Here is a 108206-nt window from a genome sequence, read left to right as displayed (position 1 = left end):
GCTAGCGCCTCGGCGCTAGCTTGAGGGAATGGCGAAGACCCAGTTGAACGTGCGGGTGGACGAGGACACCGCCCGGGCCGCCCGTGAGCGCGCGTTCGCCCGCGGCATGAGCGTGAACCGCTACATCGAGGAACTGGTCAAACAAGACGCAGGCGAGATCGGCCACACGTTCGTCGAGGCCGCCGCCGACTTCATGAAGCAGTACGAATCCGTCTTCGCCGAAGAGTTCGGTGCTGAGCGCGAGGGTCGTCGCTGAGCCCTTGAACCTCAGAATCGATCTTGCCTGGCTGTTGATGATCGCCGAACACAAGACGCCCGGAGACCCGCAGGTCACCGACTGGGGCGCCCTCGTGGCCGCCGTCAGCCGGCACGAGGCGGAGATCTTCGGCGTGCCCGTCTACGAGAGCCCGCACGACCGCGCCGCGGCCCTGCTCCAGGTCCTCCTGCACATCCCGGCGCTGGAACGCTCGAACGCCCTCTTCGCCTCGTCCGTCGCCTACGCCTATCTGGTCGCCAGCGGAATGAAGGTCGTCACCTCGCCCGAGCAGGTGCGTGAGCTGGCGCGCCTGGTGAAGGAGGACGGGGCGAGCGTGCGGGCCATCGCGGACGAGCTGCGGAAGTGGAGCCTGTAGCCGCGGGCCCGCCCCGGGGCGCTCTTACAGATCGGTGGCCCGCGGGTGGCGTGGCTCGTACAGACCGACCTCGCCGCCGCCCGGCAGCTTGAAGCGGGTGAGCAGGCCCCAGCCGGCGTCGGTGACCGGCGCGGTGAACTCCACGCCCCTGGACGCCAGTTGCCCGACCGTGCCCTCCACGTCGTCGCACATCAGATAGAGCTCGTGCGACTCCGGACCAGGCGTGGGATGGACGGCGGCCTCCGCGGGCGGCAGCTTGAAGATCAGCCAGCCGCCGCCCGCGTCCACGTGGGGGTACTCCAGTACGTCGCGGAAGAAGGCCCGGTCGGCCTCGGCGTCGTTGCTGTAGATGATGAGGTGTGCGCCATTGATCATGCGGCGAGGATAGGTTCGGCGGGAGAGAGCCGCACTTCAGGAGGACGCCCATGCCTGCCGCCATCCAGCCGATGATCATCACCCCGGATCTCGACCGTCTGCTGCGCTTCTACCAGGAACTGCTCGGGGCCGTGGAGGTGTCGAGGACTCCGGAGGAGGGGCCCGCGTTCTTCGTGGACCTGCGCATCGGCGACTCGGAGCTCGGCGTCGTCTCGGACACCAGCGTGCCCCTCGACTCGCCCCAGCGCATTCTCCTGAGCGTGGCGGTGCAGGCCGTGGACGACCTCCTCGAGCGGGTGGATTCCCTCGGCGGTGAGGCACTCGGCCCCGCCAACGACATGCCGTGGGGGCAGCGCGTCGCGCACATCAAGGACCCGGACGGCAACGCGGTCAACCTCACGCAGGTGATCTGACGCCAGGCTCGTCGGCGCGGTTCGGTTCGGCTCGGTTCGCCCCGCGTCGGCTCGCGTCGGGCCGGGTCAGTCGGCCTCCGGCCGTCTGGCGGTGCCCAGTACGCAGGAGGAGGAGGGCAGCCGCGGGCCCTTCGGGGGCACCAGCAGCTTCCGGTACGGGCCGATCTCGAAGCCCGCGGCGCGCAGAGCACCCAGCGGGTCCCGCGCGACGTGGCAGCCGCCGAAGAGCAGGGGCCAGACCGTGCGGTCCAGGGCGCGTTGCGTGGCCGCCATCGCCGCGCCCTCGGCCACGCCGTGCTCGAAGAACCGCAGCTCGCCGCCCGGCCGCAGGACGCGCCGCAGCTCGCCGAGGGCGCGGGGCACGTCGCGCACGCTGCACAGCACCAGCGAGGCCACGGCGCCGTCGAAGGCCTCGCTCTTGACGGGCAGGGCCTCGGCGGCGCCGGGCACGACGTCGACCGGTACGTCGGCCCGCACCGCCGCGTCCGCGGCCAACTGGCGCAGGATGCGCTCCGGTTCGATGGCCACGACCTCGGAGACGGCCGCCGGATAGTGCGCGAAGTTCAGACCGTTCCCCGCACCGACCTCGATCACCCGACCGGAGAGCCCGGCGAGCAGCTCCTTGCGGTACGTGGCGATGACGCGCTCGGCGGCCACGCTCTGCCGTGCGTAGAACCGGGCGAAAACGGGATGGTGCACCGCGTCCCGGGACACGGCCTTGGCGAAACGAGGTGACATGGGCCCTCCTCGGCGCGACGGATACCGCAATGGTGCCCCGGCACACCCGGTTTCCCCCACGCGGAGAGGACCGAGTCGCCCACGCCGGGGCGCCCCGGCTGGTGCTTCCCGCGGCGCATGGGTGCGGGGCCTGGAGGGCCGCAGGGTGTCGGGGCGTGGCGGTGTCGTTGGTGTTTCTCGTGTTCTCGTGTCGTACAGGCGTGTACGGCAGCGGGGGTGTCGGGTGGGGACCGTGGCGGCGCCGGAACGCGGGGCGCGGCGGCGCCGCCGGCGGTTCAGGGAGCGGGTGGTGTCTCCTGAGCAGTGAACGCCGTGGCGTCCCACGTGCCGCCCAGCTCCGGTCCCAGCCACGTAACCGCGCCGGTGCGGAAGTCGGCGCGGGGGAGGGACCCCGCGCCCTCCGGTACCGCGCCGAGGAGCGGGGTGCCCGCGGAGTGGGGCAGGTCCGCAAGGTTGCAGCGGGATGCCAGGTCGGGTGAGGCGGGCCAGCTGCCCACCGTCACGCCCAGCGGGGCCAGGCCGCGGGCCCGCAGCGCTTCCGTGGTGAGGGTCGTCGTGTTCAGCGTGCCGAGCCCCGCGGACGCCACCACCAGGACCGGGGCCGAAAGGAGCCGCGCCGCGTCGGCGAGGGTGGCGCCCTCGTCGTCGTACTGGACGAGCAGCCCGCCCGCGCCCTCGACCAGGACCAGATCGTGGTCGACGGCCAACTTCGCCGCCGCCTCGGCCACTTCGTGGGGCCGGACCTGCGCCATGCCCGCCCGCCGAGCGGCGGTGTTCGGCGCCAACGGCTCCGGAAAGCGGGCGAGTTCGAGAGTCGTGATCTCGTCGCCCGCGAGCCGCGTCACCTCCTCCGCGTCGCCCGGCTCCCCGGGGGCCACCCCGGTCTGCGCGGGCTTGAGCATGGCGACACTGCGCCCGGCGGCCAGCGCCAGCGCGGCCACGGCGGCCGTCGTCACCGTCTTGCCGATCTCGGTGCCCGTCCCGGACACCACGATGACCGTCATCTCAGCCCTCCTTCGCCGCAGCGCACACCGCGCGCCCGATCCGTGCCACGTCGTCGTCGCTCGTGATGAACGGCGGCATCGTGTAGATGAGATCGCGGAACGGCCGCACCCACACCCCCTCGCGCGTCGCGGCACGGGTGGCCGCCTCCATGTCCACGTCGTGGTCCAGCTGTACGACACCGATCGCGCCGAGCACCCGTACGTCCCGGACGCCCGGCAGACCGGCCGCCTCGGCCAGCGTGTCGCGCAGACCCGTCTCGATCCGCTTCACCTCCGTCTGCCAGTCCTGTCCGAGCAACAGCTCGATCGAGGCGGAGGCCACCGCGGTGGCCAGCGGATTGCCCATGAACGTCGGGCCGTGGGCAAGCACCGGCACCTCGCCCTGAGAGATGCCGTCCGCGACCCGCGACGTGCACAGCGTCGCCGCCAGCGTCAGATAGCCGCCGGTCAGCGCCTTGCCCAGGCACATCACATCGGGCGTGACACCCGCGTGGTCCGCGCCGAACAGTGCCCCCGTGCGACCGAACCCGGTGGCGATCTCGTCGAACACGAGCAGTACGTCGTGCTCGTCGCAGGCCTCCCGCAGCACCCGCAGATAGGCGGGGGAGTGGAACCGCATGCCGCCGGCCCCCTGCACCACCGGCTCCACGATCACACCGGCCAGCTCGTGGGCGTGGCGTCCGATCACCTCGCGCAGATGGTCGGCGTAGGCGTCGTCGTACGCCTCGAAGCCCGCGGGCGGCGCGTCCGCGAACACCTGCTGGGGCAGCGCCCCCTGCCACAGCTCGTGCATGCCGCCCTTGGGGTCGCACACCGACATGGGCTGCCAGGTGTCCCCGTGGTAGCCACCGCGCCAGGTCAGCATCCGGCGCTTGTCCGGGCGGCCGAGCGAGCGCCAGTGCTGCAGGCACATCTTGACCGCGACCTCGACCGACACCGAACCGGAGTCCGCGAGGAAGACATGCTCGAGGCCGTCCGGCGATATGTCGACAAGGCGCTTCGCCAGGCGCACGGCGGGCTCATGGGTGAGCCCGCCGAACATGACATGGCTCATCCGGTCGAGCTGGCCGCGCACCGCGTCGTTGAGCACGGGGTGGTTGTAGCCGTGGATCGCCGACCACCAGGACGACATGCCGTCGACCAACTCGCCGCCACCGCCCGCGAGCCGGAGCCGCACACCGCTCGCCGCCTCGACGACCAAGGGCTCCTGGCGGCCGGGCATGGGGCCGTACGGATGCCATACGTGGCGTCGGTCCAGGTCGAGCAGTTCGGGCACGGAGAGGTCAGGCATTGGGCGCCAGGTCCGTTCCCGCGCCCCGGCGGCGTACCGCCACCAGGTCCGTGCGCGCATCGGACGGCTCGGGCGTCTCCTCTGAGACGGCCGCTCCGACCGGCTCGGGCTCCGCGGAACCGCACGGACCGCAGCCGCCCCCGCCCTCGCCGTGCGACCCGCACCCGGCAGCCGCGATGGCGTCCGCGCGGTGCTCCGGCAGCGTCACCGTGTCCGTGCCCTCGACCTCGAAACCGGCGTCCGCGATCATCTCCAGGTCGGTCTTGCCGGCCTGGCCCTCACTGGTCAGATAGTCGCCCAGGAAGATCGAGTTGGCGAGGTGCAGCGCCAGGGGCTGCATCGTGCGCAGGTGCACCTCGCGGCCGCCCGCGATGCGGACCTCCACGTCGGGGCAGACGAAGCGGACCATCGCGAGGATGCGCAGGCAGCGCTGCGGGGTGAGGTTCCACTCCTTGGCCAGCGGCGTGCCCTCGAAGGGGATCAGGAAGTTGACCGGCACCGAGTCGGGGTCGAGGTCGCGCAGCGCGAAGACGACGTCCACCAGGTCGTCATCCTTCTCGCCCATGCCCGCGATCAGGCCCGAACAGGCGGAGAGACCCGCGGCCTGCGCCTGCTGCACGGTGTCCACGCGGTCGGCGTAGGTGTGGGTCGTGGTGATCTCGCCGTACGTCCCCTCGGACGTATTGAGGTTGTGGTTGTACGCGTCCGCGCCCGCCGTGCGCAGTTTGTCCGCCTGGCCCGCGGAGAGCAGCCCGAGGCACGCGCAGATCTCGACGTCCTCGTTCTGCTCCTTGATCGCCTCGATGGTCTGCGAGACCCGGTCGACGTCGCGGTCGGTCGGACCGCGCCCGCTGGCGACCAGGCAGACGCGCTTGGCGCCGCCCGCCACCCCGGCGGCCGCGGCCTGTGAGGCCTCGTCGGGCTTCAGCCAGGTGTACTTGAGGATGCCGGCCGTCGAGCCCAGACGCTGCGAACAGTACGAGCAGTCCTCCGGGCAGAGGCCCGACTTCAGATTGACCAGATAGTTGAGTTTCACCCGGCGCCCGAACCACTGCCGCCGTACCTTCCCGGCGGCGGCCACCACGTCGAGAAGCTCGTCGTCGGAGGTGGCCAGCACGGCCAGCGCCTCTTCACGGGTCGGCAGCTCGCGCCGAAGCCCCTTGTCCACCAGCGTGTTCAGCAGATCCATGGCGCTGATCCTTACGTACGAGAGCATCGCTTTCCAAGGAGAGTTCGCACAACAGAAACGCTGAGAGGTGTGGGTATTGCCACATCCTGGCCCGGTGGCCGGACGGCTAGGGTCTGTGCACTGTCTACAAACAGGCCAGTCCTTACGACCCGGAGGAACCCTCATGGCGAGCTCGCCGTTCGACTGGATCGACGAGCAGGCGAACCTGCGCGCGCGGGCCGGACTCGTCCGCACCCTGCGCCCCCGCCCCGCCGACGCCGGCGGCCTCCTCGACCTGGCGAGCAACGACTACCTGGGCCTGGCCAGGCACCCCGAGATCACCGAGGGAGCCGCGGCCGCCGCCCGGCGCTGGGGAGGCGGAGCGACCGGTTCCCGTCTGGTGACGGGCTCCACCGAACTGCACGCGGAACTGGAGCGCGAGCTCGCCGAGTTCTGCGGCTTCGAGTCCGCCCTGGTCCTTTCCTCCGGATACGCCGCGAACCTCGCCGCCGTCACCGCCCTCGCCCCGCACGGTTCGCTGATCATCTCGGACGCGGGCAACCACGCCTCGCTGATCGACGGCTGCCGCCTGGCGCGCGGCACGACGCAGGTGGTGCCGCACGCCGACACCGAAGCGGTGCGCAAGACGCTGGACGCGCACGCGGGTCCAGCGATCGTCGTGTCCGACACCGTCTTCTCGGTCGACGGAGACGCCGCCTCACTGACCGAACTCAGTTCCGTTTGTGCGGAGTTCGGCGCCGGTCTGGTCGTCGACGACGCCCATGGGCTCGGCGTGCTCGGCGACGGCGGCCGGGGCGCCCCGCAGGCGGCCGGACTCGCGGGCACCGCGCACACGGTGGCCACGGTCACCCTGTCGAAGTCCTTCGGCAGCCAGGGCGGTGCGGTCCTCGGGCCCGCCAAGGTCATCGACCATCTGGTCAACGCGGCCCGGACCTTCATCTTCGACACCGGGCTCGCTCCCGCCGCCGTTGGCGCGGCGCTGGCGGCCCTGCGGCTCCTTCGCGGGGAGCCGGAGCGCGCCGCACGGGCCCGCGAGGTCGCGGCCGAGCTGCATGAACGCCTCACGGCGGAAGGACTGTCGGCGGTACGTCCCGACGCCGCCGTCGTCTCCGTGCGCGCGCCCTCACCGGAAGCGGCCGTGCGATGGGCCGCCGACTGCAGGGGCGCGGGCCTGGCTGTCGGCTGCTTCCGTCCGCCGTCGGTGCCCGACGGCATCTCGCGGCTGCGGCTGACCGCCCGTGCGGATCTCACCGGCACACAGATCGCCGATGCCGTACGAGTGATCAGCCGCACCGCACCCCGGTAGTCACCGGAGGCCGTGGACGAAGGCCTCCCATGTCGTGGGGGAGAAGAGCAGGGCGGGCCCTGCCGTGTTCTTCGAGTCGCGCACGGCGAGCAGCCCCTGCTTCGGCCCTGAAGCGAGCGAGGCTGTCTCCACACAGTTGTTCATGCCGTTGCTGCGACTGCTGCGGTACCACCGTGCGCCGTGCAGGGAAGTGCTGGAAGGTACGTGCCGAGGCAGTGCCGTCATGGTGCCCCCTTACGCGCCGTCACGTATCCCGGCGATGTGATCCGTTGATTCCTCGGGTGAAAGCGCCTTTCCTTGAAGGGAGTTGAAGGCCTCCGTGTATGCCTGGAGGTCTTCTTTCCGTTCGAGGTAGAGGCTACTCGTCAAGTGGTCGAGAACAACCACATCCAGATCAGCAATGTTCGGAAATGAGAAAATAACGAAAGAACCGATGAGCCCTACGTGCTCTCCGGCGGCGAACGGCAACACCTGAAGTCGTACATGAGGCAACTGTCCGGCTTCCAATAACCGTTTCAACTGACCGTCGAGCACCTGACGGCCGCCCACCGGCCTGTGCAGCACCGCCTCATCCAGGATCACGCTCAGTAGCAGCGGTGGAGCCGCGCGCAGCACATCCTGGCGGGCCAGACGCACCTCCACCAGCGCGTCCACCTGCTCGTCCGGCAGTCCGTCGAGCGCGGCCCGCGTCACCGCACGCGCGTAGTCCGGCGTCTGCAGCAGGCCGGGTACGACAGTGGTCTCCAGGCTGCGCATCCGGCAGGCCTGCGACTCCAGGCTGATGAAGTCGCGGTAGGCGGGCGGCAGCAGCTCGCGATAGGCGTGCCACCACTGGCGGCGACCGCCGTCGTCGTCCGAGCCCGCCAGCGCCACCAGCAACTGGCGGAGCCGGGAATCGCACACCTCGTACGCATCGAGCAGCAGACGTACGTCGGCCGCCTTGACGCTGCTACGTCCCGTCTCGATCCGGCTGACCTTCGACTGGTGCCAGCCGACCCGGCCCGCCGCCTGGCCACTGGTGAGCCCGGCGTGCGCGCGCAGCGCGCGCAGTTCGGCGCCGAGTTTCCGGCGGCGCACCGCGGGACCGTACCGCATGTCCGTCTCCTCCCGACGGAGCGTTTCTTTTCGGCCTCCCCCGGGCCGCTCAGGGGCGACAGTAGAGGAAGTGCCGACGTCGCGCCCAAATACGGTCTTCCGTAGCAGAGTTCACCGCTTCGAGCGACAGATATATGCACATCTTGGTGGATGGCCACCTGTGAGGGGTCCAAGAGTGGCAGGCTGGCGCGAAGCACCATTCCGGGACTGTCCTCGGGCCTTCCGCTACGAGTCGGAGCCGAGCCCCGGTGGGAAAGGGACAACGTCGCCATGGCAGACCTTCAGGAAGCAACCGTCACCCTGCCGAGCGATCCTGCCTCGGTCTCCGCGGCCCGGAAATACGTCTCGAGCGTCCTGGCCGAATGGGGATTGCCGGGGGAAACCGAAGCGGCCGACACGGTCCGGCTCATCGTCTCCGAACTCGCCACGAACGCCGTCCAGCACACCCGCGGCCAATCGCCCACCTTCCGGGTGGACATCGAGCTCGACCGGGACGAACAACTGCGCATCGGCGTCACCGACAGCCATCCCCGCTACCCCAAGCGGCTGCCCGCCGCCGTCCAGCAGGACAACGGACGCGGCCTGGTGATCATCCGCTGGCTGACCATGGAGTGCGGCGGCAGACTGTCGGTCACACCCACCCCCGAGGGCGGCAAGACCGTCTGGATCGCACTGCCGTGGACGGCCCCGGTCCGCGACGAGGCGGCCGCCCCCTCGGTCTCCCCCTCACCCCGCTGAACGTCCGAACGCCCCCCGGAGCAGCGCCCGGAAGGTGTCCGCCGCCGGATGCGACTCGTCGGTGCGGTGGACCACCGAGATCGTGCGGCGCAGACTCCCCGGCTCAAGCGGCCTCATCCCCACCGGGGTGGCCGCCGTCCGCGCCACCATCTCCGGTACGACGGCGACGCCGAGCCCGGCGCTGACCAGTGCGCACACCAGGGCGTAGCCAGGAGTCTCGACCAGCACCGAGGGCGTCGCGCCGGCCCGGACGAGCGTGGACTCCACACCCTGCCGGGACGGATGCTCAGGCGCCATGCTGATCAGCGGCTGCCCGGCGAGTTCGGTCAGGGGCAGCCGCGACGACGAGCTCGCGAGGGCGTGACCGGGCGAGGTCACCAGGACCAGCTCCTCGACCAGGATCGGCTCGGCGGTCACGGACGCGGGCAGCGGCACCGGATCCGCCGGTTCGTACGTGTGCGTCAGGGCGAGGTCGACCTCACCGGCGGCCACGGCCGCGATGCCGAGCGGCGGTTCATAGGCCCGTACGGTCAGATCGACGTCCGGATGGGCGCGGCGGAACGCGGTCAGCGCGGGCGGCACCAGCTGGATCCCGGCGGTGGTGAAGGTCCCCACGCGCAGCCTGCCGCCGGAGAGGCCCGCGAGCAGGGCCAGTTCGTGCCGGGCCTGCTCCATCTCGTCCAGGACCCGGCGCGCCCGCGCGAGCAGCAGCTCACCCGCGCCGGTCAGCCGTGCCCCGCGGTGATGCCGGACCAGGAGCGCGGTGCCCGCCTCCCGTTCGAGCTTGGCCAGCTGCTGGGAGAGGGCGGGCACGGTGTAGCCGAGGCGCTCGGCGGCGCGGGTGATCGACCCGGCCTCGGAGACCGCCACCAGTGCGGCGAGCCGCGTCGGGTCGTACATGGCCTCTCCCGGTGCAGGAGCCGACGGGCGGTGCGGCTGTCCGTCGGCCGTGGGGCTAAACGACTGCTTAAGGCAGACCCAGGATATTCCACATACCTGCTGAAGGCAGAAGAACGGCAGGCTGGGCGCCATGGACGCACAACTGGTCGCCTTCACCGGAGTCGCCGCGGGCATGGTCGCCATGCCGGGCGCCGACTTCGCCGTCGTCGTGCGCAACGCCCTCGCATCCCGCCGCGCCGGAGTGACGTGCGCGATCGGTGTGGCGGGCGGGCTCCTGGTGCACACGGCGCTCGCGGTGGCCGGGGTCGCGGCGGTCCTCGCGGCGGTCCCCACGCTCTTCCGTGCGCTGCAGGCCGCGGGCGGGGCCTATGTGCTCTACCTCGGGTATCGCGCGCTGCGGTCGGCGGCGCGGCCCCTGCGGAGCTTCGAAACGACGGACGGCACGGAGCCGGCAGCGGCCGGGGGCAGCCTGCGGCAGGGCTTCTTCACCAACGCCCTCAACCCCAAGGCGCCCATCACGTTCCTCAGCGTGCTGCCGCAGTTCGTGCCCGCGGGCAGCCCCGCGATGCCCAGGACACTGCTGCTCGCGTCCATCATCGTGGCCCTCGCCCTGGTGTGGTTCCCGGTCGTCGCGCTCCTGGTCGACCGGCTCGGCCGCTGGCTGCGCAAGCCGCGTACGGCCCGTGCGATCGAGGGCGGCACGGGGGTCGCGCTCAGTGTGCTGGGCGCGGTCCTCCTCACCGAGGCCCTGCTGGCCTGACGTCGTCCGACGTGTCCGGTCCTGTGCCCTCGGTGCCTCCTGTGCCCTCGTCCTTGCCCGCGCGGCGCAGCAGCAGGGGGAGCACGCCCCACAGGCCCGCGCACACCAGGAGCGTGCCCGCGCTCGCGATGATCCCGCCGGTCCTGCCCACCGCCACGTCCACCACCAGGAGCACGGAACCGGCGAGCGCGAACACCAGGACCCCCATGCCGATGACGGCCAGGCGGGACGAGACCCGCACGATCCGCGGCTTGGAGTGCTGCCCGAAGAGCGACCGGTGCACGGCGGCCGGAGCCGTGAACAGCGCCGCGGCGAGGACGGCGAGCAGCAGCGTGGTCACGTAGGTGGCGCGCTGCACGGTGTCGAGCGAGGCGAAGCGCTCGGTGAAGGCGAGCGTCAGCAGGAACGCGAAGAGGATCTGCACCCCGGCCTGCGTGACCCGCAGTTCCTGGAGGATCTCCGCGAAATTGCGGTCGGCGCGTTCGAAGCGCGTCTCGTTGCGGGGCGCATCGCCTGCCGTGGAGGAGCTGTTGTTTTCGGCCATGGCGCACGAGTATCCGCGCCGACGCCCTGTACGCCCGGCGGGCGCGCCGGTCAGCGGGCCGGGCGGGAGCCACGCGGGGGCAGTCCGCGCGGTGGCGGTGGCGGGGGTTGGTGAGCCCCCGCCACCGCCGTCCCACAGCCGACGGCCGATGACGGACGATCAGCGCACCCTGCCGTACCAGACGCTCTTGGTCCAGATCTTCTCGAGCCGCACCACGGTGTTCGACTTGGGGGCGTGCCAGATCCGGCCCTTACCGGCGTAGATGCCGACGTGGTAGACGTTCCGGCCGGAGTGGAAGAAGACCAGGTCGCCGCGGACGCGGTGGGACGCGGAGATGTGGCGGGTCTTGTTGTACTGCTGTGCCGCGGTGCGGGGGAGCTTCTTGCCCGCGCGCTTGAACGAGTAGAGGGTCAGACCCGAGCAGTCGAACCGCCGTGGCCCCGTCGCTCCGTAGCGGTACGGAGCGCCCTTCTTGGAGGCGGCGATCTTGAGCGCCTTCGTTCCGTGCGTCGCGGCCTGTGCTTCCGACGTGAGCCCTGGGCCCACGAGGGTGCCGCCCACGACGGCGAGCGTGAGAGCCGATACGGAACCGGCCCTGGTCAGCAGCGACGGAACATGATTCAGCGCAGTCATGCGCAACCCTTCGTCAACCGCCTGTGAAGGATGACCTGTCGGATTCGGGCTGACAAAGTTGCCCGGCCGCGCTGTGCGGCTTCACCCCAAGGGCCGTGGTCCGGACTCTCCGGACCGACCCGTCATGCCTGGGTCCTCCACTCCTGCCGATGCACCGATGTCGACCGGTCATCCGGGTGGCGGCAGGACTCGGCGTCCGCCCGGACCGCCCCGCCGCTGTGGCGGGGGCTTGTCGTCGGAAGGGATCTTGACCCGTCAAGGGCAAGAATTCCGAGCCGAAACGGCGTTTTGTGAGGCTCCTCACGGCTGAACCGTTCGGGTGGACAAGGTCGGATACGGGATCGGGTCAAGGCACCGGACGATCGTTCGACCAGCACCGGAACGAGGAATTCCGCCCCTCGCGTACACATCTGACGCAACCTAAGAGGGCTTCAAGAACGACGATCGTCTACGCCGAACGAGGTAGCCCGTTTGGTTCGTTTGAGATCGGCCCGGGACAGCTCGGACTTCGGACGACGGGGTGACGGGGGCTCAGGAGGGTGGAGTGACGGGTCTTCAGGATGTCGTCGGCGGCGGCACGGTGACCCGCCCGGCCCGCCGCTCCCCGTCAAGCACCCGCAGCGCCCTGGCCAGCGTCGGCGCGTGCACGGCGCTCTCGCCCCGCTGGTGCATGAGTGTCAGCGCGTCCAGGAGGGCGGTCGCCCTGCCGACCAGGGCCTGGGCGGCGCGCAGTCCGCCGTACGTGTCCGAGGCGCGGGCGGGGTTGATCCGGCCCACCAGGTCGACCACTTCGAGGTACCGGTCGATCAACTCGCCCTCGGCGCGGGTGAGTGCGGGCAGCGGGGGAAGTTCGGGCGGCAGCACCGGTGGTTCACCCCGCGTCCGGGGTGCGCGGGGACGACTTGCGGCTCGCGATGATCCGGTCCACCAGGCCGTAGTCAACTGCCTCGGCCGCGCTGAGGATCTTGTCCCGCTCGATGTCGGCCGCGATCCGTTCCGCGCTCTGGCCCGTGTGCTGGACGAGCAGCCTCTCCAGTTGCGCGCGCGTGCGCAGGAGTTCGTCGGCCTGGATCGCCAGGTCGGAGGTCTGGCCGTGGATGGGCTCGGCGAGCGACGGCTGGTGGATCAGCACCCGGGCGCCGGGCAGCGCGAACCGCTTGCCGGGGGTGCCCGCGGCCAGCAGGACGGCGGCCGATGAGGCGGCCTGCCCCAGGCAGGTCGTCTCCACGTCGCAGCTGACGAACCGGATCGTGTCGTAGATCGCGGTCATCGCGCTGAACGAGCCGCCGGGGGAGTTGATGTAGAGCGAGATGTCGCGGTCGGGCGCCAGGTATTCGAGGTGCATGAACTGCGCCATCACGTCGTTGGCCGACGTGTTGTCGATCGGCGTCCCCAGGAAGACGATGCGCTCCTCCAGCAGCTTCGAGTACGGATCGAGGGTCCGCTGCCCTGAGCTGGTGCGCTCGCTGAACTCGGGCAGGACATAGCGGGCGAACGGTCGGTTCATGGCACGTCTCTCCTCTGCCGGGGTCGGCTGCTCCCCAAAGCTTCCTGTAAAAAAAGTACAGGACGTACGTAACGGTGTGATGGGGAGCATGTTCGGGTGATCGGCCGGAGTCAACACGTGCGCCGCGTTTCAGCCCCTCGCTGAAAGCGAAGGCCCCGGCGTGCGGGGCGGGATGGCCGGCGCGGCGACGCGGGCATACTCCGCCTCGTCGCGATCTCAGCCGCCCCGAGCCGAAGGCGTCGTATGAGCCCCGAAGCACATCAAGTCCGCGAAGCCTCCGGGCTCGTCCACCTCACCGCCCGCGAACTCGCCGCCAAGATCCGCACCCGTAAGCTGTCCGCGCGCGAGGTCGTCCAGGCGCACCTGGACCGGATCGAGCAGGTCAACGGCCCGGTGAACGCGGTGGTGACCTGCGTGGCGGAGCGCGCGCTCGACGAGGCGCGCACCGCCGACGAGGCCACGGCGCACGGCGCGCCGCTCGGCCCGCTGCACGGGCTGCCCGTCGCCCACAAGGACACCCACGACACCCGCGGCATCCGGACCACCTACGGGACGCCGCTCCTCGCCGACAACGTCCCGGACCGGGACGAGCTGATCGTCGAGCGCATCCGCGCCGCAGGAGCGATCACCATCGGCAAGACCAACGTGCCCGAGTTCGCGGCCGGTTCGCACACCGTCAACCCGGTCTTCGGGGCGACCCGCAACCCGTACGACCTGAGCAGATCTGCGGGCGGCAGCAGCGGGGGAGCGGCGGCCGCGCTCGCGTGCGGCATGCACCCCGTGGCCGACGGCAGTGACATGGGCGGCTCGCTGCGCAACCCCGCCTCGTTCTGCAACGTGGTGGGCCTGCGCCCCTCGCCGGGCCGGGTGCCGAGCTGGCCGGACACCGCGCCCTGGTCGACGATGGCCGTACAGGGGCCGATGGCGCGCAACGTCGCCGACGCGGCCCTGCTGCTGTCCGTCGTCGCAGGCCCCGACCCCCGTTCACCGATCGCCCTGGAAACGCCGGGCAGCGCGTTCGGCGGCCCGCTGGAACGGGATCTGCGGGGGCTGCGGATCGCCTGGTCACCCGATCTGGGAGGAGCGGCGCCGGTCGACCGCGAGGTCCGCGACGTGCTCGCGCCGGCCGTCACGGTCTTCTCCGCGCTGGGGTGCGCGGTCGAGGAGGCGTGCCCCGATCTGTCCGGCGCCGACGAGGTGTTCAGGACCTTCCGCGCCTGGCAGTTCCACCTTGCGCTCGGCGCGCTCCTGGAGAGCTCGGCGGACCGGATGAAACCCAGCCTGGTCCGGAACGTACGACAAGGGAGCACGCTCACCGGCATCGACCTGGAGCGGGCCACCGTGCTCCACGGTGAACTCTTCCACCGGATGAGGGAGTTCTTCGAGCGGTACGACGCGCTGGTCCTGCCGACAAGCCAAGTGCCGCCCTTCCCTGTGGAGTTGGAGTACCCGGGCGACGTCGACGGGGTGCCGATGGCGGACTATCTGGACTGGATGCGCTCGGCGTACCTGGTGTCCGCGACCGGCAGCCCCGCGCTGTCCGTGCCCGCCGGATTCACCCCGGGCGGACTGCCGGTCGGGCTGCAGATCGTCGGGCCGCACCGCGGCGACCTGAGGGTCCTGCAGATCGGTCACGCCTTCGAACAAGCCACCCGGCACGGCGAGCGTGGGCCCGGCGTGCCGCGTTAAGCGTCCGGACGCCCGGGTACCCGGGCGCCATGAATCGTTTGGAGCATCTGGACAAGAGCCTCGTCGATGAACTGACACACGCGGCCCGCGAGGCCGTACGGGACGAACTGAGGGAGCAGACGCGCAAGCAGCGCCGCACGGCCGCGCTGTACGCCGGTGCGGGGGCCGTCGGCCTCTACGCGGGCGCCGCGCTGGCGCTCGCCCTCGGCCTCGCGCTCGCCCTGGCGCTGCCCGACTGGGCGGCCGCGCTGATCACCGCGGTGGTACTCGGCGTGGTGGCATTCCTGCTGCGCGGCGCGGCACGTCCCTCGTTGGACGGGCCGTCCCGGACCCCGCAGTCCGTGACGCCTCCCGTGACGCCGCCCGTGGCCCCGCCGGTACCCGAGCGGCCGGCGGCGCCGCCGACCGTGGACGCCATGCGTCCGGGCGGCGTCGACCCCGAGGCGTCGCCCCGACGGAGCCGGTGACATGCGACACCCGGACCAAGATGTTTGGCCAACGGATTACGGGCCACTCGAAAGACCGAGGTGGCCATATTGAATACATCGCCAGATCCAGAAAAGAAGAAAACGAGTTCACAGAACTCGACGAATACAACCGAACGTGCGGAAAGCAGCAGGCCGAAGCGTCGGCCGGGCCCCATGGAGGTGCTGCGCACGGCGCGCACCCAGCTCGCCGAGCTCACCGGAATGGCCGCCGAGTCCGTGTCGTCCTTCGAACAGACCGAGGATGGCTGGACGTTGGAGATCGAGGTCCTGGAGCTCACCCGGGTTCCGGACACCATGAGTCTCCTGGCGAGCTACCAGGTGGAGTGCGACCCGCAGGGCGAGCTCCTGGGCTATAAGCGCATCCGCCGCTATGAACGCGGGCGCGCCGACGGCAAGAAGTAAGGAAGAAAGCCGAGCGCCTGTCAGAGCACTTCCGCGGGAATCCCGTGGTATTCCGCAGCTTTCCACAGACTTCCCAGACTAAGGAGGGTCGATCGGCATGACCGTAGTCCCTGCACAGCAGTCCGGCGGATCGGGCGGCACCAGTGGCCTGTACGACGTCCTGGAGCTCGTTCTCGACCGTGGCCTCGTCATCGACGCCTTCGTGCGTGTCTCGCTCGTCGGCATCGAGATCCTGAAGATCGATGTGCGTGTGGTCGTCGCCAGTGTCGACACCTATCTGCGCTTCGCCGAGGCGTGCAACCGCCTCGACCTGGAGGCGGGCCCGCACAAGAACCCCGGGCTCCCCGACCTCATGGGCGAGATCACCGAATCCGGTGCGCGCGGCAAGTCCAAGGGCGCCCTGTCCGGCGCCGCCGAGACGATTTCCGACGCGTTCAAGCAGTCCCGTGAAGAGGGCCAGTCCGAGTCCCGTCCGCGCGCCCGCAAGAGCACGTCGGCGCGCAGGAAGGAGGAGCAGGAATGAGCACGTACGTATACGGCATCACCGCCGCTTCGCACCCTTCGCTCCCCGAAGGCATGGACGGCGTGGGCAAGCCCGCACGCTCCGTGCGCATCCTCAAGGAAGGCGACCTGGCGGCGATCGTCAGTGACGCGCCCGAGGGGCTGCGCCCCAAGCGCAACGACCTGCTGGCCCACCAGAACATCCTCAACGAGGCGGGCGCCGCGGGTCCGGTCCTTCCCATGCGGTTCGGCAACGTCGCCCCGGATGACGCAGCCGTCGCGAGCGTCCTCGCGGAGCGTGCCGAGCACTACCACGAGCGGCTCGCGACGCTGGCCGGCAAGGTCGAGTACAACGTCAAGGCCAGCCACGAGGAGCAGGCCGCACTGCACCGCGTGATGGCCGACAACCCCGAGGTGCAGGCGCTCGCCGAGGCCAACCGGCAGGCCGGCGGCGGCAGTTACGAGCAGAAGCTGCAGCTCGGCGAGATGGTGGTGGCCGCGCTCCAGGCCCGTGAGGCCGAGGACGCCGTGGAGCTCCACCGCATCCTGGAGCCTGCGGCACACTCCGTCAGTGTGGGCCCCGAGTCCACCGGATGGCTGGCCAACCTGTCGTTCCTGGTGGAGCGCAAGACGGCCGAGGTCTTCCTCGCTGCCGTCGAGGAGGCCCGCAAGGCCCACCCGCACATCGAACTGCGCGTCAACGGCCCGCTTCCGCCCTACAGCTTCGTCGAGCCCGGGCCCTCCGACCCCGCCGGAGCCACGCCGGAGTCCGCGAGTTCGCAGGCGGGCCGGGAGTAAGCCATGGGGCTCATCGGCGAAGTACTGATGCTGCCGCTCGCCCCGGTGCGCGGCGGCCTCTGGGCGGTGAACCAGGTACTGGCCGAGGCCGAGCGCCTCTACTACGACCCGGCCACCGTCCGGTCCGAACTCGCCCTTCTCGAGCAGCAGCTCGAGGCGGGTGAGATCGGGGAGGAGGAATTCGACCGCCGGGAGGACGAGTTGCTCGACCGCCTGGAAATAGGCCTGCGCCCCGGCGCGGGAACCGACAACGGGACCACACAATGAATCGACTGGGACTTGGCCTCGCCGTAGGGGCCGGATACGTCCTCGGACGTACGAAGAAGATGAAGCTGGCGTTCGCCGTCGGCACGATGGTGGCCGGTAAACGGATGAACCTGAGCCCGCGTGCCCTGGGCGACCTGCTCTCTCAACAGCTGCAGAACAACCCGCAGTTCAAGGAGATCGGCGACCAGCTGCGCCAGGACCTGCGCGGAGTCGGCAAGGCCGCTTCCGGAGCGCTGGTCGAACGGCAGATATCGGGCCTCGCGGACCGGCTGCACGGCCGGACGGCGGATGTCCGCGACCAGCTCGCGGGCGTGACGCCGGACGTCCCGGGCCGCGGCGGCAAGGAAGAGACAGAAGAGCCGGACGACGCGTACGACGAGTACGAGGACGAGGAAGAGGACGAGCGCGAGGACCGGGAAGCGCGGGACGATCGCGACGACCGGGACGACCGGGACCGCGAGGAGTCCCCGGAGGCGGAATCCGATGAGGAGCCGCGGCCGAGGAAGCGTGCACCCCAGCGGAAGTCCGCACCCAAGAAGGCGGCGGCGAAGAAGAGCACCGCCAAGAAGACGGCGGCACGGCAGAGCCCCGCGAAGAAGACGGCGAAGAAGGCTCCGGCACGGGCCGCGGCGAAGACCTCCGCGCGCCGTGCCACCGGGGCCCGGTTGCCGAAGGAGGGCGGTCGTGATGAGTGACACCCTGAAATCCGCCACGGGCAAGGCGAAGGAGAATCCGCTCGCCGGCATCGCACAGAGCGAGGCCGCCGACCGGCTCAAGGCAGAGGTCCAGGAGTATCTCGGCGCGCAGGCCCAGCGACTGCTGGTCGGAGTGGGCCACAAGCTCGGCGAGACGACGGGCAAGCTCAACGACATCGCCGAGGGCAACAGCCCGGGCTTCGCCAAGCTCGCCCTCGACGGCGGCCGCAAGATGGCCGAGGGCAAGGGGCCGCTGCGGTCCGCCGTGGAGATCGGCGCGGGCCGGGCCAAGGACAGTGTGGTCGGCGCCTTCAAGAACATGACCGGTGGCAAGGGCCGCCGCAAGAGCGGGGCCGGCAAGAAGCCGACGGTCATCATGGAGTTCATCGACGTCGGCGTGCCGCTGCGCACGGCGTACGACCAGTGGACCCAGTACCAGGACTTCAGCACCTTCGCCAAGGGCGTCAAGAGCGCGAACCGCGCGGATGACACCACCTCCGACTGGCAGGCCAAGATCTTCTGGTCCAACCGGAGCTGGAAGGCCCACACCACGGAACAGGTCGCCGACGACCGGATCGCGTGGACCTCGGAGGGTGCGAAGGGCACGACGAAGGGCGTCGTCTCCTTCCACTCGCTGGCCGAGAACCTCACGCGCGTCCTGCTGGTCCTGGAGTACTACCCGAAGGGTCTCTTCGAGAAGACCGGCAACATCTGGCGCGCCCAGGGCCGCCGGGCCCGGCTCGACCTGAAGAACTACGCGCGCTTCATCACCATCAAGGGTGAGGCGGAGGACGGCTGGCGCGGCGAGATCCGCGACGGTGAGGTCGTCCACAGCCATGAGGACGCGGTCGCGGAAGAAGAGCAGGAGCAAGAGCAGGATCAGGAGCACACCGAGGGCGAGTCGGACGACGTAGCCGAGGACGAGTACGAGCACGACGAGGACCAGCCCGAGGAGTCCTACGAGGACGAAGAGCAGCCCGAGGAGTCCTACGAGGACGAGGAAGACGAGGGCGACGAGGGCGAGGACGAGGCGAAGTACGAAGACGAGGAAGAGGGAGAAGCAGAGGACGAAGATGACCCGCGGTACGAAGAAGAGGCCGCAGTGAGTGGGAGTCGTCGATGACGATGCCCAGCCGGATGCCCGAACCGTATGGGCAGGGCGGTGGTGCGAACCTCGCCGACATCCTGGAGCGCGTGCTCGACAAGGGCATCGTGATCGCCGGGGACATCCGGATCAACCTGCTCGACATCGAACTGCTGACCATCAAGCTGCGGCTCATCGTCGCCTCCGTCGACAAGGCGAAGGAGATGGGGATCGACTGGTGGGAGGACGACCCCGCGTTGTCCACCCGTGCGCGTCGCGACGAACTCACCCGTGAGAACGCCGAGTTGCGTGCCCATGTCGCCGAACTGGAGCAGCTGGACCAGGGCAGGACGGAGCGCGACACGGTGGAGCGGGGCAAGACCGAGCGGAGCAAGACCGAGCGGAGCAAGCCCCGGCAGAGCAAGACGGAGGAAAGCACATGAGCGGACTGCGGTACGTCTACGCGATCTGCCGTCCCTTCGACGCGCCGCTCCAGGCGCAGGTGACCGGGGTGGACGGCGCGCCCCCCGGTCAGCTGTCGCACCACGGTCTGATCGCGGTGGTCGGCACCGTGCCGGAGCGGGACTTCGCCGAGGAGCCGCTCCGGCGCCATCTGGAGGACCTGGACTGGCTGAGCGCGACCGCTCGCGCTCACCAGTCCGTGATCGACGCGCTGACGGTGGTCACCACGCCGTTGCCGCTGCGGCTCGCCACCGTGTTCCGGGACGACGCGGGAGTACGCGCGATGATGGAGGCGCGGGAGGACTCCTTCAGGCGCACGCTCGACCGGCTCGACGGCCGCGTGGAATGGGGCGTGAAGATCCATGCCGACGCGGAGGCCGCCCGTCCGGCGGCCGAGCCGGAGAAGGCCGCGTCGGGCCGGGACTACCTGCGCCAGCGCCGGCAGCGCAATCGGGCGCACGAAGAGATGTGGGAGAGCGCCGAGAAGTTCGCGCGCCGGCTGCACGACACGCTCTGCGAGCACGCGGAGGACGCCCGGCTGCACGCACCTCAGAACTCCGCGCTCTCCAAGGAAACGGGCCGCAATGTGCTCAACGCGGCCTACCTGGTGCCGCGTTCGGACTCGGAGGCCTTCGTCGAGCTGGTGGAAGGCGTGAAGAGCGAGGAGTCCGGCATGCGTGTGGAGATCACGGGTCCGTGGGCCGCGTACTCCTTCGCGGGCCTTGATGCCAAAGGGGACGCCACGGCGGGGGAGGGGGGACCGTGACCGTCTTCGAACGCCGGGAGGTCGCCCTCGTCGACCTGCTCGACCGGTTGCTCGCGGGCGGGGTCGTCATCACCGGCGACCTCACCCTGCGGATCGCGGACGTCGATCTCGTGCGCATCGACCTGAACGCACTCATCAGCTCGGTGAACGAGCAAGTCCCCTCACCCTTCGAGGAGTTGCTGTGAGCGAAGAGGAGCGGGACCGGGAGCAGCTGCGGAAGCACTCCCGGACGACGGGGAAGAACCGGCTGGAACTCGAACCGGACACGGTGGAACGCGACCTGATCAAGCTCGTCCTGACCGTCGTGGAGCTGCTGCGCCAGCTGATGGAGCGGCAGGCGGTGCGCCGGTTCGACACCGGGGAGCTGGACGAGGACCAGGAGGAGCGCATCGGCCTCACGCTGATGCTGCTCGACGACCGCATGGCCGAGTTGCGTGAACGCTACGGCCTGCGGCCCGAGGACCTGAATCTGGACCTCGGGCCGCTGGGGCCGCTGCTTCCGAGGGACTAGCTCCACCGGCTGCCCCGAGCCGGTGGAGCCAGTAGCCGGTCCCTTCTCTTGTCGGGTCGGGAAGTTTCGGGTCAGGAAGCGGTCGGCTTCGCGAACTCCGTCAGGAACGCCTCGCAGAACGCCTTCAGGTCGTCCGGCTTGCGGCTGGTGATCAGCGCGTTGGGGCCGTCGTGGCAGACCTTCACCTGCTCGTCGACCCAGGTGCCGCCCGCGTTGCGGATGTCCGTACGGAGGCTGGGGAACGAGGTGAGGCCACGGCCCGAGACGACGTCCGCCTCGACGAGGACCCACGGGGCATGGCAGATGGCGGCCACCGGCCGGCCGCTGTCGAAGAAGCCGCGTACGAAGGAGACGGCCCCCTCGTCCAGGCGCAGCGCGTCCGGGTTGGCCACGCCGCCCGGCAGGACGAGGCCGTCGAAGGAATCGGCCGACACGTCGCCGACGACCTCGTCCACGGGGAACGTGTCGGCCTTGTCGAGGTGGTCGAAGGCCTGTACGTGGCCTGCTTCCGTCGACACCAGGACGGGCTCGCCGCCCGCGTCGGTCACCGCCTTCCAGGGGTCGGTGAGTTCGATCTGCTCCACGCCCTCGGGCGCCATCAGGAATGCGACACGCATGACTGCTCTCTCTCCTTGTGGGGCCCGGACGCAAAGCCCGGACTCCTTCTTGTGTATGGGTCTGCGGGTGTGTGCGGGTCTACCGGTGGCCCCTCAGCGGGCCTGGTCCCGGACGACCCGCACGGTGTCGAGACCGGGATCCGCGGCGTCAGGCAGATTCATCCCGGCCGCTTTGCCGGTACGCAGATAGCGCAGCACCGGCTCGGTGAGACGTTCACCGGGCAGCGCCGCGGGAATTCCGGGCGGGTACGGCGTCAGCATCTCGGCCGCCACGCGTCCCGCCGCCTCGGCCACCGGAACGTCGACGGTGGGCCCGAAGTAGGCGTCACGGGGCAGATCGTCCTGGGAAAGGCGCAGGGCGGTGGGGGAGGGGACGTCCACGGCCGGCGCCGGACGCAGTCCGGGAGCGGCCTGGGCCAGGTCCCGCAACGCGGCCAGGAGCTCCTCCGTCGTCTCCCGGTCATCCGCGTGGGTGAGCTGGGTGCTGATGCGGCGGTGATCGGCCAGGTGCGCCTCGACCGAGCGGTGCTCGCGCAGCCAGTCCGCCGCCCGGAAGCCCGAGGTTCCCAGGCCGCTCACGTCGATGACGACCGGCAGCGGATCGAAGTCGGTCGCGGGCCCGCAGAAGTCGTCCCTGTCGTTCACGTGCAGTCCGGGGATCTCCTCGATCGCCGCCCGGACGTCTGCCGCCAGATCGAGGGCGGCTCCCATGAGTTCCTTGCCGTGCCGAGCCATCTGGCGGCGCCAGCCGTCGAGCCCGGCGTAGATGAGCACGGAGGGGCTGGTGGTGCCGAACAGATCCGCCCTGGACTTCAGCACCGTCGGATCCATCAGGTCGCCCTGGAGGTGGAAGACGGACCCCTGCTCCAGGCCGCTGCCCATCTTGTGGATGCTGGTCACACAGACGTCGGCGCCCGCGTCCATCGCCCAGGACGGCAGGTCGGGGTGGAAGGGGAGGTGTGCGCCCCAGGCCTCGTCCACGATCAGCGGACGGGAGTGCTGGTGGCAGACCTCCGCGATGCCGCGCAGGTCTGCGCAGCTCCCATACGGGGTGGGGCTGGTGACCAGGGCACCCTTCGCGTCCGGGTGGGCGGCGAACGCCTCGGCGAAGGCCTCGGCCGTGGGCGGGTGTGCCAGGTGCCGTTCGGAATCCCAGGAGGGGTCGACCCAGACCGGGCGGATGCCGGAGAGGATCAGGGCCGATACGACGGACTTGTGGGCGTCGCGTCCGATGAGCAGCTTCTCGTGCGGCCCCGCGGCCGAGAGCATCGCTGCCTTGACCGACAGGGAACTGCCGCACGTCGAGAAGAAAGTGCGCGACGCGTGCACCGCGTCGGCCATCAGCTGCTCCGCCCGTTCCAGGACCCGGCCGCGGCCGAGACGGTCGTCGAGGCTCCCGGAGGCGAGGAGATCGCCGTGGAAGACGGCGTCGCCCAGCACTTCTCGCACCAGCGGATCGGCTCCCCGGGCCTGCTTATGGCCCGGTGGGGTGAAAGCGATGCGGCCTTTGCTGCGGTGGTCCGCCAGGGCTTCCAATACGGGGGCCCGGGCGTGGTCGACGGTCATGGATCACGAGTTCCCTGGCCGCGCGAAGGTCAATCAGAGTGACTGATCCCTGGCCTGATGGGTACTCAGAGTGACATGCGGATGAGTGTGATGGACGTGGGTTCGAATGCGGTCCGGCTGGTCGTTGTGGACGCCGAGGACGGTGTGCCGTTGCCGGTCCACACCGCCAAGTGGAAGGTGAGACTCTCCGAGGAGGTGGGGCCGTGCGGGGTGATCCCCGAGGAATCGGTGGGGCAGCTCGCCACGGCGGTCGCCGCGGCCGCCGGGACCGCCCGAAGATGGGGCGCGGCGGAGCCGCTCGCCTTCGCCACGACGGTGGTGCGCAGCGCGCCCAACCGGTTGGACGTGCTGCGGACCATCGGCGAGGAGACCGGCGTACGGCTGTGCACGCTGCCCGGAGAGGTGGAGGCCGAACTCACCTTTCTGGGCGCCCGTCAGTGGATGGGCTGGCGGGCCGGGCCGCTGGCCATGTTCGACATCGGCGGCGGCTCCATGGAGGTGGCCTTCGGACGCGGGCGGCTCCCGGACTACGTGGCGTCGCTGCCCCTCGGCGCCCGCCGCCTCACCCGGGAGTTCTTCGACGGCGAGGACCCGCCGACCGAGCAGAGCGTGAAGGCGCTGCGGCGCAAGGTGCGTCACCAGCTGCGTGACGTCGCCGCGCGGATCCGCTGGGAGGGGCCCCGCACCGCCGTGGCGACCTCCCGGACGTTCCAGCAACTGGCGCGGCTCGGGGGCGCCGCCCCGGGGCGCCACGGACCCTTCATGGAAAGGCAGTTGAGCCGGGCGGACCTGCGCCGCTGCCGTGACCGGCTCGCCGCGTTGCCGGCGGCCGAGCGGGCCACGCTGCCGGGGGTCTCGGCGCCGCGGGCCGCACAGAGCCTGGCCGGGGCGATCGTGGGGCATACGGCGATGAAGCTGACGGACGTCAAGACGGTCACCCTCTGCCCCTGGGCCATCCGCGAGGGCGTACTCCTGCGCCACATGGAGGACGGCGGGGAGTGGTGGGCGGAGGTCAGCCGGACGGAGGCCGCGCCGCCCGCGGCCCAGCCGGTCCCGCTGAGGATCGCGGCGCTGCAGCACTGACGCGGTCGGCGCTGCCGTGGGTGAGGGAGCCCTGGCGGTGCAGTACCGCACGCTCCTCGGTGCTGGCGCCGCCCCGGACGCCGTGCGCCTGGCCGCTGTCGAGGGCCCGGGCGAGGCAGGGACGGAGCACCGGGCAGCACAATGGTGGGCGGAATTCGCTGCTGTCGGGTCCGGCGCGGGGGCCCGGGTGCCCGCGCCGCGCGGACGGAAACCGAGAGGGCCGGGTGAAGGGGCGGGCCGGAGAGTCCTCGGGCTCACTCCTCGCCGGTGTGAGCCGTTGCCGGTGCCGTCCGGAGTCCGGCGATCGTCGTGGCCAGTTGCTTTCGGAACGACTTCGGGATCTTGCCTCCTGTGACGGAGCCGACCACCTCCTCCGCCACGAGGTGCAGCTTGGTATTCGTGTTCTGGGAGAGCGAGACCAGCACGCTCCACGCGTCGTCGGCACTCAGGCCGAAGGATGCCATCAGGACGCCGCGTGCCATGTCGATGACGGGGCGCGTCTCCATGGCCCGGCGCAGCTGGACCAGTTCGACGCGCGGGTCCTGCTCGGAGTTGGCGTCCGAAACGGTCACCAGGTCACCGGTGACGGCTGGTGTGATCGGCGGTGGCGGCCGGTCCGGCCCGTCCGGCGGGCGGGAGTGCATGGCGCGGGTGGCTTCGCAGCTCCCCGCGAGCCGCGTGGAAAGCACACGTTCTGTCATGGCGGCCACTCCGTAGGCGTCCGGGCGTCATCACCTCACACAGCGTCGACCCGGCACGGCACACCCGTCAAGAGATACCGGAAATGTAGTTCGCCCTTTTGAATGCGTGAATCAATGGCCCTATCTTGGGGGGATGGCTGCAGTACCTGAATCACACAGCGGTTGGACATTCCTCACCAACCACGCCCGCGTGCTGGCCGCGATCGCCCACGACCCCGCCACCCGTATCCGGGACATCGCCGCTCGCTGCCGGCTCACCGAGCGTGCCGTACAGAAGATCGTTTCCGACCTCGAGGAAGGCGGATACCTCTCCCACACACGTCAAGGCCGCTCCAACACGTATCGCATCGAATCGGGGACCATCCTGCGTCACCCCGCCGAATCGGGGCTCGCCGTGGCGGAACTCCTCACGCTCCTCGCCCAGCACGACGACGGCCGGGGCAAGGATGCCCGGCAGGTGGAGTCGGCGCGGGAATCCGCTGAATGACCCCTCTGACCTGCGGCGCATCTGTTCCGCACGGACCGGATGGCCGTGCCGGACGACGGTTAAGCTGGGGAGCATGGCCTACGAGATTCCGGTGACGCAAGCCCGAGCAGAGCTCGCCGACCTGATCAACCGCGTCGTGTACGGCGGTGAGCGGGTGGTCGTCACCCGTCATGGCAAGCCGCTCGTGGCCCTCGTCTCCGCCGCCGACCTGGAACGCCTTGAGGCGTTGGCGGCGGCGGACGACGAGCAGGTCGTCAGCTCCGTCTCGTCGCTCGGCTCCACGCCGTCCTCGTCGTCCGGCGCGGGCGAGCGGCAGCGGTTCGGCATCGCCGCCGAGCACCGCGGACCCAACGCGAAGTAGCCGTACGGCTTTTGAGCGCGGGAAGGGCCGTACGCCCCGGTCCGCTACGGCGGGGGCGTACGGCTGTCTTCGTGTGCTGCAGGGTCAGGCGACCGGCACCGCTTCCCTCGCCGCCGGCGCCTCGTCGCGCGCCGTGGCGGCGGGCCGGCGGAGCACCCCGAGCAGTACGGCCGTCAGGCCGAGCAGGGCCCAGACGGCGAGGGTGACGAGCGGGCCCGTGATGCGCGCGCCGTCGAAGAAGGACACCGAGCGCAGCAGGGTGCCTCCGGCGCCAGGCGGCAGCAACTGGCCGATGAATCCCACTGGTTCGGGCAGCAGCCGCGGCGCGGACGTCACGCCGGAGAACGGATTGCCGAGCAGCACCATCGTCAGTGCGCCGACCCCTATGCCCGCCGGACCGAGGAGTGCGGCGCATCCGGCCACGGTGGCGCCCACCGCGAGCGTCGAGAGGCTCAACACCCCGGCCTCCGCCCACCAGTTGCCCGTCAGAACGCCCAGCCAGCTGTGGGTCACGGCGGCGGCGACCATGCCGACCAGGGCGGCGGCGAGGGTGAGGGAGGCCACCGCGCGGACACCGCGCAGGCCGAGCATCGTCACGATCGCACCGGCCGCGACCCCCGCGATCGCCAGCGGCAGGACGCTCGCGCCGAGTGCGGAGCCCCGTGGGTCGGCCGCGGGCGCGGCCACCACATCGGTGGTCGGCACGTCGGTCCCCGCCGGGGCCTGACCGGCCACCGCCTGCTCCAGGAGCTGGGCGACCACCGGGCTCGCCGCCGTCGCGGTCAGCAGCTTCATTCCCTTCGGTGTGACCACGACCGCTCCGTACACGGCCCGGTCCTCGATGGCGTCGCGGGCCGCGGCCTCATCGGCGTACCGGTGAATCTCGAACGCGCCCTCGCGGTGCTCCAGCCGGGCCTTGAGAGGGGCCGTCGCCGCGGCGGGTCCCGCGACGCCGAGGGGCAGGTCGCGCGGGGCGGTCCTGGCAGCGGGCCAGGCGAACGCCCACAGGGCGAGGGCCACGAGGGTCGGGACCAGGACGGCCACCGCCACCATGCGGCGGCCCTGCGGGGGAGAGGTGGCGACGGGCGTGGACATGAGCTGAGCTCCTTCGTGCGCTCCTGCTTGAAACGTGCGCTCTTGGTTTAAAGAGAAGGATCGTTCGTTTTACGTGATGCCCACACTGTCCTTGCCGGGTGTGGCGGTTGTCAAGAAGGAATGTTCGTTTTAGTTTGGCGGCATGGCCCGCGTATCCCAGGAGCACCTAGACGCACGCCGCCGCCAGATCCTCGACGGCGCCGCCCTCTGTTTCGCCCGAAACGGCTTCCATGCCACGTCGATGCAGGACGTGCTCAAGGAGGTCGGCCTCTCGGCCGGGGCGGTCTACCGCTACTTCAGTGGCAAGGAGGAGCTGATCGGGGCGATCGTCGGTGAGGTCCTCGAATGGATCCGGGCGACCTTCGAGGCGGCGGCCGAGGAGACTCCGCCGCCACCGCCGGACGTGCTGGTCGGCCGGGCGCTGACCCAGGTGCTCGGCCGCAGGACGGGTGTCCAGGAGGGGGAGTCCTCGTACCTCCCGCGTCTGATCGTCCAGGTGTGGGCGGAGACCCTGCGCAACGAAGAGCTCGCGGCCGTGATGCGCCAGGGGTACGCCAAGGTGCGGGCGGCGTGGGTGAAGATCGTCGAGGGATATCAGGCGGCGGGCATGATGCGGGACGACATCCCGGCCGACCACGTCGCGCGGGTGATGATCGGCGCGGCCCAGGGATTCGTGGCGCAGCTCGCACTGTTCGACGAGGTCCCGGTCGAGGCGCTGCAGGACGGTCTGCGCGGCTTGATGAGTATGGGTCAGCCCAGCTGATGGTCATGGAGTGGTCAAGCGCTGGTTAACCTCGTTGAAACTCCTCCCAACTACCCTGCGAGCCCACGCCACCAGGGGTTTTCGTAACCGGGGTGCGCAAGATCAAGCGCGCTCCCTGTGTGTTACATCTATATCCGTCGCGGTGGCCGCGGCAGCCGGACCCCGCACGGTCCGGAGCGAAGGACTGTGAGGTGGGACGCGTGCAACTGACCCCGCACGAGCAGGAGAGACTGCTCATCCATGTGGCCGCGGACGTGGCCGAGAAGCGAAGGGCGCGGGGGCTGCTGCTCAACCACCCCGAGGCGATCGCGCTCATCACGTCCCACATTCTCGAAGGCGCCAGGGACGGCCGTACCGTCTCCGAACTCATGTCGTCGGGGCGCAAGGTGCTCACCCGTGACGACGTGATGAGCGGCATCCCCGAGATGATTCACGACGTCCAGGTCGAGGCCACCTTCCCGGACGGCACCAAGCTCGTCACCGTCCACGACCCGATCGTCTGACGGGGGCTGCCAGATGAGTTCCGCGCATCAAGTCGTCCCGGGCGAGATCCTCTTCGCCGACGAGCCCGTCGCCTACAACGTGGGCCGCGAGGTCACCGCCCTCACCGTCCTCAACGCCGCCGACCGTCCCGTCCAGGTCGGCTCCCACTACCACTTCGCCGAGGCCAACCCCGGTCTCGACTTCGACCGTGCCGCCGCGCACGGCAAGCGGCTCAACATCGCCGCCGGCACCGCCGTGCGCTTCGAGCCCGGAATCCCCGTCGACGTCGAACTCGTCCCCCTGGCCGGTCTGCGCATCGTGCCCGGACTGCGCGGCGAGACCGGAGGTCCCCTCGATGCCTGAGCTCTCCCGCGCCGCGTACGCCGACCTGTTCGGCCCCACCACGGGCGACCGGATACGGCTTGCCGACACCGACCTCCTCGTCGAGATCGAGGAGGACCGCTCCGGAGGCCCCGGACGCTCCGGCGACGAGTCCGTGTTCGGCGGCGGCAAGGTCATCCGTGAGTCGATGGGGCAGTCGCGTACGACGCGTGCCGAAGGCGCCCCCGACACCGTCATCACCGGCGCCGTGGTCATCGATCACTGGGGCATCGTCAAGGCCGACATCGGCATCCGCGACGGCCGCATCACCGGCATCGGCAAGTCCGGCAACCCGGACACGATGGACGGCGTGCACCCCGATCTCGTGATCGGCCCGGAGACCGAGGTCATAGCGGGCAACGGCAAGATCCTCACCGCCGGCGGCATCGACACCCACATCCACTTCATCTCGCCGACCATCGTCGACGAGGCGCTCGCGTCCGGGGTCACCACCCTCATCGGCGGCGGCACCGGACCGGCCGAAGGCAGCAAGGCGACCACGATCACGCCCGGCTCCTGGCACCTGGCCCGGATGTTCGCGGCGATGGAGTCGAGCCCCGTCAACATCGGCTTCCTCGGCAAGGGCAACACGGTCTCCAGCGAGTCCATGCACGCCCAACTGCGGGCCGGGGCCGTCAGCTTCAAGATCCACGAGGACTGGGGCGCGACACCCGCCACCATCGACGCATGCCTGAACGTCTGTGAGGAGACCGGCGCCCAGCTCGCCGTGCACACCGACACCCTCAACGAGGCGGGCTTCATCGACGCCACGTTCGCCGCAGTCGCGGGCCGCACCCTGCACGCCTTCCACGTCGAGGGCGCGGGCGGCGGGCACGCCCCGGACATGATCACGGCGGTGTCGCTGCCGAACATGCTGCCCAGCTCCACCAACCCGACCCGGCCGCACACCGTCAACACTGTCGAGGAACACCTCGACATGCTGATGGTCTGCCACCACCTCAACCCGGCGGTCCCCGAGGACCTCGCCTTCGCCGAGTCGCGGATCCGGCCCACCACCATCGGGGCCGAGGACATCCTGCACGACCTCGGCGCCATCTCGATCATGTCGTCGGACTCGCAGGCCATGGGGCGCATCGGCGAGGTCATCATGCGCACCTGGCAGACCGCGCACGTGATGAAGCGGCGACGCGGCTTCCTGCCGGGGGACACCCGCGCCGACAACCGGCGTGCGCGTCGCTATGTCGCCAAGTACACGATCAACGCGGCGGTCGCGCAGGGCGTCGACCACGTGATCGGCTCGGTCGAGAGCGGCAAGCTCGCCGATCTGGTGCTGTGGGACCCGAAGTTCTTCGGCGTCAAGCCCCAGCTGGTCATCAAGGGCGGGCAGATCGCGTACGCGCAGATGGGCGACGCCAACGCCTCCATCCCCACGCCGCAGCCCGTCCTGCCGCGGCCCATGTTCGGTGCGCACGGCACGGCGCCCGGGCTCAACTCGCTCAACTTCGTGACGCAGTCGGCGCTGGACGACGGGCTGCCGGAGCGGCTCGGTCTGGCCAAGGAGTTCACCGCGATCCGCTCCACGCGCGGGCGCACGAAGGCGGACATGCGCGAGAACGACGCCCTGCCGAGGGTGGAGGTCGCTCCCGACAGCTTCGCCGTCACCATCGACGGTGAGCTCGTCGAGCCGTCGCCCGCCGCCGAACTGCCGCTCGCGCAGCGGTATTTCCTCTTCTGATGGCGGTCGTACGTCATGTCTAGAGGAGCGCTGCTCGTCCTCGCCGACGGCCGCTTCCCCGCCGGAGGGCACGCGCACTCCGGCGGGGCCGAGGAGGCCGTCAAGGCGGGCCGGATCACCGGCGCCGCGAGCCTGGGGGAGTTCTGCCGCGGGCGGCTGCACACCACGGGGCTCGTGTCCGCCTCGCTGGCGGCCGCCGCCGCGCTCGGTCTCGATCCGCTGGAGCTGGACGAGGCCGCCGACGCGCGCACTCCATCGGCCGCGCTGCGGGTCGCTGGACGGCGGCTCGGGCGGCAGATGATGCGGGCCGCCAGGGCCACCTGGCCCGACCCTGCCCTCGACCGGCTCTCGGCGGCGCTGCCCAAGGGCGCGCATCAGCCGGTGGTGCTCGGACTCGCCGCCCGGGCGGCGGGGCTCGGGCCGGAGGACGCCGCGTACTGCTCGGCGTACGAATGTGTCAGCGGGCCCGCGACGGCGACCGTGCGGCTGCTGAGCCTGGACCCGTTCGACGCGACGGGTGTGCTGGCCCGGCTGGCCCCGGAGCTCGACCTGGTCGCCGCGGAGGCGGCGCAGGCGGCACGCCGCGCGGTCTCCGACGGCGTCGACGCGCTGCCCGCGGCTTCCGCGCCGCTCATGGAGATCGGGGCGGAGGCGCATGCCGCATGGCCTGTGCGGCTGTTCGCGTCGTAGGAGAGCTCTTGCTCCCCGCACCCGCCCCCTCCGAGACCGGGTGCTCGCTCCCCGCGTCCGCCGGCCCGTGGACCGGCCGGCCCCGCCGGGCGTGTCCCCAACTGAACCACTGAATCTTCTGGAGTAACCACCATGCACCTCGACCACTCCCACGACGGCCCCGCAGCCATCAGCGCCGACGCGCACCGCCCCGACGGGCGTCGGCGCGCCCTGCGGATCGGGCTCGGCGGGCCCGTCGGGTCCGGCAAGACCGCCACCGTCGCCGCGCTGTGCAAGACCCTGCGGGACGAGCTGTCGCTCGCCGTCGTCACCAATGACATCTACACCCGCGAGGACGCCGAGTTCCTGCTCCGCGAAGCCGTCCTGCCGCCCGAGCGGATCACCGCCGTGGAGACCGGCGCCTGCCCGCACACCGCGATCCGCGACGACATCTCCGCCAACCTGGAGGCCGTGGAGGACCTGGAGGACGAGATCGGGCCGCTGGACCTGATCCTCGTCGAGTCCGGCGGTGACAACCTCACCGCCACCTTCTCCAAGGGACTCGTCGACGCACAGATCTTCGTCATCGACGTCGCGGGCGGCGACGACATCCCCCGCAAGGGCGGCCCCGGCGTGACCACCGCCGACCTGCTCGTCGTGAACAAGACGGACCTCGCCCCGCACGTCGGCTCCGACCTCGCCGGGATGGCCGCGGACGCCAAGGCCCAGCGCGGCGAACTCCCTGTCGCCTTCCAGTCGTTGCGCTCGGACGAGGGCGTCGGCCCCGTCGCCGCCTGGGTGCGTGCGCAGTACGCGGCCTGGACCGCGTCCGCATGAGCGTGGACACCGCCGTGCCGTCCGGGGTGCGCGGCATCGCCCGGATCTCCGCGCGGGGCGACGGGCGGGGCGGCACCGCCCTGCCCGTGCTCGACGGGGAGGGACAGCTGGCCCCGCGCCGCACCAGGTCGGCAGGGAGGGGCGCCACGGTCACCCTCGTCGGGGCGATGAGCGGGCCCCTCGGGGGTGATCACCTCACGGTCGAGGCCGCCGCTCACGACGGGGCCCGGCTGCACATCGGCTCGGCCGCCGCCACGCTGGCCCTGCCGGGACAGTCGAAGGAGGCGGCGCGCTACGACGTGCGGCTCACGGTCGGCGAGGACGCGGAACTGTTGTGGCTGCCGGAGCAGTTGATCTCCGTACGCGACAGCGACCTGCGGGTGACCACGCGGGCCGACCTCGCCGCGAGCGCGAGCCTGGTGCTGCGGGAGGAGCAGGTGCTCGGCAGGACCGGCGAGGATCCGGGACGCCTCAGCAGCCGCCTCACCGTGCGCCGGGTGGGCCGTCTCCTCCTCGATCAGGAGCTCTCCTGCGGGCCCGGTGCGCCCGGCGGATGGGACGGCCCCGCCGTCCTGGCAGGTCATCGCGCGATCGGCCAACTCATCGTCGTACGGCCGGAGTTCGAGCACGGCATGCCCGGGCCCGCACTCCTCGGCGAGGCGGCGTCGCTGACTCCGCTCGCCGGCCCCGCCGTGCTCGTCACCGCCGTCGCCCCCGACGCCCTGCGGGTCCGCCGCGTCCTCGACGAGGCCGTGCGCACACTCACGTGAACAGGGGCATAACCGCTCAGCGGGGTTCCCTGCACCGTCTATCGGATTGGTAAAGAAACACCTGTCCGGTCTGTCGGACTGAACCCGTTGACCGACAGGATCCTCCTACTGTTCGAAATTCGACAGGGAAATCGACAGGGGGAGGAACCAGTTGAGACGCACCACAGCATTCGGCGCCGCCGGCACGCTGATCACGGGCTCGCTCATAGCGGGCGCGATCATGGCGCCCGTCGCCCAAGCGGACGCCCGCCGGAGCAGCGGCAGCGCTGACGCCCGCCAGCGCACCAGCTCCGAGGCGCGCGGTGTCGCGCTCGCGGCGCAGCGTGCCGCCAAGGCCGGCATCGACTGGCAGGCGTGCCCCGACGACTGGGGTCTGGACAAGGCGATCACGTGCGGATGGGTCACCGTCCCGCTCGACTACGCCAAGCCCAACGGCAAGAAGATCAAGCTGGCGGTCGACCACATCGCCAGCACCGGGACGAAGAAGGAGCGCCAGGGCGCTCTCCTCTACAACCCGGGCGGCCCCGGCGCCTCCGGCCTCCGCTTCCCCGCCCGCGTGGTCACCAAGGCCAAGCTCTGGGAGAAGACGGCCAAGGCGTACGACTTCGTGGGCTTCGAGCCGCGCGGCGTCGGTCACTCGGCGCCCATCTCCTGCGTGGACCCGCAGGAGTTCGTCAAGGCCCCCAAGGCCGACCCGGTGCCGGGCTCCGCGGCGGACAAGCGCGCCCAGCGCAAGCTCGCGGCCGAGTACGCGGACGGCTGTGCCGAGCGCAGCGGCGACATGCTGGACCACATGACGACGCCGAACACCGCACGCGACCTGGACGTCATCCGGGCCGCGCTGGGCGAGAAGAAGCTGAACTTCCTCGGCGTCTCCTACGGCACCTACCTGGGCGCGGTCTACGGGACGCTGTTCCCGTCGCACGTGCGCCGCATGGTCGTCGACTCGGTGGTCAACCCGTCGAAGAAGAAGATCTGGTACGAGGCCAACCTCGACCAGGACGTCGCCTTCGAGATCCGTCTCAAGGACTGGATGACGTGGGTCGCCAAGTACGACGCCACCTTCCACCTCGGTGACACCGCGGCGAAGGTCGCCAAGAACTGGGACAAGCTGCGTGCCGCGGCGAAGAAGGAGCCGCTGGGCGGAGTCGTCGGCCCCGCCGAGCTCATCGCCTACTTCCAGAGTGCGCCGTACTACGACTCCGCCTGGGTCGGGATCGCGACGAACTTCAGCAAGTACGTCGCCGGTGACGCCAAGCCGCTGATCGAGGCAGCCAGCCCCGACCTGTCGGACACCGCGGGCAACATCGCGTCGGAGAACGGCAACGCCGTCTACACGGCCGTCGAGTGCGCGGACGCCAAGTGGCCCACCAGCTGGAAGAAGTGGGACCGCGACAACACCCGCATCCACCGCGACAACCCGTTCATGACGTGGGCCAACGCCTGGATGAACCTGCCCTGCGCGACCTGGTCGGGCAAGCAGCACGAGCCCGTCGAGGTGAAGACCGGCAAGGGCCTGCCGCCCGTGCTGATCGCGCAGTCGACCCGCGACGCGGCCACGCCGTACGAGGGTGCCGTCGAGCTCCACAAGCGCTTCAAGGGCTCGCGCCTGATCACGGAGAAGGACGCCGGTTCGCACGGCATCACGAACCTGGTCAACCCGTGCCTCAACGAGCGTGTCGACACCTACCTGCTGACCGGCAAGGTGGACAGCAAGGACGTGACGTGCACCCCGCACGCCACGCCCAAGCCGTAATGTCCTGCCGCTAGGCAACTGGCGAGGGGCGACCGGGATCACCCGGTCGCCCCTTCGCTATGCCGCCTCCTGCGCGATCACGGCCGTACGCGGCTCCGCGATCGCCTCGTAGTCCGCGGTCCGCAGCGCCAGCGAACGGTCCAGGCGCGCCGCGTTGAAGAACAGCTCCTCATGGGCGAGCAGCGCGGGATCCACGACCAGTTCGAGCTCGGGGTCGAAGGAGAACGGCAGGATCGTGCCGCTCACGCTCCCCGCGAGCCGCTCGGCGACCTCCTGCGTGGCGAAGCCCGCGTACGTCCCGCCGAGGAGCTGCTTGACGGCGTTCAGGTCGACACGTCGGTCACCGGGCACCACGGCGAGCACGTAACGCTTCGTCTTCTTGCCGGTCTTCACCATCACCACGATGCACTTGGCGGCCTGCTGGAGGGTGTTGCCCCGCAGCGTGCTCACCGCCTCCGTGGCGCCCTGTTCCTCGTGCTCGATGACGCGGTAGGCCGCGCCCCGCTCGTCGAGCAGCCCGATCAGCTTGGTGTACAGGCTGTGTTCGTTCATCCGCTTCTTCTCCCCTGATGCCGGCAAGGCGTCTTGTCCGCGCGGTGCCGCCCGTTGGCAGGACCGTATGTCACGGCATCAACTCAGCGGCATCCGGGGGAATTTCCGCCTGCTCGCCGCGGCGGCGCGCTCGGCCTCCTCCGCCTTCACGACCGCGGCGTACTTGTCGACGTACTCCTGGCCGGAGAGCCCGAGGATGGCGTACATGATCTCGTCCGTGACCGCGCGCAGGACCGCCTTCTCGTTCTCCATGCCGGCATAGCGCGAGAAGTCCAGCGGGGCGCCGAACCGGATCTCCACGCGCCGGAAGTTCGGCACCTTCTGGCCCGGCGGCTGGGCCTCGAACGTGCCGATCATCGCGCACGGGATCACCGGTGCCTGCGCCTTGAGCGCCATCGCGGCGACGCCGACCTTCCCCTTGTAGAGGCGCCCGTCGTGCGAGCGGGTGCCCTCCGGATAGATGCCGAGCAGCTCGCCCTTGCGCAGCACCCCGAGGCCCTCGCGGATCGCGGCCTGGCCCGCCTCCTTGCCGGAGCGGTCCACCGGGATCTGGCCTGCGCTGCGGAAGAACGTGGCCGTCAGGCGGCCCCTGATGCCGGGGCCCGTGAAGTACTCGGCCTTCGCGAGGAAGGTGATCCGCCGCTTGATGATGGCGGGCATCAGGAAGTGGTCCGAGAACGAGAGATGGTTGCCCGCCACGATCGCCGCACCGGATTCCGGGATGTGCTCGAGGCCCTCGATGCGCGGCCGGAACATGAGCCGCAGCAGCGGCCCCAGGACGACGTACTTGAGCAGGTAGTAGAACACCCGTTGCTCCTCACTCAGGTGGACCGGCCTGGGTTCTGCGTCGTCGCAGGTCACGGGTCCTCGCGCAGCGGTCAGTTTAGGTGCGCCGCCCCGACGGGAGAAGGGAGCGTAGCCCGGTGGCCTCGGTCCTTTCGCGCACGTGTGCGGTCCGGGTGGCGGGGCGCCCATCCGGAGGGCGCGCCGGACTCGTCCGGGTGACCGAGTGGCGTGTCGGACGCGCGGGCCGCGGATGGGGTGGCCTGGCTTCTCTCCGTCGCAGCACGCCACCGTCCCAGGAGGTCTCCATGAGGTCCCGTCCCACGTCCCGCCTGCGCCCGGCCGCGGCCGTCGCCGCCGCGCTCGTCTCCCTCGCCGTGGCCGCGCCCGCCCACGCGGCGCACGAAACGGCCCCCGAGCGGGGCAGCGGCGTCTTCCTCACCGTCACGGGGCAGAACAACGCCTGGGTCCGCGGGGTGCTCCTTGACTGCGTGACCCCGCGGCCCGCGCACCATCCGCACGCGGCAGAGGCGTGCGCGGCGATCGACGCGGCGCACGGTGACTTCGACGCACTGCCCGCGAAGCAGGGAATCTGCACCAAGCAGTACGCCCCGGTCACCGTGAGCGCGACGGGCCTTCACCGCGGCAAGCGGATCAGCTGGAACAAGACGTACGGCAACGCTTGCGAGATGGGGTACTCGACGGGCGCCGTCTTCCGCTTCTGACGCGCCTCTGACGCGCTTCTGACAGACCCTGCCGACGGCCCGCCCCGGGCGCGCCGCCCCGCACCTTTCCTCACGGCCTGAGGCGCCGCGCGGCGCCTCAGGGGGTGCTGCGCGAGAGCACCATCGCCAGCGTGAGCATCCCGATGACGACCCAGCCGAACCACAGCCAGCCGTTGCTCCCGAGCGCGACCGTGTACGCGGTCACCGCGACCAAGCCTCCGATGGTGAATACACCCATCGTCTTCGTAGAATCAGGCATCGCCCTGCCTCCTCCCGGCAGCCCCGGCGCCTCGACGCCAAGACCGCGGCCTGAGACCATCCTCGCCTGCGAAGACCCTTTGCCGCTAGCGCCCGCGCGCGGCCAGTGAGGCCAGATAGGCGTTGTACGCCTCCAGCTCCTTGTCGCCGTCACGGTCCGCGGCCCGGTCCGTACGCCGTGCCTGGCGCTGATCGGAGCGGTACCACTGGAAGAGCAGCGCGAGCAGCACGAGCACCGAAGGCACCTCGCTGAACGCCCAGGCGATGCCGCCCGCGGCGGTCTGATCAGCGAGTGCGTCGATGCCGAGCGAGGCGGGCGGGTTCTTGTAGGTGCCGACCATCGGCTCGGACGCCATCATCAGCGCGATGCCGAAGAACGCGTGGAAGGGCATGCCCGCGAACAGCTCCAGCATCCGCATGATGTATCCGGGCCGGTGCGGACCGGGGTCGACGCCCATGATCGGCCAGAAGAAGACCAGGCCGACGGCCAGGAAGTGGACCATCATCCCGATGTGGCCCACCTTGGACTCCATCAGGGTGTCGAAGATCGGCGTGAAGTACAGCGCGTACAGGCTCGCGATGAACAGGGGGATCGTGAACGCGGGGTGCGTGATGATCTTGATGTAGCGGCTCTGCAGGATCCACAGGAGCCACTCGCGGGGGCCCTTGTGGCCGCGGCGGGCCGCGACCGGCAGGGCGCGCAGGGCGAGGGTGATCGGGGCGCCCATCAGGATCAGGATCGGCGACAGCATGCTGATGATCATGTGCTGCACCATGTGCACGCTGAACATGACCATGCCGTAGTCGTTCAGCTTGGTGCACATCACGAGCAGGATGGTCAGCACGCCCACCACGAAGGAGATGGTGCGGCCGACCGGCCACTTGTCACCGCGTCGTACGAGCCGGACCACACCCCAGGCGTAGAGCGCGAGCGCCACCAGGCAGCTGATGAGGAAGAAGGGGTCGGCGGAGAGCTCGAGCCCGCGCCCCAGCGTGAACGGCGGCAGATCCATGTTCATGCCGTGCCCGCTGTGATCCATCCACTGGCTCCTGATTCGTGCGGTTGTGCGCTGTGTGTCCGCACCAGACTAGAACGGCCCCCGGACGTCGACGCGTCCGGGGGCCGTTCGAAAAGAGCCTCGCTCTACAGCACGCACTCCGCCTCGGCGTACCGCTCGTCCGGCACCGTCTTCAGCGTCTCGACGGCCTCGGCGAGCGAGACCATCGTGATGTCCGTGCCGCGCAGCGCCGTCATCTTGCCGAACTCGCCGCGGTGCACGGCCTCCACGGCGTGCCAGCCGAAGCGGGTGGCGAGGACACGGTCGTACGCGGTGGGGGTGCCGCCGCGCTGGACGTGCCCGAGGATCACCGGACGCGCCTCCTTGCCCAGGCGCTGCTCCAGCTCGCCGGAGAGCCGCGTGGCGATGCCCGCGAACCGCTCGTGGCCGTACATGTCCTTGGTGCCCTCGTCGAAGTCCATCGTGCCCTCGCGGGGCTTGGCGCCCTCGGCGGCCACGACGATCGCGAACTTCTTGCCCGCGGAGAAGCGTTCGCCGACCTTCCGCGCCAGTTCCTCGATGTCGAAGGGCCGCTCCGGCACGACGATCGCGTGCGCGCCCGCGGCCATGCCCGAGTGCAGCGCGATCCAGCCGGTGTGCCGGCCCATGACCTCGACGATCAGGACCCGCTGGTGCGACTCGGCGGTCGTCTTCAGCCGGTCGAGGGCTTCGGTCGCCACGCCGACGGCGGTGTCGAAACCGAACGTCACGTCGGTCACCGCGATGTCGTTGTCGATCGTCTTGGGTACCCCGACGATCGGCAGACCCGCGTCCGAAAGCAGCCGGGCCGCCTTCAGCGTGCCTTCGCCGCCGATCGGGATGACCGCGTCGAGGCCCAGGTCGGCGAGGTGGCCCTTGGCCCGCTCGACGCCGTCGCGCAGATGCGCGGGCTGGACACGGGAGGAGCCGAGAATCGTTCCGCCACGCGCCAGAATGCCGCCCACCGCGTCGAGATCGAGCTTGCGGTAGTCGCATTCGAGCAGGCCGCGCCAGCCGTCGTGGAAGCCGATGACCTCGTCGCCGTGGTCGACGACGGCGCGGTGGACGACCGAACGGATGACGGCGTTCAGACCGGGGCAGTCGCCGCCGGAGGTGAGGACACCAATGCGCATAGCCCGGAATACCTTTGCAACGTGGGCCGGAGTCCGGACCACGTCGTCCGGCTGGAACCCCGCCACCCTATAGGCGTCAGGGGGCGGGGCAGCACCGGGCGTCCGACTGCTGGACTGTGCCGCTCACCTGTGCGGCGGGGGCATCATGCGGGCTGCTGTGCCGCGTTCATGCGCTCGGCGCGCAGCGCCTCGTACCAGCGGTCGTCCGTCGGCGGCAGCGCGTTCACGTCGAGGGCCAGCTTCAGGAGCAGGTCCGCGATCAGCGGGTTGCGGGCGAGGACGGGACCGTGCATGTACGTGCCGAAGACGGTGCCGTTGTACGCGCCCTCGGTGCCGTCGCCCGTGCCGTTGCCCCGGCCGAGGCTGACGCGTGCGAACGGCCGCGCGGACGGGCCGATGTGCGTGATGCCCTGGTGGTTCTCGAAGCCGGTCAGCGGGGGCAGGCCCAGCTGCGGGTCGATGTCGCCCAGGACGTCACCGACGCACCGGTCGCCCTCGCCGCGGGTGGAGATCACGTCGAGCAGGCCGAGGCCCGGCTCGCGCTGGCCGAGGTCGTTGATGAACTCCTGGCCCAGGATCTGGTAGCCCGCGCACACCGAGAAGACGATCGCGCCGTTGCCCACGGCCCGCTGCAGTCCGCCGTCGCGGCGCAGCCGCTCGGCGGCCAGGCGCTGCGGGCGGTCCTCGCCGCCGCCGATCAGGTAGATGTCGCCGGAGGTGGGCACCGGCTGGTCGCTGCGCACGTCGTAGCGCTCGACCTGGAGGCCGCGCTGGTGGGCGCGGCGCTCCACGACCAGGGCGTTGCCCTGGTCTCCGTACGTGCTGAGCAGGTCGGGGTAGACCCACACCAGCCGCAGGCTGTTGTCGCTCATGCTCATTCGTCCCTACGAGGGTCTAGAGGGTCCGGTGGGGTCAGTTGCCGACGCGGCGGCGCAGGTCCTGGAACGCGGTGTAGTTCGCGATCGTCTCGATGCGGCCGGGCGGCGCGAGCTGCACGGCCTCGTCGAGGGACTCGCAGACCCGGAAGTCCAGGCCTGCGACCTCAAGGCGCACGGCGAGGTCCAGCTTGCGGTCGCCGAGCACGAAGATCGGGTGGCCCGCCAGCCGGGTGTAGTCGACGTCCCACAGCCAGGAGGTGTCGGTGCCGTCGGCGCCACGGGCGTTCACGGAGAGGATCACCGGGGTGGGCGGCGGGTCGATCAGCGAAAACGTTTCGAGCCAGCCCGCCGGGTTCTTCGCGAGCAGCAGACGAAGGTCGCGGCCCTGGAACTGCACGACGTCATAGCGTCCGGCGACGGCCTGCACCTGGTACATCCGCTCCAGGGCGACCTGCGGTGGCACGCCGAAGACGGCGGCGACGGCGGCCGACGTGGTGGCGTTCGCCTTGTTCGCCCGGCCCGGCAGCTGCAGATGGATCGGCCAGGCCGAGCCGTGCGGGTCCAGGACGTGGTCACCGGAGAGCACCCAGCTGGGCGCGGGGCGGCGGAAGCCGCACTCGCCGCAGAACCAGTCGTCCCCGGGGCGCTGCATCACACCGCCGCAGGAGGGGCACGACCAGGCGTCGTCCTTCCACTCCTGGCCGGCGGCCACCCACACGACGTTCGGCGACGAGGACGCCGCCCAGACGACCAGCGGGTCGTCCGCGTTGGCGATCACGACCGCCTTGGAGCCCGCCAGACCCTCGCGCCAGTTCTCGGCCATCATGCGGGTCTCCGCGGCGCGGTCCAGCTGGTCGCGCGAGAGGTTGAGCAGCGCGATCGCCTTCGGCTCGACGTCGCGGGCGACACCGGCGAGATACTTCTCGTCGACCTCGATCACGCCGAACCGGGCGTCAGAACCGCCCGCGAGGGCCGAGGTGATCCCGGCCGGCATGTTCGCGCCCAGCGCGTTCGACACCACGGGCCCGCTGGCGCGCAGCGCCTCCGCGAGCAGCCGGGTCGTGGTCGTCTTGCCGTTCGTGGCAGAGACGAGCACCACGTCCAGGTGCGTGGCAAGACGCCCGAGCAGGTCGGGGTCGAGCTTGAGTGAGACGCGGCCGCCGATCACCGATCCGCTGCCGCGGCCCGCCGCGCGCGACACCGCCGCGGCCGCCTTGCCCGCCGTCACGGCCAGCTTGGCCCGCGGCGACAGCGGGTCCGTGTTGCCTGCCATCAGTTCTGGATCCTCCTTGCGTACGGCGCCGCGCCTGCCCCTGGCAACGCGATGAACCTCAGCCTATCGAGATCCACTGTCGAGCCCGAACCGCGGCACCACCCCGACCCCGGGGCTCTCCAAGGACCGTACCCTTGCGGCCATGCGACACGGCTCGATCCCGGGCGCCTCAGGGCGCGTACGACCTCTGACTCTGCTCGGTGACCCCGTGCTGCACAAGCGGTGTGCGGAGGTCACCGACTTCGGCCCCGAACTGGCCCGGCTCATCGAGGACATGTACGCCACGATGTACGCCGCCCAGGGCGTGGGTCTGGCCGCCAACCAGATCGGCGTGAGCCAGCGGGTCTTCGTGTACGACTGCCCGGACGACGACGATGTGCGCCATCTCGGCTACGTGGTGAATCCGCGCCTCGTGGACGTGGACGGGATCACCGTGCGCGGGCCGGAGGGCTGTCTGTCGCTGCCGGGCCTGGAGGCGAGCACCCCGCGCTTCGACCACACGGTGGTGGAGGGCGTCACCATGCACGGTGAGCCCATGAGGGTGCACGGAACCGGCTGGTTCGCGCGCTGCCTGCAGCACGAGTGCGACCACCTGGAGGGCGGGGTCTACACCGATCACGTCACGGGCTGGCGGCGGCGCAGGGTCCTGCGGGCCGCCGCCAAGGCGCCCTGGAGCGGCTGACCTTCGAGGGCCGACCGGTCCTCAGAACCCGGGGCCGCCCACGCGGTTGCCCGCCGCGGCGAGCCGTCCCCACAGCAGGTCGGCCAGGCTGCTGACCAACTCGGCGCGCGGGCAGGGCCGTTCGCCGAGCCACCAGTCGCCCGCCGCGTGCATCATGCCGACGATGCCGTGCCCCCACACGCGGGCGAGCTGCGCGCTGCCGGGGCCGAGGTCGACCCGCTCCTCGATGACCTGCGCGAGCTCCTCGCCCATGCGGCGCAGGACGGGCGCGGAGTGCAGGCCCACGTCGAAGCCCTGCTCGCCGGGTGCGGCGCCGTCCGAGGGGTGCATGAGGAAGCGGTAGACCTGCGGGCGGGACTCGATCGCCGCGAGGTAGGTGTCCAGCGTCTGCTCGACCCGCTCCCGGCGCTCGGCCGGGGCGTCCAGGGCGGCGCGCAGCGATTCGAGGAGCGCGTCGGTGTGCCGCTTGGCGAGCGCGGCGTACAGTCCGCCCTTGTCGCCGAAGTGCCGGTACAGGATCGGCTTGGTGATGCCTGCCTCGGCGGCGATGGCGTTCATCGAGGCGCCAGGCCCGTCACGCAGCACCACCCGGTCGGCGGCCTCCAGCAGCTCGCGCCGCCGACGCTCGGCAGACCGTTGCTGATCGGTCTGCTGTGTGGTGGTCTCCATAGCGTTTCTCTCCCCGCCCATGCGATTGCGCCCCGCACGCGCAACGTAACACCCCGCGCGAGGCGGCGATCGAACGGGCGGCCGGGAGTTGACAGCGGCTACCGGCCGGTAACAGACTCCAGTTACCGCAAGTAACGCACGTCTTCACCGCAGGTCCTGGAGGGGTCATGGCCGAGTTCACCATGGAGCTCAACGACGAACAGAAGGAGGTCCGGGACTGGCTCCACGGGTTCGCCGCTGACGTGATCCGGCCCGCCGCCGCCGAGTGGGACGAGCGCGAGGAGACCCCCTGGCCGATCATCCAGGAGGCCTCCAAGCTGGGGATCTACTCCCTGGACTTCTACGCCCAGCAGTTCTTCGACCCCACGGGCCTCGGCATCCCGATGGCCACCGAGGAGATCTTCTGGGGTGACGCGGGCATCGGCCTGTCCATCATGGGCACGGGCCTGGCCGCCGTCGGCGTCCTCGCCAACGGCACCGAGGAGCAGATCGGCACCTGGATCCCGCAGATGTACGGCGACGTGAACGACGTCAAGGTCGCCGCCTTCTGCTCCTCCGAGCCCGACGCGGGCTCCGACGTGGCGGCGATGCGCACCCGCGCCGTCTACGACGAGGCCAAGGACGAGTGGGTCCTCAACGGCACCAAGACCTGGGCGACCAACGGCGGCATAGCCAACGTGCACGTCGTCGTCGCGGTCGTGGACCCCGAGCTCGGCTCCAAGGGCCACGCCTCCTTCATCGTCCCGCCCAGTACCCCCGGTCTGTCCCAGGGCCAGAAGTTCAAGAAGCACGGCATCCGTGCCTCGCACACCGCCGAGGTCGCCCTGGAGGACGTCCGCGTCCCCGGCCACTGTCTGCTCGGCGGCAAGGAGAAGCTCGACGAGCGCCTCGCCCGCGCTCGCGAGCGCGCAAAGACCGGCGGTGAGCGCGTGAAGAACGCCGCGATGGCCACCTTCGAGGCGTCCCGCCCCGCGGTCGGCGCCATGGCCGTCGGCACGGCCCGCGCCGCGTACGAAGAGGCCCTGGAATACGCCAAGACGCGTACGCAGTTCGGTCGCCCGATCATCGACAACCAGGGCGTCGCCTTCCAGCTCGCCGACATGGCTACGCAGATCGACGCAGCGCGTCTGCTGGTCTGGCGCGCCTCGTGGATGGCGAGCACGGGCAAGAAGTTCGAGTCGGCCGAGGGCTCCATGTCCAAGCTGTACGCGAGCGAGGTCGCCAAGAAGGTCACCGCGCAGGCGGTGCAGATCCTCGGCGGCAACGGCTTCACGCGTGAGTACCCGGTGGAGCGCATGCACCGGGACGCCGCGATCTACACGATCTTCGAGGGCACGAGCGAGATCCAGCGCCTGGTGATCGCGCGCACGCTGTCGGGGATGCCGATCCGCTAGAGCGTCCGCTGTACGCCGAAATCCGCCCCTGCCGCTTGTGCGGCAGGGGCGGATTTCTGTGTGTGCGATGAGGACCGGCAGGAGGCTGCGCAGTCAGACTTGCAAGTTTACCTGTCTACCTCGTACGGTGCGGAGCATGAGCGCACACTCCGGTGACCCCACCCCCGAGCAGCTCGCCGCCGATCTCTCGGGCGCCGTCCGGCGGCTCGTACGGCGCTTCCGGGGCGTCTCGCCGCGGACCGGCCTCAGCCCCTCGCAGCGCTCCGTGCTCGCCCGGCTCGACGGTGACGGCCCCACCACCACCGCGGGCCTCGCCCGCGCGGAGCTCGTACGGCCGCAGTCGATGCGGATGACCGTGGCCGCGCTGGAGGAGATGGGGCTCGTCGGACGCAGCCCGGACCCCGACGACGGGCGGCAGTCCGTCGTCTCCGTGACCGACGAGGGGCGGCGCACCCTCACCGAGATGCGGGCCGCCAAGCGCGACTGGCTCGCCGCGGCGCTCGCCGATGAGCTCGACCCGGCGGAACGCCGCCAACTGGCCGATGCAGTCGAGCTGTTGGAGCGGCTGGTGCGCAAGTGAGGGCGGTGCCGTCCGCACCGGCCCGCCCGATACCGGGCGCGCGTCCCGCCTTCGGGGCCCGGCTCACCGCGCCCCTCCTGCTCGGCTCCCTGCTCAATCCGCTCAACACCACGATGATCTCCACCGGCCTGGTGGCGATCGGACACGACTTCGGGGTCGGCGCCTCCGACACCGCCTGGCTGGTCTCCGTCCTCTACCTCGCCAGCGCCGTCGCCCAGCCCGTCCTCGGCAGACTGGCCGACAGCGTCGGGCCACGCCGGGTCTTCCTCGGCGGGCTCGTGGTCGTGGTCGCCTCCGGCCTGGTGGGCGCGTTCGCCCCCGGATTCCTGTGGCTCCTCGTCTCGCGGCTGCTGCTCGGCATCGGTACGTCGGCGGCGTACCCGGCCGCGATGGCCGTCCTGCGCGACGAGTCACGCAGGCTCGGCACACCGACCCCGCGCACGGTCCTCGGACGCCTCTCCTTCGCCGCGCTCGGCAGCGCGGCGATCGGCCCGACCCTCGGCGGGCTGCTCGTGGCGACGGCCGGATGGCGCGGAATCTTCGCCGTCAACGTCCCCGTCGCGCTCATCGCGCTCGGCTGCGCGCTGCGCTGGATCCCGGCGGACGGGCCACGGGCCGAGCGGACGAAGGGCAGCGGATCGAGCACGCTCGACCCGCTCGGGATACTGCTCTTCAGCTCCGCGCTGACCTGCCTCGTCATCTTCCTGCTCGACCTGGCCCACCCCAGCTGGTGGCTGCTCGCCCCCGTGGCGGTGCTCTCCACCGCACTCACCTGGTGGCAGCTGCGCCACCCCCGCCCGTTCATCGACCTGCGCATGCTGGGCACCAACCACGCCCTCGCCCGCACCTACCTGCGGCACGGCCTGAGCTACCTCGTCGTCTACTGCGTGATGTACGGCTTCACCCAGTGGCTGGAGGAGGCCCGCGGCCTCTCGTCCCTGCACACCGGCCTCGTCATGCTGCCCATGTCCCTTGCCGCGCTGGCCTGTTCGCTGCTCGGAGCCCGTACGAAGGGCATCCGCGCCCCGCTGGGCATCGCCTCCGTCCTCCTCGTGGTCGGCGGCACGCTCCTCTTCTTCACCACGGGCGGCACCCCGCTGGCCGTGCTCCTCCTGACGGGCGCGTGCTTCGGCATCCCGCAGGGGTTCATGGGCACCAGCAACCAGGCCGCCGTCCAGATGTACGCGCCCGCCGACGCGATCGGCTCCGCGGCGGGGCTGCAGCGCACGGCCCAGTACATCGGGGCCATCGCAGCGTCCGGCCTGATCGGCCTCGCCTACGGGCAGCGGGCCGACGACGCCGGACTGCACCTCATGGCCGGGGTCGGCACCGTACTGGCGCTCGCCCTGGTCGTCCTGACCCACACCGACCGGGCGTTGCGCGCCCGCACCTGACCACACTCAAATCCCCCTGCAAGAGCCGTGAGAGAGAGACCAGCACCATGACTGCCACCACCCTTGACCCCACCACCGCCCTCGTCCTCGTCGACCTCCAAAAGGGCATCACCGCCCTGCCCACGGCCCACCCCTCCGCGGAGATCGTCGAGCGGTCCGCCCGCCTCGCCGACGCCTTCCGTGAGCGCGGCCTGCCCGTGGTCCTGGTCCGGGTCACCGGCGGCGCCCCCGGGCGCACCGAAGGCCCCGCCCGTGGCGGCGAGGTGCCCGCCGACTGGGCGGACCTGGTGCCCGAACTCGGCCGCCGGGACAGCGACATCGTCGTCACCAAGCAGCAGTGGGGCGCCTTCTACGGCACCGACCTCGACCTGCAGCTGCGCCGCCGAGGCGTCACCCAGGTCGTGGTCGCCGGTATCGCGACGAGCATCGGCGTCGAGTCGACGGCCCGCGCGGCGCACGAGCACGGCTACCACGTCACGGTCGCCGTCGACGCCGTGACCGACATGGACGCGGAGGCACACCGCAACAGCCTCGGGAAGATCTTCCCGAGGCTCGGCGAGACGGACACGGCGGACGCCATCGTGAAGCTGCTGCCGGCCGCCGGCTAGGGCTGATACACGTACGGCGTCGTGACGCTCAGCGGCACGAAGCCCAGCCGTTGGAGGATCGGGCGGCTGTCGTCGGAGGCGTCCACCTGGAGATAGCGGCAGCCGCGTTCGGCGGCGACGCGGGCGCGGTAGGCGACCAGGGCGCGGTAGATGCCCTTGCCGCGCCACTCGGGAGCGGTGCCGCCGCCCCACAGGCCCGCGAAGTCGGTGCCGGGGTAGAACTCCATCCTGGCCGAGCTGACCGGCGCGTCGCCCGCCATCGCGACCACGGCGACGATGCTCTCGGGGGTCTCGGCCAGCTGGGTCAGGACACGCTTGCTCAGCCGCTCGCTGAGCCCCGAGCCGTCCTCGCCGAAGGCGATCTCATGGGCGTCGGCCATCAGCCGTACGCCTGCCGCGTCCGTCACCGGGACCAGGCGTACCCCCTGCGGCACGTCGGGCTCCACGGACAGTCCGGCGACCTCGGCCACCATCACCGTCTCCGGCGGCTCGGGGACGAAGCCGGCTGCGAGCAGGCGGTCGGCGAGGTCGGTGGGGCGGTCCTGGGTGTACAGCTTCCATTCGAATGTGCGGCCCTCCGAAGTGAAGTGCCGCACCTGTTCGGTGATCGCCGCGTCGGCAGTGGCGGCGTCGAGGTCGGCCCAGTGGATGCCGTTCCAGTCGTGCTCGGCCCCGATCTGCCGGATAACGTTCCCGACGTGTTCGACGCGCGCGCCGGGGCTGCCCGTCTGTGCGCCGCGTCGGATCTGCCGGTCGTACGCCGCCCATACCGCTTCATGGTTCATGCGTGCACTTCAGCAGGGACGGTGAGGCACGGCAAAGGAATTAGGGGGCGGACTGCCAGTGGCAACGCAGCCCGGCGGTGATGAATCCCGGGCCGTACGCCACCGCCACGCCGTGTGCGCCGTCGTCGGGCGGCCCCGTGTACGTACGCTCCAGCACCCGCAAGACGCTGACAGCGCCCGTGTTGCCCTCATCGGTGAGTGTGTCCACCGAATGGCGAGCCGCCTGGGCTTCGAGGCCCAGTGCTTCCGCGGTGTCGGCGATCATCCGATGGCTGCCGGGGTGGATCACCACGAAGTCGACCGGGCGTGGTCCGAGCCAGTCCGTGAGGGCCGGGAGGGATGTGCTGACCGACGACGGAGCCTGCTTGGTGCTGTCGAAGTGCATTCCCCGGGCGTCGAGTCGGCCCCTGTACCGATCGAGACTCTCCGGCAGCGTGTACTCGAAGGTGTCGTCGATCGCCAGGCCGGGGGTCAGTGGGATGCCGGTGACGACCGCCGCCGCTCCCGCATCCGCGAACAACGCCTTGTAGATCATCGATTCGATGCTGGTGGCGGAATGGTTGTAGGAAGTCGAGAGAACTTCCGCCGCCACGACCAGCACCCTGCTGTCCGGCCTGACGGCGACGAGATCCGCCGCCCGGATCAAGGCCTGGACGCCGCCCGCGCAGGCAACCGTCGTCAGCGCCACACGGCGGACGGTGGGACGAAGGCCGAGTCGCGCCATGAGGTGGACGTCGAGATTGGGTACCGCCCAGCCGGTGGCGTGTGTGGTGACGATCGCGTCGATGTCTCCCGCGGTCAGCCCTGCCGCATCGAGGGCAGCTACGGCCGCCTGTTCGGACAGCGCGACGGCATCGTCGAACGCGGCCTGGGTGCGCTCGTGGACGTCGGCCGTGCCGGAGACGGTGGGGGAACTCAAAGGACGGCTGAAATAGCGCGATGAGACACCACAGTTGTCGATGATGCGCAAGATCGCTGCGAGCCGCGGATGGTCGTGATGATGTGCGCGTATGTCGTCAGCGATCTCATCGGTGGTGACTTTGTGGGCACCGAAAGCGGTTCTGGGACTGGATACGAAGGCCGGCACAGTAGCTCCCACATGGCTAGTTTTGGTGGGGGGTGCCGCTCAACGTACTTGACGTAGCGGAATCCGGATCCCTGCGCAACCCAGATGAGCACGAGACGGCGGCCGTCAGGTCGCTCGCAGCACGGGCGCACGGGTGTGGCTGCGCTGAGCGCCCGGCTTGAATATCAGGATGAACAGCCGCGCACCTGGTGATGCCATGGGCTGGGCCGCGCAGATGGAGACCCAGCCCGGCCCGCGCTGCGCGTGCCGCAACGGACGCTCGTGACCGTCGGGGTGGATCAGCGCACCGTCCGCCTCGTACAGGGCGGCGATGTCAGGGTCGGTGAGGACCTCCTTCTCGATCCGGCGGAGGATCTCGTCGTCCGGCCGGGCCGTGAGCGCGGCACGCAGCTGAGGCAGCACCATGGGTGCCCACGCGTTGCGCCAGTCCGTCAGGAATTCACGGCCGACACGGTCGAGCAGCATCCAGCGCATGGTGTTGCCGGGGACGTCGCCATGCGGGAAGAGTGCGGCGAAAGCGACGTTGTGGGCCAGAAGTTCCCACGAGGCATCGACGACGTACGCCATGTGGCTGATGCCGTCGACCGCTTCTTGCCACGACCCGGAGATCTCCTTGCCGGAGGACGAGTACAGCGGTCCCGGCGGATCCTGCAGCAGTGCATAGCGGTTGAGCGACACCCACTCCTGCTCATTGAGTCCGAAGAGCCGTGCCACGTCTCGCAGCAGCGAAGCAGGCGGATTGGGGTAACTGCCCGACTCCAGGCGGTGATACGTCCCGATGGCACGGTGCAGCAGCTGGTCGACCTGGTGCTGGGAGAGGCCGCGGGCGCGTCGCCCCTGGCCCGTGGGGCGGCTGAAGCCGTGCGATTCGGGGGCGATGAGGGCACGTCGTTCCCGGAGCAGAGCGCGGAGCGCCGTCTTGTTCATGGTGAGTAATCCCTCTTGGTGCACGCCGAGTTGAGCATCAGCAGTCTAAATATTCTCACCAGCTTTAATAGTAAAGATTGCCCGAAGAAAAACGATCAGTCGATGCTGCATCATGGGTGGAGCGGAACCACCGACCTGCGAGTTGCAACGTCGGTGGGTACGCGGACACAACTGTGGGGCACCTTGGCCGAGGAGCTCGAAATTGGCTGAAATTCCTCGGCGTTGGGTACCCCCTAGGCCCATTGGGCCGTTGCGGGAAGAGTATGGATCGGTTGTTCGAATTCCGATGCGTGTGGTCGGAAACGTCGCACTCGGGACGTACGACGCATGACTTCCCGAATCGGTTCCTGGGTCCACTGGCTGCGGCCGGTGCCGTCACTCGCCATTACGTAGCGGCCACGGTACCGGCCGCCCGCGGTTGTCCCCGGGCGGTTCACCCGGCGGGAAGCTGCTCCTCGGCCCGCGCCAGAACCTCCGTCACGCGCAGACCGAACCGAACGTCACAGGCGTGTGGTTGGCCGGATCGCGCCGATGCGACGAGCGCGTCGACCGCCGAGCGGAAGGCGTCGAGCGCTCCGCCACCCGACGGCATCAGGGCCGTCCCCGACTCGCCCCGCAGCTCCACGGTCACTCCTGCCGCCTTCGGCGGCGTGCTCAGACTCAGCGCCGCCGTGCTGGACGCCCCGCCGCCGTGCCGCAGGACCAGATGCACCAGATCTCCCCGGCCGGGCACCGCCGTCACGTCGGTCACGTCGCCGAGCACCGGCATCAGGATGGAGAGGGCGTGCGGGCCGACGTCCCACAGGCCGCCCCGTTGTGCCCGCCACGGCGAGGAGAACGGGCTGGTCCCGTCCGCCGCGTAGAACGCGCCGTACCAGTCGGCGCGGCCCGTGAACCAGCCCTCCGTCGCCGCCTGTTCCGTCACCCAGGCCGACGTCGGCCCGGCGAAACGCAGCGTGAAGAAGACGACGGACGCCACCCGGGCCGCCCCGGCCGCCGCCGCGAGATCGCGCGCCGCGGTCACCGTCGTCGCCACCGGCTTGTCCAGGAGCAGATGACAGCCCGCCGCCGCGGCCCGCGTGGCCAGCGGCGCCTGCACGTCCGGCGGAACGGCGAACGCCACCGCGTCGCTGGCGGCGAACAGCTCGTCCACGTCCGCGTACGCCGTGATGGCGTGCGCCGACGCCAGCGCGGCCGCCGCGTCGGGACGCCTTCCCCACACGCCGTGGAACTCCACGTCCGGGTGCGCGGCGAGCGCAGGAGCGTGCGTGGACGAGGCCCACGGACCCGTGCCGACCAGTCCACATCGCAGTTTTTTCATGGTCGGCATTATGGCTGACTCCCTACCGTCGGCGATGGCGAAGCCCAGTGGTCGCAAGGCAGTCGACCGCTCTCCGCTCTCGCGTCCAAGCGGCGAGTGGCTTGATATCGATTCCGAACTCGGCGGTGGTGAAAGCCGATTCACCCGCTATGGTGAATTCCTATTCACTTGGCTTTGTCTCCCTTTGCTTTCTGGACGCCCGGGCCCGTGCTGGAGGGATCATGAAGTTCGCCCCGATATCTTCCGCACACGGCGTCGGCATGTGCTCCCGCCTGACGGTTCCGGTGCTGGCCTTCGGCGGCATTCTCATGGCGGTCACGCAGACGGTGGTCGTGCCACTGCTGCCCGATCTGCCTCGTCTGACCGGCAGTTCACCCGGCGCGGTGTCCTGGCTGGTCACTGCCACACTCCTGGCCGGTGCCGTCCTCACGCCCGTGCTCGGCCGGGCGGGCGACATGTACGGCAAGAGGCGGGTGCTGCTCGCCGCGCTCGGCCTGATGACCGTGGGCTCGACCCTGTGCGCGCTCACCTCCGACATCCGGGTGCTGATCGCGGCCCGCGCGCTGCAGGGCGCGGCGGCAGCCGTCGTCCCGCTGTCGATCAGCATCCTGCGGGACGAACTCCCGCCGGAGCGCACCGGTTCCGCGGTGGCGTTGATGAGCTCGACGGTCGGGATCGGGGCGGCACTGGGCCTGCCGCTCGCCGCGCTGATCGTGCAGTACGCGGACTGGCACGCCATGTTCTGGGCCACGAGCGCGCTGGGCGCGATCGGTCTCGCCCTCGCCTGGTGGACCGTACGGGAGTCACCGGTCCGCTCGCCGGGGCGCTTCGACACCTGGGGTGCGCTGGGGCTCGCCGTCGGTCTGGTCTGCCTTCTGCTCGCCGTCTCGCAGGGCGGCCAGTGGGGGTGGGGCAGCGTGCCTGTGCTCGGCCTGTTCGCCGGCGCCTTCGTCGTCCTGGCCGTGTGGTGCAGGCAGCAACTCCGCGCGAAACAGCCCCTGGTGGATCTGCGCCTGGCGTCCGGGCGCCGGGTGGCGCTGCCCCATGTGGCGGCGCTCCTGGCGGGATTCGCCTTCTACGCCAACTCGCTGGTCACCGCCCAGCTGGTGCAGGCACCCCTCGCGAGCGGCTACGGACTCGGCCTGTCCATCGTGGCGACGGGGCTCTGCCTGCTGCCCAACGGCCTGATCATGCTGGTGCTCTCGCCCGTGTCGGCCCGCGTCTCCACCGCCTACGGCGCCCGCGTGACGCTGGCGATCGGGTCCGGTCTCATCGCCCTCGGCTACGTCGTGCGCATCATCGACAGCCGCCACCTGTGGGTGATCATCCTGGGAGCGGCCGTCGTCTCCACGGGAACGACGTTCGCCTACTCGGCCCTGCCCACCCTGATCCTGCGGGCGGTTCCCCTCGCGCAGACCGCGTCGGCCAACGGTGTGAACGTCTTGATGCGCACCATCGGGCAGAGCGTGTGCAGCGCGGCGGTCGCCGCCGTGCTCGTCCGGCACACCACCCTGATCGACGGGGTGCACGTGCCGACCCTGCCGGGCTACCAACTGGCCTTCGCCATGGCCGGAACCATCGCACTCGTCGCCTGCGCCGCGGCCATCGCCATACCCTCGGACGCGGCACCGGACGGCCCTCGCCGACCCGCCGGACGGCCAGGACCCACGCAGGAGACGGCCCTGGAAGGAAGCAGCTGACGCCATGGAGACCTCTGACGCCACGGACGCATCCGCCCCCGGCGCGGCAGCGGCGCCCGACGCTCCCGCCCCCGGGCCCGCCCGCCGCGACGCCGAAGCGACCAGGGCCGCCATCGTCCGGGCCGCCCGCTACCTCATGGCCCGGCACGCCCACGCCGACATCACGCTCAAGGCGGTGGCCGAACGGGCCGGTGTGAGCGCGCCGTTGATCCTGAAGTACTTCGGCAACAAGGACGCGCTCTTCGCCCGCATCATGTCCTTCGAGGCCGACGCCGAGGCCCTGCTCGACGCGCCGCTGCCCGTACTGGGCCACCACATGGTCCACCACCTGCTGACCGGCCAGGCCGAGCACGGCGCCGACCCCATCCTGCGGATCGTCTTCGCCCCCCTCCACCGCGAACAGGGCGACACCCTGCGCGACAACTTCCGTACGCAGGTGGTGCGCCGCCTCGGTGAACGCCTCGAAGGGCCGGACGCGGGCCTGCGCGCCGAGCTCGCGGTGGGCACGCTGCTCGGGCTGGGCGTGATGTACGGGATAGCCCGCGGGCCCCACCTGCGCGGCACACCCGTCGCCGAGATCACCGAGCGGTACGCGCCCACCGTGCAGGCCTTCCTCACCCCTCCGTGAGGGCGGCCGGCGAGCGGGTGCGGTGTGTCCGCCGCATGTGCCGCCCCGGCTGCGTATCGTCGGCCGTGCGGTCGCGCCGACCTCCGGAGGGCTCCTCGGTCTCCGTATCCCCACCACCTCCGGAACGGAGAGCACGTATGAACGACGCGAGTGAACGCCCGGCCCTGGCGAGCGAGTTGGGCATGGAACCGCACCCGGAAGGCGGCTGGTTCGTCGAGACCTGGGCGTCGGGCCACTCCTTCACGCCCACCGGCTATCCCGGCGCGCGGACTGCGGCCACCGCCATCTACTTCCTGCTCTGCCCGGGAGAGGAGTCCCGCTGGCACGTGGTGCGCTCCGACGAGATCTGGCTGTGGCACCGCGGCGGAGCCCTTGACCTGCGCCTGGGAGGTGACGGCGAGCTCCCGAAGGAGGGTGCGGCACCCATGCGTCTGGGCCCGGGCGTCGAGCACGGCGAACGCCCGCAGATCCTGGTCCCCGGCGGTGTGTGGCAGGCGGCGCGCCCCACCGGTGACGAACCGGTCCTGGTGAGCTGTGTCGTCGCGCCCGGCTTCGACTACGCGGACTTCCGGCTGGCGGACTGACGCGGCGCGGCGGTGGCCGCCTCCGCCGCCCGCCCGGAGCACACCACCGTGGCCGTCGAGTCCTTGCCCCGGTGCACGACCGCGACCGCCGCGAGCCCGACCGCGAGGCCCAACGCGGTCTGTACGCCGAAGGGTTCGCCGAACATCAGGGCGCCCCACAGGGCGGTCACCGGCGCCATCAGGAACATGAGCGTGTTGACCTGCGTGACACCGGAGCGCCGCAGGATCAGCCAGTAGAGCCCGTACCCGCCGAAGGTGGAGAGGGTCACCAGCCAGCTGATCGCCACCCAGAACGACGACTCGGCCGGCGGTGTCGCGGCGCCCGCGCCCACGGCGAGCGCGGTGAAGATGACGGCGCTGGTCACGCAGTGGACCGTCATGGAGACCGCCGGGGTGACCGGGTTGGGAGAGCGGCGGTCCAGGAAGGTCGCCGCGACCAGCGAGAACATCCCGAGGAACGGCACCAGATAGGCCCACCAGGGAGCATCGGTGCCGCCAGTGGCGTCCGCCGCGGTCACGATGACGACCCCGGTCACGCCGAGGCCGAGGCCCACCCACTGCGTGCGCGAGACGTACTGGCCGAGCAGGGGGCCGGCGAGGGCGCCCGCGACCAGCGGCTGGGTGCCGTCGATCAGGGCGGTGGTGCCGCTGGAGACGCCGAGCTGGATCGCGTAGTACACGGTGAGCAGATAGCCGCTCTGCGACAGTGCCCCGACCACCGCCTGCCGTAGTGCGTCGCGTGCCGTGAGCCCGCGCCAGGAGGCCCGCGCCACGGTGAGGGCGACGACCACGAGCACCAGGGCCAGCGGCAGGAACCGCCACATCAGGACCGTGACGGCGGACGCACTCCCGGCGCCCAGCTTGGCTCCGATGAAACCCGAGCTCCAGGTCAGTACGAACGCGATCGAGAGCAGGACGTTCATGGCGTTCCTCCGATGGCGGTTGCGGTTCTTGAAGGCCGTCAGGAGTGGACGGTGAAGTAAACCGATCTGTTTACTGGCTGCCGAGTATACAGATCGGTTTACTATGGGGGTATGGGTGACAGGGTGAGTGAGATCGCGAAGGCCATCGCGGGTGCCGGGAGCGCGCCGCGCAGGATCGCCATGACGCCGGGCGCGCGGCGCGTGCTCGACGCCGCGAGCGCGCTGTTCTACGACCGCGGCATCCACGCCGTCGGGGTGGATCTCATCGCGGCCGAGGCCGGGGTCACGAAGAAGACGCTGTACGACCGGTTCGGCTCCAAGGAGCAGATCGTCGTCGAGTATCTGGCGGCCCGCGACGAGCGCTGGCAGGCCTTCCTCACGCCGTACGTCGAGGGCGCGACCACTCCGCGGGCCAGGATCCTGGCCGTTTTCGACGCCGCGCGCGACTGGGCGGGCGAGTTCAGCACCAAGGGCTGCAGCATGGTCAAGGCGCACGCCGAGATCAGTGACCCCGCGCACCCCGCGTATCAGGTCATCGCCGGCCAGAAGGCCTGGATGCTCGCCCTGTTCACCGGCCTCGCCCGCGACATCGCGCCCCGGCGTGCGGCGAAGCTCGGCCGTACCCTCATGTTGCTCCACGAGGGTGCCCTGGTCGCGCACGGCCTGAACGTCTTCCCGGACGCGATCGGGCATGCCCGTGACGAGGGGGCGACGCTGCTTCGCGACACTCTCCGTGCCGCCTCCGCCGCTGAAGAAAAGCGCAGGTGAGAGCCCCTTTGGGGAAGTCTTTGCCATTGGCCGGAATGCGCCGTTCCGTGTTACCGGCTCATTGACCGTATGCAGGTGGCGGGCCCACGCTGGCGATATAGCTGCTGCCTACACCTAGTGCGATCTGCAATCAGTTTCTCGGGTGCGGCGCAGAGGCAGCGTGATGCAGGAGGTAGCGCATGTGTGGCATTACTGGCTGGGTCTCCTTCGACCGCGATCTGCGGTCCGCGTCCGGAATGTTGGACACGATGACCGAGACGATGTCCTGCCGCGGCCCCGACGACCGCGGAACCTGGATCGAAGGCCCCGCCGGACTCGGTCACCGCAGGCTCGCGATCATCGACCTGCCCGGCGGGCGCCAGCCCATGACCGTGCGGACACCGCACGGCACCGTCGCGCTCGTCTACTCGGGGGAGACCTACAACTTCACCGAACTCCGCCGCGAACTGGCCGGGCGTGGGCATGAGTTCACCACCGAATCCGACACCGAGGTCGTCCTGCGCGGCTATCTGGAGTGGGGCGAGGCGCTCGCCGAGCGGCTCAACGGCATGTACGCGTTCGCGGTGTGGGACGGCAGGCACGACAAGCTCGTCATGATCCGCGACCGGATGGGCATCAAGCCCTTCTACTACTACGAGACCCCGGACGGCGTCCTGTTCGGCTCCGAGCCCAAGGCGATCCTCGCCAACTCGCTGGCGCGCGCCCGCGTGACCGCCGACGGACTGCGAGAGCTCTTCGCCATGGTCAAGACCCCCGGCCACGCCGTGTGGGACGGCATGAACGAGGTCGAGCCCGGCACCGTCGTGACCGTCGACCGCGCCGGTCTGCGCCGCCACGTCTACTGGCAGCTGGAGACCCGTCCGCACCCCGACGACCGCGTGGAGTCCGTCGCCAAGGTGCGCGAGCTCCTCGACGACATCGTGCGCCGCCAGCTCGTCTCGGACGTGCCCCGCTGCACCCTGCTCTCCGGCGGCCTCGACTCCTCGGCGATGACCGCGATCGCGGCGCGTCAACTCGGTGAAACGGGCGAAACCGTACGCAGCTTCGCCGTCGACTTCGTCGGCCAGAGCGAGAACTTCGTCGCCGACGCGCTGCGCTCCACCCCGGACACGCCGTATGTGCACGACGTGGCCAAGGCGGCCGGCACCGATCACCGCGACATCGTCCTGGACTCGCACGCCCTGGCCGACCCCGAGGTCCGGGCCAAGATGATCCGCGCCCGCGACCTGCCCATGGGCTTCGGCGACATGGACGCCTCCCTCTACCTCCTCTTCCGGTCCATCCGCGAACACTCGACGGTCGCGCTCTCGGGTGAGTCGGCGGACGAAGTCTTCGGCGGCTACCTCCAGTTCTTCGACGAGGACGCCCGCAACGCCGACACCTTCCCTTGGCTGGTGCGGTTCGCCGAGCACTTCGGCGACGACGCCGACGTCCTGCGGCCGGACCTGACCGCCGCCCTCGACCTGCCCTCGTACATCCAGGGCAGCTACGACACCGCCGTCGCCGGGATCCGGCGCCTCGACGGCGAGAGCGACTTCGAGTTCCGGATGCGCAGGATCTGCCACCTGCACCTGACCCGGTTCGTGCGCATCCTGCTCGACCGCAAGGACCGCGCGAGCATGGCCGTCGGGCTCGAGGTGCGGGTGCCGTTCTGCGACCACCGCCTGGTCGAGTACGTCTACAACGCCCCCTGGTCCCTGAAGTCCTTCGACGGCCGGGAGAAGAGTCTGCTGCGGGAGGCGACGGCCGACGTCCTGCCGCGCTCCGTGTACGACCGGGTGAAGAGCCCCTATCCCTCCACGCAGGACCCCAAGTACGCCCTCGCCCTCCAGGAGCACGTCAAGGATCTCCTCGCCGAGCCCGCCCACCCGGTCTTCGACCTCGTCGACCGGGACCGGGTGCTGCGGGCGGCGGGACGCGACGTACCGCAGATCACTCAGGCGTCCCGGCGTGGCCTCGAACGCACGCTCGACCTGGCGCTCTGGCTCGACCTCTACAAGCCGGAGATTTCCCTGGTCTGAGCCTCACCGGCCCGGTCTCACTGCTCGGAGCGGCTGCGGACCGTCGGCTGGGGTGGAACCCGCTCCTCGGGGGCGGGCTCCACCGTGGTCGCGAGGGTGTCGAGGAAGCGCTGGAGTGCCGGGGCGCCACCGGGTCCCAGGCTGCGGCGGATGGGGGGCACGGCCGCCGGGGTGCCGGAGCCGGGCCGGTTCCCGGCGGTGGGGCAGGGGAGTTCCGTCGCGTCGACGGTCACGGCCCGGCGTATGAACTCATCGACCGGGAGGCCGAGTTGGTCCGCGTTCCGCAGGACCGCTTCGTACTCGTCTGGTGTGAACAAGACCTGCACAGGCTTGGCACCGTCCATGAACGCATGATGCCGCTCCGGGGGTGCGCCGCGCGGTGCGGTTGGCATATTCGCGCTCGAAGGCGTGAAACGGACCGAAGTGGACATGGGTGGTCGAAAATAGAGGTAGGCCCCGACCGGACGGGGGAATCGCGATCGGGACCTACGTACTGTTCAACGGTGAACCAATAGTCGGTGTTCCCAGGTCGGGGGCCTGTTCCTGTGAGCTGCGTTACGTCCAGGACGCCATCGGGGGTGTATCCACCGCCACCCCGATCTTGGGTCGTACGCCCAATGTGCCGGGCCCCGGCCGTCCGTAGCTTCTGAGGTGTGGCGCAGCGGGCGCCCGCCGGAAGGGATGGTCGGCCATGTTTCGTCGTACGGGCAGGACCGGATCCGCCAGGAGCGCCGAAGCGCTGCGGCTGGTCAAGGTGAGCAAGACCCACGGGGCCGACGAGAGCGCCGTGACCGCGCTCGACGGCGTGACGCTGAGCCTGCGCGCGGGAAGCTTCACCGCCGTGATGGGCCCTTCCGGGTCCGGCAAGTCCACCCTGCTGCAGTGCGCGGCAGGCCTCGACCGGCCCGACTCCGGCATCGTCGTGGTGGACGGCGAGGAGATGACGGGCGGCGGCGAGGCCGAGCTGACCAAGTTCCGCAGGCAGCGCATCGGCTTCGTCTTCCAGCAGTACAACCTGCTGCCCACCCTCACCGTCGCGCAGAACACGACGCTTCCCCTGAAGCTCGCGCGCCGCCGGATCGACCGGGACAAGGCCCGCGGGATCCTCACCCAGGTCGGCCTCGGCGACCGCCTGGGACACCTCCCCGACCAGCTCTCCGGCGGCCAGCGCCAGCGCGTGGCCATCGCACGGGCCCTGGTCACCGAGCCGAGTGTGATCTTCGCCGACGAGCCGACCGGCGCCCTGGACACCCGCAGCGCGCGGGACGTCCTGCGGCTGCTCCAGGAGACCGTGCGGGTGCACGGCAGGACCGTGGTGATGGTGACGCACGACCCGGTCGCCGCCTCGTACGCCGACTCCGTGCTGTTCCTCGCGGACGGCCGCCTGGCCGGGCACCTTCAGGCCCCGACCGTCGACGCCGTCGCCGAGCGCCTCGCGCACCTGGGCGACGCCGTGGCGGGCGCGAGCTCCGACACGATGGCACTGGGGGTCTGAGCCATGTTCACCCTCGCCCTGCGCTCCGTCCGGCAGCGCCCCGGCCGCTTCATCGCCACCCTGCTCTCCGCCTTCCTCGGCGCGGCGATCATCATGACGTTCAACTCCCTGCACGACACCGCGGGCGCCCGGGGCGTCGACGACGTCAGTGCGGACACCCTCACCACCGCGGCGAGCGTGGTCGGCGGCTACGGAGCGCTCCTGGTGTTCTTCGCCATCGCCTCCACCCTGACCGTGAACGTACGCCAGCGCGGCGAGGAGATCAGCCTGCTGCGCAGCACCGGGGCCACCCCGGCGCAGATCAAGCGCATGGTCGTCGGCGAGGCCGTGACGGTCGCCCTCGTCGGGGCGCTGCTCGCCGTCGGGCCCGGGATGCTCGGCGGGCGGGCGCTGCTCTCGATGTTCAAGGACGGCGGGCAGGTCGCCGACGGCGTGGACTTCTCCTTCGGTCCCATCGCCCTCATGTCCGGCATCGGCATCACGTTGCTCGCCTCGGTGGGCGCCGCGTTCCTCGCGGTGCGCCGTGCGACCAGGGCGGCGGCCGGTGCGCCCCGGCGCCGGGGCAGGGTGCGGAACTCCGCCGCCTGTGCCGCCGTCGTGGCCGGTGCCGCGTCCGTGCTCTCCACCTTCGCGTTCGACGCGAAGGACCCCGCCCTGATGGCCACTCCGGCCTACGGCGCCATCCTGCTCTCCGTCGGCTTCGCCCTGCTCTCGCCCCGCCTGCTGCGGGCGCTGCTCGTCGGCCTCGCGGGACCGCTGGAGGCGCTGACCGGACCGAGCGGCTATCTGACCGTGCGCACCATGCGGCGGCGGGCCGACCAGCTCGCCGGAGTCCTGATGCCGCTCGTCCTGTTCACCGGCATGGCCACCGCGACGCTCTACATCCAGGCCGTCGAGAGCGACGCGATCAAGGCGTCGGGCCTCACCAAGTCCGTCGAGGACAAGAACCTGGAGACCCTGAACTTCACCGTCGTCGGCATCATCGTGGTCTTCTCCTGCATCATGCTGATCAACAGTCTGTACGCCGCGACCTCCTACCGGAGCCGCGAGTTCGGCCAGCAGCGGCTGGCCGGGGCCACTCCGCGACAGGTGCTCGTCATGGTGGGCGTCGAGGGACTGGTCCTCACCCTGACCGGCCTGTTCCTCGGAACGGTGGCCGGGATCGCCGGCATCCTGCCGTTCACCTCGGTACGGACCGACGCGCTCCTGCCCGGCCAGGGACTCGGCATCTGGCTCGCGATCGTCGGGGTCGCCACCGCGGCGACGATGATCACCAGCGTCGGTACGGCGCGCCGGACGCTGCGCACTCCGGCGGTGGAAGCGGTGACCCTGGCAGCCTGACGGCTCCGGATCAACGGGTGGGGTTCCGCGCGACGCGGAACCCCACGTCGTCGATCCGGAACGTCGGATGGCTGCGGCGCCGCACCGAGGCCCGGCAGCTCCAGTGCTCGTCGAACCAGCCACCGCCGCGCAGCACCCGATAGGTGCCGTACACCTCCGGGTCGTAGAGGTCCCAGCACCACTCCCAGACGTTGCCCAGCATGTCGTGCAGGCCCCACGCGTTGGGCTGCTTGCCGCCCACGTCGTGGATCCGTCCGGAGCCGTTGCCGCCGTGCCAGGCGATCTCGTCGAGCGGCCCGTACCGCGCACCGGCCGTACCGGCGCGGCACGCGTGCTCCCACTCGGCCTCGGTCGGCAGCCGGTAGCCGTCGGCGGACGGGTCCCACTCGGCTTCATCCTCGCCAGAGGGCAGGCGGTAGGCGGGTGTCAGACCCTCGCGTCGGGACAGGGCGTTGCAGTAGTGGACCGCGTCCAGCCAGGAAACGCCCTCGACTGGCAGCCGGTCGCCGCGCGCGGTGCTCGGCCGCTCGCCGGTGACCTGCGCGTACTGCTCCTGCGTGACGGGGAACGGCGCGAGTTCGTGGGCCGCGACCTCGACCGGCCAACTGCGCTGCGTCCGCCGGTCCGACAGCGTCACCAGCCCTGCCGGGACGCGGATCATCTCGTTCTCCGTACTCATGCTCATCTCGACAGCAGGCGGGCCGCGCGCATCTGCAGGTAGCGCGTCTCGGGGATGCTCAGCGTACGCCTGGCCGCCAACTGGTAGGCGGCGCGGGCCGCGTCCGTCTCGCCCGCCCGCTCCAGGAGGTGGGCCCGCACGGCATCCAGCCGGTGATGACCCGTCAACCGGTCCTCCAGCTCGGCGACTTCGGCGAGACCGGCGCGTGGCCCGTGCACCATGGCCACGGCCACGGCCCTGCTGAGCAGGGCCATGGGTTCGGGGATACGGCGTACGAGGATGTCGTAGAGGGCGAGGATCTGCGGCCAGTCGGTGTCGTCGGCGCGCTTGGCCTCGTCGTGCAGCGCCGCGATCGCCGCCTGCAACTGGTAGGCCCCCGCGGGGCCTTGGGACAGGGCCTGCTCGACGAGGGCGCAGCCCTCCTCGATCGCGCGCCGGTCCCAGCACGAGCGGTCCTGTTCGTCCAGCGGAACGAGCTCCCCGTGCGGTCCGGTGCGCGCCGCGCTGCGCGCCTCGGTGAGCAGCATGAGCGCGAGCAGTCCGGTCACCGCGCCCTCCCCGGGCAGCAGCGTGCGCACGGACCGGGTGAGCCGGATCGCCTCACGCGCCAGGTCCGCGCGGTGCAGGGCACTGCCGGAGGTCGCCGTGTACCCCTCGTTGAAGATCAGGTAGAGCACCTGGAGCACCACCGCGAGCCGCTGGTCACGGTCCGCGGGGCCGGGCTGCCGGAAGGGCACGCCCTTGACCTTCGCCTTGGCCCTGCTGATCCGCTGCGCCATCGTCACCTCGGGCACGAGATGGGCGCGGGCGATCTCGGCCGTGGTCAGACCGCCGACCGCGCGCAGCGTCAGCGCGACCTGCGCGGCGGGGCTCAGCGCCGGGTGGCAGCACAGGAAGAGCAGGGTCAGGGTGTCGTCGTCGGACGGTGCGCGGCTCTCGCCGGGCGCGGGCGCCGTGAAGGTGTCCCGCGGCGAAAGCTGGGCCGCCTCCTCCTCCCGCCTGCGCCGCGCCTCGTCACTGCGCAGCTGGTCCATGAGCCGCCGCGACGCGACCCGGATCAGCCACCCGCGCGGGTTCTCGGGAACGCCCTGCTCGGGCCATTGCCGCGCCGCGGCGAGCAGGGCCTCCTGCACGGCGTCCTCGGCCTCGCCGAAGTGCCCGTACCGGCGCAGGAGCGCGCCGAGGACCTGCGGCGCGTGCAGGCGCAGCAGGTCCTCGACCTCGCCTCGAGGTGTCAGCACTCCGCGTCGGGGCCACCCATGATGGGGCGGATCACCACGGGGTACAGGGGCGCGCCCTCGGGAACCGGGCACTGCTGGATGCGGTTGGCGATCTCCGTGACGCGGTCCAGGCTCGCGCAGTCGAGGACCCAGTACCCGGCGAGCACTTCCTTCGTCTCGCCGTAGGGACCGTCCGTGATCACGGGGCGGCCGTCCTTGTCCACGTCGACCAGTCGGGTCCGCGCGGGCTCGGCCAGGCCCTGCGCGTCGACGATCTCGCCGGACTCGGCCAGATCGTCGTTGAGCGCGCCCATGAAGGCGAACATCGACTGCAGGTCCTTCTCGCTCCACGCCGGGCTGGTCGCGTTGGCCTTGCCACTCTGCGCCGCGTAGTCCGCCTGCGTGCCCTGAACCATCACCAGGTACTTCATGATGCTGCTCCTCGGCTGTGCGGTGGTCACCCCTTGTGGGCAACTCTCACAGGGGACGTCGGAGCGGACGACCCGTTCTCGACACTACGCCGGAACAATTTCCGTGCCCTGCCGAAGCGAGCCGCACGGACCGCTCCCACCAGGACGTTTTGGTGGTCCCCGAACCGATGCGCGGCTACGGTCCGACCATGACATACGCACAGCGAGCCGAGCAGTTCCGCGCCCTGCACCGCACCGGCGAGCCCCTCCTGCTGCCCAACGCCTGGGACCACGCCTCCGCCGCCGCGCTCGTCCACGGCGGCTTCCCGGCGATCGGCACCACCAGCCTGGGTGTGGCCGCAGCCGCCGGCAAGGCGGACGCCACGGGCGACACCCGGGAGGAGACCCTGCGCCTCGCGCACGGCCTGGCCCGGCTGCCCGCGCTGGTCACCGTGGACATCGAGGGCGGCTTCAGCGACCGGCCGGGTGAGGTGGCGGCGCTCGCGGCGGAGCTCGCCGGGGCGGGGGTCGTGGGCGTGAACATCGAGGACGGCCGCCCGGACGGGACGCTGACGGACACGGCTCTGCAGTGCGAGCTGATCCGCGCCGTCAAGGAGACGGCCCCCGATCTGTTCGTCAACGCGCGCACGGACACGTACTGGCTGCGCGCCGGGGGAGCGGGCGAGACCGAGCGCCGGGCTGCGGACTATCGACTGGCGGGCGCCGACGGCCTGTTCGTGCCCGGCCTTCAGGACGAGAAGGTCATCGCGGGGCTGGTCGAAGGGGCGCTCGGCATCCCGCTGAACATCCTCTACGCGCCCGGTGGCCTTACCTACCCGCGCCTCGCGGAGCTCGGTGTGCGCCGCGTGAGCAGCGGCTCGCTGCTCTTCCGTGCCGCGCTGCACGGAGCCGTCGAGGCGGCGCGCTCGATCGCCGCGGGCGGCGCCGTGCCGAAGGACCTGCCGTCGTACGCGGACGCCCAGGCGCTCTCGGCGGCCTACGGAGAGGCGGAATAGCCGGGCGGGCGCGTACGCGCTAACGGCGCACCCCGTCCGCGTCCAACTCTTCGCTTCCGTCCGGCCGTTCGCCCCCGCCGTCTCCGGCGCGCTTCTGGTCGCCGTGCCCCGGCCACCACGCCGCATGCCCGATGAGGGCCGTCAGCGCGGGCGTGAAGATCATCGCCATGACGAAGGCGGCGATGAGGATGCCGAAGGACAGGGAGAAGCCCATCTGGGAGAGCGTCGAGTTGCCCGCGAGCATCAGTGTCGCGAACGTGCCCGCGAGGATCACGCCCGCCGAGCCGATCGTCGGGCCGGAGTGCCGGACCGCCGTGCCCGCCGCGTCGTGCGGGGTACGGCCCTCGCGGGCCTCCTCGCGCAGCCGCGACACCATCAGGATGTTGTAGTCCGTGCCGAGGGCGACCACGAACAAGTACATGATCACGGGCAGCATGAACATCAACCCGGGCTGGCTGCCGATCTGCTGGAACAGCAGCGAGGTAGCGCCCAGGGTCGCGCCGAAGCCGAGCGCGACCGACAGCATCAGGTACCAGGGCGCCACCAGGCTCCGCAGGAGCAGGCCGAGGATGACCATGATGGCGAGCGCGGCCACCGGGAAGACCACCGAATAGTCGCGGTCCACGGCCTTGTTGATGTCGACGTACACCGCCGTGGTGCCGCCCACCAGCGCCTCGGTCCCGGTCGGCGCGTCCTCGTGGGCGAGTGGGCGCAGCCGGTCCTTGACCGTGGCGAGGGCCTTGTCGGATGCGGGCGGATCCGAGAGGACCACGGAGTACGAAGCCGTCGTACGGTCCGGGCTCAGGCGGGGCGCGGAGACCTCGCCGACGCCCTCGACGCCTTCCAGCCGGCCGCGGAAGGCGGCCGCGCGCGCCGCCGGGATCGGTCCGTCGTCCGTCGAGGTGAGGTAGACGGAGGTCGGGTCGGTGGTGCCCGCGGGGAAGCCCTTCTGGAGGTTGTCCAGGGCGACCATCGACTCCTTGTCCTTGGGCAGCGAGGAGCCCGCGAGGTCGAAGTTGGCCTTGTATCCGAGGGCGCCCAGCGTGAGCGCGCCCATGAACAGCGCCGACACCAGGGCCCAGACCGCGGGCTTGCGGGCGATGGACGCGCCGAGCCGGGCGAATCCGGTGCCCTGCGGCTCCCGCTGCCACGACTTCGAGGGCCAGAACACCTTCGTGCCGAGCAGCGAGACGACCGCGGGGACCAGCGTGAGCCCGGCGAGCAGTGTCACGAAGACCGCGATGGCAAGGGCGGGGCCCATGGAGCGCAGCATGCCGAGCGAGGAGAGCGTCAGGGCGGCGAACGCGACGATGACGGCGCCGGCCGCCGAGGTGATCGCCTCGCCGACCCGCTCGACGGCATGCACCATGCCGCTCTTGGGATCCTCGCCCGCCCGCAGGGCCTCTCGGTAGCGGAAGAGCAGGAACAGGATGTAGTCCGTGCCGACGCCGAACAGGACGACGGTCAGGAGTTCCTGGATGGAGGAGTCGGCCTTCATGTCGAAGGCCTTGTTCGCGGAGGCGATCAGGCCGGTCGCCATCGGCGAGATGAGGCCGATCAGGACCACGGGCAGCAGCGCGATGATCGGGCTCCGGAAGATCACCAGGAGCAGCACCACGATGATCACGATGGTGCCGACGCCGACAAGGAGCCCGGCCCGCTCCGACGCGTCGCTCTCGTCCAGCGCCTGGGCGGCGGAGCCGGTGATCCCGGCGGAGAGGTCCGTGCCCTTGAGCTCGGGTTTGAGGTCGGAGCGCAGATCCTTGACCGCGTCCTGCTGTGCGGTGTCCTCGGGGTTGGTGATCTTCGGCATCGCGACGACCGACGTCCGCACGAGTTTGTTGGGCGAGACCGCGCCGGGCACGACCGCCTGCACCTCGGGGATCTTCTTGGCCTGCAGATCCTTGGAGATACGGGTGATGTCCGCGGAGTCGGCGGCCGTCAGCTTCCCTCCGTCGGAGCGCTGGAAGACGATGATCGCGCCGACGTTCTGCTGTTCGGGGAACTCCGATTCCTGCACGTCCGCCGCGCGGATGGACTCGTAATGGTCCGGGAGGAAGCTTGCCTCGTCGCTGCTGGAGGTGAGTTTCGGCGCCAGGGAGATCACGGCACCGGCGGCCACGACCCACGCCAGGATGATCCACCACGGGCGACGGACCACGAATCGGCCCAGGCCAGAGAACATCGGCTGCTGCCTCTCCCTCGCCCCCGAGGCGGAACAGAGCATTCTGACCCAGGATCTTCCGGAGCGGGCGGCCCCGCCACTTGGGCCGTTCGGCGCAAGGGCGGGGCGTGCCCGGGGACTCCCTGGGGAAGGCAGGCTGCCGTCAGAAGTTGATCATGTGCCCGGCCAGGCCGTGCACCGCTTCCTTGACCGCCTCGCCGAGCGTCGGGTGCGCGTGCACGTTGCGCGCGACCTCGTGCACGGTCAGGTCCCACTGCTGGGCCAGGGTCAGCTCGGGCAGCAGCTCGGTGACGTCCGGGCCGATCAGGTGGGCGCCGATGATCTCGCCGTACCGTGCGTCACTGATGATCTTGACGAAGCCGACGGTGTCGCCGAGGCCGTGCGCCTTGCCGTTCGCCATGAACGGGAACTTGGCGACCTTGACGTCGAAGCCCTTCTCCTTGGCCTGCGCCTCGGTCCAGCCGAAGCTGGCGATCTGCGGCTGGGAGTAGGTGGCCCGCGGGATCATCGGGTAGTCGAGTTCCATCGTCTCGGCGCCGGAGAGCGTCTCGGCGGCCACGATGCCCATGGACTCGGCGGTGTGCGCCAGCATCAGCTTCGCGGTGACGTCACCGATGGCGTAGATGTGCGGCACGTTCGTCCGCCCGCGCCCGTCGATGTCGATGGCGCCGCGCTCGGTCAGCGCCACGCCCGTCGCCTCCAGGCCGAAGCCGGTGACGTTCGGCGCGAAGCCGATGGCCTGCAGGACCTTGTCCGCCTCCAGGATCTCCTGCTTGCCGTCCTTGCCCGTCACGGTGACCTTCACCTTGGGGCTGGACTCGTCGATCGACTCGACGCGGGTCGAGGTCTTCACGTCGATGCCGAGCTTGCGGTACTGCTTGGCCAGCTCCGTCGAGACGTCCGCGTCCTCAAGGGGCGCGATGCGGTCGAGGAACTCGACGATCGTGACCTTCACGCCGTAGTTGTGCAGGACGTAGGCGAACTCGATGCCGATGGCACCGGCGCCCGCGATCACGATCGACTCCGGCACGCTGTCGGCGAGGATCTGCTCCTCGTACGTCACCACGCGCTCGGACCGCGCCGTGCCCGGCAGCAGCTTCGGCGTCGCGCCGGTGGCGATGATGCAGTTCTCGAACGTGATCGTGTCCGTGGAGCCGTCCGACTTGGCGACCTGGAGCGTGTTCGCGTCGAGGAACGTGCCCCGGCCGTCGAACTCGGTGATCTTGTTCTTCTTCATCAGGAAGTGGACGCCCTTGACGCGGCCGTCCGCGACCGTACGGCTGCGGTTGAACGCCTCGCCGTAGTCGAAGGAGACGTTCCCGTCGACCTTGATGCCGTACGTCTTCTGCTCGTGCGTGAACAGATGCGCCAGCTCGGCGTTGCGCAGCAGGGCCTTGGTCGGGATACAGCCGACGTTGAGGCAGACACCTCCCCAGTACTTCTCCTCGACGACCGCTACCCGCTTGCCCAGCTGGGCGGCGCGGATGGCGGCCACATAGCCGCCGGGTCCTGCTCCGAGCACGACGACGTCGAAGCGGTCTTCCATGGGGAGGTCCTCTCTGATGGAACGTGACTCACGTACGAGTGATGGTGCCGCTGGTGGGACGCGACCGCTGGTGCGGACGGCCCGATGCCACGATCATGCGTCATGTGGCCGCCCCGGTGGCGGGCGGGTGCCCCCGGTGGCGCGGCGCGCGAGAGGGCCACGTGGCCGGTCGGTCAAGTAGCTGCCCTCTGCCGGAGGTTCACTGTGCCCCACGATCCGCGTGCGCCGCATGTCACGCACAACCCGGACGAAGGAGCCGCTCTTCCTGATCTCCTTGTGAAGGACGCCTCAGCGCCACGACGTACGGCTGCACACCCACCTCCCACCGCCATGACCGCATGGGACGCCCTCGACATGACGACCCAGGGGTCCTCCCAACACCTTGGCCACGCCGACGAGTTGGGATACCTGCGCCCCGGCGCCTGTGCGGACCTCGTCGCCTGGGACCTCCACGAGGTGGCGCCGGCAGAGGCATGGACCACGGTCGTCGCGGGCCGTGTCCTGGTGTACCGGGCAACGAGAGGATCTACGAGTACGGGGGTTTGCTCCGCACGGCATGGCCATACACAATGGTGTGCATGATCCAGCACCTGACCGCCGACGTGAGGACCTTCGGGGTCCCGTGGCGTCGTGGGTGCGAGCGATCGGGTCGCTAGCTGCCGGAGTCCCTCTCCAGTCGGCCGGAGTTCCCTCTCCGTGCCGCCACCCGTTCACTCACAACTGAAGGATCACCATGACCGTGGTTTCCCCTGCCGTCTCTCCAGCCCCTTCCGGCACTGCGGGCGCTCCCGCGACGCTCCGTGACGCCCGCGTCCCCGCCGACGGCATGTACGAGGGCCGCCGCACCCTGAACCGCGTCCCCGAGGGCTGGGAAGAGCGCCCGTACGAACTGATCGACGTCGTCCCCCAGGGGCGGCTCATCGGCGCCGAGATCCGCGGCGTCGACCTCGCCGAGCCGCTCACGCCCGCGCTGCGCGAGGAACTCAACCGTGCCCTTCTGGAGTGGAAGGTGCTCTTCTTCCGGGGCGCCGGGATCACGTCCGAGCAGCAGCGCGCCTTCGCCCTGAACTGGGGCGAGCTGGAGACCAACCCGCTGCTCGCGCGCGGCTCTGCCGAGGACGTCGTCCGGTTCGACAAGGGCGGCAGCGCAACACCCACGTACGAGAACGTCTGGCACGCCGACGTCACCTTCCGCGAGCGTCCCGCGCTCGGCGCCGTTCTGCAGCTGCGCGAGGTCCCGCCGGTGGGCGGCGACACGATGTGGGCGGACATGGCGGCGGCGTACGACAACCTCCCCGACGAGGTGAAGGCCCGCATCGAGGACGCCCACGCGGTCCACGACTTCATCCCCGGCTTCGTCCGCTTCTACGGGCCCGAGAAGCTGATCCCGCTCCAGGAGCAGTTCCCGCCGGTCACGCACCCCGTGGTGCGCAGGCACCCGGAGACCGGGCGGCGGCTGCTCTTCGTGAACACGTCGTTCACCACGCACATCGTGGGCATGGAGCGGGCCGAGAGCGACCGGCTGCTGAGCTATCTGGTGCGGCAGGCGCAGGTCCCGGAGTACCAGGTGCGGTTCCACTGGCAGGCCGGTGACGTCGCCTTCTGGGACAACCGCTCCACCCAGCACTACGCCGTCGACGACTACGCCCCGCACCGTCGCGTGGCCGAACGCGTCGCGATAGCGGGCGACCGCCCCTACTGATCCTCCTCCTCGGAAGGAACCCCATGTCAGCCGCAGCGCGCTTCCCGTTGACGCCCGAGCCGATCCACGTCCCCGACGCGGTGCTCGACGACCTCGGGGCGCGGCTGCGGCTGACGAGGTGGCCCGACGACGTGGGCAACGACGACGGGTACTACGGCGTCCGCCGCGGCTACCTCCAGGAGCTGGCCGAGTACTGGCTGCACGACTACGACTGGCGCAAGGCCGAAGCGGCGATCAACTCCTATGAGCAGTACAGGGTCACGGTCGACGGCGTGCCGGTGCATTTCATGCGCAGGCCCGGCGTCGGCCCCGCCCCCACCCCGCTCATCCTCACGCACGGCTGGCCCTGGACCTTCTGGCACTGGTCCAGGGTCGTCGACCAGCTCGCCGACCCCGCCGCGTTCGGCGGCGACCCGGCCGACGCGTTCGACGTCATCGTCCCCTCCCTGCCGGGCTTCGGTTTCTCCGCGCCCCTGGCGGACCACCCCGACATGAACTTCTGGAAGGTCGCCGACCTCTGGCACACCTTGATGACCGACACGCTCGGCCACGAGAAGTACGCCGCCGCGGGATGTGACATCGGCGCCCTCGTCACCGGTCAGCTCGGCCACAAGTACGCCGACTCGCTGCACGCCATCCACATCGGCTCGGGCCAGAAGCTCACCATGTTCAATGGCGACCGGGGCTGGGACCTCAGTGGCGGACAGCCCATCCCCGAAGGCCTGCCCGAGCCCGCGCACCGCCAACTCCTCTCCCTGGAACGGCGCTTCGCCGCCCACCTGGCCGTGCACGTCCTCGGGCCGAGCACCCTCGCCTACGGGCTCAGTGACTCACCGGTCGGCATGCTCGCCTGGATCCTGGAGCGCTGGGACAAGTGGAGCGACAGCAAGGGTGACGTGGAGAGCGTCTTCTCCAAAGATGATCTCCTCACCCACGCCATGATCTTCTGGGTGAACAACACCATTGGCACGTCGATCCGCTATTACGCCAACGCCAACCGCTACCCCTGGACGCCGTCCCACGACCGCCGGCCCGTCATCGAGGCGCCCACCGGCCTCACGTTCGTCGCCCACGAGAACCCGCCCGGTGTCACCACCACCGAGCAGCGGGTCCAGAGCTGGCTCGCCGGCGACCGGGCCGAGTGGTACCACCACGTGAACCTCACCGCGCACGAGAGCGGCGGTCACTTCATCCCGTGGGAGATCCCCGACGGCTGGGTGGACGACCTGCGCCGCACGTTCCGCGGCCGCCGCTGAGGGCTGCCGCTCAGCTCAACGCCGGAGCGTGCGCTGCCACTTGACCTCGCCGTCCTGCCACTCGTCCGTGGGGGCCAGCCCTGCTGCGGTGGCGACGGCGGCCGAGGCCAGGTGGTCCGGATGGGCATGGGCGATGACACCGCGCACGGCGGGCTGCCCCGCCAGCCATGCGACGAGAGCGCGGGCGGCCTCCACGGCGATACCGCGCCCTTGCCAGGGAGTTCCGACGACCCAGGCGATCTCGGCGACGACGGCGCCGCTGCCGGTGGCGCCGGCGCCGGGGGAGTCCGGAGCGACCGTCGCCTGCACAGTCCCGACGAGGCACTCCTCTTCGCGCAGCCGCAGCACCCAGTTGCACCAGGAGACCGCAGGGTCGGGGGACCCGGCGGTCATCCGCAGGTAACGGGCACGCAGGGCCTGCGGATCATCGGGAGAACCGCCGATAAAGGTGTGCAGCCCCGGGTCGGCAAGCACGCGAGCCATCTCGTCGGAGTGCTCCACCTGAAGGGGCACGAGGACGAGACGGTCGGTACTGATCTCCTGGGCGCGGACCTCAAGCATGGAACGACACCCTTCACTTCACCGAGCCACCTACGCGCGAGGCAGCGTAGCCGAAGGGGCGGATGGGGCAGGCAGGGGTGCGGGTGAACAGGTGCAGCAGGATTGTCAGCGGTGGCTGTGGGGCCCTGACACCTACCCCTCGGACTCCTCCCGCCCGTGGCCACCGGACAACCCGGCCCGCGGCCATTGCGGCGTCACAGCGTTGGTCCTGCAGGACCTAGGCCGGAGGAGGTGGTGAGCGGCGGCGTCATCATTCCCCGTCCTCCCCGTCCTCTCCGTCCTCCCCGCATTCGCCGCCTTCGCGAGGAGTACGAGTTGCTGCGTGCCCGAGTCCTGGAGAAACTGGGCGCCGCTTGAGCAGGAAGGCCCGCTCGGCCGCGTTGTCGGTGTGGGCCAGGGCGGCGTCGTAGGCCCGCGTTGCTTCTTCGGTGCGGCCCAGGCGGCGGAGCAGGTCGGCGCGGACGGCGTGGAAGACGTGGTAGCTGTCGAGGGCCAGTTCGTCGACGAGGGGCAACGCCTCGGCGGGGCCCTTGACTTCGGCGACCGCCACCGCGCGGTTGAGCGCTGCCACGGGGCTCGGCGCAACGGCCAGGAGCTGGTCGTACAGCTGGAGGATCTGGCCCCAGTCCGTCGCGGCCGCGGTCGCCGCGTCGCTGTGGACCGCGTTGATCGCGGCCTGGATCTGGTACGGCCCCGGGCTGCCGCGGCGCAGGCAGCGGCGGACCAGCTCCTGCCCCTCCGCGATCAGGGCGGGGTCCCACGCGCCGCGGTCCTGGTCGGCGAGGAGCACGAGCCCGCCGTCCTCGGTGGTCCGTGCGGCCCGCCGCGACTCGGAGAGCAGCATGAGCGCGAGCAGGCCAAGAGCCTCGGGCTCGTCGGGCATCAGCTCGGTCAACAGCCGTCCCAGACGGATCGCCTCCGCGCAGAGGTCGTCGCGGACGAGGGTGTCGCCCGCGCTGGCCGTGTGCCCCTCGTTGAAGACGAGATAGACGACGGCGAGGACCGCCCGAAGCCGTTCGGGCAGGTCCGCATCGCTGGGGACCCGGTACGGGATGTGCGCGTCGCGGATCTTTCCCTTGGCCCGCACGATCCGCTGGGCCATCGTCGGCTCCGGCACCAGGAAGGCGCGGGCGATTGCCTGGGTGGTGAGACCACCCAGGAGACGCAGCGTGAGGGCCACCCGCGCCGCGGGAGCGAGCGCCGGATGGCAGCAGGTGAAGATCAGACGCAGTCGGTCGTCACGCACGGGTCCCTCCCAGGCCGGTGCCTCGTGGACGTGCAGCAGGGCGGCCTGCGCGTGCCGGTCCTCGCGGGACGCCTCCCTGCGGAGGCGGTCGATCGCGCGGTTGCGGGCGGTGGTGATGATCCAGCCCGCCGGGCTCGGCGGCAGACCGGCGGACGGCCACCGCTGCGCCGCCGTGGTGAAGGCCTCCTGGACCGCCTCCTCGGCGATGTCGATGTCGCCGAAGACGCGGACCAGTACGGCCACCGCCCGCCCGTACTCCTCACGGAAGACCCGCTCGATCACCTCAGGAGTGGCCTCCGGGGAACCTGATGTCACTAGCAGGCTCCGTGCTGCAGCGGCCTGACCTCGACGGGCAGGGTGATCGCACGGGCCACCTTCTCGCCCCAGGCGAGCGCCTCGTCCAGATCGGCGGCCCGGATGACGGTGAAGCCGCCCAGATGCTCCTTGCCCTCGACGTACGGCCCGTCGGTCGTGAGCACCTCGCTGTCCTTGAGGCGTAGGACGGTCGACGTGCTCGGCGGGAAGAGGCCTCCGGCGAACACCCAGGCGCCCGCCTCCCTGAGCTCGGCGTTCACCGCATCGACGGCACGCATGATCGGTTCGAGGATCTCCGGCTCCGGCGCGGGCCCGTCCGGCTGGTAGACGCTGATCAGGTACTGGTTCATGACTGCCTCTCCTCGGCGGATCGTCCTCGTGACCGGCCCGGTGCCGGTCTCTCACTCTCCGTCTCTCACCCTCTATACGAACGCCGACCGGCCGGATCGACACGAGATTCGCCATGAGGAGAGAAAAGATCCGACCGGTTCTTTCACCGGGCCGTCCCCCCCCCAGCCGTGGGACTAGCCGTCGGAGATGACCGCTTCGAGGTGCCGCAGCGCCGCCGTCACCCGCGCCGGATCATCGAAGAACGGGTCGTCCGGGACGGGCAGCGACCCCGCGAGGGCGAGCCCGCGGCCCCGCGCCCACGTCGCGTCGTCGACATCGACCGCCTCACGGAACGCGCCACGAGCCTCGTCCGGCAGGAACAGCCACGCGGGCAGCAGGTCGACCGCGGGGTCGCCCACGGCCAGAGTCCCGAAGTCGATGACGGCACTCAGACGGCCGTCGACGGCCAGCAGATTGCCGGTCGCCAGGTCGCCGTGGACCCACACCGGCGGGCCGTCCCAGGCGGGTGCCGCGACGGCCGCGTCCCACACGGCGGTCACCGCGTCACTGTCGACGAGTCCCGCCACCTTCAGCTTCGCGATCTTGGAGCGGACGAGGGAGTCGGCGAACAAGGAGTCGCACTCGGTGCCCACTCGCTCGCCGCGGAAGGCGTTGCTGAGCCGGGGGCCGGGACCGCCCGTGGGGTCGATCCGCCGCAGAGCGGTGGCGAACCCGGCCAGGTCTGCCGCCGTCCCGAGCGGATCGGCCAGGGAATCTGTGGTCGCCGTCTCACCCTCCAGCCACCGGTAGACGGACCAGGGGAAGGGGTAGCCCTCGCCCGGCTCGCCCTTGCCCAGCGGTGCGGAGATGGTGAGCGGCAGCTGCGGGGCCAGCCACGAGAGCCACCGCTGCTCCGCCTCCACCTGCCCGACCCACCGCCGGTAGCGCGGCAGTCGTACGGACATGTCGTCGCCGAGCCGGTAGGTCGCGTTGTCCATGCCGGAACGCGGGACGGGCGCGACGGGCAGGTCCGCCCACCGGGGGAACTGCGCCGCGATCAACCGGCGTACCAAGTCCGTGTCGATCGACGGATCACGGTCGTCCGGTCCGTCCGTCGTCATGTGCGCACCCCCCCGGCCATGGGCAGCGCCTCGGACGTCGCTCAGGGCGTCGTCCGAGGCGCTGTCGTGAATGTCGAAGCCTCATCCCACCGTCAGGGCCGAGGCCGCGTCCACCCAATTACCGTCGCGTGCACGGCAGTCGGGGTCAGAACGTGAGGGCCGCGCCTCCCGCGAGGTTCGCCCGCATCTCGCAGCTGTTGCCGAAGGTCGTGGACCATGCGACCCGCTTGCCCTCCCAGACACCGTCGACGGTGACCACGACGGGCTGCCATTCCTTCGTGCAGATCGCGCCGGGTGACGTGCGGACGAGCTGCGCGAACTCCCCGCCGACAGCGCGGAGTTCGGCACAGGCCGCGGACGCGGAGGGGTGGGTGCCCGAGGCCTTGGGCGCACAGGTCAGGGTCACGGCGCGTTCCATGGTCGCGGTGTCCGCCTCTTCGCCCTGTCCGACGGCGAGGACCAGCGACGAGGGCGCGTAGAGGCCGGCGCCTGCGGCCTTGGGCTGAGCCTGCGCCGTGCCGGCGGTTCCGGACATCACGCAGGCCGCCACGACTGCGGTGGCGCCCACCGTCTTGAGGAAGAAACGCACGTCAACTCTCCTTTGATGCGGGTGTGTTCCTGGTTGCGGACAGGAGTCTTGCCGGTGCGGAGAGTGAGGATCAAATGCATGGTCGATTTCCGGATGCATGTGTCCGCTGAGCGGTCACGGGACGGCTGTTCGGGCAGCTCAGGGCGGGCGTCGGAGATGCCGATGGAGGTGTGAGGGGTGTCCAACATATGGACCGGAGGCGGTGGTGCAAGCAAGAACAACTGCTTGACCTGCGACAACAGTTGTTTTGATTTTCTACCGGAATCGCGGGTCGACCGGAAAGCATCGGTGCTAAGGGCCGCGGGCCCGAGTCTGGGTCCGAGTCCGGGCCTAAGTCCGAGTCCGGGCCCAAGTCCGAGCCCGGACCCAAGTCCGGGCCTGTGCGCGCCTCAGCCCAGCCTGACCGTGATCCGCTGTGTGGCCCCCCTGGTCCCGCTGAGATCCCCGAAGGTCAGCTTGAGGGACGCGCCCGTGACCGCGGACGTGACCGTGGCGGGCTTGGCCGTCACCGCGGAGACGGCACGGTTCCAGGTGAGGGTCAGCGAGGTCTGCGCGCGCATCGGGTCGCTGACGCAGACGACTGCGGTGCCGTCGCCCTTCTCGCTGATCTGCACGGAGCAGGGCGCGCTCGCGGTCAGCTTCCCCACCGTGCCGCCGAACCAGAAGGTGACCCCGGTGAAGCCGAGGGCGGGCACGGAAACACCTTGCTGGTTGTCGGAGTTGGCCAGGACCTGCAGCCATCCGGTGTCCGCCGAACGCGCCGCCGTCTGCGCCGCGCTCGCGCCCGGCATCAGGACGTAGGCGTACGTCCCGTTCGTCGGGGCCGTGCCGTGGTCGACGTACATCGTGAGGTACTTGCGGCTGATCGCGGTCGTCGCGCCGCCCTTGTTGATGTCACTCCACTTGCCCGTGCGCTCCTCGCGCAGCGCCTTCACCGTCGCGCCGCCGGGGAAGACATAGCCGCCGTGGCCTCCGATGTGCGCCCACTTGGCGCCGGTGAGGGTCGCCGACCAGGGGCTGGTGGTCGGCTTGGTGGCGCCGTCCACCTGGAAGGGAGTGGTGCCCGTCGGGCCCAGGTTGCGGTTCTCGACGGTCGTCTCGACCGCCGCGCCGTCCGTGCAGGCGATGCCCGCGCCCAGGCAGACGATCGCGTCGTCCAGGCAGAACCACGACTTCTTCGCACGCAGCGTGCTCTGCAGCCCCTTCAAGTACTGCCCGATGGCAGCGCGTTGGCCGTCACTCGCGCCGCCCACCCACTTCACGTCCGGCAGGGACGCGCCCCAGTCGCCGCCCGCCGCGTCCGCGAGCGCCTTGCGGGACGCCGTGATGCCGGGCAGTCGGTACGGGTCGACGGTGGGCCAGAAGGCGTCGCTGTACTGCCCGTTGGCGTAGCTGTCGCCCCACCAATAGAGCATGCCGGAGCCGGTGTGCCAGCCGCGCAGGTTCTCGCCGTTGCCCGTCTCGTAGTACGTGATGCGGGGATCGGCCATGCTGATCGACGCCGCCCAGCCGGGGCGCCGGTGCGTGGCGCGGGCCATGCCGGGGAAGAGCCGGTGGCCGGTGGGTTCGGCGATCGCGGTCACCGACGCGTCGTCCTCGACGCCCTTCAGACGGGCCAGACTTGTCAGGCCGAGGGAGGGGTCGCTCAGTGGCGGGCTGTAGTAGTCGCGCCGCATCCAGCCCTTGACCAGGCCGCGCCAGCGCGCGTTCTCGGCCGCGCTCGCGCCCTGACCGAGGAGCACCACGGCCGCCATGATGGGGTGACCGCGCCGGTGGTCGTCCGCCTGGATCTTCTTGGCGTCGGACGCGGTGAGGCCACGGCTGATGGCGCGGCCCGCGACGCCGTCCATGACGAGGCCGTTGTAGATGAACGGCGCCCACGCCTTCTCGACGGCATCGAAGATGATCTGCTTCTTGGTGTCCGTGACCTCCCAACTGGAGCCGCGCAGCAGGGCGAAGAGCATGCCGAGACCGCCCAGCATCACCGATCCGTAGGACCCCGTGTAGGGCACGGTGGTGTGCTGGATGAACGAGCCGTCGGTGTAGAGGCCGTCGCCGGCCGTCACGTACGGGAAGACGGGGGAGAGGGCGTCCCTGGCCAGCGCGATCTTCGCGGCATCGGCGCCGACGACCCCGCGCAGCGCGAGCACGCGGCACAGGTCGACGCGGTTCGCGCCGGTGCTCGTCCCGGTGTAACTGCCCACCGCCGAGTCGGGCACGAAGTGGTCCACGGCCTTGCAGTAGTCGGCCACCTGGGTCGCCGACAGCTCGTCGTACATCAGCACGCAGACGTCGAGGAGGTTCTGCGGGGCGCCTATCTGCCAGCTGTACCAGTTGCCGAAGCGTGCCTGGGTCTCGTTGTAGACCTCGCTGTAGAGGTGGTCGAGGCCGGTGAGGATGTCCGCCTTGAGGTCCGCGTCGCCGGTCAGGCCCGTGCCCGCCTGGCGGTAGGCCTGGGCCATGGTGTTGAGCCTGCTGTAACCGGTTACCACGTTCGCTGAATAACCGTACGACTCCTGGTCGGTGTCCGGGTCGGGATCCGCGTACGAGATGTCCGGCCACAAGGACCCCGTGGCGGGCGCCATCGTGTCGCGCAACTCCCGTGCCGTGGCGCCGAGTTCGGTGAGGCGGCTCTTGAAGGGCTCGGCCGTCGGGGTGAAGCCCTCGCCGAGTATCAGGGTGCGCCACCTGGCCCGCAGTGCTTCGTACGCGTCTGCCTCCGCCTCCGCTGCCGCCCCCTCGGAGGTCAGCAGTCCCGAGGCCGTGAGGCCGAGCGCGGAGCCGCCGGTGGCAAGGAGGAAGCCGCGACGGGACCAGGGAGAGTGCATGGGGTCTCCGATGGTGAGGTGGGGGAGGCAGGTGACAGGAGCGGGGCGCTGGAAGAGCAAGCGCTTTCTAGCATGGGTCCGGGCCACTGCTCAATGGGTTGCGCAAGGCGCTGTAGCGTCAGGGGCATGAGCGATCACGCAGTGGTGGATGTGGGCGACGTACGCCTGGCCTATCGGACCTGGGGCGACTCGTACGGGGCGCCCGTCGTGCTGCTGCACGGGCTCGGCGGTTCCTCGCAGACCTGGGAGCAGGTCGGGGAGACGCTCGGCCAGGAGTGGCGGGTGTACGCGCTCGATCTGCGCGGGCACGGGGAGAGCGACTGGCCGGACGAGTACTCGGTCGAGCTGATGCGGGACGACGTGCTCGGCTTCCTCGACGAGCTCGGCCTCGACCGCGTCGGCGTCGTGGGGCACTCCATGGGCGGCGTCGTGGCGTACCTGCTCGCCGAGGAGCACCCGGACCGCGTCGAGCGTCTCGTCCTCGAGGAGACGCCGCCGCCCTATCCGCGCGACTGGGTCGAGACCCCGCGCCCCGACGGGGCCATCGACTTCGACTGGCCCGTGTCCCCCGCGGTCCGCGCCCAGATCTTCGACCCCGACCCCGAGTGGGCCGAGCGGCTCGGCGAGATCGTCGCGCCGACCCTCATCGTGGCGGGCGGCCCGGACAGCACCATGGCGCAGGATCGCATCCCCGACATGGCGACGGCGATCCCCGACTCCCGGCTGATCACGATCCCGGTCGGGCACTCGGTACACGAGGGGAGCCCGCAGCAGTTCGCGGAGCAGGTCACCGAGTTCCTCACCAGCTGAGCGCTCGTGGCGTGGGCCATGAAGGCGCGAGCCCTGGAGCGTGGCGCCATGAAGGTGCGGGGCGCGGACGACCGCGCCCCGCACCTTCATGGCGTGCGTTACGCGGGCCGGGGCCGCGACTGGTAGAGGCGCGTGTAGTAGCGGCCCTCCGCCTCCAGGCCCGTGGGATCGTCACCGGCCTTCAGCACCAGGTCCACCGCGCTGCTCTGCTCGCCGGGATCGGTGAACAGCCGCTGCGGATAGGTCCGTTCGGGGTCGGTCTCGGTGGCGAGACCGTGGGCGTCCAGGGTCGCCAGGATCTGCCGGAAAGGCACCGTCCGCAGGACGAACGCGCTCACCCACACCGGAAGGTCCGTCGCGCCGAGGAGCGCGTCGAAGGTCCGGTGGGTGATGTAGCCGATGCCGCCGGTGACCGTGATCAGGCCGACGCGCCCCACGGCGCGGCGCAGCCCGTCGCTGGGCGGGTGACGCTCGAGGTTCTCGGCATAGGCCTCGTCGAGCAACCCCACCTCCAGGGCGTAGCGTGTCGCGTTCTCCGCCGTGTCCAGGCCGATGACCGGGACCGCGTCCGCCCGCCGCCGCGACGCGTAGAACTCCTTGTCGGCCTCGACGAGCTCGCCCCGGGTGAGGGCGGCGGTCTCGTCGCTCGTGTAGTGCGCGTACAGGTCCGCGAGTGTGAGGTCGTGGTTGAGCAGCGCCGCGTTGATCCCGTAGGAGCAGCAGAGGTCCAGGACCGTGACGGGGAGGTGGGTGCCGCGCACCGCGGACCGCAGCCCGAGCGTGCGCCGGAAGACGTCCTGGGCCTGCTGCGGTATCTCGTACTCGAAAGGGGCCAGCGTGCGGAAGTACGTGCGGGGGTCAGGCTGGTTGTAGATCTCGTCGAACCGGGTCTTGCCTGCCGCGGTGGTGGTTCGGGCACCGGTCATGAGGCATGCCTCCTCGTGCTGAGTGGCGGGTCTACGGCCGCGATACGTCTACCTGACCCATGGCTCAACCCGATAGACCTCCTGGCGGTAACCGGCCATCACGCCGGTCAGGAGTCCTTGATACCGCCCCGGCCTCTTGTGTTTGCACGCTGGTCGAAGCCCGATGACCCGCTGTCGGCCAAGGGCGCCTCCGAAGCTGGTTCAGGCCCGAACGGCTGGGACCATGTCTATGCCGCCGCCGGTCGTTCCGGTTTCGGCCCCGCCGCCGTGGCCGGTGGTGCGGGCGGCAACGCCTGCGTCTGCTGGGCCTTCTCCAGGAAGCGCAGAAGCTCCACGGGGAAGGGCAGCACGAGGGTCGAGTTCTTCTCGGCGGCGACGGCCACCACGGTCTGCAGCAGCCGCAGTTGGAGCGCCGCGGGCTCCTCCGACATCTCGTGTGCCGCCTGCGCCAGTTTCTTGGAGGCCTGCAGCTCGGCGTCCGCGTTGATCACGCGGGCCCGCCGCTCGCGGTCCGCCTCGGCCTGGCGGGCCATCGACCGCTTCATCGTCTCCGGGAGCGACACGTCCTTGATCTCGACCCGGTCGATCTGCACGCCCCATCCCATGGCGGGGGAGTCGATCATCAGCTCCAGGCCCTGGTTGAGCTTCTCGCGGTTGGAGAGCAGATCATCCAGATCGCTCTTGCCGATGATCGACCGCAGAGACGTCTGCGCCATCTGCGACACCGCGAAGCGATAGTCCTCCACCTTGATCACCGCGTCCGCCGCGTCGACCACCTTGAAGTAGATGACCGCGTCGACGCGCACCGTGACGTTGTCCCGGGTGATGCCGTCCTGCGCCGGGACCGGCATCGTCACGATCTGCATGTTCACCTTGTTCAGCCGGTCCACACCGGGAACGATCATGGTGAAGCCCGGTGGGCGGACGGTCTCCCGCAGCCGGCCCAGGCGGAACACCACGCCCCGCTCGTACTGCTTGACCACGCGGGCCGCCGACGCCACGTACACGAGCCCGGCAGCCGCGACCGCGGCTCCGGCTGTGAGCAGCTCTTCGAGCATGACGACCCCCTTCTTTCGAGTCGCCCGTCTCATTACCAAGATATGCCCAGCTTTGTCCAGGGTCGAGCCCGGGCCGCTCCGCCGCTGACTAGGGTGGGTGCGGTGTTCACCTCCCAGGGGCCCACGCTCCGAGAACTGGCCGTGCAGGCGCTCTCCTCCGTCGAGGACGGCTACGACCTGCTGGCCCCGAAGTTCGACCACACCCCCTTCCGTACGCCGGACCGGATCCTGGACGCGGTCGCGGACGCGCTGGGCGGTCTCGGGCCGTTCGACGCGGGTCTCGACGTCTGCTGCGGCACCGGCGCGGGTGTCGAGACGCTGCTGCCGCTGTGCCGGGAGCGGGTCACCGGTGTCGACTTCAGCGCCGGGATGCTGGCCGAGGCGCAGGCCGCCGTGGCCCCTCCGGGCGGTGGCGGCCCCGCGGTGGAGTGGGTGCGGGCCGACGCGCGCGCCCTGCCCTTCGCCGGGGCCTTCGACCTCGCGGTGAGCTTCGGGGCGTTCGGGCACTTCCTGCCCGCCGAGCGGCCCCGGCTGTTCGCGGAGATCTGCGGGGCGCTGCGGCCCGGCGGGGTCTTCGCCTTCCCGATCGGTGCGCCGCCGCGCCTGACGTCGCCGCTGCACTGGGCGCTGCTCGGCTTCGACGTGGCGATGCGGGTGCGGAATCTGCTCTGGCGTCCGCCGTTCGTCATGTACTACAGGACTTTCCCGCTGCGGGGTGTCGTCGAGGACCTGCTCCGGGCCGGGTTCACGATGCGGTTGCACCCGCTGGAGGAGTTCGGGCGCCGCGCCGACGGCAGCCCCCGCTGGTGCCTCGTCGAGGCGCGGAAGGTCTGAGGCCGCGGGGCGGTGTGGGCACGGGGCACCGGGCCGCTGAGGTCACGGGGTCACTGGAAGGCCCTGCGGTACGCCTGCGGGCTGACTCCGGCGACGCGCTTGAAACGGTCGCGGAACGCGGTGGGTGAGCCGAAGCCGACCTGGACGGCGATGCGCTCCACGGAGTGCCCCGTCGTTTCGAGCAGGTGCTGGGCCTGCCGGACGCGGGTGCGGTGCAGCCACTGCAGCGGTGTGCTGCCGGTCTGCTCCCGGAAGCGGCGCAGCAGCGTGCGGGTGCTCATGCCCGCCCGGCCCGCGATGTCCTCCAGGGTGAGCTCGCGCGCGGCGTTCTCCTCCAGCCAGCGCAGCAGCGGTTCGAGCTCCGAGCCCTGCGGTGTGGGCGGAGCCTCGGAGACGATGAACTGGGCCTGACCGCCCTCGCGTTCCAGGGGCATCACTGAGAGGCGGGCGGCATCCGCGGCGACGGCGGAGCCGTAGTCCCGGCGGATCAGATGCAGACACAGGTCGAGCCCGGCGGCGGCGCCGGCGGACGTCAGGATCTGCCCGTTGTCGACGTAGAGGACGTCCGGGTCGACGTCGATGTCGGGATGGCGTTCGGCGAGCGCCGCCGCGGCCATCCAGTGGGTGGTGGCACGGAGCCCGGACAGCAGGCCGGTCGCGGCCAGCGTGAAGGTGCCCGCGCAGATGGAGGCGATCCGCGTGCCGTCGGCCGCCGCGTCCCGCAGAGCGTCGAGCACCGCGTCGGGGACCGGCCGGGACACGTCGGCGGTGCCCGGCACGATGATCGTGTCCGCGTCCGCGAGCCCTTCCAGGCCCCACGGAGCCCGCAGGCTGAACAACCCGGCGTCGATCTGCGGCGCGGCAGCACAGACGCGGACCCGGTAGCCGGGCCGACCGCCCGGCAGGCGGGTGCGGCCGAAGACCTCGATGGGCGTGGACAGGTCGAACGGGATGACGGTGTCCAGCGCCAGGACGGCCACGGTATGCATGGCGGCAACGTACGGCAGAGTCGCGATCCCGCCAAGCGCGTGCGCGGGCAATGTGACCTCGACATCTTCGCGTGTACTGGCCCGGGGCTCGATGGCGGTATCTCTGCGAAGCCTGTCACTAATGCCACTGTTCGGTGGGTGGGGGCCCTGGCTAACCTCGGCGACCGGGTCCCGATCGGGAGCCGCCTGACTCCGCCGACTTCGCCGCCTCCGCCCGTCTTCGCCACACTCCGCCGTTCTTCGCATCCCGAATCCCGAGGGCCCCTGTGACCAAGTTCTTCCTGACGCTGCATGTGCTGGCCGCGATCCTCGCCGTCGGCCCGGTCACCGTCGCCGCCAGCATGTTCCCCGCGGCCCTGCGCCGAGCCCAGGCCGACCCGCGGGACGCGGCGGCCATCGCCTCGCTGCGCCTGCTCCAGCGCATCTGCTCGGTGTACGCGTTCGTCGGCGTCGCCGTCCCCGTCACCGGATTCGTGACCGCGGGCAGCCTCGGCGTGCTCGGCAGCGCTTGGCTGATCGCCTCGATCGTCCTCACGATGGCGGCGGCCGTGGTGCTCATCGTCCTCGTCCTGCCGCGGCAGGAGGCGGCGCTCGACGCGGTGACCGGGGGAGACGGAGGCAGGGCGGACGGCGACACTCACGGTCAACTGGCCGAGGGAACGGGCGTGGTGGCCGTGGGGGAGCGCACCAGCTCTCAACTCGCCATGTATACAGGGGTGTTCAATCTGCTCTGGGCCACCGTCACCGTCCTGATGATCGTCCGGCCCGGTTCCACGACCGGCGCCTGATCCCTCGTACGGGCGGTCAGATCGCTGTTGACCCTCGCGGAGCGAAAGCCCTAAGTTCGGTGAACGCGCGTTCACCAGCGCTTTCCGTACCACGGGGGTATCAGGAATGGTCCGTGCACGACATGCGTCACAGCCACCGCATGCACCACAGGGTGCGAAGGCCTCCGAACCGGCAGCCCTGCCACCGGACGCCGCCCTGTATGTGGAGCTGGCGCTGGACGACGCCGACCAGGAGCGACTGCGTGCCGCCGCACCGGGCCCGGTCTGGTTCACCGGACCGGACTCCGACTCCGAGGCCGACGCACGCGTCCTCGCCGCATCCCACATCGCCCTCGGCAACCCGAGGGCGGACCGGCTGGAGAGGGCGCCGCACCTGCGCTGGCTGCAGCTCGCGTCCGTCGGCATCGACCGCTATACGGGCCTCGACTGGCCGGCCCTCGGGCAGCGGCTCACCGTCACCAACCTCGGCGGTCTGTTCGCCGACCCGGTCGCGGAGACCTGCCTCGCGGGCATCCTCGCGCTCTATCGCGGAGTCGACGTGCTGGCCGGACTCCGCGCCGGGGAGTCCTGGTCGAAGCTCGACGTGCGGCCCGGCCTGCGGCTCCTGAGCGACGCGAACGTCCTCATCCTGGGCAGGGGAAACATCGCCCTGCGGCTCGCCGGACTCCTCGCGCCGTTCGGCTGCTCCGTCGCGCACTTCGCTCGGGGCGCCGCCGACATCCGCACCATCGAGGAACTCGACGCCAGGCTGCCCGAGTTCGACGTCGTCGTGGGACTGCTGCCGGGCACGGACGAGACCGCGGACCTCTTCGACCGGCGGCGCATCGACCGGCTGCGCCCCGGCGCGGTCTTCGTGAACGCGGGACGCGGCACCCTGGCGGACGAGGACGCCCTCGTCGCCGCCCTCGCCTCCGGCCGGCTCGGCGGCGCGGTCCTCGACGTGACCCGCGAGGAGCCGCTGCCCGCCGGACACCCGCTGTGGAGCTGTCCGAACGTGATCCTCACCCAGCACACCGCGGGCGGCTCAGGCGACGAGACACAGCGGATCGTCGACCTGTTCCTGCACAACTGGCAGCGGCTCGCAGGTGGCGAGCCGCTGCGCAACGTCGTGCGCTGGTCCCAGGGGTACTAGCCGCGCCGTCCGAGGAGTGCGGGCGGTCCGAGGGGCACGGGCGCTCAGGGGCACGGGCGCTCAGAGGAAGTGGAAGCCAGGCCTGGGGTGCATGAGGAAGTCGTGGTGCGAGATGTTCCACGCGTACGCACCCGCCATCGCGAACACCACCCGGTCCCCGGCCCGCAGCCCCGCCACCGGAACCTGCCGGGCCAGCACGTCCTTCGGGGTACACAACTGCCCCGCGAACGTCACCCGGTCCCGCCGCGCCTCGGACCGGGGCCAGGGACGCGGCCACGGCTCGCGCGCCGGGAGCACGGTGCAGGGCTGGTCGTGGCCCTTGGCCGCCGGGGTGCGCAGATGATGGGTGCCGCCGCGCACCACCGCGAACTCCTCGCCGTGGCTCTCCTTCACGTCCAGGACCTCGGTGGCGTACCAGCCGCAGTACGCGGTCAGCGCTCGCCCCGGCTCGATGCGGAGCGTCAGCCCTGGGTGCGCCGCGCAGAGCCGGGCGAGGCCGGTGCCGTAGGCGGCCCAGTCGAAGAGCGCGTCCGGGTCGGCGTAGTCCACGCTCATGCCGCCACCGACGTTGACTTCCGCCAGCCCGAAGCCGTGCCGCCGGGCGAGCTCCTGCGACCACGTCACGATGGACTCGGCGACCGCGAGCTGCCGCGGCGCGTCGAGTCCGCTGGCCAGATGGGCATGCACGCCGAGCAGATGCAGCTGGGGGAGGCTGCCGTCGGCGAGCGGGGCGATCACCGAGTCGGCGCCGGCCGGGTCGAGACCGAAGGGAGTGGGGCGCCCGCCCATCGCGAGAGAACTGCCCGCCAACGAGTCGGCGTTGAGGTCGAGATTGAACCGGAGCAGAACGCCGACGCGGGTCTGCGGGACGACGCGGGCGGCGATCGAGGCCAGCATCCGCAGCTCGTAGCCGCTCTCGACGTGGAAGCGATCCACGCCGAGCTCGAGGGCGGCCGCGATCTCGTCCGGAGTCTTGCCGGGGCCGCCGAAGGCCAGCGGGCGCCCCGCCACCGCCTTGGCGACATGGGCGAGTTCGCCGCCCGACGAGACCTCGTAGCCGTCGACGTGCGGGCCGAGCGCGGTCAGGATCTCCGGCTCCGGATTGGCCTTGGCGGCGTAGTAGGCCTCCACCTGCCGGGGGAGCGCGGCGCGCACCGCGGCCGCATGGGCGTCCAGCGCCGACAGGTCGTACAGATAGGCGGGCAGTTCCTCCGTGGCGAGGCCGAGGGCACGGTCACGTACGGCGGGGGTGGGGGCGGTCATCCTGCGGCGCTCCAAGGTGCGTCGGTGCGGGCACCCAGATCCCGTACGTGCTCGGCGAGCGGAAAGGGTGAGGTGAGACGGACGTACCCCGCGTCCCGGTCGGCCTTGCGCTCCCAGCGGGTCAGGAGATTGGCCTTGGCGGGCAGCGGTACTCCGGCGAGCAGGGCGCTGAGCCGGGGCGCGCAGCCGTGCGTGTCGGCGAACTCCTGCACGGTGGCGCGGACTTGGGACCAGAGCGCGGGTTCGGTGTGCGGGTGCAGGTCGGCGAGTGCGGCGAGCAGCTCGGCGACGTGGTTCACCAGGAGGCAGTAGACGACGCGGTCCCAGCCCCGTTGCGCGTCGTACGTCAACGGCCCCGCGACCTCGGGCGGGAGCCCCGCCAGGGTCTCCGCGTGCCGCTCGGGGATCAGCTTGGTGCCCTCCAGGTCGCGGAACAGCACCTGCGCGGGCATGCCGTCGTCGTCGACACAGACGAGGACGTTCTGCAGATGCGGTTCGAGCACCAGGCCGTGGTCGAAGTACGCGGCGAACACCGGCGGCAGCAGGAGCCGGAGATACGTCCGCCACCAGTCCAGTGCCCGCTCCGGACCCGCGCCGTCGAGGAGGCGGGAAATGTGACCGGGCCCCGTCGGGTACTCGTCCGCGACGGCGGCGGCGAGCAGCGGTGTCGTGCCGGGCAGGAGCCGTCCGGCCAGGCCCTCGCGGACGATGACGCCGAAGCCCTCCAGGAGGGCGAGGTCGGGACGCCCGTCGGGCCCCGCCAGCGCCAGGCTGCGGTAGGCGGGCTCGCGGAGCACGGCGCTGCCCGGGAAGCGGGCCGCCAGGTCGTCCAGCGCGCCTTCGAGCGTGCGGGTGAGTGCGACGGCACCCGACAGTTCGTAACTGGCGTTCTTGCGCAGGCAGTTGGTGATGCGGACGTTCAGGCTGAACTTCAGGAAGGTGTCACCGTCGTACAGCGTGCGCACGGAGGCGGTGGCCGCGAAGGGCGAGCCGCCGGGCCCCAGGTCGATGACGTCCTCGCGGTCCAGGGCGGCAGACAGCCCCGGGTGCTCCCGCAGCAGGTCGTACTGCCAGGGGTGCACCGGCAGCAACCGGTAGCCGTCCGGCACCGTCCCGAGGCGGTCGAGAGGGTCCGTGGCGCCCGGCCGCGCTGACTCCTCCGCGATGAGGTGATCACGTACGGCGAGATGGCGCAGCGGGAAGGCCGCCGCGGTCTCGGGGGCGTACGCGGACCAGTCGGCGAGGTCGCCGCCGCGTGCCTTGGGAGTGGGGTGGAAGCGGTGGCCGAACAGCAGGGACTGCTCGGAGGCGAGGTAGTCCGCGAGCCACTCCGGGGCCGTCGCCGCCCCCTTGAGGGCCTGCTCCGTGGAGAGCGCCGAACGGACGGCGGCGATCGCGGCGCTGACGCCCTCATGGCTGGAGGCGATCTGCTCCAGGAACTCCTCGTTGCGCACGCCGGTACGCAGCGAGAGTTCGGCATGCGTGTACTCGGCGAGTCGCGGCCACCCCACCTCCACCCAGCTGCCGTCCCGCTGTTCGGTCACCGGGCCGGTGAAGCGGTGGGCGCCGAGGAGGGAGGCGCGGCGCAGCGCGACCCGCAGGAGGACCCCGCGGCGCGGCAGCCGGAGCAGGAGGTCGCCGTCGACGACGGCGGTCTGGTGCTCGGGACCCGAGACCTCGCGCAGCAGACAGTTGAGGAGGGTGTGCGTCACCGCGTGGTCGGCGCTGGGCAGGCGAGTGGGCGCGGCCCCGGCGACGGGGGCGCCGGTGACGAGGGCGGCGGACTGGGCGGGCGTTGCGGACGGGGCGGTGAACGTGCCGGTCGGCAAGGACATCAACGGCTCCAGCGGATGCGGGGCGAGCGGCGGAACAGGGCGGGAAGAGTGGCGGCGGCCAGGGCGACCAGGGCGATCGCGGTGCCGGTCAGGAGGGGCGCGGACAGGCCGAGCAGGCTGTTGCCGGCCGCCGCCGCGAGACCGGCGGCGACCGCGCCCCCTTTGGAGACGAGCTCGAGCGTGCCGAACATCCCGCCGGGCGGTCGGCCGTGGGCGCACTCGGCGGCCAGCACGGACAGGCTGACCAGGCCGAGCGTGAGGCCCGCGCCGAGGAGCAGCCGCACGCCGGTGAAGGCGGCGAGCGAATCGGCGGCGCCGTGCCCGGCGAGACCGAGCGCGACCAGGCCGAACCCGGCGGCGATCCCCTGCATGGGGCGGCGCTCGACGACCTGGTGCACCCGCAGCGCGAAGAGGAGGTAGCACAGGTGCGGCAGAGCGAACAGCGCGCCGGACACGACCGGCGAGAGGCCGGGTATTCGGTCCTCGACGAGCGCGATCAGGTACGGGAAGGAGATGACGGTGGAGAAGACGAAGGCGAACTCGAAGGCGTAGAGCGCCTTGAGAGGGGCGAGCGGTGCGGAGGTCTGGGGCGCATCGGCCGCGTCGGGGGTGCCGGTGGGGTCCGGCCGTTCCGCCGTGGGCTCCGGGAGGGCGGCGAGCATCGCGGCAGCGGCCAGGGGCAGGACGGCGAGCAGGGCGTACTGGCGGTGCGGCGAGACCCAGGGGGACAGCGATCCGACGACGATCGGCGCCAGGACGAGCGCCGCCCGCGCGGCACCCTGCATCAAGGTGAGCGCCCTGGAGAGGCCCGAACCGGTGAGCGCGGCGGCCAGGTATCCGTTGGACGCGGCGAACGTACCGCCCAGCACACCCTGCAGCACCAGGGCCGTGACGAACGCGGCGAACGACTCGGCCCACCCGGCGAGCAAGAAGGAGACAGCGAGGCCGAGTTGCGCCCGCAGTAGCAGCCGTTTTCGTCCGAAGCGGTCGGCGGCGCGTCCCCACAGGGGTGCGCCGAGCGCGCCGAACACGGTCGGGACGACGTACAGCAGCCCGGCCCAGCGGGCGCTCGCGTCCCCCAACTCCGGGAGGATCTGGGTGAGATACGGGGGAAGACCGAGGGCGGCGAACGACGCGACGAAGTAGCAGGCGGCGACGGCGTGCACCTGGCGTCGGCCGAGTCCCGCGCCCATGGTCGGCTCCTCCGTAAGCACGTGCGCCGACGATGCGGTGACCGCCATCATGAACTCCACGTCATTCGCAGGTAGTTGGGCCCTGTCGTGTAGTGCTTGTTGATGTCGGCGGCCCCGGAGCGCTCCTTGGAGAGCAGGGTCCCCGCGGTGACCATCGCCTTCACGGGCAGCTCCGCCGCGTCCAGGACGTGCGCCCGCAGGAGAGCGCCTGGCTCCGGCGCGAGCCGCTCCACGGCCTCGGCGAGCCTCTCGCGCACGAGCCGGAGCAGCCGCTCCAGCGGTGCGTGGCCGTGCCGGGCGAGCCCGAAGGCGTAGGAGCCCGCGCAGAGGTGGAGGGTGATGGTGGTGAAGAGGTCGAGGACGGGTCGATCCCCGTCGACGAAGATCCGGGAGTCGTCGAACTCGTCGGGTGAAGGCGCCTGTTGCCCCATCGCGTCACGCAGCCGGGCGAGGTTGATGCGGGGCCCGTCGTTGTCCTTGAAGAGAAGCCGAAGCCGTGCCGCTCGGCCCCCGTCCTCAAGAACCAGCGAGATGTTCTGCTGGTGCGATTCGAGAGCGACCCCGTAGGCGAAGAGGGTGGTCTGCCAGTCGAAGAGGAGGGTGAGCGTGGCGTCGAGGAGGGCGAGCGGGTCACCACCGTAGAAGCGGTCGGCGAGGTGGTCGATCAGCAGCCTGTCACCGCCGGGTGACGGGCACATGAGGGCCGCCATCGGCACGACGACGGCATCGTCGAGACCGGCGGGGTAGCGGCGCAGGAGCGCGGCGAGGAGCTCGTGCCCGGCGTGGGCGAAGCGGGTCTCGTCCGCGTGCAGGACGACACCCCGGAACCGGGGCTCGCGGCCGATGACGGCTTCGACGAGGCGCTGGCCCGCCGCGCCGTCGATAAGGGTGCCCGATTTGATGGTGCGCCGATTGCGCAGGCCGAGCGTGGCGGTGGCAAGCGGGAGCTTGAGGTGCTGGGCGGGGTCGGAGGCGAGGGCGACGGTACGCATCGACAGGGTCGGTACGACGTCGGGTCCGGGCCCGGTGATGAGCCGGGCCCGCTCGTGGAGCCCCGCTGCCCGCAGCGCGTCCCGCAGGGGGCCGTCCGCGGTCAAGGGGTGTACGGGGAGAAGGAGATGGCTTTTGTCGAGCTCGGGAACGCCCGCGGCACGCGGGGACAGCCAGGCGGTGGAGCCGCCGCCGACCGTGACGGCATCGCGGGGCAGGGCGAGCCACCGCAGGGCGAAGGTGGGGTGGAACTCGGGTGCGTACGCCCGCAGTTGAGTCACGGAGAGCCCGGAACGGCCGCGCGAGGTCGGATACACGGGATGATCCGCGCGCGCGGCGAGCGTGTCGAAGCCGAGGCCGCCCGCGAGCCCGCTCCACGTCGCGGGATCCTCCCCGTACCGCTCGCTGAGGAGAGCATCCACCTCACCCCGCGTCCTGTCGTGCAGCCGCATGGCGTCGAGCGCCTGCGCACACTCCACGGCGAAGGCATCGAACCCACCCCGGTCGACGGGGTCGGCGAGCCCACGCAGGGCGGCCAGCACACTGCCCGCGTCACGAAGCTCAGTCCCATCGGACTCGCGCCGGAGGAGGGGAAGCCGTGCGGTGTACGCGGCTTGATAACCGTCCGCACGCACGGGCATGAGCAAGGCATCACCGCCGGGCTCGCACACGGCACGGCCGGACCTGGCAACGGCCCCGGCTTCCGCGCCGCCACCACGCGGCGGACCGCTGGAGGCGGTCTGCTCCGGCATGAGAGCCCCGGATACGGCGGCGCCCTTCTCCGCGGAGCCGCGGGGCGTCGCGCCCTCAGGAGTCCGCGCAGGTTGCTTGCCCCCTTGGCTCCCGCTCGCGTCGGCGCCGGGCTGGCGGACGGCGTTGCTGGAGGCAGCTTCTTCTTGCGTGGAGGCTTCGCCGGACGTACGCGGCAGGCTGCCTTCGTCGCTCGCACCGGCGTCCGCACCGAGCCGTGGCGCGGGGATCCCGGCGGCAGCCCCTTCCCCGGACGCTACCCGCCCCGGTGCCACAGGCAGCCTCAGCCACAAGCCGTCCGGCAGTCGCACCGCCTCGCTTTGGGTGCGCCATCCCACCACGTCCTCGCGCAGGAGCGCGCTCAGGACGCGTAACAGGAGCTCACCCTCGATGCTCGTGGCTTTGGCCTCGGCCGTGGGTGAAGGCCTCACGGGGTGATCTCCCAGTGGTGCTCGGTGAGGAAGTCCGCCACGGCTCGGTCCACGGCTGTCTGGTCGGTGCCCGTGGCGCGGACCACACCGAGGAAGTCGCGGTTCGTGCCGTGGAGTTCGTGGTGTTCGCCGATCTCGCGCAGGGGGCGGTAGGTGAGCCGCACGCCGCCCACCGTCACTTCGGTCGCGCGCGGCGCGGCCGTCAGCGTTCCCGCGCTCCGCGCGCACGGATAGTCGAGCCGTGCCCGGCCGTCCGTCCGCGCGCCGAGGTCCGAGGGGAGCGGCTCGCCCAGATGCGTACGGAGGATGTGCTCGAAGAACGGTATGTCCAGGAGCTGGGCGAGGAGCAGGTCGCACTGGTCGCCGATGGCCCGGTAGTTGACCTCGATGAGCCGGGCCCGCCCCTCCGCCACCACGAACTCCGTGTGGCACGCTCCGAACCCCACACCCAGCGCGTCCAGTTGGGCCAGGACCTGGGTCACCACCGGATCCGGATGCGCCGGGACGAACGTCATCCGCTCCTCGATGAAGTACGGCGGCGGCGACACCTCCGTACGGAAGCCGCCGAGCACGTGCCGCACACGGCCGTCACCGAGGGTCTCCAGGGTGCACAACTCCCCGGCGAGGTACTCCTCGACGACCAGCGCCGCCCCGGGCCGCCGCGCCTGTATCTCCGCGCACCGCCGCACCAGCTGCCCCGGCCCGTCGACGAGCACCACGTCCTCGCTCGCCACGCCCTCCCGCGGTTTGACCACGCATGGGAACGGCACCTCGAGAGCCGTGAGTTCGGTCGGATCCTGGCCGGCGGAGAGCTCCGCCGACCAGACCGCGTCAGCGCCGGTGGCCGCGAGATGGCGCCGCATCTGCGCCTTGTCCTTGGTGCGCAGCGCTGCCCGCCAGTCCTTGCCGGGCAGCCCGAAGTACTCGGCGGCCAGGGCGGCCTGGGTCTGCAGGTGGTCGCTGTTGGTGAAGATCGCGTCGGGGGAGCGGTGGGCGGAGATCCGGCTGATGACGGCACGGAAATCGCGTACGTCGCACTCAAGGATCTCCAGGGTTTCCAGGGTTTCTGGAGTTCCCAGGGTCTCCGGGTGCGCCGTGGGGTCCGTGGAATCCAGGCTCTCCTGGCGACGGTGCGCCTCCGGCTGGTCGGTGAGGAGCGTGACGTCGAGGCCGAGCCTGCGCGCGGCGGGCAGAAAGCCCTCGGTGACCGAGTCGGTGGGGTTGCGGGCAAGGACGTACAGCCGCATGTGCGAGTCCACTTCCGGGTGCGAGCGGAGGTGCGTGTGGGGGAGAGGGGGAGGGGCGGGCCACAACGCGACGGAAAGGCCCGCCCCCGAAGGCGGGTGGCTACTTGGCCGGGAGCTCGACGTCCGTCGCCTTGGCCACGTCCTCAAGGACGTGCTCCGCGGCCTGGACCCCGATGCCCGACATCCACGTCTCGTCCGGGACCGTGAAGACCTTGTCCTTCTTGACGGCCGTCAGGTCCTTCCAGACCGGGTTGGACGTGACGTCCTTCTGCTGGGTCTTGTCGGGGGCGTCGGCGGCCGTCACGAAGATGAGGTCGGCGTCGGCCTTGTCGATCTGCTCGGGGCTGACGTCCAGCATCGTCTTCTCGGGGTCGGACGAGTTCTGCGAGGCAGGGCGCTTGAGGCCGATGTCGTCGAGGACGACGCCGCTGTAGGCGGACTTCTGGTAGAGCCGCGTCGGGCCCGCGATAAAGCGGACGACCGAGGCCGACGGAGTCTTTCCGTCGTACTTCGCCTTGATGGAATCGCCCAGGGCCTTGGCGCGCGTCTCGTAGTTCTTGAGCGCCGTGTCCGCCTGGCTCTCCATGCCGAGGGCCTTGGCGTGGACCTTCAGGTTCGCCTTCCAGGGGCCGCCCGTGGTCTCGGTGAAGACGGTCGGCGCGATGCCCTTGAGCTTGTCGTAGACCTTCTCGTGCCGGACCTTGGAGGACAGGATCAGATCGGGCTTGAGGGAGGCGATCAGCTCCAGGTTCGGCTCCTCCATCGGGCCGACGTCCTTCACCCCGCCGATCTTGCCCTTGAGGTACGAGGGGAAGCCGCCCGCGGTCTTGAAGTGCGGGGAGACCGCGCCGACCGGCTTGACGCCGAGCAGCGTGACGTCGTCCAACTCTCCGGTGTCCAGGACGACGACCTTCCGCGGCCGTGCGGGGATCTCGGTGCTGCCCATGGCGTGCTTGACGGTGCGCGGGAAACCGGTGTCGGCGGCGGAGCCCGCCTTGCCCTTGTCGTCCCCCTCGGAGTCACCGCACGCGGCGAGCGCGCCGGTGCCGAGGACGACGGTGAGCAGGACGGCACTGAGCCTGCGCGGAAGGCTGCTGGTGGTCATGAGGCCTGGGTTCCCTTGCTGTGAGCGGATGGTGGGGAGGCGGGGCGGCACGGTGGGTACCGATGCCTGCCGGTGACGGTCAGGCGGGGACGGCCGGATCGTCCGTGGCGCGGCGGGCGGCTCTGCCCTTCGGTACGACCAGGGGGGTGCCGGTCTCCGGGTCGGGGACGACCCGGCAGTCGACGTCGAACACGTCCTTGACGAGCTGGGCGTCGAGTACGTCGGCGGGCGCCCCGGCGGCGGCGAGCCGGCCGTCCTTGAGGACGACCAGGTGGTCCGCGTACCGGGCGGCCTGCCCGAGGTCGTGCAGCACCATCACCACGGTGCGACCCGCCTCGGCGTGCAGATCGGCGACGAGGTCGAGCACGTCGAGCTGGTGGCGCAGGTCCAGGAAGGTGGTCGGCTCGTCCAGAAGCAGCAGTTCGGTGTCCTGGGCCAGCGCGAGGGCGATCCAGGCACGCTGACGCTGGCCGCCGGAGAGCTGGTCCACGCTCCGCTCGCGCAGTTCCGTGGTGCCGGTGCGCTCCAGCGCCTCGTCCACCGCCGCCTGGTCGGCCTTGGACCAGGGGCTGAGGAAGGTCTGATGGGGGTAGCGGCCGAGGCGTACGAGGGCTTCGACCGTGATGGCCTCGGGCGTCACCGGCTGCTGCGGCAGGAGACCCATCCGCCGGGCCAGGGCCCGCGCCGACATCCGGTGGATGTCCGCGCCGTCCAGGGCGACAGTTCCGCCCGCCGGTGTGAGCAGCCGGGTCAGGCCGCGCAGCAGGGTGGACTTGCCGCAGGCGTTCGGGCCGACGATGGCGGTGACAGCGCCGCCGGGCAGGGTCACGTCGAGGCCGCCGACCACCACCTTGTCGCCGTACCGCAGGTCCAGCCCGTGCGTCGAGAGTTGATTGGCGGGGGACGCCGGTGCGGACGTCCCCGCGGACGACTGCTCGGACGACCGCTTGGACGACCGCGTGGATGACGGCTGCGTGGGGCTCATGCGGCACTCCGGTTGACGGGCCTGCTCTGTCGGATCATCAGGACGAGGAGCCAGGGAGCGCCGAGCGTCGCGGTGACCACCCCGACGGGAAGCCCGGACACCGGGAGCAGATGCTGCACCACCAGGTCGGACGCGAGCAGCAGCACCGCGCCCGCCAGGCCGGTGAGCGCCAGCGTCCCCGGTGTCGGCGGGCCCGCGACGAACCGCACCAGATGCGGTACGGCGAGCGCCACGAACGCGACGGGCCCGGTGAGCGCGGCGGCGAGCGAGGCCAGCACGATGGCGGTGACGAGGAGTTGGAGGCGCGCGGCCGACGGGTTCAGGCCGAGGCCGCCCGCCGACTCGTCGCCCAAATCCAGCACGGCGAGGCGCCGCTGGAGCGCGAACGCGGCCATGAGCGCGAGGACCACCGCCCCTCCGGCGGCCCACACCTCGGTCCACGTCCGCCCGTAGAGCGATCCGGTGGTCCATTGCAGCGCGGAGCCCGCGAGTTCGGCGGGGAAGCGTACGACCATGAGGTTCACGGCGGCGGCGAGGCCCGCCTGGACCGCGAGCCCGACGAGAACGAGCCGGGTGACCGTGAGCCCCGAGCGCCAGCCGAACACCCCGAGCAGCAGCGCGGCCAGGAGACCGCCGCCCAGCGCGGCCAGCGGGATCAGCGTCTGGGAAGCCCCCGTGGCGAGCAGGACGACAGCTCCGAAGGAGGCACCGCCGGTCACGCCCATCACGTCCGGCGAGGCCAGCGGATTGCGGAACACCCGCTGCAACAGTGACCCCGCGACCCCGAGCCCGACTCCGGCGACGACCGCGGCGATCACCCGGGGCGCCCGGAAGTCCCGCACCACCATGACGTCCGCCGGGTCACCGAGGCCGACCAGGCCGCGTAGCGCGACGGACGCGGACAGCGGCAGCTGGCCCGTCGTCAGGGCCAGCGTGACGAGGGCGAAGAGGATGGCGACACCGCAGATGCCGAGCAGTGCGAGGCGGCGCGACTGCCGGACCCGTGGCCCGGTGGGGGTGGCCGCGTCCTCCCGTACGGCGAAGACGGTCATCGCGCCACCTTCCGGGCCAGGACCGCGAGCAGCGGCGCGCCGAGGAAGGCGCTGACGATGCCCACCTCCAGCTCGGAGGGGCGCACGACGACGCGCCCGAGGACATCGGCGGCCAGGAGCAGCAGTGGCCCGGCGATCAGGCAGCCCGGCACGAGCAGCCGGTGGTCGGAGCCGACCGCGAGCCGCACCAGGTGCGGGGCGGCGAGCCCGATGAACGCGACGGGCCCGGCGACCGCCACCGCCGAGCCCGCCAGCAGGACGACCGCGATGCCCCCGGTCACGCGGATCCTGGCCACCGGCACGCCGAGTGCCTGCGCCGAATCGTCACCCAGGGCGAGGGCGTTGAGCGCGGGCGAGATCGCGAGGGCCATGACCAGGCCGATGACGAGGGTGGGCAGGACCGGCCAGAGCGCGTCCAGCGTGCGGCCGGACAGCGAACCGGCAAGCCAGAAGCGCGCCTCGTCCAGGGTGCGTTCGCTGGCCAGCATCACGGCCTGGGTCCAGGAGAGCAGCACCATCTGGAGGACGACGCCGCCGAGCGCGAGCCGCACCGGATCGAGGTCACCCGCGCGCCGGGCGAGGAGCTGGGCGAGCATCCCGGCCGCCGCGGCACCGAGGAAGGCGAACCACAAGTACTCGACGGGCCGCGTGAGATGCAGGGCGTAGATCGCGACCACGACCGCGAACCCGGCGCCCGCGTTGATGCCGAGCGTGGTCGGCGAGGCGAGCGGATTGCGCGTGATGCCCTGGGCGACGGCTCCGGCCACGCCGAGGGCGGCGCCCACGGCGAGCGCGACGACGGTACGCGGAAGGCGCAGACCGGTGACGACGATCGCGTCCCGCCCGTGGGCGTCGCCGAAGAGCGCTTCGGCCACCGTGGAGAGCGGCACTGGACGCGATCCCAGGGCCAGGCTCAGCGCGGCGCACACGGCCAACGCGCCGATTCCGGCGAGGAGTAGAGGAATCCGCCGCGCGGAGAGGCTGCCTTGCGGGACGGCCCGAGCGATCTTGGACACGGGGCGAGAGTTTAGGTTAGGTATACCTAATGATGTCAACTCGCTGTGAGGGGCGGATCACTCGGGATGCAGATGTTCGCGGCGCGCCGTTCGCGATGCGGCAAGTTGAAGAGAAATAAGGTAAGCCTTACCTAGTTCACGGTGGACGGGTCCGCCGTCGGACGCCCGATGGACCTGCCTTCCAAGGAGTACGAGTGCCGCTGACCGTGGCCCCGGACCTGGCGTCGAACGCCACCGCCCTGAGCCCCGCCGCCCTGCTCGCCGAGACGTACCGGCGGCTCGCCACGCACTGCGAGTCGCTCGCCGTCACGGTGGCGCAACCTGACTCGCCCGCGGGCCAGGGGTGGGTCACCGGCGCCGAACTGACGTCACATCAAGGTGCTCTCGACGCCTTCGTCGAGGCGGAGGCCGCACGCATCCGCGCCGGCCACGACCACACCCCGCGCCCGGACGTCGCCGCGTCGCGCGCCCTGCACGGCTACCTCTGGTCGGTCTCGCTGCTGATGAGCGGCGCCTGGCATCTGGAGCGGCGCGTGCCGCGGATCCGCCCCGAGGACGTGCGCGTCCACCTGGAGACCGGCGCCTTCGAGATCGTCCCCGGCTCCTTCGCCAGCTTGCCGGACGACCCGGCGGCCGGGCTCCCCGGAACGCGGGTCCTCGCCGACGAGGAGTCGCTGCGCGCCGAACTCCGCGCCGCGATCGTCGCGCACATGCGTCCGCTGCTCACGGCCATCGGGCCCCGACTGCGGCGCGGGCAGCGGGCGTTGTGGGGGATGGCGGGGGACGACCTCATCTCCGGGATCTGGTACCTGGGCCGCATGCTCGGCCAGGAGGACGAGGCCCTGCGCGCGGTGGACGCCCTGCTCCCCGGCCCCGTCGAGCCCTTCCCCGGCGGCGCGGCCTTCCGCCACCTGACGACCCGTGACGGCGAACGGCACCCGACCCGCACCCGCCTCGGCTGCTGCCTCTACTACACGATCCAGGCCGCCGAGGCGTGCGGCACCTGCCCGCGCGTCTGCGACGCGGAACGGCTGCGAAGGCTGGAGGCGGACATCACCTCGGCCGACGTGCCATCGGAGGCCGGGCACTGAGCTGCTGTACTGTCCGAAATCGTCCGCTGAACCGATGTGTCGCAGGAATCCGTGCGGTGAGATCGCGGCAGTGAGATCGTGACAGGGAATCGGGCCCAGGCCCTCGCTCACGCCAGGAGACGCCGATGTCCCCCTCCGCGACCGAACCGCAGGTGCCGGCCGGGCCGCCGCCCCCGCCCTTCGAGGTTCCCGTCATCGACATCACGCCGTACGTCGACGACGGCCCCGCGTCTCAACGAGCAAGCGTGGCACGGCAGATGGACGACGCCTGCACCCGCGTCGGCTTCGTCCAGATCCTCGGCCACGGCATTCCCGACGAGACGGTGGACGGTCTGACCGCCGCCATGGACGGCTTCTTCGGCCTGCCCCTGGAGGGGAGGAAGAGCTACCGGGTGACCGGTGCGAACCGCGGCTACAGCCCGCCCAAGAGCGAATCCCTCAGCCTGAGCCTCGGCGTGGAGTCGGCCGGTCGCATGAACGACTTCTTCGAGGCGTTCAACATCGGCACCGAAGCCCGCTCGTTCCCCGGCCTCGATCTCTCCGAGGACGACTACGGACTCAACGTCTGGCCCACGCAGGTCGACGGCTTCGAACCGGCCGTGCTGAGCTACTTCGCCCAGGCCGGACGTGTGGCCCGCACCCTGACCCGCATTTTCGCGGACGCGCTGGGTGAGCCGTCCGACTTCTTCGCGTCGCTGACCGACCACTCCATCGACGTACTGCGCATGAACAACTACGCCCTGCCCGAAGGCGCCGTCACCCTCGACGGTGACCTGACGGGGATGGGCGAGCACACCGACTTCGGCCTGGTCACCGTGTTGTGGGCGGACCAGGTGGCCGGACTGCAGGTGCTCGGCACCGACGGGTCCTGGCACGACGTCTCCCCGGTCGACGGCGCGCTCCTGGTCAACCTCGGCGACCTGACCGCCCGGCTCACGAACGACCGCTGGCTGTCCACCCTGCACCGCGTCAAGCCGCCGATCGTGGACGGCGGGATCGTCCGGCGCCGGTCCGCCGCCTACTTCCACGACGGCAATGTGGACGCGGTCATCTCCACGCTGCCGAGCCATCTCGATGCCTCCGACGCACTGGCCTACGAACCGATCCTGGTGCGCGACCACATCAAGGCGAAGCTCGCGGGATCCCGGCAGGGCAAGGCGAACGCGGCAGCCGTCCGGGAGGCGGCGCGGGTGCGCGCGGCAGCGGGGCGGGGGCTTGGAGCGGGTGGCTCCGCGGCCGGGCCCGGTTCGGTCACGCCTCGTTGAGGGGCGCGCGGATCGCCGCCAGGGCCTCGGTGATGTGCGCTTCGGCGGCCGACTTGTCGATGCCGAGCCCGGCGAGCGCGCCGGTGCCGCCCTCCGTCTCCAGGAGGGAGAGCAGGATGTGCTCGGTCCCGATGTAGTTGTGCCCGAGCCGCAGTGCCTCGCGGTAGGTGAGCTCAAGGACCTTCTTCGCCCCGGCGTCGTACGGGATGAGGTCGGGCACCTCGGCGACCGCGGGCGGCAGCCCTTCGGTGACGCCCTCGCGGATCGCGTCGAGTGAACCCCCCTGTGCGACAAGGGCCTTCGCGGCGAGGGCGTCCGGCTCGGTCAGGAGGGCGAGCGTCAGATGGCCGGCGCCGATCTCGTCGTTCCCCGCGGCGCGGGCCTCCTCCTGCGAGGCCATCACCACGTTCTTCGCCCGGGAGGTGAACCGGCTGAAGCCCTGCCGGGGATCGAGGTCCGACATCTCGCCGGGGTCCTTGGGCACGAACCGCTTCTGGGCCGCCTGCCGGGTGACTCCCATGCTCTTGCCGATGTCCGTCCAGGAGGCGCCCGAGCGGCGCGCCTGGTCCACGAAGTGGCCGATCAGATGGTCGGCGACGTCCCCGAGGTGATCGGCGGCGATCACGGCGTCGGACAGCTGGTCGAGGGCCGCTTCGGGATGGGCCGCCTTGATGGCCTGGATCAGGTCGTCCAGGCGAATGGGGTGTGCGGGCTGCGTCATGTGTCAACGGTAGGTTGACAGTCGAGAGGGTGTCAACCCTGGGTTGACACCCTTGTCTACTCCGCCCAGGGGGAGTTCTGGATGACCTCGACGAAGTCGCCGCGGGTGTAGCCGGGGACGAAGTGTTCGAGAACGTCGGCCTTCACGTTGCCGAAGGTGGTCTCCGGCTTGGGGGCGATGCCCTCGGTGAACGCCTCCAGGATCCGCCGTTTGAAGTCGGGGCGCGGATGCAGCGCGGTGATCTCGGCGCGGTCCTCGGCGGTCAGATCGTCATAGCCGATGCCCAGGACGTCGTACTCCACCCCGGCGGTGACCAGGGCGACCTCCGGCTCCATGAACTCGGGGATGCCCGGGGTGGTGTGCAGGGCGATGGCGGTCCACACCCGGCGCACGCTGTCCTCCGGGACGCCGTGACCGTGCAGAAAGCTGCGGGCCTCATCGGCGCTGTCCACCTCGAAGCGGCGCCCGCTGTCCCGGAATCGCTCACCCAGGCCCAGGTCGTGGAACATCGCGCCGATGTAGAGCAGCTCGGGATCGAAGCTCAGCCCCCGCCGGGCGCCTTGCAGGCTGCCGAACCAGAAGACGCGCCGGGAGTGGTGGTAGATCAGCTCGCTCGTCGTGTCCCGCACCAGCTCGGTGGCGGCGGCGGCCAGCTTGGTGTCCGGTACGGCGACTCCGGCCGCGGAAGAGGAAGAGGAAGAGGTGGGGGCGGGGGATGCGTGATCAGTCATGGCGGGACTCCCGTTGTCGCGGTCGTGGTCGCAGTCGTGGTCGTCTTGGTCGGCCTCGGGTGGCGTGCTTCCCGGCGGCTCCTAGGACCAGCCTGCTCGTCGTACGCCCTCCACGGCCATGTCCCTGTGGACACGTACCCCACACATCTGGACATGCCCTGCCGCTACCGTGGACCCGTGCGTGAACCATCCGGCGGACCTCGCCCCCACCACGTTTACGTCCTCGCCTTCGACGGCGTGCGGCTCCTCGATGTCGCGGCCCCCTTGGAGGTCTTCGCCACCGCGAGCCGTTATACCGGCGGCCGCTACACCGTGCGGGTCTGCACCCCCGACGGGCAGGACGTCCGGACCTCCACCGGGCTGCGGATCGCGGCGGATCTTCCGGCGGCCGACGTGAGCGGCGCGGACACCCTGGTCGTTCCCGGCCACGCCGAGCTCGTCACGTTCGCCGAGCGGCCCGACCTCGTCGAGCTGGTGGCCCAACTCGCGGGCGGGGCAGGGCGGGTGGCCGCCGTGTGCACCGGGGCCTTCGCCCTCGCCGCCGCGGGACTCCTGCGCGGCCGCAGGGCGACCACGCACTGGGAGCACGCGGCGAAGCTGGCCTGGCTGTACCCCGACATCACCGTCACGGCGGATGCCATCCACGTCCAGGACGGCCAGGTCCTCACCTCGGCCGGGGTCACCGCGGGCATCGACGTCTGCCTGGCCCTCGTGGAGCAGGACCACGGCCCCGACATCGCGCGGCGGGTCGCCCGTGACCTCGTGGTCTTCCTCCAGCGGCCCGGCGGGCAGTCCCAGTTCTCCGCCGCCTCGCGCGCCCCCGCGACCAGTCATCCGGTACTGCGCCCGCTCCTCGACGCCATCGCCGCCGACCCGGCCGCCGACCACCGCCTCGCGACCCTGGCCGGGCGGGCCGCCGTGAGCCCCCGGCACCTGAGCCGCCTCTTCACGCGGCAGATCGGCGCGACCCCGGCCGCGTACGTGGAGTCCCTCAGGCTGGAGGCCGCCCGCATGCTCCTCGAACGCGGGGCGAGCGTCACCGACGCCGCCGAGCGGAGCGGCCTCGGCAGCGACGAGACGCTGCGCAGGGCCTTCGCCCGCCACCTGGGGACGACACCGTCCGCGTACGCCGCACGCTTCCGTACGACACGGGTCGAGGTGAATCCGGCGGTCCGTGCCCAGTGCTAGGGCGACGACCCGGGACGTGTCGCGAAGTGCGGGGCTTGGCCGTGGTCAGTTGTGCGCCCGCCAAGCGCCGGGTGTGTGGCCGAAGGCCCGCCGGAAGACATCGATGAAGGCGCTGCTCGACGCCCAGCCGCAGCGGTGCGCGACCACGGTGACCGGGATGTCGTCGGCCAGCAGACACAGGGCGTGGTGCAGGCGCAGCTGCGTGCGCCACTGCGGGAAGCTCATGCCGAGTTCGGCCCGGCAGAGCCTGGTCAGGGTGCGGTCGCTGACCCCGGTCGCGGCGCCGAGCTGCGTCAGGGTCCGGGGATCCGCCGGGTCGGCACGCAGGACGTCGCACACCGCGACCAGCCGGGGGTCGCGGGCCGCCGGTACGTGGACGGGCTGCTGGGTCGAGCGGCGGAGCTGGTCGAGCAGGACGGCCCGCAGGCGGCGGCGCTCGGCGGTAGCGCCTGTGTGCGGTTCGGCCTGCCCGGTGTAGGTGATGATCAACTCGCGCAGCAGCGGGGCGACTTCGAGGACGGCGGGCCCGGTCAGGCGCAGCGGGTTGTCCGTCACCGGCAGGCCCACCAGGTGGAGGTCCGTGTCGCCGTACGCGCGATGCTCGTGGACGGTTCCCGCGGGGACCCAGATGGCCCGCGTCCCGGGGGCGACCCAACTGCCCGCGTCGGTGGTGACCGACAGGACGCCCCGGCCCGCGTAGACGATCTGGTGCTCGTCGTGCCGGTGCGCGTCGACCTCCGCGCCCGCACGGAGGGGGAGGAGGCCGGTGGTCGCGCGAGGAGTGTGGCGGATGTTCGGCACAAGCCGAGATTTTATCGGAGTGACCGAAGCGTCAGCAGTCCGCCAGGACACGGTCGAGCGTGGCGCGGCCCGCGACTCCCCAGGTCCGCTTCCCGCCGGGAAGCCCCTGTTCCCCGGCGCGGCCGATGTGGATGAGGCCGATGGCGCGGAGCACGGCCCAGCCGCGCGCGCGTCGTACGGTCGCCTCGTCCACGGGCCCGTACGCGTCGAAGAACCGTGACGCCGCTCCTGCGGGAAGGAGGATCCACGCGGCGGAGAGATCGGTCGCGGGATCGCCGGCGCAGAGTTCACCGAAGTCGAGCACGCCGGACAGTGTTCCGCCGGAGACGACGACGTTCGCGGGGTGCAGGTCACCGTGCAGCCAGACCGGCGGGCCCGCCGGACCGGGGGCCGAGACGGCGTCCTCCCAGATGTCCCGTACGACGGTGGGGATGTCACTGAAGGCTGCGGCGGCCTCAAGACCCTCCACGAAGCCGTGCGCGTAATTGCTGAGGGGAAGGCCACGCGTCGGATTGACCGGTGCGTCGGCGGGCGCCTCCACGTGGAGTGCCCCGAGGAAGGCCGCCAGCGTGTCGGCCGCGTGGTCGCCGCGGCTGATGGTGGTGCGGTCGGCCGGTTCGCCGGGAACCCAGGCCGCGATGGTCCAGGGCTTCGGGAAGCGGGTGGACGGTTCACTGATCCGCAGGGGGGTCGGCACCGGGAGGGGCAGGAGTGGGGCCAGGGCGGGGAGCCAGTGGTGCTCCTTGCGGAGCAGGTCCGGAGCTCGGTCCGTGCACGGCAGCCGTACGGCCAAGTCGTCGCCCAGGCGCCACAGTTGGTTGTCCCAGCCGCGCACCGTCCCATGGAGGTCGAGACCCGCGAGGTCCGGATGCTGCTCATGGAGCAGGGAGCGGACCAGTGCCTCATCGATCTCCACGACGTCGCCCATGTACGGAGAACCCATTCCTCGGAGTGCGGTAGGTGGACAGGGGGGTAGGTGGCCGATGAATATACGCCCACCGCCGTGACCCCGGCCGAACCTGATCCCTCAGCCCTCACTGGCCAGCGGGCGGGGTGACTCGATCCGTTGTCCCGCCTGCGTGACCGACCCCGCGTGCTCCGCCCACCGCACCGCGGGGCCCATCGCGAGGCTCGCCGCGAGGAAGATCCCGCCGAGGAGCAGCCAGCCCGGTACGCCCCAGACCACGAGCAGCGAGGTGAGCAGGAGCGGGCCGAGCGTACGGGCGACGGGGACTCCCGTGCCGAAGAAGCCCTGGTACTGGCCCACTTGGTGCGCTGGCGCCAGGTCGAAGCTGATCTGCCAGGAACCGGCGGACTGCTGCATCTCCGCGATGACCTGGAGCACCGCCCCCGCCACCAGGACGGCCACTGTCGTCCACACCGGAAGCCCCGCGGCCGAGAGGGCGAAGACCGCGCACGAAGCGAGCATGACGAGCCCGGAACGGCGCACCGCACGCGTGGCCGTGCGCGGTCCGTCGACATCACGGGCCATGCGGACCTGGAAGGCCATCACCGCAAGGGTGTTGAGGACGAAGAGCGCCGAGACGAGCCAGCTCGGCGCGTCCGTCCGGTCCACCACCCACAACGGAATCGCGAGGCTCAGCAGCGGCATCCGCAGCAGCAGGACCGCGTTGAGCGCGGTGACGACGGCGTACGGCCGGTCGCGCAGCACGGCCAGGCGGGGCTCACCCTTCCCGCGCGCCGCGGACCTCGGCACCGCGGGCAGCCGGAGCAGCACCAGCGCGCAGAGCAGGAAGCTGGCCGCGTCCAGTGCGAAGACCGCCAGGTACGCCTCGTGCGTGTCGTAATTCAGGGCAATGCCGCCGACGGCCGCACCGACGGCGAGACCCGCGTTGAGCGTCGACTGGAGGTGGGCCAGGACGCCCGTGCGGTCCGCCGGGGTCACCAGACCCGCGAGCAGTGCCTGCCGCGCGGCGGCGAGCCCGCACTGGGCGACGGCGTACAGGCAGGCCGCGAGGAGGAACGCGACGAAGGAGCGGATGAACAAGAAGGAGGCGACCGACGCGCCGGTGGCCAGGGCGAGCAGCACCGCGGTGCCGCGCGGCCCCCTCCGGTCGGCGAGGGCGCCCAGCGGAACGCCTGTCACGGAGCCGATGGCCCACGCGACCGTGAGCGCGAGCCCGATCTGTGTGGGGGAGAGGCCGACGACGCGGGTGAAGTAGAGGGCCGAGGTCACGTAGTAGGCGCCGTCGCCGAGCGAGTTGCTCAGCTGGGCGGCGGCGAGCACGCGTGGTGCTCCGGCCGGCGGCAGGATCTGAATCGGCACAACGCTCCCGGAGTAGGCGGCCGTTGGGCCGTTCCTTCGCTGATGAGAGCAGGCTAGCCAGCCGAATGGTCCGCCCTGTGGACCAATGATCGGTGGTGAGTATGGGCCAATTCAGTGCCTGGCGCGGTGGTGAACCCCGAGGGCCCGAAGCGGTCAGCCCGGCTGCCGGACCATGAACACGTCGACCGGGTCCGCGTCCTCGGCGTCCTCGGCGTCCACGACGCTGAAACCGTGGCGCTCGTAGAGGCGTCGGGCCGCACTGCCCCGCAGGACGTTCAGGCGGACCAGGTCGCCGGCGGCGTCGGTCCGGTCGAGCAGCGTGCGCAGCACGGCCGAACCCAGGCCCCGGCCCTGGAGGGCGGGGTCGAGATAGAAGTGCTCGAGCCACTGGCAGTCTTCGGCCGGTCGCAGGGTGACGCAGCCCGCGAGGGCGCCGTCGGCGACGATGACCGAGGTGTGCGGGGGAGAGAAGGAGTTCCGGAACCTCTGGCGGACCCGGTCCTCGTCGAACCGGCCGAGCCGCTCCAGATCCGGGCGCAGCACGGTCGCGCGCAGCTCGGCCATGGGCTCGACGTCGGCGGGCTCCGCGGTCCGCAGCGCCCACCCGGGGGCGGGGGCCTTGGCCTCCCGTGGCTGTTGTGCATGCGTGGTCATGGCCGCAGTATTCCTGACCACTCACTGACCGACGGAAGCGGCCGCCGCAGGTCGTCGTGCCTGCGGCGGCCGCCTCGTGCGGTCAGCGGGTCATCAGTGGTCGATCAGCGGGGGTGGTCAGCGCGTGCCCTGCCAGCTGAGCGAACCGGTCATCAGCTTGCGCAGCTCCGGGGCGCGGACCGCCTTGTTCGGGTCGGTGGCGCGTGCCGTGACCGTGTGCGCGCGACCGTCGGCCGGTACCCGGAGGGACTTGAGCGTCACGGTGCCCACGTCCCGGGCCTTCCGTGCCTCGCGGCCGTCGACGTACCAGCGCAGTCGGGCGTGGGAGGACGCCTTGACGCGGATCCGCTCGGTGCCGCGCACCTTCCGGTCCGTGGGGGTGGCGGAGGTCAGGACGGGCGCGTGCTGGTGGAAGCCCGCGATCATCGCCTCGCGTCCCGGCAGATTGAACTCACGGCCCAGGGTGCGCATGATCGAGTCCTCGGTGGGGCGGTTGAGGCCGTGCCCGTGATAGCCGCCGCCCTCGTACGCGCCGACCGTGCCGCCGTCAGGAGATTCCTGGCCGAGCCACTGGTGCCACTTCACCTTCTGGGCGGCCATCTCGTCGGCGCTGAGTTTGCTGAGGTTGGACTCGCCCGGCTCGGGGCCGGTGTAGGTGCTCTCGTCGTACCAGTACTCGTCGGCCAGCTTGCCGAACGAGTGGCCTGTCTCGTGCACGGCGACCTGGTCCGAGTCGGGGTGGTCGGAGGAGGCGGTGCCTATGCCGTCGTATCCGGACGGCGAGGTGATGTCGTTGTAGCCCGCGCCGCCGTACTTGGTGGAGTTGCTGAGCACGATGACGAGATCGGGGTCGGCGGCCTTGCTCGCGTACGCCTCGACCTTGTTGGTGTCGACGCACAGCAGCCGCTCGGTGCCGTCGCAGAAGAACGCCGAGTCCAGGGCGGTGTTCTTGCGCACGTCGCTCGTCGGGTCGCCCGAGACGCCGGAGTCCTGCGAGTGGGCGTCGACGGCCCAGACGTTGAACAGGTCCTCGTACTGGGCGTACGGCTCGACGGCGGCCATCTCCTTCCACTTGGTGCGCACGTCGGCGTGGAAGTCCTCCTGCTGGGCGGCGGTGTAGCCGTCGCCGATGAAGACGACGTCGACCTTGGTGTCGCTCGCTCCGGCCTCCACGATCGGCAGGACGTCTCCGTCGTCCTTGATCGTGGCCCGCTCCTTCCTGTTGAGGGAGGTGGAGGCGGGGACTTCGGTGTGGCGGGGGTGGCCGTCGGGTCCGGTGAAGTACTCGACCTTGACACTGTCGGCGTCTTGGGCGGCTTGTGCGGCGCCGTCCTGGCCCTGGCCGGCGGCGACCGGCGCGGTGACGGCGAGCGCCGCGGCCAGGGCGACACCGGTGGCGACGGCAAGCCGCTTGCGGGATATGCCGGATATACGGGAAGCGTGTCTACGCATGGACGATCTCCCGAGCGTTGGCGCGGACCGAGTCACCGAGTCGTCGAGTCACTGAGTCGTGGAGTCGTCGAGTCACGTCAAGTCCGCGATATAAGTGGGGGGTTAAGGGAGCTTAAGGCGCGGTTCAATGTAGGGGTTGTGGGGAAGCCAGGCAATGGCTGAGACGCAAGGAGGGGGAGAGATGACGGAGAAGGGATCCGGCGGCGCACCGCCGGACGAGCCCGCGGCGATCGGGCGCCGCGTACTGCGGCTGCGTACGGAACTAGGGTTCACCCAACGGCAGTTGGCCGAGCCCGCGTACACGCCCGCCTACGTCTCCACGCTGGAGTCGGGCAAGGTGCGGCCCTCCGAGGCCGCCCTCCGGCACCTGGCCCAGCGGCTCGGCGTCACCCCGGAGGAGCTCGCGACGGGACGCCCGGCCCGGCTCGCCACCGAGCTGCGCCTGCGACTCACCGACGCGCGGCGTGCCTTGGCCACCGGATCCCCCGAGGACGCCGCCGCCCTCTTCCGCGCGCTGCGCGCCGAAGCCGTCGAGCACGCCCTGCCGGGGGAACAGGCCGCCGCGCTTCTCGGTCTCGGCGACTGCCTTCTCGAATCCGGCGACCTCGACGACGCGCACGCGTGCTTCGCCTCGGTGGAGCGACTGCTCGCCGACGAGCCGCTCCCGCGCCGCGTCCCCGCCATCCGCGGTCGCGCCAACGCGCACCGCCTCATGGGTGAACTCCGCTACGCCTGCCATCTGTTGGAGACCGCGCTCGACCAGCTCAACGCCGCGGGCCTGCACGACCCCGACGCTCTGCTCCTCCTCTACTCGGCGTCCATCGCCCCGTACATGGACATGGGCGCAACCGAGCGCGCCGCACACGCCGCCGAACTGGCCCTCGCGCTGGCTCCGCGCGTGGACGATCCCGCGCTGCTCGCCGGGATGCACCGCGGGGTGGCCCGTACGCTCATCGCCCAGGGCCGGATCGCCGAGGCCGACGCGTCGCTGGCCAAGGCCCAGGATCTCTACCAGCAGCTGCACATCCGCACCGAACTCGCCCACTGCCACTGGATGCGGGGCTATGTGCACGCCCAGGACGGCGACCTGGAACGCGCCGAGAATGAGCTGCGCACCGCGCACGCCATGCTGACCGCCAAGCGGGCCGCGCTCTACGCCGAGCAGGTCGAGGTGGAACTCGCGGACGTCCTGCGCAGGCGCGGCGACACCGGGGAGGCCGAGGCGCTGCTGAGACCGCTGCTGGCCGCGGGCCCGGAGCCCACGGAGGTCCCGGCGCTGCGGGCCGGACGCAGTGCGGTGCACATGGGCGCCGCGCACCGGCTGCTCGGCCTCATCGCGGAGGAGTGCGGTGACACGGAGGCCGCCGAGGAGCACTACCGCGCCGCCCTGCCGCTGCTCGAACGCGCGGGCGCGGCCGGGGATGTGGCCGGCCTGTGCTGCCTCCTCGGCGATCTGCTCCGGCGCACGGGACGGACGGAAGCGGCCCTGGACACCTACCGCACCGGCCTCGCCCACCGGGCCACCCCGGGCACGACGACGCTGGGACCCGCACCCGCGCCACCGCCGATGTGAGGGCCGCCGGGCCGGAATCGAGGCACGTCAGGCCTCACCCCGAGGGGCCGCGGCACTTCCCCGTCCCTCTCTTGGGCAACCTGATGTCCCCGCATGTCCGATCACCTGCTAAAAATACGGTCGGCACAGGGACATGAAGCGCCTTGTGCGAACGCATGGCATCAATCTGAAAGTTGGACCCGCAAGGGTCGCAGGGGGAGAGGTATCAGCCTGATGAACCGCATACGTACGACCGCAGCAGTCCTGGGCACGGCAGGAGCCCTTACGGCCGCTCAGCTCGGCCTGGCCGGATCCGCATCGGCGGTGGACGCGCCGAAGGCACCGAAGGGTGCGGCTGCCTCGGCACAGAGCGCGGCCTGCCCGATCGACATCGTCTACACCTCCCGGTTCCAGATCACCCCGGACAAGAAGGTGAAGGGCGGCCTTTACTTCGGCCTCAAGAACAAGAGCACCAAGAGCTTCAAGAAGGTCACCTTCACCGTCACGAACGTCAAGAACATCCGCTTCGGCACGGCGAAGGCGAAGGGCGGCAAGGTCACGCACAGGACCTCGAAGACCGTCTCCGTCTACGACAACAACCTGAAGGGCAAGGCCAGCCTCGGGGTCAGGGTCGCGACGACCCTGAAGAACACCAGGACGTACAAGGTGAAGTTCGCGGTCCGCGGCACCGGCTGGAACTGCTCCGTCGACCAGGGCACCTGGGGCGCCTGACCCTCCCGCACCACGCACCACGCCCCACGCACCACCACGCGCCCGCGGGACCCGGCTCAGCCCGGTTCCCGCGGGCGCACCGCGTCCCGGTACGGTCTGCTGATGCCGCGCAGCGAGAAGAAGCCCCGACGTCTCGTCGTCGAGGGGGAGGTCTTCCTCTGGTCCGTGGGCCACACCCACCGCGTGCCGGCCGGGGGAGGCTTTGAGGACTGCTGCGAAGTCCTCGCCGTCCGGCGGCTGCAGGCACGGGGGCGGCTCCGCATTCTCTTCCGGGGCGGTGCCGGCAGGCTCGTGCCCGACGGCTTTCTGCACTCCGGGGCGGTCGGCACCACGGAAGGCGGCGACTTCCTGAACCTGCACGAACCCGGCACCGCCAGGGCGCTGCTCGACGCGGCGATGGCCCAGGGGTGGCAAGCCGACGATCCGTCGGAGCGGGAGCTGGACGGCTGGGTCTTCTTCGAAGCCGTGGCCGCCCGCTCCCGCACCCGTGACTCGCTCGCGCGGAGCGAGCGTGATCGCGAGTAACATCCGCACCGTCGGGGGTCGAGGGTGAGTCAACAAGAGGTCTGGAGCGGTCAAGTGGACGAGGTAGCGAAGCCGGGGCTCGGCGCCGGGAAGTACCTGCTGGTCAGCAGCTACCGCAAGAACGGCACCGCGGTGCCGACCCCCGTCTGGGTCGTCGAGGACGGCGACGCCCTGGGCATCTGGACGGTCACGGACTCCTG

Annotated in this window: 118 protein-coding genes, 1 pseudogene and 1 riboswitch (1 of these 120 cut by a window edge); of the genes and pseudogenes, 58 read left to right on the top strand and 61 right to left on the bottom strand. The window is 70.9% G+C overall.

All coding sequences use genetic code 11. The annotated features are described in order from the left end of the window. Positions 1–28: 28 nt before the first annotated feature. Together AB0E78_RS13070 and AB0E78_RS13065 are read left to right on the top strand one after the other, a co-directional pair. The gene (locus AB0E78_RS13070; RefSeq protein ID WP_361831404.1) at positions 29–256 is read left to right on the top strand and encodes an antitoxin; all 228 of its coding nucleotides are present in this window, start codon (positions 29–31) and stop codon (positions 254–256) included. 4 nt (positions 257–260) lie between these two features. Continuing rightward, positions 261–632, top strand: coding sequence for a fic family toxin-antitoxin system, toxin component (locus tag AB0E78_RS13065; RefSeq protein ID WP_361831402.1), 372 nt, complete (start codon positions 261–263; stop codon positions 630–632). A gap of 24 nt (positions 633–656) precedes the next feature. On the opposite strand, the gene AB0E78_RS13060 is transcribed toward AB0E78_RS13065, so the two are convergent. Next, entirely contained in the window at positions 657–1007 is a 351-nt protein-coding gene (locus AB0E78_RS13060; protein ID WP_361831400.1) for a VOC family protein, read from the bottom strand. Between the two features lie 50 nt (positions 1008–1057). On the opposite strand from AB0E78_RS13060, the gene AB0E78_RS13055 reads away from it, so the two are divergent. Next, positions 1058–1420 carry a VOC family protein gene (locus AB0E78_RS13055; RefSeq protein WP_361831398.1) on the top strand — a complete coding sequence of 121 codons (363 nt, stop codon included), beginning with the start codon at positions 1058–1060 and terminating at the stop codon, positions 1418–1420. A gap of 66 nt (positions 1421–1486) precedes the next feature. On the opposite strand, the gene AB0E78_RS13050 is transcribed toward AB0E78_RS13055, so the two are convergent. From AB0E78_RS13050 to bioB, 4 genes are all read right to left on the bottom strand, one after another. Then, positions 1487–2158 (bottom strand): class I SAM-dependent methyltransferase, encoded by a 672-nt coding sequence (locus AB0E78_RS13050; protein WP_361831396.1) that lies wholly within the window; start codon positions 2156–2158, stop codon positions 1487–1489. Positions 2159–2433: 275 nt separating this feature from the next. Then, entirely contained in the window at positions 2434–3162 is a 729-nt protein-coding gene (gene bioD, locus AB0E78_RS13045; protein ID WP_361831394.1) for a dethiobiotin synthase, read from the bottom strand. A 1-nt stretch (position 3163) separates the two neighbouring features. Next, positions 3164–4453 (bottom strand): adenosylmethionine--8-amino-7-oxononanoate transaminase, encoded by a 1290-nt coding sequence (locus AB0E78_RS13040; protein ID WP_361831392.1) that lies wholly within the window; start codon positions 4451–4453, stop codon positions 3164–3166. Continuing rightward, positions 4446–5642, bottom strand: a complete 1197-nt coding sequence (gene bioB, locus AB0E78_RS13035) for a biotin synthase BioB (RefSeq protein WP_361831390.1) — start codon at positions 5640–5642, stop codon at positions 4446–4448. The genes AB0E78_RS13040 and bioB overlap by 8 nt, the downstream gene beginning before the upstream one ends. Positions 5643–5805: 163 nt before the next feature. Here bioB and AB0E78_RS13030 point away from each other — a divergent pair, with 163 nt between their 5' ends. Then, the gene (locus AB0E78_RS13030) at positions 5806–6948 is read left to right on the top strand and encodes an 8-amino-7-oxononanoate synthase (RefSeq protein WP_361831388.1); all 1143 of its coding nucleotides are present in this window, start codon (positions 5806–5808) and stop codon (positions 6946–6948) included. Here AB0E78_RS13030 and AB0E78_RS13025 read toward each other — a convergent pair whose 3' ends face one another. Beyond that, the gene (locus AB0E78_RS13025) at positions 6949–7173 is read right to left on the bottom strand and encodes a DUF397 domain-containing protein (protein ID WP_361831386.1); all 225 of its coding nucleotides are present in this window, start codon (positions 7171–7173) and stop codon (positions 6949–6951) included. 9 nt (positions 7174–7182) lie between these two features. Then, the gene (locus tag AB0E78_RS13020) at positions 7183–8043 is read right to left on the bottom strand and encodes a helix-turn-helix transcriptional regulator (RefSeq protein WP_361831384.1); all 861 of its coding nucleotides are present in this window, start codon (positions 8041–8043) and stop codon (positions 7183–7185) included. A gap of 270 nt (positions 8044–8313) precedes the next feature. Here AB0E78_RS13020 and AB0E78_RS13015 point away from each other — a divergent pair, with 270 nt between their 5' ends. Next, positions 8314–8781, top strand: a complete 468-nt coding sequence (locus AB0E78_RS13015; RefSeq protein ID WP_361831382.1) for an ATP-binding protein — start codon at positions 8314–8316, stop codon at positions 8779–8781. On the opposite strand, the gene AB0E78_RS13010 is transcribed toward AB0E78_RS13015, so the two are convergent. Then, positions 8770–9681, bottom strand: a complete 912-nt coding sequence (locus AB0E78_RS13010; protein ID WP_361831380.1) for a LysR family transcriptional regulator — start codon at positions 9679–9681, stop codon at positions 8770–8772. The genes AB0E78_RS13015 and AB0E78_RS13010 overlap by 12 nt on opposite strands. A gap of 130 nt (positions 9682–9811) precedes the next feature. On the opposite strand from AB0E78_RS13010, the gene AB0E78_RS13005 reads away from it, so the two are divergent. Beyond that, the gene (locus AB0E78_RS13005) at positions 9812–10441 is read left to right on the top strand and encodes a LysE family translocator (protein WP_361831378.1); all 630 of its coding nucleotides are present in this window, start codon (positions 9812–9814) and stop codon (positions 10439–10441) included. On the opposite strand, the gene AB0E78_RS13000 is transcribed toward AB0E78_RS13005, so the two are convergent. The 4 genes from AB0E78_RS13000 to AB0E78_RS12985 all read right to left on the bottom strand — a co-directional run bounded on the left by AB0E78_RS13000 (position 10419) and on the right by AB0E78_RS12985 (position 13125). Further along, the gene (locus tag AB0E78_RS13000; protein ID WP_361831376.1) at positions 10419–10985 is read right to left on the bottom strand and encodes a DUF6328 family protein; all 567 of its coding nucleotides are present in this window, start codon (positions 10983–10985) and stop codon (positions 10419–10421) included. The genes AB0E78_RS13005 and AB0E78_RS13000 overlap by 23 nt on opposite strands. 159 nt (positions 10986–11144) lie before the next feature. After that, positions 11145–11618, bottom strand: a complete 474-nt coding sequence (locus tag AB0E78_RS12995) for a C40 family peptidase (RefSeq protein ID WP_361831374.1) — start codon at positions 11616–11618, stop codon at positions 11145–11147. A 3-nt stretch (positions 11619–11621) separates the two neighbouring features. After that, a riboswitch (cyclic di-AMP (ydaO/yuaA leader) is annotated at positions 11622–11794 on the bottom strand. A gap of 379 nt (positions 11795–12173) precedes the next feature. After that, on the bottom strand, positions 12174–12482 hold the full coding sequence (locus tag AB0E78_RS12990; RefSeq protein WP_361831372.1) for a hypothetical protein: 309 nt from the start codon (positions 12480–12482) through the stop codon (positions 12174–12176). Between the two features lie 7 nt (positions 12483–12489). After that, entirely contained in the window at positions 12490–13125 is a 636-nt protein-coding gene (locus AB0E78_RS12985) for an ATP-dependent Clp protease proteolytic subunit (RefSeq protein WP_361831370.1), read from the bottom strand. A gap of 243 nt (positions 13126–13368) precedes the next feature. On the opposite strand from AB0E78_RS12985, the gene AB0E78_RS12980 reads away from it, so the two are divergent. From AB0E78_RS12980 to AB0E78_RS12925, 12 genes are all read left to right on the top strand, one after another. Beyond that, positions 13369–14814, top strand: coding sequence for an amidase (locus tag AB0E78_RS12980; RefSeq protein ID WP_361831368.1), 1446 nt, complete (start codon positions 13369–13371; stop codon positions 14812–14814). Between the two features lie 29 nt (positions 14815–14843). Then, positions 14844–15281, top strand: a complete 438-nt coding sequence (locus tag AB0E78_RS12975; RefSeq protein ID WP_361831366.1) for a phage holin family protein — start codon at positions 14844–14846, stop codon at positions 15279–15281. 66 nt (positions 15282–15347) lie between these two features. Next, entirely contained in the window at positions 15348–15704 is a 357-nt protein-coding gene (locus AB0E78_RS12970) for a gas vesicle protein (RefSeq protein ID WP_361831770.1), read from the top strand. Positions 15705–15801: 97 nt separating this feature from the next. Next, a complete protein-coding gene (locus AB0E78_RS12965; RefSeq protein WP_361831365.1) occupies positions 15802–16227 on the top strand; it encodes a gas vesicle structural protein GvpA in 426 nt (141 codons plus the stop codon). Next, positions 16224–17003: a GvpL/GvpF family gas vesicle protein gene (locus tag AB0E78_RS12960; protein WP_361831363.1), complete on the top strand. Its 780-nt coding sequence runs from the start codon at positions 16224–16226 to the stop codon at positions 17001–17003. The genes AB0E78_RS12965 and AB0E78_RS12960 overlap by 4 nt, the downstream gene beginning before the upstream one ends. A gap of 3 nt (positions 17004–17006) precedes the next feature. After that, the gene (locus AB0E78_RS12955; protein ID WP_361831361.1) at positions 17007–17270 is read left to right on the top strand and encodes a gas vesicle protein GvpG; all 264 of its coding nucleotides are present in this window, start codon (positions 17007–17009) and stop codon (positions 17268–17270) included. Beyond that, positions 17267–17965, top strand: a complete 699-nt coding sequence (locus tag AB0E78_RS12950) for a DNA primase (RefSeq protein ID WP_361831359.1) — start codon at positions 17267–17269, stop codon at positions 17963–17965. Before AB0E78_RS12955 ends, AB0E78_RS12950 begins: the two co-directional genes overlap by 4 nt. Then, on the top strand, positions 17958–19088 hold the full coding sequence (locus AB0E78_RS12945) for an SRPBCC family protein (RefSeq protein WP_361831357.1): 1131 nt from the start codon (positions 17958–17960) through the stop codon (positions 19086–19088). Before AB0E78_RS12950 ends, AB0E78_RS12945 begins: the two co-directional genes overlap by 8 nt. Next, positions 19085–19492 carry a gas vesicle protein gene (locus AB0E78_RS12940; RefSeq protein ID WP_361831356.1) on the top strand — a complete coding sequence of 136 codons (408 nt, stop codon included), beginning with the start codon at positions 19085–19087 and terminating at the stop codon, positions 19490–19492. The genes AB0E78_RS12945 and AB0E78_RS12940 overlap by 4 nt, the downstream gene beginning before the upstream one ends. Next, positions 19489–20277 carry a GvpL/GvpF family gas vesicle protein gene (locus AB0E78_RS12935; RefSeq protein WP_361831354.1) on the top strand — a complete coding sequence of 263 codons (789 nt, stop codon included), beginning with the start codon at positions 19489–19491 and terminating at the stop codon, positions 20275–20277. The genes AB0E78_RS12940 and AB0E78_RS12935 overlap by 4 nt, the downstream gene beginning before the upstream one ends. Further along, positions 20274–20462, top strand: coding sequence for a gas vesicle protein (locus AB0E78_RS12930; protein ID WP_361831352.1), 189 nt, complete (start codon positions 20274–20276; stop codon positions 20460–20462). Before AB0E78_RS12935 ends, AB0E78_RS12930 begins: the two co-directional genes overlap by 4 nt. 26 nt (positions 20463–20488) lie before the next feature. Beyond that, positions 20489–20788 carry a gas vesicle protein K gene (locus AB0E78_RS12925; protein ID WP_361831768.1) on the top strand — a complete coding sequence of 100 codons (300 nt, stop codon included), beginning with the start codon at positions 20489–20491 and terminating at the stop codon, positions 20786–20788. Between the two features lie 71 nt (positions 20789–20859). Here AB0E78_RS12925 and AB0E78_RS12920 read toward each other — a convergent pair whose 3' ends face one another. Both AB0E78_RS12920 and AB0E78_RS12915 read right to left on the bottom strand, forming a co-directional pair. Beyond that, entirely contained in the window at positions 20860–21405 is a 546-nt protein-coding gene (locus AB0E78_RS12920) for a type 1 glutamine amidotransferase domain-containing protein (RefSeq protein WP_361831350.1), read from the bottom strand. Between the two features lie 93 nt (positions 21406–21498). After that, positions 21499–22971, bottom strand: coding sequence for an aminotransferase class I/II-fold pyridoxal phosphate-dependent enzyme (locus AB0E78_RS12915; RefSeq protein ID WP_361831348.1), 1473 nt, complete (start codon positions 22969–22971; stop codon positions 21499–21501). 75 nt (positions 22972–23046) lie between these two features. Between AB0E78_RS12915 and AB0E78_RS12910 the strand changes: the two genes are divergently transcribed. Beyond that, positions 23047–24054 carry a Ppx/GppA family phosphatase gene (locus AB0E78_RS12910; protein ID WP_361831766.1) on the top strand — a complete coding sequence of 336 codons (1008 nt, stop codon included), beginning with the start codon at positions 23047–23049 and terminating at the stop codon, positions 24052–24054. On the opposite strand, the gene AB0E78_RS12905 is transcribed toward AB0E78_RS12910, so the two are convergent. Both AB0E78_RS12905 and AB0E78_RS12900 read right to left on the bottom strand, forming a co-directional pair. After that, the gene (locus AB0E78_RS12905) at positions 23984–24184 is read right to left on the bottom strand and encodes a WhiB family transcriptional regulator (protein ID WP_361831346.1); all 201 of its coding nucleotides are present in this window, start codon (positions 24182–24184) and stop codon (positions 23984–23986) included. The two genes, AB0E78_RS12910 and AB0E78_RS12905, sit on opposite strands and share 71 nt — an antisense overlap. 124 nt (positions 24185–24308) lie before the next feature. Further along, on the bottom strand, positions 24309–24755 hold the full coding sequence (locus AB0E78_RS12900) for an ANTAR domain-containing protein (RefSeq protein ID WP_361831344.1): 447 nt from the start codon (positions 24753–24755) through the stop codon (positions 24309–24311). A 133-nt stretch (positions 24756–24888) separates the two neighbouring features. Here AB0E78_RS12900 and AB0E78_RS12895 point away from each other — a divergent pair, with 133 nt between their 5' ends. Continuing rightward, positions 24889–25242, top strand: a complete 354-nt coding sequence (locus AB0E78_RS12895) for a helix-turn-helix domain-containing protein (RefSeq protein ID WP_361831342.1) — start codon at positions 24889–24891, stop codon at positions 25240–25242. A gap of 73 nt (positions 25243–25315) precedes the next feature. Further along, positions 25316–25603, top strand: coding sequence for a type II toxin-antitoxin system Phd/YefM family antitoxin (locus tag AB0E78_RS12890; protein WP_361831340.1), 288 nt, complete (start codon positions 25316–25318; stop codon positions 25601–25603). An 84-nt stretch (positions 25604–25687) separates the two neighbouring features. On the opposite strand, the gene AB0E78_RS12885 is transcribed toward AB0E78_RS12890, so the two are convergent. Next, positions 25688–26698 (bottom strand): ABC transporter permease, encoded by a 1011-nt coding sequence (locus AB0E78_RS12885; RefSeq protein ID WP_361831338.1) that lies wholly within the window; start codon positions 26696–26698, stop codon positions 25688–25690. 142 nt (positions 26699–26840) lie between these two features. Between AB0E78_RS12885 and AB0E78_RS12880 the strand changes: the two genes are divergently transcribed. The 8 genes from AB0E78_RS12880 to AB0E78_RS12845 all read left to right on the top strand — a co-directional run bounded on the left by AB0E78_RS12880 (position 26841) and on the right by AB0E78_RS12845 (position 34053). Continuing rightward, a complete protein-coding gene (locus AB0E78_RS12880; RefSeq protein ID WP_361831336.1) occupies positions 26841–27461 on the top strand; it encodes a helix-turn-helix domain-containing protein in 621 nt (206 codons plus the stop codon). Positions 27462–27661: 200 nt separating this feature from the next. After that, complete coding sequence (locus AB0E78_RS12875) at positions 27662–27964, top strand: urease subunit gamma (protein ID WP_361831764.1); 303 nt, start codon at positions 27662–27664, stop codon at positions 27962–27964. 13 nt (positions 27965–27977) lie between these two features. Next, positions 27978–28307 carry an urease subunit beta gene (locus tag AB0E78_RS12870; RefSeq protein ID WP_361831334.1) on the top strand — a complete coding sequence of 110 codons (330 nt, stop codon included), beginning with the start codon at positions 27978–27980 and terminating at the stop codon, positions 28305–28307. Continuing rightward, complete coding sequence (locus AB0E78_RS12865) at positions 28300–30021, top strand: urease subunit alpha (RefSeq protein WP_361831332.1); 1722 nt, start codon at positions 28300–28302, stop codon at positions 30019–30021. The genes AB0E78_RS12870 and AB0E78_RS12865 overlap by 8 nt, the downstream gene beginning before the upstream one ends. Positions 30022–30036: 15 nt before the next feature. After that, entirely contained in the window at positions 30037–30711 is a 675-nt protein-coding gene (locus AB0E78_RS12860) for an urease accessory UreF family protein (RefSeq protein WP_361831330.1), read from the top strand. Positions 30712–30843: 132 nt separating this feature from the next. After that, the gene (gene ureG, locus AB0E78_RS12855; RefSeq protein WP_361831328.1) at positions 30844–31527 is read left to right on the top strand and encodes an urease accessory protein UreG; all 684 of its coding nucleotides are present in this window, start codon (positions 30844–30846) and stop codon (positions 31525–31527) included. Next, the gene (locus tag AB0E78_RS12850; RefSeq protein WP_361831326.1) at positions 31524–32297 is read left to right on the top strand and encodes an urease accessory protein UreD; all 774 of its coding nucleotides are present in this window, start codon (positions 31524–31526) and stop codon (positions 32295–32297) included. Before ureG ends, AB0E78_RS12850 begins: the two co-directional genes overlap by 4 nt. Positions 32298–32448: 151 nt before the next feature. Next, positions 32449–34053, top strand: a complete 1605-nt coding sequence (locus AB0E78_RS12845) for an alpha/beta hydrolase (RefSeq protein WP_361831324.1) — start codon at positions 32449–32451, stop codon at positions 34051–34053. A gap of 57 nt (positions 34054–34110) precedes the next feature. Here AB0E78_RS12845 and AB0E78_RS12840 read toward each other — a convergent pair whose 3' ends face one another. Beyond that, a complete protein-coding gene (locus AB0E78_RS12840) occupies positions 34111–34605 on the bottom strand; it encodes a YbaK/EbsC family protein (protein WP_361831322.1) in 495 nt (164 codons plus the stop codon). A 78-nt stretch (positions 34606–34683) separates the two neighbouring features. Continuing rightward, positions 34684–35412, bottom strand: coding sequence for a lysophospholipid acyltransferase family protein (locus tag AB0E78_RS12835; protein ID WP_361831320.1), 729 nt, complete (start codon positions 35410–35412; stop codon positions 34684–34686). A gap of 284 nt (positions 35413–35696) precedes the next feature. Between AB0E78_RS12835 and AB0E78_RS12830 the strand changes: the two genes are divergently transcribed. Beyond that, complete coding sequence (locus AB0E78_RS12830) at positions 35697–36113, top strand: SSI family serine proteinase inhibitor (protein WP_361831318.1); 417 nt, start codon at positions 35697–35699, stop codon at positions 36111–36113. Between the two features lie 97 nt (positions 36114–36210). Here AB0E78_RS12830 and AB0E78_RS12825 read toward each other — a convergent pair whose 3' ends face one another. The 5 genes from AB0E78_RS12825 to AB0E78_RS12805 form a co-directional block, all read right to left on the bottom strand. After that, positions 36211–36372, bottom strand: a complete 162-nt coding sequence (locus tag AB0E78_RS12825; RefSeq protein ID WP_190078913.1) for a hypothetical protein — start codon at positions 36370–36372, stop codon at positions 36211–36213. A gap of 85 nt (positions 36373–36457) precedes the next feature. Continuing rightward, the gene (locus AB0E78_RS12820) at positions 36458–37411 is read right to left on the bottom strand and encodes a cytochrome c oxidase assembly protein (RefSeq protein WP_361831316.1); all 954 of its coding nucleotides are present in this window, start codon (positions 37409–37411) and stop codon (positions 36458–36460) included. A 104-nt stretch (positions 37412–37515) separates the two neighbouring features. Next, a complete protein-coding gene (locus tag AB0E78_RS12815) occupies positions 37516–38541 on the bottom strand; it encodes a 6-phosphofructokinase (protein WP_361831314.1) in 1026 nt (341 codons plus the stop codon). Between the two features lie 143 nt (positions 38542–38684). Continuing rightward, positions 38685–39413 carry a glutamine amidotransferase gene (locus tag AB0E78_RS12810; RefSeq protein ID WP_249585951.1) on the bottom strand — a complete coding sequence of 243 codons (729 nt, stop codon included), beginning with the start codon at positions 39411–39413 and terminating at the stop codon, positions 38685–38687. A 40-nt stretch (positions 39414–39453) separates the two neighbouring features. Next, complete coding sequence (locus AB0E78_RS12805; RefSeq protein ID WP_361831312.1) at positions 39454–40692, bottom strand: MurT ligase domain-containing protein; 1239 nt, start codon at positions 40690–40692, stop codon at positions 39454–39456. A gap of 142 nt (positions 40693–40834) precedes the next feature. Between AB0E78_RS12805 and def the strand changes: the two genes are divergently transcribed. Continuing rightward, positions 40835–41374 (top strand): peptide deformylase, encoded by a 540-nt coding sequence (gene def, locus AB0E78_RS12800; RefSeq protein ID WP_361831310.1) that lies wholly within the window; start codon positions 40835–40837, stop codon positions 41372–41374. Between the two features lie 21 nt (positions 41375–41395). On the opposite strand, the gene AB0E78_RS12795 is transcribed toward def, so the two are convergent. Further along, entirely contained in the window at positions 41396–42043 is a 648-nt protein-coding gene (locus AB0E78_RS12795; RefSeq protein WP_361831308.1) for a TetR family transcriptional regulator, read from the bottom strand. A gap of 167 nt (positions 42044–42210) precedes the next feature. On the opposite strand from AB0E78_RS12795, the gene AB0E78_RS12790 reads away from it, so the two are divergent. The 4 genes from AB0E78_RS12790 to AB0E78_RS12775 all read left to right on the top strand — a co-directional run bounded on the left by AB0E78_RS12790 (position 42211) and on the right by AB0E78_RS12775 (position 46019). Beyond that, entirely contained in the window at positions 42211–43437 is a 1227-nt protein-coding gene (locus AB0E78_RS12790) for an acyl-CoA dehydrogenase family protein (protein WP_361831306.1), read from the top strand. Between the two features lie 136 nt (positions 43438–43573). Beyond that, positions 43574–44017 carry a MarR family transcriptional regulator gene (locus AB0E78_RS12785; protein ID WP_361831304.1) on the top strand — a complete coding sequence of 148 codons (444 nt, stop codon included), beginning with the start codon at positions 43574–43576 and terminating at the stop codon, positions 44015–44017. A 5-nt stretch (positions 44018–44022) separates the two neighbouring features. Next, positions 44023–45411: an MFS transporter gene (locus AB0E78_RS12780; RefSeq protein WP_361831302.1), complete on the top strand. Its 1389-nt coding sequence runs from the start codon at positions 44023–44025 to the stop codon at positions 45409–45411. A 47-nt stretch (positions 45412–45458) separates the two neighbouring features. Then, positions 45459–46019, top strand: coding sequence for an isochorismatase family protein (locus tag AB0E78_RS12775; protein ID WP_361831300.1), 561 nt, complete (start codon positions 45459–45461; stop codon positions 46017–46019). On the opposite strand, the gene AB0E78_RS12770 is transcribed toward AB0E78_RS12775, so the two are convergent. The 4 genes from AB0E78_RS12770 to AB0E78_RS12755 all read right to left on the bottom strand — a co-directional run bounded on the left by AB0E78_RS12770 (position 46016) and on the right by AB0E78_RS12755 (position 50148). Continuing rightward, positions 46016–46804 carry a GNAT family N-acetyltransferase gene (locus tag AB0E78_RS12770; protein WP_361831298.1) on the bottom strand — a complete coding sequence of 263 codons (789 nt, stop codon included), beginning with the start codon at positions 46802–46804 and terminating at the stop codon, positions 46016–46018. The genes AB0E78_RS12775 and AB0E78_RS12770 overlap by 4 nt on opposite strands. A gap of 40 nt (positions 46805–46844) precedes the next feature. Next, positions 46845–47891 carry a 3-oxoacyl-[acyl-carrier-protein] synthase III C-terminal domain-containing protein gene (locus tag AB0E78_RS12765; RefSeq protein ID WP_361831296.1) on the bottom strand — a complete coding sequence of 349 codons (1047 nt, stop codon included), beginning with the start codon at positions 47889–47891 and terminating at the stop codon, positions 46845–46847. A gap of 105 nt (positions 47892–47996) precedes the next feature. Then, entirely contained in the window at positions 47997–48818 is an 822-nt protein-coding gene (locus AB0E78_RS12760; protein ID WP_361831294.1) for a helix-turn-helix domain-containing protein, read from the bottom strand. Between the two features lie 433 nt (positions 48819–49251). Further along, on the bottom strand, positions 49252–50148 hold the full coding sequence (locus AB0E78_RS12755) for a Gfo/Idh/MocA family oxidoreductase (RefSeq protein ID WP_361831292.1): 897 nt from the start codon (positions 50146–50148) through the stop codon (positions 49252–49254). A 212-nt stretch (positions 50149–50360) separates the two neighbouring features. On the opposite strand from AB0E78_RS12755, the gene AB0E78_RS12750 reads away from it, so the two are divergent. From AB0E78_RS12750 to AB0E78_RS12740, 3 genes are all read left to right on the top strand, one after another. Continuing rightward, on the top strand, positions 50361–51839 hold the full coding sequence (locus AB0E78_RS12750; protein WP_361831290.1) for an MFS transporter: 1479 nt from the start codon (positions 50361–50363) through the stop codon (positions 51837–51839). A 4-nt stretch (positions 51840–51843) separates the two neighbouring features. Next, complete coding sequence (locus AB0E78_RS12745) at positions 51844–52467, top strand: TetR family transcriptional regulator (RefSeq protein WP_361831288.1); 624 nt, start codon at positions 51844–51846, stop codon at positions 52465–52467. Between the two features lie 137 nt (positions 52468–52604). Next, complete coding sequence (locus tag AB0E78_RS12740; RefSeq protein ID WP_361831286.1) at positions 52605–53051, top strand: cupin domain-containing protein; 447 nt, start codon at positions 52605–52607, stop codon at positions 53049–53051. Here the strand turns inward: AB0E78_RS12740 and AB0E78_RS12735 are convergent. Further along, the gene (locus tag AB0E78_RS12735) at positions 53024–53974 is read right to left on the bottom strand and encodes a DMT family transporter (RefSeq protein WP_361831285.1); all 951 of its coding nucleotides are present in this window, start codon (positions 53972–53974) and stop codon (positions 53024–53026) included. The genes AB0E78_RS12740 and AB0E78_RS12735 overlap by 28 nt on opposite strands. 180 nt (positions 53975–54154) lie before the next feature. Here AB0E78_RS12735 and AB0E78_RS12730 point away from each other — a divergent pair, with 180 nt between their 5' ends. Continuing rightward, positions 54155–54742, top strand: a complete 588-nt coding sequence (locus AB0E78_RS12730; protein WP_361831762.1) for a helix-turn-helix domain-containing protein — start codon at positions 54155–54157, stop codon at positions 54740–54742. A gap of 179 nt (positions 54743–54921) precedes the next feature. Further along, positions 54922–56763: an asparagine synthase (glutamine-hydrolyzing) gene (gene asnB / locus AB0E78_RS12725; protein ID WP_361831283.1), complete on the top strand. Its 1842-nt coding sequence runs from the start codon at positions 54922–54924 to the stop codon at positions 56761–56763. A gap of 17 nt (positions 56764–56780) precedes the next feature. Here asnB and AB0E78_RS12720 read toward each other — a convergent pair whose 3' ends face one another. Further along, on the bottom strand, positions 56781–57107 hold the full coding sequence (locus AB0E78_RS12720; RefSeq protein ID WP_361831282.1) for a hypothetical protein: 327 nt from the start codon (positions 57105–57107) through the stop codon (positions 56781–56783). 347 nt (positions 57108–57454) lie between these two features. On the opposite strand from AB0E78_RS12720, the gene AB0E78_RS12715 reads away from it, so the two are divergent. After that, a complete protein-coding gene (locus AB0E78_RS12715; protein ID WP_361831280.1) occupies positions 57455–58258 on the top strand; it encodes an ABC transporter ATP-binding protein in 804 nt (267 codons plus the stop codon). Between the two features lie 3 nt (positions 58259–58261). After that, positions 58262–59599, top strand: coding sequence for an FtsX-like permease family protein (locus AB0E78_RS12710; protein ID WP_361831278.1), 1338 nt, complete (start codon positions 58262–58264; stop codon positions 59597–59599). 10 nt (positions 59600–59609) lie between these two features. On the opposite strand, the gene AB0E78_RS12705 is transcribed toward AB0E78_RS12710, so the two are convergent. The 3 genes from AB0E78_RS12705 to AB0E78_RS12695 are packed head-to-tail and all read right to left on the bottom strand — an operon-like array spanning position 59610 to position 61929. Then, positions 59610–60284, bottom strand: a complete 675-nt coding sequence (locus tag AB0E78_RS12705; protein WP_361831276.1) for an SUMF1/EgtB/PvdO family nonheme iron enzyme — start codon at positions 60282–60284, stop codon at positions 59610–59612. After that, positions 60281–61516 (bottom strand): sigma-70 family RNA polymerase sigma factor, encoded by a 1236-nt coding sequence (locus AB0E78_RS12700; protein ID WP_361831760.1) that lies wholly within the window; start codon positions 61514–61516, stop codon positions 60281–60283. The genes AB0E78_RS12705 and AB0E78_RS12700 overlap by 4 nt, the downstream gene beginning before the upstream one ends. Continuing rightward, positions 61513–61929: a YciI family protein gene (locus AB0E78_RS12695; RefSeq protein ID WP_361831274.1), complete on the bottom strand. Its 417-nt coding sequence runs from the start codon at positions 61927–61929 to the stop codon at positions 61513–61515. The genes AB0E78_RS12700 and AB0E78_RS12695 overlap by 4 nt, the downstream gene beginning before the upstream one ends. Positions 61930–62117: 188 nt before the next feature. On the opposite strand from AB0E78_RS12695, the gene AB0E78_RS12690 reads away from it, so the two are divergent. Further along, positions 62118–62924, top strand: a complete 807-nt coding sequence (locus AB0E78_RS12690; protein WP_361831272.1) for an isocitrate lyase/phosphoenolpyruvate mutase family protein — start codon at positions 62118–62120, stop codon at positions 62922–62924. Between the two features lie 19 nt (positions 62925–62943). Here AB0E78_RS12690 and AB0E78_RS12685 read toward each other — a convergent pair whose 3' ends face one another. Together AB0E78_RS12685 and lpdA are read right to left on the bottom strand one after the other, a co-directional pair. Next, positions 62944–65109: an MMPL family transporter gene (locus AB0E78_RS12685; RefSeq protein ID WP_361831270.1), complete on the bottom strand. Its 2166-nt coding sequence runs from the start codon at positions 65107–65109 to the stop codon at positions 62944–62946. Positions 65110–65251: 142 nt separating this feature from the next. Then, positions 65252–66655, bottom strand: a complete 1404-nt coding sequence (lpdA, locus tag AB0E78_RS12680; RefSeq protein ID WP_361831268.1) for a dihydrolipoyl dehydrogenase — start codon at positions 66653–66655, stop codon at positions 65252–65254. An 84-nt stretch (positions 66656–66739) separates the two neighbouring features. Here lpdA and AB0E78_RS12675 point away from each other — a divergent pair, with 84 nt between their 5' ends. From AB0E78_RS12675 to AB0E78_RS12665, 3 genes are all read left to right on the top strand, one after another. Then, entirely contained in the window at positions 66740–67237 is a 498-nt protein-coding gene (locus tag AB0E78_RS12675) for an amidohydrolase family protein (RefSeq protein ID WP_361831266.1), read from the top strand. A gap of 244 nt (positions 67238–67481) precedes the next feature. Next, positions 67482–68357 carry a TauD/TfdA family dioxygenase gene (locus AB0E78_RS12670; RefSeq protein ID WP_361831758.1) on the top strand — a complete coding sequence of 292 codons (876 nt, stop codon included), beginning with the start codon at positions 67482–67484 and terminating at the stop codon, positions 68355–68357. A gap of 23 nt (positions 68358–68380) precedes the next feature. Beyond that, positions 68381–69613, top strand: coding sequence for an epoxide hydrolase family protein (locus AB0E78_RS12665; protein WP_361831263.1), 1233 nt, complete (start codon positions 68381–68383; stop codon positions 69611–69613). A gap of 15 nt (positions 69614–69628) precedes the next feature. On the opposite strand, the gene AB0E78_RS12660 is transcribed toward AB0E78_RS12665, so the two are convergent. Continuing rightward, positions 69629–70174: a GNAT family N-acetyltransferase gene (locus AB0E78_RS12660; protein WP_361831260.1), complete on the bottom strand. Its 546-nt coding sequence runs from the start codon at positions 70172–70174 to the stop codon at positions 69629–69631. Between the two features lie 115 nt (positions 70175–70289). Here AB0E78_RS12660 and AB0E78_RS12655 point away from each other — a divergent pair. Next, positions 70290–70531, top strand: a pseudogene (locus AB0E78_RS12655) (hypothetical protein). Here AB0E78_RS12655 and AB0E78_RS12650 read toward each other — a convergent pair. From AB0E78_RS12650 to AB0E78_RS12630, 5 genes are all read right to left on the bottom strand, one after another. Beyond that, on the bottom strand, positions 70425–71735 hold the full coding sequence (locus AB0E78_RS12650) for a sigma-70 family RNA polymerase sigma factor (protein ID WP_361831257.1): 1311 nt from the start codon (positions 71733–71735) through the stop codon (positions 70425–70427). The pseudogene AB0E78_RS12655 and the gene AB0E78_RS12650 overlap by 107 nt on opposite strands. After that, positions 71735–72085: a YciI family protein gene (locus tag AB0E78_RS12645; protein WP_361831254.1), complete on the bottom strand. Its 351-nt coding sequence runs from the start codon at positions 72083–72085 to the stop codon at positions 71735–71737. Before AB0E78_RS12645 ends, AB0E78_RS12650 begins: the two co-directional genes overlap by 1 nt. 174 nt (positions 72086–72259) lie before the next feature. Then, on the bottom strand, positions 72260–73186 hold the full coding sequence (locus tag AB0E78_RS12640) for an aminoglycoside phosphotransferase family protein (RefSeq protein WP_361831251.1): 927 nt from the start codon (positions 73184–73186) through the stop codon (positions 72260–72262). A gap of 145 nt (positions 73187–73331) precedes the next feature. Continuing rightward, positions 73332–73721: a subtilase-type protease inhibitor gene (locus tag AB0E78_RS12635; protein ID WP_361831756.1), complete on the bottom strand. Its 390-nt coding sequence runs from the start codon at positions 73719–73721 to the stop codon at positions 73332–73334. Between the two features lie 443 nt (positions 73722–74164). Then, on the bottom strand, positions 74165–76603 hold the full coding sequence (locus AB0E78_RS12630) for a polysaccharide lyase 8 family protein (protein WP_361831248.1): 2439 nt from the start codon (positions 76601–76603) through the stop codon (positions 74165–74167). A gap of 126 nt (positions 76604–76729) precedes the next feature. Here AB0E78_RS12630 and AB0E78_RS12625 point away from each other — a divergent pair, with 126 nt between their 5' ends. Next, positions 76730–77413 (top strand): alpha/beta hydrolase, encoded by a 684-nt coding sequence (locus AB0E78_RS12625; protein ID WP_361831245.1) that lies wholly within the window; start codon positions 76730–76732, stop codon positions 77411–77413. A gap of 98 nt (positions 77414–77511) precedes the next feature. On the opposite strand, the gene AB0E78_RS12620 is transcribed toward AB0E78_RS12625, so the two are convergent. Then, the gene (locus tag AB0E78_RS12620; protein WP_361831242.1) at positions 77512–78339 is read right to left on the bottom strand and encodes a hypothetical protein; all 828 of its coding nucleotides are present in this window, start codon (positions 78337–78339) and stop codon (positions 77512–77514) included. A gap of 227 nt (positions 78340–78566) precedes the next feature. Then, entirely contained in the window at positions 78567–79397 is an 831-nt protein-coding gene (locus AB0E78_RS12615) for a slipin family protein (RefSeq protein WP_361831239.1), read from the bottom strand. A 102-nt stretch (positions 79398–79499) separates the two neighbouring features. On the opposite strand from AB0E78_RS12615, the gene AB0E78_RS12610 reads away from it, so the two are divergent. Next, positions 79500–80231: a class I SAM-dependent methyltransferase gene (locus AB0E78_RS12610; protein WP_361831236.1), complete on the top strand. Its 732-nt coding sequence runs from the start codon at positions 79500–79502 to the stop codon at positions 80229–80231. 50 nt (positions 80232–80281) lie between these two features. On the opposite strand, the gene AB0E78_RS12605 is transcribed toward AB0E78_RS12610, so the two are convergent. Next, positions 80282–81220, bottom strand: a complete 939-nt coding sequence (locus AB0E78_RS12605) for a helix-turn-helix domain-containing protein (protein ID WP_361831233.1) — start codon at positions 81218–81220, stop codon at positions 80282–80284. A 266-nt stretch (positions 81221–81486) separates the two neighbouring features. Here AB0E78_RS12605 and AB0E78_RS12600 point away from each other — a divergent pair, with 266 nt between their 5' ends. Together AB0E78_RS12600 and AB0E78_RS12595 are read left to right on the top strand one after the other, a co-directional pair. Further along, positions 81487–82008 (top strand): hypothetical protein, encoded by a 522-nt coding sequence (locus AB0E78_RS12600; protein ID WP_361831231.1) that lies wholly within the window; start codon positions 81487–81489, stop codon positions 82006–82008. A gap of 106 nt (positions 82009–82114) precedes the next feature. Further along, a complete protein-coding gene (locus AB0E78_RS12595; RefSeq protein WP_361831228.1) occupies positions 82115–83140 on the top strand; it encodes a D-2-hydroxyacid dehydrogenase in 1026 nt (341 codons plus the stop codon). A gap of 60 nt (positions 83141–83200) precedes the next feature. On the opposite strand, the gene AB0E78_RS12590 is transcribed toward AB0E78_RS12595, so the two are convergent. The 9 genes from AB0E78_RS12590 to AB0E78_RS12550 all read right to left on the bottom strand — a co-directional run bounded on the left by AB0E78_RS12590 (position 83201) and on the right by AB0E78_RS12550 (position 95007). Next, positions 83201–84403: a type III PLP-dependent enzyme gene (locus AB0E78_RS12590; RefSeq protein ID WP_361831226.1), complete on the bottom strand. Its 1203-nt coding sequence runs from the start codon at positions 84401–84403 to the stop codon at positions 83201–83203. Next, entirely contained in the window at positions 84400–86238 is a 1839-nt protein-coding gene (locus AB0E78_RS12585) for an IucA/IucC family protein (protein ID WP_361831223.1), read from the bottom strand. The genes AB0E78_RS12590 and AB0E78_RS12585 overlap by 4 nt, the downstream gene beginning before the upstream one ends. Continuing rightward, positions 86238–87431 carry an MFS transporter gene (locus AB0E78_RS12580; RefSeq protein WP_361831754.1) on the bottom strand — a complete coding sequence of 398 codons (1194 nt, stop codon included), beginning with the start codon at positions 87429–87431 and terminating at the stop codon, positions 86238–86240. The genes AB0E78_RS12585 and AB0E78_RS12580 overlap by 1 nt, the downstream gene beginning before the upstream one ends. Positions 87432–87478: 47 nt before the next feature. Further along, positions 87479–89602, bottom strand: a complete 2124-nt coding sequence (locus AB0E78_RS12575) for an IucA/IucC family protein (protein ID WP_361831220.1) — start codon at positions 89600–89602, stop codon at positions 87479–87481. After that, a complete protein-coding gene (locus tag AB0E78_RS12570; protein ID WP_361831217.1) occupies positions 89599–90849 on the bottom strand; it encodes an ATP-grasp domain-containing protein in 1251 nt (416 codons plus the stop codon). Before AB0E78_RS12570 ends, AB0E78_RS12575 begins: the two co-directional genes overlap by 4 nt. A gap of 100 nt (positions 90850–90949) precedes the next feature. After that, entirely contained in the window at positions 90950–91954 is a 1005-nt protein-coding gene (locus AB0E78_RS12565) for an iron-siderophore ABC transporter substrate-binding protein (protein ID WP_361831214.1), read from the bottom strand. A gap of 79 nt (positions 91955–92033) precedes the next feature. Continuing rightward, positions 92034–92939, bottom strand: a complete 906-nt coding sequence (locus AB0E78_RS12560; protein ID WP_361831211.1) for an ABC transporter ATP-binding protein — start codon at positions 92937–92939, stop codon at positions 92034–92036. Continuing rightward, positions 92936–93991 carry an iron ABC transporter permease gene (locus AB0E78_RS12555; RefSeq protein WP_361831208.1) on the bottom strand — a complete coding sequence of 352 codons (1056 nt, stop codon included), beginning with the start codon at positions 93989–93991 and terminating at the stop codon, positions 92936–92938. The genes AB0E78_RS12560 and AB0E78_RS12555 overlap by 4 nt, the downstream gene beginning before the upstream one ends. Next, entirely contained in the window at positions 93988–95007 is a 1020-nt protein-coding gene (locus AB0E78_RS12550) for an iron chelate uptake ABC transporter family permease subunit (RefSeq protein WP_361831205.1), read from the bottom strand. Before AB0E78_RS12550 ends, AB0E78_RS12555 begins: the two co-directional genes overlap by 4 nt. A 200-nt stretch (positions 95008–95207) precedes the next feature. On the opposite strand from AB0E78_RS12550, the gene AB0E78_RS12545 reads away from it, so the two are divergent. Together AB0E78_RS12545 and AB0E78_RS12540 are read left to right on the top strand one after the other, a co-directional pair. After that, the gene (locus AB0E78_RS12545) at positions 95208–96098 is read left to right on the top strand and encodes a (2Fe-2S)-binding protein (RefSeq protein WP_361831752.1); all 891 of its coding nucleotides are present in this window, start codon (positions 95208–95210) and stop codon (positions 96096–96098) included. Positions 96099–96223: 125 nt separating this feature from the next. Further along, a complete protein-coding gene (locus AB0E78_RS12540; RefSeq protein ID WP_361831202.1) occupies positions 96224–97363 on the top strand; it encodes a 2-oxoglutarate and iron-dependent oxygenase domain-containing protein in 1140 nt (379 codons plus the stop codon). Here the strand turns inward: AB0E78_RS12540 and AB0E78_RS12535 are convergent. Together AB0E78_RS12535 and AB0E78_RS12530 are read right to left on the bottom strand one after the other, a co-directional pair. After that, positions 97350–98084 (bottom strand): Clp protease N-terminal domain-containing protein, encoded by a 735-nt coding sequence (locus AB0E78_RS12535; RefSeq protein WP_361831199.1) that lies wholly within the window; start codon positions 98082–98084, stop codon positions 97350–97352. The genes AB0E78_RS12540 and AB0E78_RS12535 overlap by 14 nt on opposite strands. A 56-nt stretch (positions 98085–98140) precedes the next feature. Beyond that, complete coding sequence (locus AB0E78_RS12530; RefSeq protein WP_361831196.1) at positions 98141–98815, bottom strand: HD domain-containing protein; 675 nt, start codon at positions 98813–98815, stop codon at positions 98141–98143. Between the two features lie 177 nt (positions 98816–98992). Between AB0E78_RS12530 and AB0E78_RS12525 the strand changes: the two genes are divergently transcribed. Next, on the top strand, positions 98993–100003 hold the full coding sequence (locus AB0E78_RS12525) for a DJ-1/PfpI family protein (RefSeq protein WP_361831194.1): 1011 nt from the start codon (positions 98993–98995) through the stop codon (positions 100001–100003). Between the two features lie 45 nt (positions 100004–100048). Here the strand turns inward: AB0E78_RS12525 and AB0E78_RS12520 are convergent, their stop codons facing one another. From AB0E78_RS12520 to AB0E78_RS12500, 5 genes are all read right to left on the bottom strand, one after another. Then, positions 100049–100795: a helix-turn-helix transcriptional regulator gene (locus tag AB0E78_RS12520; protein WP_361831750.1), complete on the bottom strand. Its 747-nt coding sequence runs from the start codon at positions 100793–100795 to the stop codon at positions 100049–100051. A 40-nt stretch (positions 100796–100835) separates the two neighbouring features. Beyond that, on the bottom strand, positions 100836–101732 hold the full coding sequence (locus AB0E78_RS12515) for an aminoglycoside phosphotransferase family protein (protein ID WP_361831748.1): 897 nt from the start codon (positions 101730–101732) through the stop codon (positions 100836–100838). A 99-nt stretch (positions 101733–101831) separates the two neighbouring features. Beyond that, positions 101832–103091 carry an MFS transporter gene (locus tag AB0E78_RS12510; RefSeq protein WP_361831191.1) on the bottom strand — a complete coding sequence of 420 codons (1260 nt, stop codon included), beginning with the start codon at positions 103089–103091 and terminating at the stop codon, positions 101832–101834. Positions 103092–103244: 153 nt separating this feature from the next. Beyond that, positions 103245–103745 carry a GNAT family N-acetyltransferase gene (locus AB0E78_RS12505; protein ID WP_361831188.1) on the bottom strand — a complete coding sequence of 167 codons (501 nt, stop codon included), beginning with the start codon at positions 103743–103745 and terminating at the stop codon, positions 103245–103247. Between the two features lie 117 nt (positions 103746–103862). Continuing rightward, positions 103863–105197 (bottom strand): M64 family metallopeptidase, encoded by a 1335-nt coding sequence (locus tag AB0E78_RS12500; RefSeq protein WP_361831185.1) that lies wholly within the window; start codon positions 105195–105197, stop codon positions 103863–103865. Positions 105198–105378: 181 nt separating this feature from the next. Here AB0E78_RS12500 and AB0E78_RS12495 point away from each other — a divergent pair, with 181 nt between their 5' ends. The 4 genes from AB0E78_RS12495 to AB0E78_RS12480 all read left to right on the top strand — a co-directional run. Next, positions 105379–106770 (top strand): helix-turn-helix transcriptional regulator, encoded by a 1392-nt coding sequence (locus AB0E78_RS12495; protein WP_361831182.1) that lies wholly within the window; start codon positions 105379–105381, stop codon positions 106768–106770. Positions 106771–106983: 213 nt separating this feature from the next. After that, a complete protein-coding gene (locus AB0E78_RS12490; protein WP_361831179.1) occupies positions 106984–107481 on the top strand; it encodes a hypothetical protein in 498 nt (165 codons plus the stop codon). Positions 107482–107583: 102 nt separating this feature from the next. Further along, positions 107584–108006 (top strand): hypothetical protein, encoded by a 423-nt coding sequence (locus AB0E78_RS12485; RefSeq protein ID WP_361831176.1) that lies wholly within the window; start codon positions 107584–107586, stop codon positions 108004–108006. A 54-nt stretch (positions 108007–108060) separates the two neighbouring features. Beyond that, positions 108061–108206, top strand: partial view of a PPOX class F420-dependent oxidoreductase gene (locus tag AB0E78_RS12480; RefSeq protein WP_361831174.1) — the beginning only. 241 nt of this gene lie beyond the right edge of the window; only the first 146 of its 387 coding nucleotides appear in the window; it begins with the start codon at positions 108061–108063; its stop codon lies beyond the right edge, outside the window.

It is taken from the genome of Streptomyces sp. NPDC032198 (genome assembly GCF_040636975.1).
GTDB lineage: Bacteria > Actinomycetota > Actinomycetes > Streptomycetales > Streptomycetaceae > Streptomyces.
The sequence above is the reverse complement of the archived record's forward strand: the minus strand, read 5'-3'. Positions and strand labels throughout refer to the sequence as shown.

Bases quoted from the DNA above. Each gene is read 5' to 3' on its own strand.
- AB0E78_RS12995 (WP_361831374.1), bottom strand. From the start codon at position 11,618: ATGACTGCGCTGAATCATGTTCCGTCGCTGCTGACCAGGGCCGGTTCC.
- AB0E78_RS12585 (WP_361831223.1), bottom strand. From the start codon at position 86,238: ATGTCCTTGCCGACCGGCACGTTCACCGCCCCGTCCGCAACGCCCGCC.
- AB0E78_RS12505 (WP_361831188.1), bottom strand. From the start codon at position 103,745: ATGACCACGCATGCACAACAGCCACGGGAGGCCAAGGCCCCCGCCCCC.
- AB0E78_RS12560 (WP_361831211.1), bottom strand. From the start codon at position 92,939: ATGAGCCCCACGCAGCCGTCATCCACGCGGTCGTCCAAGCGGTCGTCC.
- AB0E78_RS12565 (WP_361831214.1), bottom strand. From the start codon at position 91,954: ATGACCACCAGCAGCCTTCCGCGCAGGCTCAGTGCCGTCCTGCTCACC.
- AB0E78_RS12665 (WP_361831263.1), top strand. From the start codon at position 68,381: ATGTCAGCCGCAGCGCGCTTCCCGTTGACGCCCGAGCCGATCCACGTC.
- AB0E78_RS12625 (WP_361831245.1), top strand. From the start codon at position 76,730: ATGAGCGATCACGCAGTGGTGGATGTGGGCGACGTACGCCTGGCCTAT.
- AB0E78_RS12820 (WP_361831316.1), bottom strand. From the start codon at position 37,411: ATGGATCACAGCGGGCACGGCATGAACATGGATCTGCCGCCGTTCACG.
- AB0E78_RS12805 (WP_361831312.1), bottom strand. From the start codon at position 40,692: ATGGCAGGCAACACGGACCCGCTGTCGCCGCGGGCCAAGCTGGCCGTG.
- AB0E78_RS12945 (WP_361831357.1), top strand. From the start codon at position 17,958: ATGAGTGACACCCTGAAATCCGCCACGGGCAAGGCGAAGGAGAATCCG.
- AB0E78_RS12740 (WP_361831286.1), top strand. From the start codon at position 52,605: ATGAACGACGCGAGTGAACGCCCGGCCCTGGCGAGCGAGTTGGGCATG.
- AB0E78_RS12675 (WP_361831266.1), top strand. From the start codon at position 66,740: ATGCCACGATCATGCGTCATGTGGCCGCCCCGGTGGCGGGCGGGTGCC.
- AB0E78_RS12735 (WP_361831285.1), bottom strand. From the start codon at position 53,974: ATGAACGTCCTGCTCTCGATCGCGTTCGTACTGACCTGGAGCTCGGGT.
- AB0E78_RS12555 (WP_361831208.1), bottom strand. From the start codon at position 93,991: ATGACCGTCTTCGCCGTACGGGAGGACGCGGCCACCCCCACCGGGCCA.
- AB0E78_RS12975 (WP_361831366.1), top strand. From the start codon at position 14,844: ATGAATCGTTTGGAGCATCTGGACAAGAGCCTCGTCGATGAACTGACA.
- AB0E78_RS12785 (WP_361831304.1), top strand. From the start codon at position 43,574: ATGAGCGCACACTCCGGTGACCCCACCCCCGAGCAGCTCGCCGCCGAT.
- AB0E78_RS12690 (WP_361831272.1), top strand. From the start codon at position 62,118: ATGACATACGCACAGCGAGCCGAGCAGTTCCGCGCCCTGCACCGCACC.
- AB0E78_RS12495 (WP_361831182.1), top strand. From the start codon at position 105,379: ATGACGGAGAAGGGATCCGGCGGCGCACCGCCGGACGAGCCCGCGGCG.
- AB0E78_RS12635 (WP_361831756.1), bottom strand. From the start codon at position 73,721: ATGTCCGGAACCGCCGGCACGGCGCAGGCTCAGCCCAAGGCCGCAGGC.
- AB0E78_RS12695 (WP_361831274.1), bottom strand. From the start codon at position 61,929: ATGAAGTACCTGGTGATGGTTCAGGGCACGCAGGCGGACTACGCGGCG.
- AB0E78_RS13050 (WP_361831396.1), bottom strand. From the start codon at position 2,158: ATGTCACCTCGTTTCGCCAAGGCCGTGTCCCGGGACGCGGTGCACCAT.
- AB0E78_RS12790 (WP_361831306.1), top strand. From the start codon at position 42,211: ATGGCCGAGTTCACCATGGAGCTCAACGACGAACAGAAGGAGGTCCGG.
- AB0E78_RS12960 (WP_361831363.1), top strand. From the start codon at position 16,224: ATGAGCACGTACGTATACGGCATCACCGCCGCTTCGCACCCTTCGCTC.
- AB0E78_RS12880 (WP_361831336.1), top strand. From the start codon at position 26,841: ATGGCCCGCGTATCCCAGGAGCACCTAGACGCACGCCGCCGCCAGATC.
- AB0E78_RS12810 (WP_249585951.1), bottom strand. From the start codon at position 39,413: ATGAGCGACAACAGCCTGCGGCTGGTGTGGGTCTACCCCGACCTGCTC.
- AB0E78_RS12515 (WP_361831748.1), bottom strand. From the start codon at position 101,732: ATGGGCGACGTCGTGGAGATCGATGAGGCACTGGTCCGCTCCCTGCTC.
- AB0E78_RS13055 (WP_361831398.1), top strand. From the start codon at position 1,058: ATGCCTGCCGCCATCCAGCCGATGATCATCACCCCGGATCTCGACCGT.
- AB0E78_RS12535 (WP_361831199.1), bottom strand. From the start codon at position 98,084: ATGACGCAGCCCGCACACCCCATTCGCCTGGACGACCTGATCCAGGCC.
- AB0E78_RS12815 (WP_361831314.1), bottom strand. From the start codon at position 38,541: ATGCGCATTGGTGTCCTCACCTCCGGCGGCGACTGCCCCGGTCTGAAC.
- AB0E78_RS13070 (WP_361831404.1), top strand. From the start codon at position 29: ATGGCGAAGACCCAGTTGAACGTGCGGGTGGACGAGGACACCGCCCGG.
- AB0E78_RS12910 (WP_361831766.1), top strand. From the start codon at position 23,047: ATGCGGATGAGTGTGATGGACGTGGGTTCGAATGCGGTCCGGCTGGTC.
- AB0E78_RS12755 (WP_361831292.1), bottom strand. From the start codon at position 50,148: ATGCCGACCATGAAAAAACTGCGATGTGGACTGGTCGGCACGGGTCCG.
- AB0E78_RS13010 (WP_361831380.1), bottom strand. From the start codon at position 9,681: ATGTACGACCCGACGCGGCTCGCCGCACTGGTGGCGGTCTCCGAGGCC.
- AB0E78_RS12900 (WP_361831344.1), bottom strand. From the start codon at position 24,755: ATGACAGAACGTGTGCTTTCCACGCGGCTCGCGGGGAGCTGCGAAGCC.
- AB0E78_RS12865 (WP_361831332.1), top strand. From the start codon at position 28,300: ATGCCTGAGCTCTCCCGCGCCGCGTACGCCGACCTGTTCGGCCCCACC.
- AB0E78_RS12620 (WP_361831242.1), bottom strand. From the start codon at position 78,339: ATGACCGGTGCCCGAACCACCACCGCGGCAGGCAAGACCCGGTTCGAC.
- AB0E78_RS13040 (WP_361831392.1), bottom strand. From the start codon at position 4,453: ATGCCTGACCTCTCCGTGCCCGAACTGCTCGACCTGGACCGACGCCAC.
- AB0E78_RS12720 (WP_361831282.1), bottom strand. From the start codon at position 57,107: ATGGACGGTGCCAAGCCTGTGCAGGTCTTGTTCACACCAGACGAGTAC.
- AB0E78_RS13025 (WP_361831386.1), bottom strand. From the start codon at position 7,173: ATGACGGCACTGCCTCGGCACGTACCTTCCAGCACTTCCCTGCACGGC.
- AB0E78_RS12590 (WP_361831226.1), bottom strand. From the start codon at position 84,403: ATGACCGCCCCCACCCCCGCCGTACGTGACCGTGCCCTCGGCCTCGCC.
- AB0E78_RS12870 (WP_361831334.1), top strand. From the start codon at position 27,978: ATGAGTTCCGCGCATCAAGTCGTCCCGGGCGAGATCCTCTTCGCCGAC.
- AB0E78_RS12775 (WP_361831300.1), top strand. From the start codon at position 45,459: ATGACTGCCACCACCCTTGACCCCACCACCGCCCTCGTCCTCGTCGAC.
- AB0E78_RS12540 (WP_361831202.1), top strand. From the start codon at position 96,224: ATGTCCCCCTCCGCGACCGAACCGCAGGTGCCGGCCGGGCCGCCGCCC.
- AB0E78_RS12605 (WP_361831233.1), bottom strand. From the start codon at position 81,220: ATGCATACCGTGGCCGTCCTGGCGCTGGACACCGTCATCCCGTTCGAC.
- AB0E78_RS12745 (WP_361831288.1), top strand. From the start codon at position 51,844: ATGGAGACCTCTGACGCCACGGACGCATCCGCCCCCGGCGCGGCAGCG.
- AB0E78_RS12645 (WP_361831254.1), bottom strand. From the start codon at position 72,085: ATGAACCAGTACCTGATCAGCGTCTACCAGCCGGACGGGCCCGCGCCG.
- AB0E78_RS12490 (WP_361831179.1), top strand. From the start codon at position 106,984: ATGAACCGCATACGTACGACCGCAGCAGTCCTGGGCACGGCAGGAGCC.
- AB0E78_RS12890 (WP_361831340.1), top strand. From the start codon at position 25,316: ATGGCCTACGAGATTCCGGTGACGCAAGCCCGAGCAGAGCTCGCCGAC.
- AB0E78_RS12955 (WP_361831361.1), top strand. From the start codon at position 17,007: ATGGGGCTCATCGGCGAAGTACTGATGCTGCCGCTCGCCCCGGTGCGC.
- AB0E78_RS12895 (WP_361831342.1), top strand. From the start codon at position 24,889: ATGGCTGCAGTACCTGAATCACACAGCGGTTGGACATTCCTCACCAAC.
- AB0E78_RS12715 (WP_361831280.1), top strand. From the start codon at position 57,455: ATGTTTCGTCGTACGGGCAGGACCGGATCCGCCAGGAGCGCCGAAGCG.
- AB0E78_RS12570 (WP_361831217.1), bottom strand. From the start codon at position 90,849: ATGCGGCTGTACGTCCTTGCCCGCAACCCCACCGACTCGGTCACCGAG.
- AB0E78_RS12965 (WP_361831365.1), top strand. From the start codon at position 15,802: ATGACCGTAGTCCCTGCACAGCAGTCCGGCGGATCGGGCGGCACCAGT.
- AB0E78_RS12530 (WP_361831196.1), bottom strand. From the start codon at position 98,815: ATGACTGATCACGCATCCCCCGCCCCCACCTCTTCCTCTTCCTCTTCC.
- AB0E78_RS12660 (WP_361831260.1), bottom strand. From the start codon at position 70,174: ATGCTTGAGGTCCGCGCCCAGGAGATCAGTACCGACCGTCTCGTCCTC.
- bioB (WP_361831390.1), bottom strand. From the start codon at position 5,642: ATGGATCTGCTGAACACGCTGGTGGACAAGGGGCTTCGGCGCGAGCTG.
- AB0E78_RS12770 (WP_361831298.1), bottom strand. From the start codon at position 46,804: ATGAACCATGAAGCGGTATGGGCGGCGTACGACCGGCAGATCCGACGC.
- ureG (WP_361831328.1), top strand. From the start codon at position 30,844: ATGCACCTCGACCACTCCCACGACGGCCCCGCAGCCATCAGCGCCGAC.
- AB0E78_RS12915 (WP_361831348.1), bottom strand. From the start codon at position 22,971: ATGACCGTCGACCACGCCCGGGCCCCCGTATTGGAAGCCCTGGCGGAC.
- AB0E78_RS12705 (WP_361831276.1), bottom strand. From the start codon at position 60,284: ATGAGCATGAGTACGGAGAACGAGATGATCCGCGTCCCGGCAGGGCTG.
- AB0E78_RS12830 (WP_361831318.1), top strand. From the start codon at position 35,697: ATGAGGTCCCGTCCCACGTCCCGCCTGCGCCCGGCCGCGGCCGTCGCC.
- AB0E78_RS13005 (WP_361831378.1), top strand. From the start codon at position 9,812: ATGGACGCACAACTGGTCGCCTTCACCGGAGTCGCCGCGGGCATGGTC.
- AB0E78_RS12730 (WP_361831762.1), top strand. From the start codon at position 54,155: ATGACGCCGGGCGCGCGGCGCGTGCTCGACGCCGCGAGCGCGCTGTTC.
- AB0E78_RS12885 (WP_361831338.1), bottom strand. From the start codon at position 26,698: ATGTCCACGCCCGTCGCCACCTCTCCCCCGCAGGGCCGCCGCATGGTG.
- AB0E78_RS12760 (WP_361831294.1), bottom strand. From the start codon at position 48,818: ATGAACAAGACGGCGCTCCGCGCTCTGCTCCGGGAACGACGTGCCCTC.
- AB0E78_RS12485 (WP_361831176.1), top strand. From the start codon at position 107,584: ATGCCGCGCAGCGAGAAGAAGCCCCGACGTCTCGTCGTCGAGGGGGAG.
- AB0E78_RS12935 (WP_361831354.1), top strand. From the start codon at position 19,489: ATGAGCGGACTGCGGTACGTCTACGCGATCTGCCGTCCCTTCGACGCG.
- AB0E78_RS12750 (WP_361831290.1), top strand. From the start codon at position 50,361: ATGAAGTTCGCCCCGATATCTTCCGCACACGGCGTCGGCATGTGCTCC.
- AB0E78_RS12615 (WP_361831239.1), bottom strand. From the start codon at position 79,397: ATGCTCGAAGAGCTGCTCACAGCCGGAGCCGCGGTCGCGGCTGCCGGG.
- AB0E78_RS12860 (WP_361831330.1), top strand. From the start codon at position 30,037: ATGTCTAGAGGAGCGCTGCTCGTCCTCGCCGACGGCCGCTTCCCCGCC.
- AB0E78_RS12840 (WP_361831322.1), bottom strand. From the start codon at position 34,605: ATGAACGAACACAGCCTGTACACCAAGCTGATCGGGCTGCTCGACGAG.
- AB0E78_RS13015 (WP_361831382.1), top strand. From the start codon at position 8,314: ATGGCAGACCTTCAGGAAGCAACCGTCACCCTGCCGAGCGATCCTGCC.
- AB0E78_RS12685 (WP_361831270.1), bottom strand. From the start codon at position 65,109: ATGTTCTCTGGCCTGGGCCGATTCGTGGTCCGTCGCCCGTGGTGGATC.
- AB0E78_RS12940 (WP_361831356.1), top strand. From the start codon at position 19,085: ATGACGATGCCCAGCCGGATGCCCGAACCGTATGGGCAGGGCGGTGGT.
- AB0E78_RS12595 (WP_361831228.1), top strand. From the start codon at position 82,115: ATGGTCCGTGCACGACATGCGTCACAGCCACCGCATGCACCACAGGGT.
- AB0E78_RS13000 (WP_361831376.1), bottom strand. From the start codon at position 10,985: ATGGCCGAAAACAACAGCTCCTCCACGGCAGGCGATGCGCCCCGCAAC.
- AB0E78_RS12710 (WP_361831278.1), top strand. From the start codon at position 58,262: ATGTTCACCCTCGCCCTGCGCTCCGTCCGGCAGCGCCCCGGCCGCTTC.
- AB0E78_RS12920 (WP_361831350.1), bottom strand. From the start codon at position 21,405: ATGCGTGTCGCATTCCTGATGGCGCCCGAGGGCGTGGAGCAGATCGAA.
- AB0E78_RS12950 (WP_361831359.1), top strand. From the start codon at position 17,267: ATGAATCGACTGGGACTTGGCCTCGCCGTAGGGGCCGGATACGTCCTC.
- AB0E78_RS12825 (WP_190078913.1), bottom strand. From the start codon at position 36,372: ATGCCTGATTCTACGAAGACGATGGGTGTATTCACCATCGGAGGCTTG.
- AB0E78_RS12980 (WP_361831368.1), top strand. From the start codon at position 13,369: ATGAGCCCCGAAGCACATCAAGTCCGCGAAGCCTCCGGGCTCGTCCAC.
- def (WP_361831310.1), top strand. From the start codon at position 40,835: ATGCGACACGGCTCGATCCCGGGCGCCTCAGGGCGCGTACGACCTCTG.
- AB0E78_RS12670 (WP_361831758.1), top strand. From the start codon at position 67,482: ATGTACGAGGGCCGCCGCACCCTGAACCGCGTCCCCGAGGGCTGGGAA.
- bioD (WP_361831394.1), bottom strand. From the start codon at position 3,162: ATGACGGTCATCGTGGTGTCCGGGACGGGCACCGAGATCGGCAAGACG.
- AB0E78_RS13060 (WP_361831400.1), bottom strand. From the start codon at position 1,007: ATGATCAATGGCGCACACCTCATCATCTACAGCAACGACGCCGAGGCC.
- AB0E78_RS12630 (WP_361831248.1), bottom strand. From the start codon at position 76,603: ATGCACTCTCCCTGGTCCCGTCGCGGCTTCCTCCTTGCCACCGGCGGC.
- AB0E78_RS12985 (WP_361831370.1), bottom strand. From the start codon at position 13,125: ATGAACCGACCGTTCGCCCGCTATGTCCTGCCCGAGTTCAGCGAGCGC.
- AB0E78_RS12850 (WP_361831326.1), top strand. From the start codon at position 31,524: ATGAGCGTGGACACCGCCGTGCCGTCCGGGGTGCGCGGCATCGCCCGG.
- AB0E78_RS12795 (WP_361831308.1), bottom strand. From the start codon at position 42,043: ATGGAGACCACCACACAGCAGACCGATCAGCAACGGTCTGCCGAGCGT.
- AB0E78_RS12640 (WP_361831251.1), bottom strand. From the start codon at position 73,186: ATGACGACGGACGGACCGGACGACCGTGATCCGTCGATCGACACGGAC.
- AB0E78_RS13020 (WP_361831384.1), bottom strand. From the start codon at position 8,043: ATGCGGTACGGTCCCGCGGTGCGCCGCCGGAAACTCGGCGCCGAACTG.
- asnB (WP_361831283.1), top strand. From the start codon at position 54,922: ATGTGTGGCATTACTGGCTGGGTCTCCTTCGACCGCGATCTGCGGTCC.
- lpdA (WP_361831268.1), bottom strand. From the start codon at position 66,655: ATGGAAGACCGCTTCGACGTCGTCGTGCTCGGAGCAGGACCCGGCGGC.
- AB0E78_RS12500 (WP_361831185.1), bottom strand. From the start codon at position 105,197: ATGCGTAGACACGCTTCCCGTATATCCGGCATATCCCGCAAGCGGCTT.
- AB0E78_RS12580 (WP_361831754.1), bottom strand. From the start codon at position 87,431: ATGGGCGCGGGACTCGGCCGACGCCAGGTGCACGCCGTCGCCGCCTGC.
- AB0E78_RS13030 (WP_361831388.1), top strand. From the start codon at position 5,806: ATGGCGAGCTCGCCGTTCGACTGGATCGACGAGCAGGCGAACCTGCGC.